We start from the raw sequence: 111967 nt of genomic DNA, 5'->3' as shown, positions 1-111967 counted from the left end.
CACACCGTGGCCGTGCACGACGGTCGCAAGCACATCCCCGTGTTCGTGACCGAGACCATGGTGGGCCACAAACTGGGCGAGTTCGCGCCCACCCGCACCTTCCGCGGCCATGAGAAGGACGACAAGAAGGGCCGCCGCCGCTGACGCGGGGGCGCTAGAGGAGAGAGAAATGGTGGAGTCCATCGCACGCGTGCGACACATCCGCGTGACCCCTCAGAAGGCTCGTCGTGTCGTTGCGCTCATCAAGGGCAAGCAGGCCGCTGAGGCCCTCGCCATCCTGAAGTTCGCGCCGCAGGGCGCGAGCGAGCCGATCTACAAGCTCGTCGCCTCGGCGATGGCGAACGCTCGGGTCACGGCCGACAAGACGAACGAGTACCTCGACGACCAGGATCTGTTCGTCGCGAACGCGTACGTCGATGAGGGCGCGACGCTGAAGCGCTTCCGTCCCCGTGCCCAGGGCCGCGCTTTCCAGATCAAGAAGCGCACGAGCCACATCACGGTCGTGCTGTCGACGCCCGAGGCGCCGACGGCCGAGGCCGGAACCCCGACCAAGAAGGCGAGCAAGTAATGGGCCAGAAAGTCAACCCGTACGGCTTCCGCCTCGGTATCACCACGGACCACGTGTCCCGGTGGTTCTCCGACTCGACGAAGCCGGGTCAGCGCTACGCCGACTACGTGGCGGAGGACATCAAGATCCGTCGTCTGCTCACCACGTCGCTCGACCGCGCCGGTGTCAGCAGCATCGAGATCGAGCGCACCCGTGACCGCGTCCGCGTCGACATCCACACCGCCCGCCCGGGCATCGTGATCGGTCGTCGTGGCGCCGAGGCCGAGCGCATCCGCGCCGACCTCGAGAAGCTCACCGGCAAGCAGATCCAGCTGAACATCCTCGAGGTCAAGAACCCCGAGGCCGACGCTCAGCTCGTCGCGCAGGGCATCGCCGAGCAGCTCGTGGGTCGTGTGGCGTTCCGCCGCGCGATGCGCAAGGGCATGCAGGGTGCACAGCGCGCCGGCGCCAAGGGTGTCCGCATCCAGGTCTCCGGCCGCCTCGGCGGCGCCGAGATGAGCCGGTCGGAGTTCTACCGCGAAGGCCGTGTGCCCCTGCACACGCTCCGCGCGAACATCGACTACGGCTTCTACGAGGCGAAGACCACCTTCGGCCGCATCGGCGTGAAGGTCTGGATCTACAACGGCGACATGACCAACAAGGAGCTCGCTCGCGAGCAGGCCAACGCGCCGAAGTCCCGCGGTCGCGACGACCGTGGCGACCGCGGCGACCGCCGTCCGCCGCGCAGCCCCCGCAACGAGGCCCCCGTGGCAGAAGGAGCGTCGGCGTAATGCTCATCCCCCGTAAGGTCAAGTACCGCAAGCAGCACCACCCCGGGCGGTCCGGTCAGGCGACCGGCGGCACCGAGGTGAGCTTCGGCGAGTACGGCATCCAGGCACTGACTCCCGCCTATGTGACCAACCGTCAGATCGAGTCCGCTCGTATCGCCATGACGCGTCACATCAAGCGTGGTGGAAAGGTGTGGATCAACATCTACCCCGACCGTCCGTTGACCAAGAAGCCCGCCGAAACCCGCATGGGTTCCGGTAAGGGTTCGCCCGAGTGGTGGGTCGCGAACGTCAAGCCGGGCCGGGTCCTCTTCGAGGTCTCCGGTGTCGACGAGTCCCTCGCTCGCGAGGCGCTCACCCGGGCAATTCACAAGCTGCCCCTCAAGGCACGCATCATCAAGCGCGAGGAGGGCGACGCGTAATGGCGATCGGCACCAAGCAGCTCGCCCCGAGCGAGCTCGACACGTTCGAAGACCAGCGTCTGGTCGAAGAGCTGCGCAAGGCCAAGGAAGAGCTGTTCAACCTGCGCTTCCAGTCGGCCACCGGCCAGCTCGAGAGCCACGGCCGCATCCGCGCCGTCAAGCGCGACATCGCGCGGCTTTACACCGTCATCCGTGAGCGCGAGCTCGGCATCCGTGCCACTCCCGCTCCGGTGGAGGCGACGAAGGCGAAGAAGACCAAGGCCAAGAAGGCGGATGCCGCTGACTCGGCCGCGAAGGAAGAGGCCGAGTGATGGCTGAGACCACCGAGAAGAAGACGGCTCCCGCCCGCAAGGCGTCGACCAAGGCAGCTGCGGCCGCCGAGGCGCCCGTCGTGGACGAGGCCGTGCAGGCCAAGGGACACGAGAGCTCCGAGCGCGATGTGCGCGACGCGGACGCTCGCGGTTACCGCAAGTCGCGCCGTGGCTACGTCACCAGCGACAAGATGGACAAGACCATCGTCGTCGAGGTCGAAGACCGCGTGAAGCACCCGCTCTACGGCAAGGTCATCCGTCGCACCTCCAAGGTGAAGGCGCACGACGAGACGAACTCCGCCGGCATCGGCGACCTCGTGCTGATCAACGAGACCCGTCCGCTCAGCGCCACCAAGCGGTGGCGTCTGGTCGAGGTCCTCGAGAAGGCGAAGTAACCCATGATTCAGAACGAATCCCGCCTCAAGGTCGCCGACAACACCGGCGCCAAGGAGCTGCTCACCATCCGTGTGCTCGGCGGCTCCAACCGTCGGTACGCGGGCATCGGTGATGTCATCGTGGCGACGGTCAAGGACGCGATCCCTGGCGGAAACGTCAAGAAGGGCGACGTCGTCAAGGCTGTCGTCGTGCGCGTCATCAAGCACACCCGTCGCCCCGACGGCTCGTACATCAAGTTCGACGAGAACGCCGCCGTGATCCTGAAGACCGACGGGGAGCCCCGCGGCACCCGCATCTTCGGGCCGGTCGGTCGTGAGCTTCGTGACAAGAAGTTCATGAAGATCGTCTCGCTGGCACCGGAGGTCATCTGATCATGGCGAAGATCAAAAAGGGCGACCTGGTTCAGGTCATCTCGGGCGCCAAGCCCGAGCGCGGCGGCGACCGCGGTAAGCAGGGCAAGGTCCTCGAGATCCTTGTCGAGCAGAACCGCGTCATCGTCGAGGGCGTGAACTACGTCACCAAGCACACCCGCGTGGGCCAGACCCAGCGCGGAACCAAGACGGGTGGCATCGAGACCTTCGAAGCCCCCATCCACATCTCCAACGTCGCCCTGGTCGACCCCTCGAGCAAGAAGCCGACCCGCGTCGGCCACCGCGTCGAGGAGCAGGTCAAGGACGGCGTGAAGCGGACCGTTCGCGTTCGTTTCGCGAAGAAGTCAGGCAAGGACCTCTGAATATGAGCACCGATACTGCCGCGCCCGCTGGCAAAATCCAGCCGCGCCTGAAGCAGAAGTACAAGAACGAGATCCAGAAGGCTCTGCAGGAAGAGTTCGGTTACTCGAACGTCATGCAGATCCCCGGTCTCGTGAAGGTCGTCGTGAACACCGGTGTCGGCGAGGCAGCTCGCGACAGCAAGGTGATCGATGGCGCGGTCGACGACCTCGTCAAGATCACCGGCCAGAAGCCGGTCGTCACCAAGGCCCGCAAGTCCATCGCGCAGTTCAAGCTGCGCGAGGGCCAGGCCATCGGCGCTCACGTCACCCTCCGCGGCGACCGCGCGTGGGAGTTCCTCGACCGCCTCGTGAACCTCGCGCTTCCCCGTATCCGCGACTTCCGCGGTCTGTCGTCGAAGCAGTTCGACGGCAACGGCAACTACACGTTCGGCCTCCAGGAGCAGTCGGTGTTCCACGAGATCGACCAGGACCGCATCGACCGTGTTCGCGGTTTCGACATCACTGTCGTGACCACCGCGAAGACGGACGACGAGGGCCGCTCGCTGCTGCGGCAGCTCGGTTTCCCCTTCCAGGCCGCCGAGACCCAGGCATAAGCCATCCATCATCGAAGGTCGTCTGCCGCGTAACGGCAGCCGAAACCTCATGAACGAAAGAAGCATCACATGACGATGACAGACCCGGTCGCAGATATGCTGACCCGTCTGCGCAACGCGAACTCGGCGCACCACGACTCCGTGTCGCTGCCGAGCTCGAAGCTCAAGACCCACATCGCCGACATCCTCAAGCAGGAGGGTTACATCTCCGACTGGATCGTCGAAGACGCCCGCGTCGGTCAGACCCTGACCCTCACGCTGAAGTACGGCCCGAACCGCGAGCGGTCGATCGCCGGCATCAAGCGCGTGTCGAAGCCCGGTCTGCGGGTCTACGCGAAGTCCTCCGAGATCCCCACCGTGCTCGGTGGCCTCGGCGTTGCCATCCTGTCCACTTCCTCCGGTCTTCTCACCGACCGCCAGGCCGACCAGAAGGGCGTGGGCGGAGAAGTCCTCGCCTACGTGTGGTGATCTGACATGTCGCGAATCGGACGTCTTCCCATCGACATCCCCGCCGGCGTCACCGTTACGGTGGCCGGCCAGGATGTGGCAGTCAAGGGCCCCAAGGGTGAGCTCACGCTCACCGTGTCGCGCCCGCTCGAGGTCAAGGTCGAGGAGAACCAGGTTCTCGTCAGCCGTCCCGACGACGAGCGCGAGTCGCGGTCGCTCCACGGGCTGACCCGCACGCTCATCAGCAACAACATCATCGGTGTCACCACGGGGTACACCAAGGGTCTCGAGGTCGTCGGCACGGGTTACCGCGTCGCACAGAAGGGCAGCTCGGTCGAGTTCGCCCTCGGCTTCTCGCACCCGGTTCTCGTCGAGCCCCCCGCGGGAATCACCCTCACGGTCGAAGGCAACAACAAGGTCACCGTGAGCGGCATCGACAAGCAGGCCGTCGGTGAGGCCGCCGCCAACATCCGCAAGATCCGCAAGCCCGAGCCGTACAAGGGCAAGGGTGTGCGGTACGCGGGCGAGGTCGTGCGCCGCAAGGCCGGAAAGAGTGGTAAGTAGCCATGGCTCTCAAGACAAAGAGCGAAGCACGCGCGCGTCGTCACGCCCGCCTTCGCAAGAAGATCGTCGGCAGCGAGGCCCGTCCTCGTCTCGTCGTCACCCGCTCGGCGCGTCACGTCTTCGTGCAGCTCGTCGATGACAGCAAGGGCCGCACGCTGGCCTCCGCGTCGACCCTCGAGACCGACCTCCGCGGCCTCGACGGCGACAAGACCGCCAAGGCGCGCAAGGTCGGCGAGCTCGTCGCCGAGCGTGCGATCGCCGCCGGCGTGACCGACGCCGTGTTCGACCGTGGCGGCAACCGCTACGCCGGACGCGTTGCAGCGATCGCCGATGGCGCCCGCGAGAAGGGGCTGAACCTGTGAGCGACAACAAGGAGACCGAAGTGGCAGTGGATGCCGAGCAGACCGCGCCCGCCGAGGCGCCGGCTGCTGCAGCCCAGGCGCCCGCCGAGCGCGAGCGCGAGCCGCGTCGCGGTGGCCGTGAGCGCAACGCCAACCAGCGTGACCGCGGTTCGCGCGACGACAAGAGCCAGTTCCTCGAGCGCGTCGTGACGATCAACCGTGTCGCCAAGGTCACCAAGGGTGGAAAGCGCTTCAGCTTCACCGCCCTGGTGGTCGTCGGTGACGGCAACGGTGTCGTGGGCGTCGGTTACGGCAAGGCCCGCGAGGTCCCCCTGGCGATCTCGAAGGGTGTCGAAGAGGCCAAGCGCAACTTCTTCCGCGTTCCCCGCGTCGCATCGACGATCCCGCACCCGGTGCAGGGCGAAGCTGCTGCCGGCGTCGTGCTGCTGCGTCCGGCCGCTGCCGGTACCGGTGTTATCGCCGGTGGTCCGGTCCGCGCCGTCCTCGAGTGCGCCGGCATCCACGATGTCCTGTCGAAGTCGCTCGGCTCGTCGAACACGATCAACATCGTGCACGCGACGGTCGCCGCCCTGAAGCAGCTCGAAGAGCCCCGCGCCGTGGCCGCCCGCCGCGGCCTGGAGTTCGACCAGGTGGCACCCGCCCGGCTCGTCCGTGCCGAGGCCGATGCCATCGCCGCCCAGAAGGTAGGTGCCTGATGGCCGCCCGTCTGAAGGTCACGCAGATCAAGTCCAAGGTGAGCGAGAAGCAGAACCAGCGCGACACGCTGCGCAGCCTCGGTCTGAAGCGGATCAACGACTCGGTCGTTCGTCCCGACGACGCGCAGACGCGCGGCTACGTCAAGACCGTCGCCCACCTCGTCAAGGTTGAGGAGATCGACTAATGGCTGAGAACGAAACCGAAGCCGCCGAGCCCAAGAAGGCTCCGGCGCGCAAGCCCGCCGCCAAGAAGCCTGCCGCTGCGGCGAAGACGAAGGAAGCTCCTGCCACCCGCCCGGGTGTGCTGAAGGTGCACCACCTCCGTCCCGTCCCCGGCGCCCACAAGGCCAAGACCCGCGTGGGTCGCGGTGAGGGCTCGAAGGGTAAGACCGCCGGTCGCGGTACCAAGGGAACGAAGGCTCGTTACCAGGTGCGCGTCGGCTTCGAGGGTGGGCAGATGCCCCTCCACATGCGTACGCCGAAGCTGCGCGGGTTCAAGAACCCGTTCCGCGTCGAGTACCAGGTGGTCAACCTCGACAAGCTCGCCGAGCTGTACCCCGAGGGCGGAGAGGTCACCATCGCGGGCCTCGTCGCCAAGGGCGCGGTTCGCAAGAACGAGAAGGTCAAGGTGCTCGGCACCGGCGACATCTCGGTGAAGCTCACCGTGTCGGTCGACAAGGTCTCGGGTTCCGCCGAGCAGAAGATCGTCGCCGCGGGCGGCACCGTTCAGTAACACCCATGACAGGGGTCGGAGGCTTCCTCCGGCCCCTGTTGCCGTTCCAGTCGGGAGGCGCGGACCACCCCGCGCGCCCGGCTGGGCTACGCTGGCTTCTTGTGCGCTCTCTGTGCGCGCGGAACCATTCCGGAGGAGTCCCCTTGTTCAGCGCCATCGCGCGGGTGTTCCGCACACCCGACCTGCGGAGGAAGATCGGCTTCACTCTCGCGATCATCGCCATCTACCGTCTGGGTGCGCACGTCCCGACGCCGTTCGTGAACTTCCCGAACGTGCAGTCGTGCCTCGACCAGTCGGGGAGCACCGAGGGTCTCCTCTCGCTCGTCAACCTGTTCTCGGGCGGCGCGCTGCTGCAGCTGTCGATCTTCGCGCTCGGCGTGATGCCCTACATCACCGCCACGATCATCGTGCAGCTGCTGCGCGTGGTGATCCCGCACTTCGAGACCCTCTACAAGGAGGGCCAGGCGGGCCAGAGCAAGCTGACGCAGTACACGCGTTACCTCACGATCGCCCTCGCGCTCCTCCAGTCGACGACGCTGGTCACGGTCGCACGGTCGGGCCAGCTCTTCGGCGCCACCAGCATCCCCGAGTGCCAGCAGCTCCTCACCAACGACGTGTGGTGGGCTCAGCTGCTCATGATCATCACGCTGACCGCCGGTACCGGCCTCATCATGTGGTTCGCCGAGCTGGTCACCGAGCGCGGTGTCGGCAACGGAATGTCGATCCTCATCTTCACCTCGATCGCGGCGACGTTCCCGTCGGCGATGGGCTCGATCTGGGCCGCCCGCGGTTTCGAGGTCTTCCTCATGGTCCTGGCGGTCGGCGTCGTGGTCGTCGCGCTGGTGGTCTTCGTCGAACAGTCGCAGCGACGCATTCCGGTGCAGTACGCGAAGCGCATGGTCGGCCGACGCACCTACGGCGGATCGAACACCTACATCCCGATCAAGGTCAACATGGCCGGCGTCGTGCCCGTCATCTTCGCCTCGTCGCTGCTGTACATCCCCGCGCTCATCGCGCAGTTCAACCAGCCGCAGCCGGGCCAGGAGGTTCCGGGCTGGGTCGCGTGGATCCAGCAGTACTTCACGTCCGGTGACCAGCCGGTCTACATGGCGACGTACTTCCTGCTCATCATCGGCTTCACCTACTTCTACGTGGCGATCACGTTCAACCCGGTCGACGTCGCCGACAACATGAAGAAGTACGGCGGGTTCATCCCCGGCATCCGTGCCGGACGCCCGACGGCCGAGTACCTCGACTACGTGCTGACCCGCATCACCCTGCCGGGCTCGATCTACCTCGGTCTGATCGCGCTCCTGCCGCTCATCGCCCTGGCGACGGTCGGTGCCAACCAGAACTTCCCGTTCGGCGGCGCTTCGATCCTCATCATCGTCGGTGTCGGCCTCGAGACCGTGAAGCAGATCGACGCCCAGCTGCAGCAGCGTCACTACGAAGGGCTCCTCCGCTGATGGCGCGCCTTCTCATCGTCGGCCCGCAGGGTTCCGGCAAGGGCACGCAGGGCGTGCGCATCGCGGAGTCGTTCGGCATCCCCGTGGTCTCCACGGGCGACGTCTTCCGTGCGAATGTGGCTGAAGGAACCGATCTGGGCCTGCAGGTCAAAGAGATCATCGATGCCGGCCGCCTCGTTCCCGACGAGCTCACCAGCGCCGTCGTCCGCGACCGTCTCTCGCAGGCGGATGCTGCGGACGGCTTCCTTCTCGACGGATACCCCCGCAACCTCGGTCAGGTGCTGCACCTCGACGAGTTCCTCGAAGGGCGCGACGAGTCGCTCGACGCGGTGATCGCTCTCGTGGTTCCCCGTGACGAGTCGATCGACCGACTGCGCAAGCGCGCGCAGGAGCAGGGTCGTGCCGACGACACCGAAGAGGTCATCGCGCACCGTCTGTCGATCTACGAGTCCGAGACGGCGCCGATCCTCGGTGTCTACGGAACCCGTGGCGTGGTCGACGAAATCGACGGCGTCGGGTCGTTCGACGAGGTGACGGCACGCATCTTCGCGGCGCTGGACGCCCGCGGGCTCTCCCGCTCCGTCTGACGTGCGCTTCCGCACCTCGATCTACAAGTCGCCCGCCCAGCTGCGGGCAATGGTCGAACCCGGACTGATCACCGCCGCCGCGCTCGACGCGGTGCGCGCGATGATCGCACCGGGTGTGCGAACGATCGAGCTCGACGCCGCAGCATCCGCCGTGCTCCGGGCCCGCGGTGCGCAGTCGAACTTCCAGATGGTGCGCGGGTACCGCCACACGATCTGCGTGTCGGTGAACGACCAGGTCGTGCACGGCATCCCGGGGGAGCGCGTGCTCGAGCCGGGCGACATCGTCTCGGTCGACGCCGGTGCCCAGTTCGAGGGCTGGAACGGCGACTCCGCGTTCACGGTGATCGTGCCCGGTGACGCTCCCGCCGCGATCGTCGAGGAGCGTCGGCGCCTGTCGGACGTGACCGAGGGGTCGCTCTGGGCCGGGATCGCCGCGCTGGCGTCTGCGTCGCGGCTGGGCGAGGTCGGCACGGCGATCGAGGCTTACGTCGAGGCGAACGCCCCCGAGGGGGGCTACGGCATCCTGCGCGACTACGTCGGTCACGGGATCGGGCGCAAGATGCACGAGGCGCCCAGCGTCTTCAATTACCGCATCAGCGACCCCGGTCCCGAGGTGCGACCGGGGCTCGCCGTAGCGATCGAACCGATGGTGGTCGCGGGCGATCAGGAGACCTTCGTCGAAGACGACGACTGGACCGTGACGAGCGTGGACGGGTCGCCCGGCTCACATTGGGAACATAGCGTCGCGGTGCACGATGGAGGCATCTGGGTTCTGACGTCGCCCGACGGAGGAGCCGCGAAGTTGGCGCCCTTCGGCGTCGTTCCACGAGTGATCGGATAGAGCATGGCTGCGGGTAAGACGAACTGGTTCGCGATCTGGGTGAGCGCCGCTGTCGTTGTGGTGATCGTCGCGGTCGGGGGCATCGTGTGGTTCTCGAACTCGCAGGCGGCCTCGCCGGGCCCGGCCCCCGAGAGCTCCGCGATCAACCAGGAGACCGGTGCGATCGCGGTCGGAAGCGGCCCCAACACCGTCGACACGTACGTCGACTTCATGTGCCCGATCTGCAACAACTTCGAGCAGACCTACGGCTCGACGCTCTCGCAGCTCGCCGACGACGGCACGATCACCCTCAACATCCACCCGATCTCGATCCTCGACCGCGCCTCGCAGGGCACGGAGTACTCGACACGCTCGGCGAACGCCATGTACTGCGTCGCGGCCGACGACCCGGCCAACGCGTTGCCCTTCCTGCAGGCCCTCTACGAGAACCAGCCGCAGGAGCAGTCCACCGGTCTCGACGACGCCACCCTCACGAGCATCGCCGAGAGCGTCGGAGCGGGAGAGGGCGTCGCATCCTGCATCACCGACGGAACCTACAGCCGCTACGTCACCGCGAAGACGCGCGAGACGCCGGTGCAGTCGGGGGCCGGGGGCATCTCGACCCCGACGATCGTCGTGAACGGCCAGACCCTCACGAACCAGACCGACCTCACGGGTGACCCGCAGGCCGACATCGTCGCCCGCTTCAGCTGACCCGAAACACCATTCTGTTGCGTGAATCCACCGCCGAATGCTGCGTGCGGATGTGGATTCGCGCGTTCGGTTGTTGATTCGCGCGCACCGTTGCCTCCTGCACAGGCAGGGAACGGGTGTCGGTTGCTCGCGATAGTTGAGCGCGCGGACTACGGACTCGGGGAGCGCGGCACGGTGTGGGGATGGATATCCCCGAGATCGGTGCTCATCTTCTGTCGACAGCGGAGCTCCGCGCCACCGGACGCACCCGTGCCTCCATCGAAGCCGACCTGCGTGAGGGGAGGCTCGTCCGTGTGTACCGCGGGTGGTACATGGATGCGGCGTACTGGGCGACCTTGTACAGCGAGGGTCGCCAGGTGGCCCAGGGGCTCGCGGTCTTCGGTGCTGCGCGCTCGGAACGCGCAATAGCGTCGCACACGACAGCGGCCGCGTTCTTGCTTCTGCCGATCACGCGGATCTCGCCGAAGAAGGTGCACCTGGTCTCGGCGAGGGCGAACGGGCGGGTGGCGTCGGATCGGCTCGTCGCGCGTCATCGGGCGGATCTGACGGCTTCCGACGTGACGACGCGGTTCGGTGTGAGCGTGACGAGCCTGATGCGCACCGTCTGCGACCTCATCGGTCATCTGCCCCTGGAGTCGGCGGTCTCGCTCGCCGACGCGGCGATGCGGTCGGTCGCATGGCGCGAGGACACGCGCACCTATGACGCGGTCGCCGCTGAGCTCTGGCGTACGGAGATGCGGGAGCACCTGGCCCGACGCGGCGGTGCTCGCGGCATCGTCCAGGCCAGGTGGGTGCTCGAGTTCGCCGACGGCCGTGCGCAACGGCCGGGGGAGAGCATCAGCCGTCTCTATCTCGAACGATTCGGGTTCGACCGGCCGCGCCTGCAGGTGCCGGTCACGGGACCGAACGGCGAGGAGTGGGTCATCGACCTCGGTCTGGACGATGTACCCGCGTGGGGGGAGTTCGACGGCCAGGCGAAGTACACCGACCCGCAGATGCTCGCGGGGCAGTCGACGGCTGCGGCGGTGCTCGCAGAGAAGGCCAGGGAGGACTGGATCCGCGGAACCACGGGTCGTCCGGTGCTGCGATGGGGCTGGTCGCACATCGCCAGCCCGGCCTCTTTCCGACGTCACCTCGCCGCCTTCGGCGTCAGCGCCCCCGTGCCGCATCTGCGAATCCACTTCGAGGTGCCTCGATCAACGTTCTGACGCGACAATCGACGGTTGATTCGATCGCAGACGTGTTGATTCACGGCGTCGGGGGCGCAGGGGCGGGGCGAAGTTGCCGCACGGCGGCGCGTGGCGTATGCTCGTTCTTTGGTGCGTTGCGCCTACTTTGGCGTGCTTCTGCACCGACACCCATCCAACGCAGACCGACCGGTCTCCAAGTGATAGCGAGTATATGGCGAAGAAAGACGGTGTCATCGAGATCGAGGGCACAATCTCCGAGGCGCTGCCCAACGCGATGTTCCGCGTCGAGCTCACCAACGGACACAAGGTGCTCGCCACGATCTCGGGCAAGATGCGACAGAACTACATCCGCATCATCCCCGAAGACCGCGTCGTCGTAGAGCTGAGCCCCTACGACCTCACGCGCGGTCGAATCGTCTACCGCTACCGCTAGGCCGGTCGAGAAGTAACGTCCCCGTGCCGCGGTGCGGGGAACGAAGACAGCGAAGCAGGAAATCATGAAGGTAAACCCCAGCGTCAAGCCCATCTGCGACCACTGCAAGGTCATCCGCCGTCACGGCCGGGTGATGGTGATCTGCAAGAGCAACCCGCGTCACAAGCAGCGCCAGGGCTGACGGATGCTGCGCCAGGCCGTCTCATCGCAGCCTGCGCCGCACCTCGAAACTCGCAACTGAAGACACACCGGCAGGATCAGATCCTCCGCCATCGGCCCTTCGACCCGCTCGAAGACCGAAGACGGAGGTGACACCTCGGGCGGAGGCCCGGGCACCGATCCTGCTCCACACCTCCACAACACTCCTAGGAGAGTCGCATGGCACGTCTCGCCGGCGTAGACATCCCGCGTGACAAGCGCGTGATCATCGCCCTGACCTACATCTACGGCGTTGGCCGTACCCGTTCCGAAGAGATCCTCACGGCGACGGGCATCAGCCCCGACATCCGTGTGAAGGACCTCACCGACGACCAGCTGATCGCCCTGCGCGATCACATCGAGGCCGCCTACAAGGTCGAGGGTGATCTCCGCCGTGAGGTCGCCGCCGACATCCGCCGCAAGGTCGAGATCGGCTCGTACGAGGGCATCCGCCACCGTCGCGGTCTTCCCGTGCGCGGACAGCGCACCAAGACGAACGCTCGCACCCGCAAGGGCCCGAAGCGCACCGTCGCCGGCAAGAAGAAGGCGCGCTAGGCCTGCGCCGGCGCTGAGGTTTCAGGAGAATCATGGCTACCCCCAAGTCCGCAGCGCGCAAGCCGCGCCGCAAGGAGAAGAAGAACATCGCGCTGGGCCACGCCCACATCAAGTCGACGTTCAACAACACGATCGTTTCGATCACCGACCCCTCGGGTGCGGTCATCAGCTGGGCATCGTCCGGCGGCGTGGGCTTCAAGGGCTCGCGCAAGTCGACGCCCTTCGCCGCAGGTCTCGCCGCAGAGTCGGCCGCCCGCCAGGCGCAGGAGCACGGCGTGAAGAAGGTCGACGTCTTCGTGAAGGGTCCGGGCTCCGGCCGCGAGACCGCGATCCGTTCGCTCACGGCCGCCGGCCTCGAGGTCGGATCGATCCAGGACGTCACCCCGCAGGCGCACAACGGCTGCCGCCCGCCGAAGCGCCGTCGCGTCTGACACCCGTCGACCGTGGATGCTGCGGCCACCCGTTTCGGTGGCCGCAGCATCCGCTCGACCACAACTCAATACCTCACCCATTGCACGTGTCATATAGCGGATACGTGATCGAAAGGAACACATCGTGCTTATCGCACAGCGTCCCACTCTGACCGAGGAGAAGGTCGGGGAGTTCCGCAGCCGTTTCATCATCGAGCCGCTCGAGCCCGGCTTCGGTTACACGATCGGCAACGCCCTGCGTCGCAGCCTCCTCTCGTCGATCCCCGGTGCGGCCGTCACCAGCATCCGTATCGATGGAGTGCTGCACGAGTTCAGCACCATCCCGGGTGTGAAAGAGGACGTCACCGAGATCATCCTCAACATCAAGCAGCTCGTCGTCTCGAGCGAGCGCGACGAGCCCATCACGGCCTACCTGCGCAAGACCGGCTCCGGTGAGGTCACCGCGGCCGACATCTCCGCCCCCGCCGGCGTCGAGGTGCACAACCCCGAGCTCGTCATCGCGACACTGAACGACACCGCGAAGTTCGAGCTCGAGCTGACGATCGAGCGTGGCCGCGGCTACGTGTCGGCTACCCAGAACCGCAACGAGTACGCCGAGGCCGGCCAGGTGCCGATCGACTCGATCTACTCGCCCGTGCTGAAGGTCAGCTACCGCGTCGAGGCCACTCGTGCCGGTGAGCGCACCGACTTCGACAAGCTCATCCTCGATGTCGAGTCGAAGTCGTCCATCGCCCCGCGCGACGCGGTCGCGTCGGCCGGTCGCACGCTGACCGAGCTGTTCGGCCTCGCTCGCGAGCTGAACGTCGAGGCCGAGGGCATCGAGATCGGCCCCGCGCCGGTCGAGACCGTCCTTTCGAACGAGCTGTCGATGCCGATCGAAGACCTCGACCTCTCGGTCCGTTCGTACAACTGCCTGAAGCGCGAGGGCATCAACACGGTGTCCGAGCTCGTCGCCCTCTCGGAGACGCAGCTGATGAACATCCGCAACTTCGGTCAGAAGTCGGTCGACGAGGTTCGTGACAAGCTCACGTCGCTCGGACTGTCGCTCAAGGACTCGGTGCCCGGTTTCGACGGCGCCCAGTTCTACAGCGGCTACGACGACGAGACCGTCTGATCCCGGCTTCCGCCTCGATTCCACTGGAGTAAATCACTATGCCCAAGCCCACGAAGGGTCCCCGCCTCGGCGGCGGTCCGGCCCACGAGCGTCTCCTGCTGGCGAACCTCGCCGCGGCACTGTTCACGCACAAGTCGATTCAGACGACCGAGACGAAGGCAAAGCGCCTCCGTCCGCTCGCTGAGCGTCTCATCACGTTCGGCAAGCGCGGCGACCTGCACGCGCGTCGTCGCGTGCTGAGCGTCATCGGTGACAAGGACGTCGTTCACACGCTCTTCACCGAGATCGCGCCCCTGGTCGCCGAGCGCCAGGGCGGCTACACCCGCATCACCAAGATCGGCAACCGCAAGGGCGACAACGCCCCCATGGCCGTCATCGAGCTCGTTCTCGAGCCCGTGACGCCCAAGGCGAGCTCGGCGAAGCGCACGGCTCCGGCCGCCGCCGCCCCGGTCGAGGAGCCCGTCGAAGACGAGGCCACCGATGCCGTCGCCGACGCGGATGCTGCGGACGACGCCGCCGCCGACGCAGGTTCGGAGTCGCCCGAAGAGGGCGCCGCCGCCGAGGCTGCCGCCGACGACGCGGTCGTCGAAGACGACAAGAAGTAACACCCCGCCGGATCTCCGGCTCGAACGGCCCGCGTATCGCGAGATGCGCGGGCCGTTCCGCGTTCCCGGCTCAGTTGCTGCCGAGCAGGCGTCGGTTGAGCTCGTAGCTCCGCAGGTCGAGGGCGTACTGGCGGTCGAGCCGGTCCTTCTGGGCGGTGTCGACGGCCGCGGCGACCGTGTCGGCGAAGATGCGTCCTCCCGCGGATCCGGGGTGGATCCGATCGCCGGCGAGAAGATCCTCGTGCGCGCCGATCGCCCCCGACCAGTCCGCGAGCTCGACGGTGGGGTAGTCGGCGGCGAAGGTCTGCAGCTCGGAGTTGACGCCCGCGATCCAGTCGCGCGGCGCGTGGGCGTTCACGACGACGAGCTCGCGGTCGGGTCCGACGATCCGCTCGATCTCGTCGAGCGTGGCGCGGTCGATCGCCCCGTTGGTGCCGAGAGCGACGACGACGTAGCGGCGCAGCTGACCGGCGGAGGCGAGCTGCTCGAGAATGCCCGGGCCGGCATACATCGAGCGCGACACCGCCGCATCCACCTGGATTCCGGGGAAGCGATCGACCAGCGCGGGCGCGGAGGCGAGCATGACGGAGTCGCCCACGGCCGTGATCTCGGTGCCTCCGACGGGGGTGGGCACCGGCGTCGGTACCGGGAGGGGGTCGGCTGTCGGCGTAGCGTCGGGCTGAGTGCCCTGCGCGTCGTTGAGGGCATCGATTCCCGCCCGCACCGCGGATTCGGCGGAGGTCTCGGCGGGGGCTGCCGCGATGGCGGCCGTCGTTCCCCCGAGCATGAGAAGCAGAGCGCCTGCGGCGGCCACCGCGCGCAGGCGGCGCTGTGGGGAGCCTCTCAGCGCGCCCCACGCGGCCCGTGCCGCGCCTCGGAAGCCTCGGCGGCGCACGGGGGTCTCCCATAGTCGGTACGACAGCTCAGCCGCGACGACGGTGACGACGAGCGTGACCACGGCGATGGTCAGCGGCACCTCGGCGGGTGTCGCGCCCGACGTGGCGGCGAGGAGCACGAGCACGGGCCAGTGCCACAGGTAGAGACCGTAGGAGCGGTCGCCGACCCACCGCAGCGGCGCCACGTCGAGGCATCGGCCGAGAGGCGCGCCCGGCCAGGTCGCGGCGGTGATGACCACGGCGGTGAGCAGGCTCGCGGCGAGCATCGCGCCCGGGAACGTCGCCGCGGAGTCGGCGGCGGGGAGGGCGGCCACGACGAGGAGCGCGGCGAGGGCGAGCACGCCGGCGGAACCGACGAGCGTCTTCGCGGGACGTCGCAGCATCCACGACGGTGGTTCGGCGAGGGCCGCCCGCAGGACGAGAGCCAGAGCGACGCCGATGAGGATGCCGAACGCGTGGGTGTCGGTGCCGAAGTAGGCGCGCGTGAGATCGCCGCCGCCGATGACCTGCGCCATCCAGGCCGCCGACGCGCCGGCGGCCAGGAGCACGACCGCGACCCGCACCACGCGGGAGCGCACGAGCAGCAGGAGGGGAAGCACCACCGGCCACAGCACGTAGAACTGCTCCTCGACGGCGAGTGACCAGAGATTGCGGAAGAGCTCGGGCGACGTCGCGGCGAAGTAGTCGGAGCCCCCGGCGATCGACACCCAGTTGTAGCTGAAGGTCACCGCGCCGAGGATCTGCGCCCCCATGCGCGCGAGCACGTCGCCTCCGACGAGCCAGGCCACGCTCGCGCAGACGGTCACCACGAGCAGGAGCGCGGGCGCCAGCCGCCTCGCGCGGCGCGTCCAGAAGGCGCGCAGGTCGATGCGGCCCGCCGCCCGGTGCTCGACGAGCAGGAGCGAGGTGATCAGGAACCCGCTGATGACGAAGAACACGTCGACGCCGACGAAACCGCCCGCGAAGACCCACCCCGGGAAGAGGTGGTAGACGATGACAAGGGCGACGGCGATGGCACGCATGCCGTCGAGACCCGCATAGCGGGCAGGGCGTGGCGGACGATCTGTCATGGGCGGGGGGGAGGCTCCGAGACTCGCGGACATGCCAGTCTAAACAGGCGCGCGGGACGCATAGGCTGGGGCGGTGCGGATCCGTCTCGACATCGCCTACGACGGCACCGCATTCCGCGGATGGGCTCGACAGCCCGGTCTTCGCACCGTGCAGGGGACGCTCGAAGACGCGCTCGCACGCATCGTCGGCGGCGCGCCGCGGCTCGTCGTCGCGGGGCGGACCGATGCCGGCGTGCACGCCACCGGCCAGGTCGCCCACCTCGACCTCGATCCCGAGCAGGTGCGCCGCCTTCCGCGGGGGCGGGGGGCGGAGGCAGTCGAGCCCGACGAAGCCGCGACGGCACTGTCGGGGCGTGTGCGCGGCGTGCTCGGCGCCTACCCCGACGTGACCGTCCGGTCGACCTTGGTCGCGCCCGAGGGATTCGACGCGCGGTTCTCGGCCGTCTGGCGTCGCTACGAGTATCGGATCGCCGACGGTGTCGCTCGGTACGAACCGCTGGAACGGCTGCGCACGACGACCGTCCGGGGTGCGCTCGACGTCGGGAGCATGGATGCTGCGGCGCGCTCACTCATCGGACTCCACGATTTCGCGGCCTACTGCAAGCCGCGGGACGAGGCGACGACGATCCGCACCCTGCTCGAGTTCGACTGGCGCCGCACCGACGACGGGGTGCTTCTCGCGCACGTGAGGGCGGACGCGTTCTGCCACAGTATGGTGCGCGCCCTCGTGGGGGCCTGCGTCGCCGTCGGGGAGGGGCGGCTGAGCGTCGACGACGTGGTGTCGATCCGCGACGGGGCGGTGCGCACGAGCGAGACGAAGGTGCTCGCCGCCCGGGGGCTGACGCTCACCGAGGTGGGTTATCCGGCGGCCGACCTGCTCGCCGATCGAGCCGAGCAGACGCGTCGCCGGAGAGACCGGGAGTGAGCGCCGCGTCGATCGACGGCGAGCCGGTGTCAACCTGGCGGGCCCCCATAGATCGTGTGCCTAGGCTGGACCCGCTATGAAGGTCATCTCCTACAACCTGCGCAAGCACCGCGCGGCCACCGAGCTCGCCGAGCTCGTCGAGGCCCACGGGGCCGATGTCCTCTGCCTGCAGGAGTGCGACACGACCGGCCTGCCCGCCGAGATCGCCGGCCTCCGTCTGGCGGAGGCGACGCAGCGCAACCGACTCGGTCTGGCGGTGTACTACCGGGCGAACACCTTCCGCGCCGTCGAGGTGCGCTCCCTCGCATTGAAGAAGTCTCTGCACGACTACGTGCTCAAGCCCGCCGAGGAGCGGATGCTCGCCGTGCGGCTGTTCGACATCGACCACGGACGCGAGATCATCGTGGCGTCGTTCCACGCCGCGCCGCTGACGGCGCTGAACTCGCTGCGGCGCCACCAGATCCGCACGGCGCTCTCGGCCCTGCAGAACCTGGGGGAGGGGCTGCCGACGCTCATGGTCGGCGATTACAACTACCCCGTCTTCAAGGAGTACCTCGGGCAGAAGATCCGTGCGCAGGGGTACGAGTTGACCCTCAGCGACTCGCGCACGTACACCCGGTACCGGTTCTTCCGGGGGCACTACGACTTCGCGACGTCCTCCGGCTTCGACATCGAGCGCATCCGCACCCTGCCCCAGGGGTTGTCGGACCATCTCCCGATCCTGATCACCGCGAAGGTGTCCGACTCCCACACCCCCGTCGGCGACGACGCGGACTGACCGCGGCAACGAGAAAGGGCCGTCCGTTTCCGGACGACCCTCTCTGCGAACCGCTGTGTCTTACGCGGCGTGCTTGCGCTGGCGGTGCACTGCTGCACCGACCGCGACGGCACCACCGGCGAGGACGAGCGCGCCGCCGCCGACCCAGAGGCCGAGGAGCGAGCCGGAGTCCATACCGGTGGCCGGCAGGCTACCACCGGCGTTGGAACCGCCGGTGCCGCCACCAGCCGCTGCGGCCGACACGCTGACGCTCACGCCCGCCGGAACCGAGGGCGACGTCGCGGTGATCGAGTAGACGCCCGACGCGTTGGCGGGGAAGGTGATGCCGGTGCTGATCGAACCGTCGGCCGCGGCCGTGACGGTTCCGAGCGTGGCGGTTTCGACGGCCATCTTGATAGCGGCCAGGCTCGCGCCCGACGCGTTCTCGCCGGTCAGGGTGATCGTCACGGGCTCGCCCGGAGCGAACGTGTCGTCGGCCACGGTGAACTCGACGGTTCCTCCGGGCGTGACGGTGGGGCTGGAGACACCCGCCTCGTCACCGGTGGGGTAGGCCTGGGCAGCGAGCGGAACGAATGTGGCGGCGGCGGCGAGTGTGATCACCGCGGCTACCTTCGCAAAACTATTTTTCATGGGGGGCACCTGTCTCTTGGTCAGCATGTCGCCGCGGATTCGCAGCGTTGTGCAAGGCAGGGGAACGACGGTGGAGGTGGATCCTGAGGGTCCCCTATAAACGATTATCGAGGCTACTCACAGGTAGTTGCAACTCGCGGCGTTTCATTCGTGTTAACAGTCGGTGTTATGTGCATGACCAGCTGCGAGGTCTGCGGCGTCTTCACCCGCACGCGCAGGGTTGCCTCCTCGCCGGGGGCGAGCTCGCTCGTCCACGAGATCACCTGGCGGCCCGAATCGAAACCACCGCCGAAAACCGGCGTACCACCGGCGTTCGAGGCCTCGCTCGAGACGAGCTCGGCCCCGGAGGGCAGGTAGACGTAGGCGACCGAGCGCGCCGATCCCTCCGGTACGCCGAAGCTGCCCCCGCCGGTGATGTACGTCGGCAGGCTCGCCGCATCGGCCGGTGCGTCGTTGCGAATCATGACGACCGCCTCCGCGGTCGATTCGCCGTCGACGCCGGTGCACCACCCCGCACCCGCGTCAGCGGTCAGGTAGTAGTCCATCTTCGAGCCGGTGCCGTCGTTGAGGTACACGCCGAACGCCGTCTGCTGCGCGTCGGTCACCGGCAGCCCGCCCTGCAGCGTCGTCGCGTCGAGGATCGCCTGGTCATCGTTCCGTGCGCTCCACAGCAGCAAGCGGTTCTCGTCGCCCGCTCGCGCGAGGGCCTCGAGGAGGGGGCGGGGCTCGGCGGCACCCGACGACAGTGCCGAGAAGACCTCGGCCGCGGCTGCCTGGAAGAAGGCGTCCTGGTCTGCGGGTCGTTCGTACCGCTGGTACACGCCGTTGAGGAGGAGGTCGACCGCGTTGTCGCTGGTCAGCACGTCACCGGTCGGCAGAGTGATCGGACCCGTCGCCGCCAGCAGGTACGACAGGGCGACCGGATCGAGGGAGATGACGCCGTCGACCTGCGTGCCGAACTCGCGCGCCCACATCTCCTTGGCGATCTGCCCGGTGAGCGCGAAGTCGGCCACCTGGGTGGCGTTCTGTATGTAGAGCCCGGGGCGCTCGCCGTACACGCCGAGGAGTTCGGGCGACAACGGCACCACCGGCGCGTCGTACCGCCGGAAGTCGCCCGACGACCCCTGCGCGGACAGCGACATCCGCCCGCCGTCGGTGCTGATCACGGCCATCGCGCCGACGATGCCGCCCTGCGAGCGCCACTCGGCGTTGTTCTGGAAGATCACGAGGTAGTTGCGGGGCCCGTCGGCGCCGAGCATGGCGGGCATGAGCTCGGTCGCGCGGGAGAGGGTCTCGGCGCCGGCCGTGGTCGTCTCGAGAAGCTCCTGTGCCTGGAGGATCGGCTCCCGCAGGGGGCCGATCAACCGCGACGTGTCGATCGAACCGACGGATGCTGCGGCGGCGCCGATCGCGTCGGCACCGGTACGCGCCGCGGGCGCGAGCGAAGTGAAGAGCGAGACGTCGATCGCGCCGTCCCGGGGGCGGATGGCATCGACCGAGAACGACGACGCGACCTCGGCCAGCGGGGTGAGCGCCGAGCTCGCGACGTCGTCGACGGCGGCGGTCACCGTCGACACGGCCGACAGCTGCGCACCGATCCACGGCAGGGATTCGGCGGCCCGCCAGATCGGGTCGCTCGTGAGAGCGCGTGCGTGCGCCGTGTCGCCGGAGATGCCGGCGATGGCCTCGGCGGCCGCGGCGGGATCGTTCAGACGGGCGGCGACCTCGGCCGCCGCATCCTGAGCGTCGGTCAGGTGCCCGTAGGCCATCACGCCGCGCACGCCGATCCACAGTGCCCCGAGGACCGCGAGGGCGAGGATCGCCGCCAGCGTCCGGGCGACGATGCGACCCGGCAGGCTCCGGGGGGCGTCGGGAGTCGATGCGCTCACCCGATCACCCTAGGCGGTCACGGGTGGTTCATCCCCCCGCGGATAGAATCGCAGTCATCCAGCGAGAGGCCGCACATGTTTGGTTCGAATCGACGCCGCACCGTGGGTGCGGGCGCCCTCGCGCTGACGGCCGCGCTCGTGATGACGGCCTGCGGGACCCCGCCCTGGGCGGTGGACAGCACGGACGAGCCGGCGGTCTCGACGTCGCCCTCCCCGACGCAGTCGGTGGCCCCGCAGCCGGTGCCCAACGACCTCTCGAGCGGATCGACCGAGCGCAAGATCCAGGCTGGATCGGTCGCCGCCGAGGTGAACTACTGGTCGACCCTGTCGATGGACAGGTGGACGGCGACGGCGCTGAAGCCGATCCAGCTCTCGATGGTGACCACCGTCACGCCGAACGACGGCCAGCAGGTCTACCTGCAACGTGCGTCGATGATCGCGGTGCCCGGCAACGCGACGGAGTCGTTCGCGCCGCTGACCGCGCAGGTCGATCAGTCGACGGTGAGCCCCGGATATCCCGTGCTCGACCCCTACAGCTACTCGCAGACGTTCAACGTGGGCGAGGTGCCCGACGGCGCGACCTTCGTCACCCTGCAGTTCACGTACGAGTACCTCGTGCAGACGACGCCGACGTCGAGCGAGTACGCGAAGCAGACCGCGACCGACACGCTCACCGTCGCCATCGCGGGCGGCGCGGAGTAGTCAGGCGCCGATCCGCTGCCATCGGTCGCCACCGAGCGCGGATGCCTCGGCTGACGCCTGCTGCGCCGCGGTGAGCAGGGCGGGGAAGTCGTAACCGACGACGTCGGCCGGGGCCCATCCGATGCTGGCCGACAGCTGCACGGAGATCTGCTGGGCGGCGTCGATGGTCGACACCTCGCGCAGCAGGGTGCGCATGTGCTCGCGGATCACGGGACCGGGTCGCGCGGTCAGCACGACCAGGCGGCCCCGCCCCTCGCGTCCGATGTCGGCTTCGGCGGGGAACGAGGAGACGACGGCATAGTCGAATCGTTCGGCGATGCGGGAGAAGGATGCTTCGCCGGCGGCCGCGCGGATCTCGTCGGGGTCGTCGATCTGCACCGACAGCAGCACCCAGCTGGTCTCGCCGGCCGCGCGGGCGCGCGCGAGACGGTCGGTGGCGGCGACCGCGAATTGCGTCCACGACCGGGCGGTCTGAACGCCCGCGCTCGACACCGAGGTGAAGAACAGGAGGGTGACGGTCACGCACACGAGGTACACCAGCATCCCGAGCGAATTCAGAAGTCGCACGAGTGCGAGGTCCTCGACGGTGCCGGGGGAGGAGATCAGACCCGCCAGAAGGGAGAACACGCCCAGCACCACGAACGCGGACGAGACCAGCAGCAGGGGGAGCACGAGCCTTTCGTGCCGGTCGGGGGAGCGCTGGATCTCGACGACGGTGAGCGCGGCGAAGACGCTCGAGGCGAGGAACACCGTGCGGAACCCGAGGCTGTACGCCTGGGGGTCGGTCAGCACGATGAGGATCACGGCGCACACGGCCGCCAGCACGGCGGCGATCCACGGGAACGCGCGCACCCGGCGTCGGGCGCGGAAGCCCGACCAGATGAGTGCCGGGGCTCCGAGCATGAGGCCGAGGCCCAGACGCCGCAGCCCCTCCAGCGCCAATGCCTCGCCCGCGAGGGTGACCCAGGTGCTGACCATGGCGAGGATGAAGGCGAGCGACCACAGCAGCGACGACCGCGACGGGCGCTGCAGGAACCCGAGACCGACGATCATCACGGTGCCCAACGATGCGACGACCGCCTGGGCGACGCCGAGGTTGGCGACGGCGATCGACCCCATGAAGAACCCCGTTTATGCCTCTGTCACGACCGGCAGCGAGACCGTCACGGTGGTGCCGGTTCCCTGCTCGCTGTCCACGTCGAGCGTACCGCCCTGCTGCTCGATGATGTCGCGAACGATGCCCATTCCCAGTCCCGTGCCCGGCGTGGGGCTCTCGCGCGCGGACTGCGTGCGGAAGTACGGGTCGAAGATGCGCGGCAGGTCGGCGGGCGAGATGCCGACGCCGGTGTCGGCGAACGCCACGACGAGGCGGTCGTCGGTCTTCGCCGCGCTGATGCGCACCGTCCCGCCGCCGGGCGTGTACTTGATCGCGTTGCTGAGGATGTTGTCGAACGCCTGCCGCAACCGGAACGCGTCACCCACGTGGGGGAGGTGGTCGGGCGCGTCGACCAGGATCGCGATGCGACGCCCGTCGGAGGCCGGGCGGAAGGATTGGACGGATGCATCGATGATGCGACGCACGTCGGCGGAGGTCTGAGTGCTCGACTCGTCCGATCGCGCGCGGGAGCCCGCGAGGATCTCGGAGATCAGCTTCTGCATGCGCTGGCCGGCGTTGTCGATGACTTCGATCTGCTCCCGGACGCGGGCCGGGAGGTCGTCGTGGTCCAGGAGCAGGTCGGCGTGACCGATGATCGCCGTGAGGGGGTTGCGGAGTTCGTGCGAGACGACCGTCGCGATGTGCTCCCGCGCGCGCTCCGCCTCGATCAGGGCTGTGACGTCGTGGACGATGAGGAGCGTCGTGGCCGGCTCGTCGGCGTTCGAGGTGAGGCGACGCGTCGATGCCGACAGTGCGTGCCACTGTCCGTGCGTGTCGTAGAGCCAGACGCGCTCGTCTTCGAACTGCTCGCCCCGGGCCGCCCGCATGAACGGCCGGTCGGGCTCGGGCAGGGGCTCGCCGCGGAGGGTCGCGTACTCCACCGACGCCCCCGGACGCTTGGGGTCGTCGCGGTCGACGGCATAGAGCGTGACGTAGGTGTCGTTGAGGGCGAGTACCTCTCCGTCCGACGACAGGCGAGCGATACCGGTGTCGAGGCCGTTCAGCATCTCGGACACGCGCCTCTCCTGTCCGGTGACGCGCTGGAGCGTGCTCTGAAGCCGGGACGCCTGACGGCGGAGGAGATTCTTGAAGGCGTTGTTCTGGCGGGCCGTCAGGTAGGTGGTGAGGCCGATGAAGGTGAGCGAGAGCATCACCACGAGAAGCCGCAGCGCGGCGAAGGGCGTGGGGCCGTTCACGCTGGCATCGATGAGGATGATCGCGCCGACCGTCCCGAGCGCCCCGCCGAGGTGCAGGAGGGAGTAGTAGGAGGCGATCCAGGTCACCGGGAACACCCAGAAGAAACCGAAGCGCATGTCGCTGTCGTACGCGAGCAATCCGATCCCGATCAGATCGAGGAACGGCATGACGACGACGGCGTTGCGCGACACGCGCTGCCAGGGCACGACCAGGGTCGCGACCGTCAAGACGACGATCGCGATCACTCCGGCCGCGAACGTCCATGAACCGAACAGGCGAGGCTGAAGCGCCTCGACCACGATCACCGTGACGATCACGCTCGCGGCCAGGACGAGCTGGAACAGCCAGATCGACCGCGTGCGGCTGCTCGGAGACGCGTCGTCTGGGTCTTCCACGACGTCGACCGGCGACGACACCGGAAGACGAATCGCGGCACCCATGCGGTGAGTCTACGGCGGTGGTGTATTCTCTTGCGCGCCATCCTGTCTCTGCTCCGGCCGATGTATGCTCCCGACTCATCGCCCCGGTCAGACTCCCCCTGAGGCCTGCATCCCGCAGCGTGATGGTCGCCGAATCGACCCTTCGCGCACCCGCGCATCACATCCTCAGGAGTGGGCCCATGAGCCTCCGTGTTTCTTCGCGCCGGAAAGTCCGCTCCGCGGCCGTCGTCGCCTCCCTCGCCCTTGCCGGGCTGTCGCTCACCGGGTGCGCGCAGCTGGTCGACACGTTCAACAACGTGCAAGGCATCGCCGAGCCCGCGAGCGCCCCGAGCGCGGTCGTCACCCCGCAGCCGCAGCCGTCGGAGTCGATGGACTTCGCCTCCCAGTTCACCTACGACGGCTCGGTCTCGCTCAAGACCGAGGTCGCCGACGGGCTCGAGGTGACGCTCGACATGTGGGCGGTCGACTCACGGCGCACCCAGGAATGGACGACCGATCGGGAGAAGACGTTCGGATTCGCCGTCAACGCGTACGACCAGCGCGTGGACGAGAAGGCCGTTCTCACCCAGAAGCGCCGCGTCTACATCTCGGCGATCTCGATCACGTCGCAGACCGCCCAGACGTCGGGTCAGGTGCAGAGCCCGTTCCAGTTCAGCGCCGACCCGCGCACGCTCGTCCCGGCCGACACGAACCGGTCCGACCGCGGTCTGCTGCTGAACAGCTTCCAGGGCGGCCTGCACGTTCCCGAGACGACGATGCGCCAGATGCCGAACGACACCTACGGCGTCACTCTGGAGTTCGCGATGAACATCTGGGTCGAAGGCGGCGCCAACGACGAGAACTCCTTCTCGCAGCAGACGGTCTACCAGTACGTGCCCATCGCGATCTACCCCGCCGGCTCGGCGGGATGAACCGAGGGGATCTTGAGGGAATCTTGTGGGAAAGCGTGACGTACGCGCGCTGATTCCCTGAGGGGGGTCCGCCAGAGTGGGTCTCGGCCGGAAGGTCGAAGAATCCGATTGGAAGACACCCCATGAGCGACACGCGCACCTCCCTCGCCACGCAGGCGTTCGCGCCCCCCTCGTTCACCCACGAGCCCATCCAGGCGAACTCGGCGGCCGGTTTCGCCGACGACTTCTCCGCGGTGCTCGAGGACAACGGCGGACACCGCTCCACCATCGGGTGCGTCATCCCCGCCTACAACGAGGAGGAGTCGATCGCCGAGGTGATCGAGGCGCTCCTGAAGCAGACCCGCGTGCCCGACGTCATCCACGTCGTCGTCAACAACACCTCCGACGCGACCGTCAAGATCGCCTCCGAGTACAGCGGGCCGCACGAGATCACGACCGACCTCGGGGAGCAGTTCACCGAGGTCTTCGTGCACGACATCGGAAAGAACCCCGACAAGAAGGTCGGCGCGCTCAACTACGGTTACTCGCTGGTGGAGGGGTACGACTACCTGCTCGGCGTCGACGGCGACACCATCGCCGACACGCAGGCCGTCGAGTACCTCGAGAGCGAAGCCGTCGCCGATTCGCGCATCGGTGGGATCTCGGCGATCTACTCGATCGACGACCGCCCGATCAAGGGCGCTATCGCGAAGTTCCTCATCGCCGGCCAGCGCACGCAGTTCGCGGCCTTCAACCTCCAGAACCTGCTGCGCGGACGCAACATGGCCGTTCTGGGCGGGCAGTTCTCGATCTTCTCCACGCACGCGCTGCGCGAAGCCATGCGGCAGAACCACCAGAACTCTCCCTGGGTGCGCGACTCCGAGGTCGAGGACTCGCTGCTCTCGCTGCAGATCAAGAGCGCCGGCTACCTCACGAAGATCAGCCCCTACGCTCGCGCGAACGTCGGCGGAATGACCACGCTCTCCGGTTACGACGCGCAGCAGGTCAAGTGGACCTACGGTGCGATCGAGCTCATGTGGCCCGGCCAGCGGGGCGACACCAAGGGCCAGCCCCTCCACCCGAACCTGCGTCTGCGTTGGCTCGAGAACTTCGGCATGCTCACCAACCTGTTCGTGCGCGTCGCCTTCGTGACGCTGCTGGCGGGCTCGCTGTCGATCAACGCCTTCGTCTTCTCACCGTGGTGGCTCATCCCGTCGGGGATGGCGATCCTGCTGAACGTGCGCATCGCGCGGACGATGAAGGACAGCAACAGCCGCGACCTGCTCTTCGCGGCGACCTTCCTCCCCGCCGAGATGTTCATGTGGGTGCGGCTCAGTCACTTCGTCCGCTCCTGGAGCCGCTTCTTCTCGCGGAAGAAGGTCGACAACTGGGCGATGCAGGCCAAGGCCGAGAAGGGTGGCGGCCTCGGACACTGGACGCCGCTCATCGTGCTCGTCGCCATCGCCATCGCGATGACGATCGTCTGGCTGCTGATCGGCCCGATGGCCCAGTCCACGATCCTGTGGATCGGTTGGCCGATCGTCGGCGTCGTGACCGTGCTCCAGACCCTCGGAATGTTCTTCAAGCTCGTCCGTCGCTACCACGGATACAAGGTCTGATCACGAATCCGACGTGTCAGAAACACGGATGCCTCGGCCCTGGGGAGGGTCGAGGCATCCGTTCTGCGTGGTGCGCGCGGATCACGCCGAGGTGAGCTCGGACGTGAGGCGGTAGCCGACTCCCCGCACCGTCTCGATGTAGCGCGGTGCGGCCGGGTTGTCGCCGAGCTTGCGGCGGAGGTTCGTCATGTGCGCTTCGATCGCGCGCTTGTCGGCGTCGCCGACGAAGTAGCTCGTCACGTAGGACTCGCCCCTCAGGACCAGGGTGAGGTCGGCCTTGCTGCGCACGCGCCGCTTGGATTCGAGCAGCGTCGCCAGCAGATCGAACTCGGTGCGGGTCAGATCCATCTCTTGCCCGGCGACCAAGACGATGCGGGTCTCGGGATCGAGCTGCAGGTCTCGGTGCAGCACCCAGTGCGCGCCGGTCGGCGCGACGGAGCCGCTCGGACGGACGGCCACGTCGGAACCCGCGGGCGGGTAGGAGGCGGGGCCGTGCGAGGACGGGACGATGACGGGGGAGCCGGGCATCGCGCCGGTCGGCGGAAGGCGGTGCTCCTCGTATGCCGCGACAGAGGGCTGCCCCGTGGGTGCCTGGTGATAGGCGGCGTCGGGGGCATTGCGCACGATCGGGATCGACTGCGTGTGACCGGTCGCACGCGCGCCGGGGAACGAGGGCCCGACGGAGTCCTGTCGCGGCGTCGTCGCCTGGGTGTCGCCGCCTCGGGGGCGGCGCAGGAGGGCTTCGATGCGCGCTCGGAGTTCACGCGGCCGGAACGGCTTGACGACGTACTCGTCGGCACCTGCGCCGAGTCCGAGCACGACGTCGGCCTCGTCCTCCAGGCCGGTCAACATGATGATGTAGGTGTCGCTCTGCGCCCGGATGCGGCGGGCGGCCTCGAATCCGTCGATGCCGGGCATGTTCACGTCGAGGGTGGTGATCAACGGCTGGTAGGCGATGACCGCCCGAACCCCGTCGATGCCGTTGCCGACCGACACGGTCGAGAAGCCGGCCGACTCGAGGACCTCCACGAGAAGGTGCCGGATGTCGGGATCGTCCTCGACGATGACGGCGGTCTTGACGTCCGCTGAATCGCTCATGTCCCTGCTCTCCGGGCTTATCAGGTGAGCGGATGCTGCGAACCGGAAGTCGCGCAGACCGGTGGCACCGCTCGGTCCAGCGTTATCATTCCATACTTGTACATACGGCGTGAGCGGGGCAGTGACAGCCTCACCGTACGTCGCGGGTGAGCTCGGCGGAGCCCTCCGGCCACCACACACCGGCGTCGGGGCCGCCGTTGCAGGTGCCGTCGCTCTCGCCGGGCGGCTTGATCCAGAGGTTCGTGTCGACCACGTCGTCGCCGTACGTGCCTCCGGGGTCTCCGACCAGGCGTCCTCCGGGATTGCACCACTCGCTGCCGGCCGGACCGGCGCCGTTTCGCGACGTGTCGACGATCGCGTGCACGTTGCCTCCCAGGAGGGCAGCCACCTCGTGCGCGTAGTCGAACTCGGCGGACGTGGACTGGTAGTTCGACACGTTCGTGGCGAAGCCTCGCACGCGGTCGGCGACGCCGACCTGGCGGATCAGATCGGCCATCTGCTGCGCCGACAGCCAGTCGGAGTGCCCGCCGTCGAGGTAGATCCAGGTGTCGATCCCGGCCAACCGGTCGGCGGCGCCGGAGAGCTGCACGACTCTCTCGTCGACGTTGCCGCAGTCGGGGGCGAGGGCGAGGCTGTCGGGCTCGAGGATCACGATCTTCTGCACGTCCTGGGCGTTGCGCAGCGCTTGACCGATGAGGTCGGTCCATTCGACGTACGCCTCGGGGTCGAGCCCGCCGGCGGAATGGTTGCCGCAATCGCGCCCGGGCAGGCCGTAGACGACGACCGCGAGCGCAGCATCCTGATCGCGTGCCTCGTCGGCAAGATGCGCGATCCGGTCCCACACCTCGTCGATCGGGTCGAGCTCGGGCGTCAACCAGTAGGCGGTCGGCTGCGCGGCGAGATACGTGGCCGCGGCGGTCTCGTCGTCGGACAGCCCGGTCGGGGAGGCGGCCGACCGGGCGGCCTTGGACTCGCTCGGGGCCACGATCGTCGTTCCGACCGCGGGCGCACGCGCGCCCAACGCGTGGAAGAAGGTCTGCGCGTTGATCCCGACGAACGCGATCACAGCGACGAGCCCGATGGCCAGTAGCGCGGCGGCGGCGATCAGCAGGGTCTTTTTTGTCCGTCGACGCGTCGTCGGACGAGACGTCGGGGTACCCATCAGAAGGGACTCTACTCGCGGTGGGCCGACCGGTGCGATCCGGACGGGAGGGAAAAAGAGTGCCCCCGTCGGGTGGACGAAGTCACACGCCGGCGAGGGCTGACGACCGGTGCCGGGCCGTCCCGCCTATCATACGGGCGACGTCCCCCGTTCGGGGGACAAAAGTGGATTCTCGTGCATCGATTCTCGGTGAACTCGCGGGAAGGGCGGACAGCGTCACGAGGCCGTCGGAGGGTGAAAAATGGCGCCGCGCCGGAGATCGTTCACCGCCGCCGCCCTGACTAGTTAAGTCGGTGCGCGCGGTAGTCTGTGATCGTGGGCAAACTGATTTACAACGCGCAGGGTCATTCCTTCGACATCGAGGACCGTGCGTTGTCTCACCTGCGGATCGTGTTCATGAACAAGCTGCGCCGGAACGAGTCGTTCATGTTCCAGTTCGCCGCCGGCGACGGAAGCGGTTCGCGGTCGATCTGGATCCATCCGTCCATCCCGTTGGTCTTCCACTTCTACGGAAGCCGCCCGCCGTCGCTCAACCGTCGCTGGGTCGATCAGCTCATGCTCGAGGCCGGGAGCCCGAACGGGCTGGCCGTGACGCCCGAGCCCGACGCCGACGCTCCGCCGGAGCCTGTCGTCGGCTGACGGCCGCGGCTGTCAGGCGCACTCGGCGTCGACGACCTCGCGCACGCGTTCGAGGAAGTCGGCGATCTGGGCCGCCGCTTCGGGGGAGAGATCGCCGGCGAACTGGCGGATCTTGGCCGTCACCGGGTCGACGTCGTCCGCGTCCGTCGAACGGTCGAAAGGAACGACCAGCTTGCTGCGCCGGTCGCGAGGGTGCGCTTCGAACGCGATCATGCCTCCGGCGTGCAATCGATCGAGCATGCCGGTGACCGAGGCGCCCGAGACGCCGAGGTGAGCCGCGATCTCACTCGGCGTGACTCCCTCGCCGCCATCGGCTCGCTCGAGGATGTATCGCATCGCCGCGCGGGCGTTCTCGCTGGGACCGCAGTGGGTCTGTCGTCTGCGAGAGAGACGGGCCTCGGAGAGTCGCAGCAGCTCCACCGACCGGGCGGCGTCGTGGATCGCCTCGTTCGTCTCGAAATTGGTGTCGGTGTCGGTGATGGTCACCGGTCACTCCTTCCCTGGGGGCTCAGGGTGCATGGTCCGTGCCGGAGCACATTCTACTTAGGCTCGGTGATTACTAGCCGAGTAAAGAACTTCCACTCTGGCACGCTGGGACGATGATCACCGCCGCCGCGCGCGCCTTCCTCTCCGAATACCACCTCGCCACCCTCTCGACCCTCGGGCGGCATGACCGGATCCACGCGGTGCCCGTGGGCTTCACGTGGGAGGACGACGTCGTGCGCGTGATCGGATCGCGAGGTTCGCAGAAGTTCCTCAACGCCGAGCGCCGCGGGCGCGCGTCGATCTGTTCGGTGGACGGTCGGCGGTGGATCAGCTTCGAGGGCGCCGCGAGGGTGCTCGACGATGAGGGGGCCGTCGCCCACGCCGTCGACCTGTATGCGCGGCGCTACCGCCAGCCGCGTGTGAATCCCGAGCGGGTCGTGCTCGAGATTCGTCCCGACCGCGTGCTGGGCTCGCCCGACTTCCGGGCCTGATACGCCGAACGGCGGCAGGATCGCTCCCACCGCCGTCCGTTCTCGAGCGAGCGTCAGTTCTCGACGTCGCCTCGCCACGCACCGGTCTCGGACCCGCGCGACTCGATGAACTTCTTGAAGTTCGCGAGGTCGCGCTTGACGGCGATGTCGTCGACGCCGACCAGGGCTCCGGCCTTCTCGAGCAGGCCGGTGGGCTCCCAGTCGATCTGCACGGTGACCCGCGAGGTGGTGTCGCTGAGCTTGTGGAAGGTCACGACGCCGGCGTGGTTCTCCTCGCCCGCGATGCTGTTCCACGCGACGCGCTCGTCGGGGTGCTGCTCGGTGATCTCGGCGTCGAACTCGCGCTCCTGGCCGCCGACCTTCACCTTCCAGTGCTGCGTCTTGTCGTCGGTCTGCACGATCGACTCGACGAAGCTGAGGAACTCGGGGAACTCCTCGAACTGCGTCCACTGGTTGTAGGCGACACGAACGGGGACGTCCACGTCGATGGTCTCGATGATCCGGGCCATGTTCTGCCTTCCTGTTGCGGGGTGTGCTCCCATCGTGGCGCGGGCCCGCCGTCGCGCGCCCCGGCCTTGACAACTACCCTCGAATGCATGAGAACAGTCGCCCGCTGGGCGCTCGCCGCCGCCATGGTCTTCGCCGGACTGAGTCACCTCCTGTGGGCGAGGAAGGATTTCCAGGCGCAGGTGCCCGACGCCCTCGTCGACGGCATGCCGCTGGACAAGGACACGGTCGTCGTGGCCTCGGGAGTGGTCGAGGTCGCCTTCGGTGTGGCCTTGGTCGCCCTCCCCGGTGAACGCCGGCGGATCGGTGCGCTTCTCGCGGCGTTCTTCGTCGCGGTGTTCCCGGGGAATCTCGACCAGTGGCGCAAGGGGCGCTCGGCCTTCGGCCTCGACACCGACCGTCGGCGGTACGTGCGGCTGTTCTTCCAGCCGGTGCTGGTGGCGTGGGCGTGGTGGTCGACGCGTCGCGCCGCATAGCAACCCGCGCACGCGCAACCCGGGCCCCGCGAGACGATCGGGTTGCCACGATGGAGGGGTGACGAGAATCCTTCCCCCCGCAGCCCTGGCCGTCGTCGCGCTCCTCGGCCTCGTCGGATGCGCGGCGGCGTCCCCGTCGCCGACCGCGGAGTCGTCGAGCAGGGCCCCCTCCACGGCTGCACCGGCGTCCCCGACCGTCACCCCCACACCCGTCGACCCGATCGCCGACCTGTCGCTCGAACAGCGGGTGGGGCAGCTCTTCATGGTGGGCACCTCGGTCGGTGGGCCCGATCCGATCACCCTCGAGGCGGTGTCGCAGCAGCATGTCGGCGGGATCTTCCTGCACGGCCGCTCCTCGGCCGGCGTCGAAGCGGCGGCCGCGTTCGTGAAGACCTTCGAAGACGCCCATCTCGAGAGCGCCCCGCCGCTGTGGATCGCGACCGACCAGGAGGGCGGCGACGTGCAGGTGCTCTCGGGTCCTGGCTTCGACAGCATGCCCACCGCCCTCACCCAGGCGCGCTCCGATACCGCGACGCTCGAGACGGACGCCACCCGCTGGGGCGCCCAGCTCGCGCAGGCCGGGGTGAACATGAACCTCGCCCCGGTGGCCGACATCGTCACGAGTGCCGAAGCGGGGCCCCAGAACCCGCCGATCGGTGCCCTGAACCGCGAGTACGGGTTCGACCGGGCGACCGTCGCCGACAAGGCCGGAGCCTTCGCCGCCGGGATGCGCACCTCGGGCGTCATGCCGACGCTGAAGCACTTCCCCGGTCTCGGGCGGGCGACGCAGAACACCGACACCCGGTCGGGCGTCGTCGACGACGTCGTCGGCGCCGATTCGGCCGACGTGGCCGTCTACGGCGATCTCCTCGCCGAGGGGCCGGCGGTCGTGATGATGTCGACCGCGGTCTACGCGCGGATCGACCCCGCCGCGCCCGCCGCCTTCTCGCCCACCGTCGTCACGGGGTTGCTGCGGGAACAGCTCGGTTTCGAGGGCGTGGTCACGACCGACGACCTCTCGGCCGCCGCCCAGATCCGCGATTGGGCACCCGGTGACCGCGCCCTGCTCTCGATCGAGGCCGGGGTGGACCTGGTGCTCGTCTCGGCCGACCCGACGGTGTTCCCCGAGATGTACGCGGCGGTGCTGTCGCGCGCGCAGACCGACGATGCGTTCGCGGCGAAGGTCGACGCCGCCGCCCGCCGCGTGGTCGAGGCGAAGGCCTCGCTCGGCTGATCGCGCCGACGCAGCATCCGTCACCGCCGGAGGACAACCGACGAGCGGAGGACCAGTTCCTGGGGAACCGTCCTCCGCTCGTGAGGTCTCCGCCGCCCGTGGCCGGACGCGCGCCTCTCGCGGCCGGACGAGCCGGGCGAGAGGCGGACGCGGGGGCTAGTGCTGCGACTCCTCGTCGGCGTGGATGACGGGCTCGCCCTCGATGCGGGTGCGGTCCTTCTTCCGGGCGTCGTTGCGGGTCTTCGCGAGACTCGCCACCGTGGCGACGGCGATGGTCGCGCCGATGAACAGGAGCGAGAACCAGATCGGGATCTCGGGCACCCACAGGAGCGGCTCGCCCCCGTTGATGAACGGCAGCTCGTTGACGTGCAGGGCGTGGAAGACGAGCTTCACACCGATGAAGGCGAGGATGACCGCCAGCCCCTGGGCGAGGTACACGAGACGCTCGAGCAGGCCGCCGATGAGGAAGTAGAGCTGACGCAAGCCCATGAGCGCGAAGGCGTTGGCCGTGAACACGATGTAGGCCTCATTCGTCAGGCCGTAGATCGCGGGGATCGAGTCGACCGCGAAGACGAGGTCGATGAAACCGATCGCGACGATGGTGAGCAGCATCGGGGTGACGAAGCGCTTGCCGTCCAGCTTCACGGTGAGCTTGTCTCCGTGGTACTCCTCGGTGACGGCGAGGTGGCGACGAACGAACCTCATGAACTTGCCGTTGGCGGGGTCGCTCTCACCGTGGGAGAAGGCCTGGCGGTACGCGAGGAACAGCAGCAGGGCGCCGAAGAGGTAGAAGATCCACGAGAAGTTGTCGATCAGCGCCGCGCCGACCGCGATGAACGCGCCACGCATGATGAGCGCGATGACGATGCCGACCATCAGCACCTTCTGCTGGTACTTCTTGGGCACCGCGAAGCCCGTCATGATCAGAAGGAACACGAAGAGGTTGTCGATCGACAGCGCCTTCTCGGTGAGGTATCCGGCGTAGTACTCGCCGCCGAAGTCCCAGCCCCACACCGCGCCGATGACGACACCGAATAGCAGCGCCAGCCCGATATAGAACGCCGACCAGCGGGCGGACTCACCCACGGTCGGTTCATGCGGTGTGCGCACGTGCGCGAAGAATTCGTAGACGAAGAACGCGATGGTGACCGCGATCGTGATAAGCCAGATGAGAGGCGTGATCTCCACGGGAGAGCTCCAGGGGTGAGAGGACGTTACAACGACGTCAAGGTCTCCTCCATCACGACCGGGGTCGGGACCGACGTGCCGGGACTCGATGTCGAGTCCGTAATGACGGCAGCGCCGCGAGTGGGAGTACTCCCCTTGCTCCTCCAGGATAAGGCATCCACGGAGGGCTTCGGGATGCGGCGTTCATGTGGTAGCGCTACGATCCGAGGCGGGGAGGATCGTATGGGGACGATCGCATCGCACGGACGCTCGGAGAGGGCGGCACGAGCGGGTGTCGGCGTAGCCGCCTTGGGCCGCCGCATCCATGAACACCGGACGGCGCAGGGGCTGTCGCTGCAGGAGTTCGCCACGCTCGCCGGCGTCGCCGCCCCCGCACTGTCGGCGCTCGAGCGCGGCGAGGGTGCGACGACGCTGTTCACGCTGTTCGCGGCGGCGGATGCGCTCGGGGTGCCGGTGCGCTCGTTCGTCTCGGTCGGCGAGACCTCGGCGGATGCTGCGCCCCCGTCCCCGTCGCGCGGCTACGCGCCCGCGGGGGCGCCGACGGTCGCTGCGGCATCGCCGCGTGATCCGGCCGCGCCCGCCGAGCGGCCTCCGCGGACGTTCGCGGATCTGCGCACGGGAGCGCTGGCCGGCCGCTCGTTCGACACCCTGCCGCAGTTCGCCGTCGCGGCCGTGATCGAGGCGCGGTACTCGGTCGCGGCGATCGCCCGCGTCTTCCGCGTGCCGGCCTGGAAGCTCCAGGGCTGGGTCGATGAGAGAATCGGCTCCGACTCCGCCGCACACCGTCGGTAGCGCGGGCGCAACCCCGGCTTTCGCGGACCCCGCGCGACGTACGCTCGCGGCATGAAGACCTCAGAGATCTCCTGGAACGAACCGGCGCGGGCGAAGATCGTCGACGACGCGAACCGAGTGCTGCGCGAAGCGGTCGTCGACGTCGCGAAGACCCACCCCGAGGCGACGGCCGACGAAGCGTTCGCCGAGCTGAACGCCCGTCTGAAGGACCGGTTCATCGACTACGAACCCGGACCCGACCTGCGCACCTACGCCGAGGCGATCGCCGCCGGAGAGATCGAGCACGAAAGCGACACCGAGTAGTCACCTCCGCGCCATCCGCACCTGTTACGGTGCGGCGACCGCGGCCGACCACGGCGGCGGATCGACCTCAGCAGGAGCGGGCACGTGAACCACTCGAACGGCTCGCACCGGCCCGGGTCGCTGCGCCGGGCTGCCGCCCTCCTCGCCTCCGCGGTCGTCGCGGGATCGTTCTTCGCGCCGGCCGCGGCCATCGCCGCAGAGCCGGGGACGGGCCGCATCCTCGGGCGCCTCGCCTCGAACAGGGGCGAGCCGGTTGCCGGCGACATCGTCGCGATCGACGAGACCACCGGTCGGGCGTACAGCGCCACGGCGCGATCGGACGGCGGTTACGCGATCAGCGACGTCCCTGCCGGTCGCTACGCGGTGCTGTTCCGCCCCTCCGACATCGCTCTTCCCGATGCCCCCTTCGGATACGCGGAGGCCTGGTTTCCCAACGTCCGCCGGGGCGACGATGCGGCCCGCGTGATCGTGGATGCCGGTGTGGAGACCGTGGACGTCGACGCGGTCCTGACCGCGGCCGGACGCGTGACGGGCGTGATCTCGGGTGCCGTGGGCGAGTACGCCGTCGCGCTGTTGGACGAGCCCACCCCGGTCGATCCCTTCGACGGCGACACGCTCGTGGTCGAGATCGACCGCGCGGGCCGCTTCGCCCTCCGGGCTCCGGCCGGCGGGTATGAGCTGCTCGTCTACCGCCGCTTCGGTCACGACTGGCTGCCCTACGCGCTCTCGGAGGAGCGCGTGGAGCTCCCGAGCCGCGGCGACGTCGAGGTCACTCCGGTGGTGGTGCCGATGGCCGGCGCGGTCGAGCTTCACCTGTGCGCGGACGACGGGGCGTTCGCGGCGGAAGCCGATGTCACGCTGGCGCGGCAGGGATGCCTCCGCGTCGAGCGGGACGGTCTCACCGATCAGGCCGGGCGCGTGCTCTTCGAAGGACTCGCCCCGGGGCGCTACGTCGTGGCGGTCGACGGGGTCGCGCGGACGCCGTCCCTCGTCGTGACGGTCGAACCCGACCGCGTCGCGCGCGTCGCCGACCGTCCGATCCCCGCATAGCCCGCGCATAGTCTTCCCGACACCCGACCGACACGGGAGCGAAACACGCGCTTCCTAGGGTGGGGGCACCGCCTGTCTCTTCGATCCGCGTCCCACCGGACGGCGTGGTCTCGCGCGCTCAGCTCCGAGCGTGCGTCGAGTTCCCCCCTCTCGAATGGAGTCCGCTTCGTGCGAACCCGTGCTCTCGTGTCCATAGGTGGCGTCGTCGCCATCGTCTCGTCCATGCTGGCGTTCGCGCCGGCCACGGCGGCGGTCGCCCCGCCCGCGCTCTCGATCGTGCGCCCGACGTCGTCGATCGACATGCCGACGCAGTATCCGTACCAGCCCCGTCTCACCGTCGTCCCCGACCTGCCCACCGATGCGTCGATCGCGCGCGGTGTGATGCCGTACGACGAGATCGCGCCGTTCCTGAACCGCCTCATGGACCGCAGCAACCGCGTGTCGTCGCAGGTCGTGGGCACCTCTTACCAGGGCCGCGAGATCTACATGGTGACGGTGACGTCGCGTGAGACCCCCGCCGAGACGGCTCAGCAGGACGCCTGGCGGACCAAGGTGAAATACGACCCCGCGGCGGCGGCTTCCGATGCGGCGCTCGCCGAGGGCTACAAGGTGCCGCTGTGGTTCAACGCGAATATCCACGGCAACGAGTGGGAGGGCACCGACGCCACCCTGAACTACATCGAGGATCTCGCCACCAGCGCCGACCCGGTCGTCCAGGATCTGCTCGACAACCATCGCATCTACTTCACGGTCACCAACAACCCCGACGGGCGCGCGCTCGGACAGCGCGGCACCGTGAACGGGTACGACCCCAACCGCGACTTCATCACCGGCGCGACGAAGGAAGCATCCATCGTTCGCGACCTCGCCAGCATCATCCAGCCGACGTACTTCATCGATCTGCACGGCTACACCAGCGTGCTGCAGGTCGAGCCGTGCGGTCCGCCCCACGGCGAGAACTACGAGTACGACCTGTTCGTGCCGCACGCCTACGCGACCGCGCTCGACATCGAGAAGGCCGTGACCGAGGCGAACATCCCGGGCAACACCTACTACAACCCCGAGACCGGGGGAGTGACGTCGACCAACACCGGCTTCATCAACATCCCCTACCGCGACCAGCGTTCGGGATGGGACGACTGGCCGCCGATCTTCGCCCCGCAGTACGTCGCGTATCAGGGTGCCGTGACCAACACGGTCGAGTTGCCGCTCGGTCGCAGCGGCGACCAGCCGGCGCGCGCGAAGGTGAACATCGAGGTCGCCGAGGTGGTCATCGATACCGTCGCCGACTACGTGCAGGACAACAGCGCCTCGCTGCTGGAGAACCAGATCGAGATCTTCGGGCGCGGGCTCACCGGCGCCGAGAGCGTCGAGATCCCCGCGGACGTCTCGCCGGACGACCTCCCCGAGGGCGTGCCCACGGAGTGGACCGACATCTGGGACGAGAACGACATCTACACGACCGACTTCCCGCGCGCTTACGTCATCCCGCAGGGCGCGGGCCAGCGCTCCGACTCCGACGCGCAGACGCTCGTGCAGCAGCTGCTCGTCAACGGCATCGAGGTCTCGCGCACCACGGCACCGTTCACCGCCGAGGGCGTCACCTATCCCGCCGGGTCCTATTACGTCGACATGCACCAGCCCGTCCGCGGCCTCGCGAACGTGCTGCTCGCCGACGGCACCGACATCACCGACCGGGTGCCCGACATGTACGACATCTCCGCGTGGAGCCTGTCGTTGCTGTGGGGAGCCGACGTCGAGGCCCTCGGTTACACGACCGATCCCGCCCCGACGACGGCGCTCGAGCGCATCGTCGAGGCGCCTCTGACGGGTTCGCTGGCTTCCGGGGGCGCGTACCTCTCGTTCGAGCCGCGGGGCGTCGCCGACTACCAGGCGATCAACGAGCTGCTCGGCGAGGGGATCGCGCTCTCGCAGCTGGAGGACGGCACCGTCGTCTTCCGACGCGATGCGACGGCGGATGCTGCGGCCCAGGCCATCGCCGACATCTACGGTGTCGACGTCGAGGCCTCCGACGGATCGGGTCTGCGCGAGGAGGGTGTCGTCGGACTGCGTTCGGTGCGCGTCGGATACGCGAGCAACGCCGATGACCGCGACGCGCTCACCAAGCTCGGGTTCACCGACCTCGTCGAGGTGAACGAGACGTCGATCCTCTCGGGCGCAGCCACCTTCGACGGGATCGACGTGCTCTTCGTGGGCGCGTCGCTGTCGTTCCCCGTGTCGGACCGAGGGTGGAACCCGGAACAGAGCGCCGCCGGTAAGGCGCGCGTGGCGCAACTGCTGGCCGCAGCCGAACCGGCGGTCGTCGGCCGGGGCGCGAGCGCGGCATCGTTCGTCGCGACCTACGGGCTCGCACCGATCACCGCGGTGAACGGCACGGGCCGCTCGAACGGCATCGTCTCGATCGACACGCCGGCGGACGGGGTGCTCGGCGACTACGCGCAGGACACGGCATTCGTCTCGCCGGCGACGTGGTTCACCGCCCTCGGCCAGGGGGTGACGGTCGAGCGAACGTACACGGCCGAACCGTTCACCTCGGGCCACTGGGCCGCGGGGGCGACCGCTGGCACATCGCAGGCCGATGCGGCCGGGCAGCCGGCCGCGGTATCGGCCGTCTCGCCCGTCACCGGCGAGAGGGTCTTCCTGTTCGGCACGTCGCCGACGTACCGCAACCACCCGGTCGGTGCGTTCAGCGACATCGCACGGTCGATCTTCTGGGCGACCGAGACGGCGAGTGCTGTGGAACCGCCGGTCGTCGAACCCGAGCCGACCGCGACGCCGACGCCGGAGCCCACGACGGCTCCGACGACGGAGCCCACGACGGCACCGACGCCGGAACCGACGACCACCGGCGCGCCGGCGGTCGTGGTGCCGCCGAACGACTCGAGCCTCGCGGCCACGGGTGGGTCGAACCCGGGGTCGCTGTGGGCCGGGGCCGTCGCGCTGATGATGTTCGGCGCGGGTGTGTTCGTGCTCGCCCGCACGCGGGCACGGCGTTCCGCCGAGTGATCCACCGAGGGGGAGGGCGGGGTCGTCGCATCCCGTCCTCCCCCTCGTCGTCCCCAAGACCGAGGAGCACCGAATGACCGGGCCGAACGACCCGGCCGGCGCCGAGACCGTCGAGTCGACCGTGCGTCGGCGGATCGTCTGGGGATATGTGGGCGGCGCGGCGCTGATCGTCGTCGCGGTCCTGCTGGCCTGGTGGGCGATCGCGAACGGAGCCGCGCCCGAGGCGCCCGCCGCCGCGACGTCGGCGTCGCCGACAGCATCCTCGTCGCCGGCGGGATCGGACGCGGCATCCTCTGCTCTGCCGTCCGGCCCGGCGTCCTCGCCCACCGGGCCGCCGGCCGATGGTGACGCACCGGGAAGCGTGGGGGCACCCGGGCCCGCGGAGAGCACCGCGCCGGTCATCGCCGCCTTCGCGGTGAGCACGACCGTGGCCGAGTGCGCCGACGACCGCTCGGCAACCGTGCCCCTCGCTTTCACCTGGACCGCCACCGGAGCCGATGAGGCATGGATCGGAGTCGGGACGACGGATGCTTCGGTCGTGCCGTCCGCCGCCGTGCCGCTCTCGTCCGACGGCTACACCGAACTTGCGTTCGCCTGTGGTGACGAGGAGCAGCTCTACACGTTGACCGTGCGCGGGGCGAGCGGGACCACGAGCAGCTCGGTCTTGGTCACGCGGTCGCTCCTCTGACCGGCGTCAGAGGGCGCGGAGCTTCTCGAGCAGCGGTTCGGCGATCTCGCCGACGAAGCGCTCCTGCTGCTCGTCGCCGACCTGCACGATCGCGATGTCGGTGAAGCCGGCGTCGATGAACGGGCGCACGCTCTCGGCGAGGGCGTCGAGGTCGGGGCCGCACGCGATCGACTCCGCGACGTCTTCGGGCCGCACGAACTGGCTCGCGCCCTCGAAACCGGCCGGCGTCGGAAGATCCGAGTTCACCGCCCAGCCGCCCGCGAACCAGCGGAACTGGTCGTGGGCCCGGGCGATCGCCGCATCCTTGTCGGGGTCCCAGCTGATCGGGATCTGGCCGATCTTGCGCGACGCGGGTTCACCCGATCGTGCGTCGTCCCACGCGGAGATCAGGTCGCCGTCGGGTTCGGTCGTGATGAGGTGATCGCCGAGCGGGGCGAACTTCTCGATCGACTTCGGTCCCGAGACCGCGACGCCGATCGGCACGCCGGCGTCGGGCGCGTCCCAGATGCGAGCCGAGTCGACGCGGAAGTACTCGCCGTCGTAGGTGACGAGGTCGCCGGTGTGCAGTGCTCGGATGATCTCGATCGCCTCGACGAGCATCTCCTGTCGAGGCTGCACCGATGGCCAGCCTTCGCCGATGACGTGCTCGTTCAGGTTCTCGCCCGAACCGAGGCCGAGCGTGAAGCGGTTCTCGGAGAGGATCTGCAACGTCGCGGCCTTCTGCGCGACGACGGCGGGGTGGTAGCGCAGCGTGGGGCAGGTGACGTAGGTCATCAGCTCCACTTTCGACGTCGCATTCGCGACCGCGCCCAGCACGGTCCACGCGTAGGGGGCGTGGCCCTGGCTCGTGAGCCACGGGGAGAAGTGGTCGCTCGACACGAGGAAGTCGAACCCGGCGTCCTCGGCCGACGCGGCGTACCGCACGAGCTCGCGAGGACCGCTCTGCTCGGTCATCAGGGTGTAGCCGAAACGGGTCATGCTGTGCTCCCTCGTCGTCGTGCGTCGCGGAGTTCTCCCGCGCGGCACGTTCGACGATAAGCGGGGCGGCGTGACGTCAGGCCGGGGTTGCCGAAGCGGATGCGTTAGGGCATCCTGCCGGGGCTCAGAAGGGCTGGCGACCGACGATGGTCCGCGGCTTCTTCGAGCGGGCGGGGGTCGGGGCCGCGGCTCTGCGGGTCGCTCCGACGGCGGGGTCGAACCGCTCCGTGCTGGCGGGAGGGGTGGGGCGGGGGGCTGAACGTTCTGAGGGATTGTCCATCATCGAACGCTATGCGTTTCACATGTACGTGCTCACAGGTTCGCGCTCGGGCCCCCGAGATGGTAGGGGCCCGAGCGCGAGCGTCACGCGTCGCGGCGCTTGAGCAGCACCATCGCCGCGGAGAACAGCACGACGACCCACGCGACGAGGATCAGCCCGCCGGCCCAGGGCTCGATGGTCCAGAGTCCCTCCGTGGTGGGGGCGCCCGGCGATTCGACGGGGTAGGCCGCGAGGGCGCTTCCCGCCGACGACGGCAGGATCTTCTCGAGGTTCTGCATCCACACCAGCTGGGTGAGCACCCCCACGATGTTCAGCACGATCGGGGCGGCGAGCACGAGGCCGAGCGCCACGGCGACGCTGCCCGCCGTGTTGCGGATGATCGCGCCGAGCGAGAACGCGATCAGACCGACGAGCACGAGATAGCCGACGCCGCCGAGGATGGAGAGCCAGTACTGCGGGTCTGCGAGGTCGGTATCGAGTCCCTTGCCCGACAGCAGCGCCACGGCGACGACGATCGAGATGCCGAACGAGATCACGGCGACGACGAACGTCGCGACGGCGAACACGAGGGCCTTCGCCAGGAGCGCGGGCGTCCGCTTCGGCACGGCCGTGAGCGTGGAACGGATCATGCCGGTGCCGTACTCGCCCGAGATGATCAGCACACCGAGCACGCTGACGACGAGCGCACCGAAGGTCGTGCTGATGGTCACCGCCTGCACGGACAGCGCCTGCGCCGAATCGCCGGTGGGCGCGGGGTCGACACTGAGCGATGAGGCCAGCAGCAGAGTGAAGCCGACCGTCAGGACGAGCAGGATCGCGTAGCACCACCAGGTCGAGCGGATGCTGCGGAATTTGATCCACTCCGACGCCACGGCTCCGCCGAAGCTGAGGTCGCGCCCGGTGGGGGTGAACACGGGGGTGGGGGTCGAGGTGCTCATCGGTTCGCCTCCGCGGTCGTGGGGGTGTCGTAGTCGGCGGTGGCGTACTCGATGCTGTCGCGAGTCAGCTCCATGTAGGCGTCCTCGAGCGAGCCGGTCAGCGGCGTGAGCTCGTAGAGCACCACACCCGCGCTCGCGGCGATCTCGCCGACGCGCTGCGCGGCGATGCCCGTGACAGACAGCAGGTCGGGTGCGGTCGCCGTCGCGGTGGCGCCTTCGCTCTCGAGGAGCGGGCCGAGCCGCGTGATCTGAGGGGTGCGCACCTTGACCGAACCGCCCGAGGCGTTGGCAAGGATCTCGTTGACGGGGGCGTCGGCCACGATCCGTCCGCGCCCGAGCACGATGATGTGGTCGGCCGTCTGGGCCATCTCGCTCATGAGGTGCGAGGACAGGAACACGGTGCGGCCCTCGCTCGCGAGGTGCCGGACGAACTGACGCACCCACGCCACACCCTCGGGGTCGAGGCCGTTGACCGGTTCGTCGAGGATCAGGGTGGCCGGGTCGCCGAGCAGCGCCACGGCGAGACCGAGGCGCTGGCCCATGCCGAGCGAGAACCCGCCGACCCGCTTGCGGGCGACGGACTCGAGTCCGGTGAGGCCGATGACCTCGTCGACGCGCTTCGCGCCGATCCGGTGGGTGGCGGCGATGGCCAGCAGGTGGTTGCGTGCGCTGCGGCCGGTGTGCACCGCCTTGGCGTCGAGCAGCGCGCCGACCTGGTGAAGCGGCGCGCGGTGCTCGGCGTAGGGCTTGCCGTTCACCGTCACCGACCCGTTCGTGGGGCGGTCCAGGCCCACGATCATGCGCATCGTGGTGGACTTTCCCGCACCGTTGGGTCCGAGGAATCCGGTGACGTGTCCCGGACGGACGGTGAAGTCGATGGTGTCGACGGCGGTCTTCGCGCCGTAGCGCTTGGTCAGGGAATGGGCTTCGATCACGACAGGAACTCCATGCCACCCACCGTAGCGAGGGCGATCGTCGTGTCGATACCGGGGTATCCCTAACCGGTTATCGGGTCAGCAGGGCCGCGGCGACCAGCAGGACGGTTCCGAGCGCGACGATCACCGCCCCGACGATGAGCCACACCGGCTGGCGGTGCGGGGGGCGGGTGGACGAGAAGCGGCGGCGAGTACGTCTTCGGGCAGACATGCTCGAAGCATAGGGGGCGCACGTGACGCGTGTGTGACGCGGACGCTACCGGCCTCCGCCTCCGCCGCCCCCGGCGCCGCCGCCCGAGAACCCGCCTCCCATGGAGCCCCCGGAGAAACTGCTCCCGCCGCTGGAGTCCCACGCCGGCGCAGGCGGGCTCGCCGCCGTCCGCGACGCCGTCATCAGGGCCACCAGCTGGGCGGAGGAGAACGCCTGGGTTCCGCGGTACCAGTCGATCGACGCATCCGTCTGCTCGGCCTGCGCCGCGAGCACACCCGCCCACTCCTTCTCGATGCCCCAGATGATCGCGTAGGGGAGGAGGCGCTCGTAGAGGTGCAGCACCTCGGCCGCCTCCGGCCCCGTGCGCTCGGCCCCTTCGGGGCTCTGGAGCATGCGGATGCGATCGGCCTCGGCCAACTGCAGGTAGTCGCGCAGGCCGATGAGATGGTCGCGGACGGGCGCGCCGAGCTCGGTGATGCGGTCGCGGGTGCGCCACATGGTGACCGTGACGATCCCGGCGAGGATCGCGACGGCGACGGCGGCCCCCGGCACCCAGCGCGGGGCGTCGCCCATCGCGGCGAACACGGCGCAGACGACGGCGACGGCGAACGCGATGAGAGCCACGGTGAAGGCCGCACCGGGCAGCCGATGCGACTGCTTCTGCGTGAAGCCGGCCGCGTGGAGTTCGCCGACGGCCGAGGCCGAGAGGCTGGTGAAACGCGACGCGATCTGCGCGTCGGCGCCCTTCAGCCGCAGACGTCGGCCGGGCTCGGGGGCGAGTCCGAACACCGCGTCGAGCGTGCGCTGGCGGGCCGGATCGTCGGGGCTCGGGGCGAGGTATTCGAGCGACACGTCGGAGGCCGCATCGTCGTGCGCGATGACGCGTGCATGACCGGTGACGGCGAGATCGACGATCGCGGCGGGCACGGCTGCTGCGGGGCGCGCGACGAGGTGTGCGGCCTGCACGACCGAGACCTCGCGCGGCGGGTCGTACTCGGCCACGATGATGCCGCGTCCCTCCGCGTCGCGGCTGCGGCGTCGGGCGAGGAGGGCCGCGGTCGCCGCCGCGATGCTCGCCGCGATCGCGGCGACGGCCCCGGCCTGGAACGCGGGGGCCGCGTCGGTGGCGAAGTCCTGCACCGCGCTGCGCTCGACCTCGCCGGGAACGAAGGTGCCCGGCGCGAAGCCGATGGCGACCGTCACGTTCTCACGGGGCTCGAGGTCGAACGCCTGCGGGAAGAACTCCCTCGGCTCGCCCTGCGCCGTCTCGCGCTCGACGATCTCGCAGGTGTCGCTCGAGCCCTCGGCGCCGACGTAGCAGGCGGTGTTCCCCGTGAGCGCATCGGACAGCGAGGGGTCGACGACGATGTAGGCGCTGACCTCGCCGAAGGGTTGCTCCCACCCCGTGCCGTTCAGGTCCCGGTAGAACTCGTCGGCGTCGGTGTCGGCGAACGCGCGGATCGTGTCGCGCTGCGTGTAAGAGATGACGTAGGTCTGCATTCCGCGCACGTAGGCGTCGTCGCCGGTCGCGACCTCGATGAAACCGCCGCGTTCGCTCACCTCGTACGGGAGGGGCTCGCCGCCGCCCGACGTCACCGATGTGACGGTCGTGTGCAGCGGTACGCCGCCGTCGTCGTCGGGGATCGCGCGCACGATGCCGCGGTTCTGATCACTGTCGGGGAAGCGGGCCACGAGCGTCTCGGTGATCGAGAGCTCGGCATGCCCGTCGGCGGCGCGTGTGAGCAGCATGTCGGCGTGGAACGAGTCGAACGCGAAGTCGTCGACGTCGGCCGTCGCCGCCGCGGCCGGCAGGAGAACCGCCGCGGCCGTGATCATCAGCGCGAGGACGAGCCGGCCGAAGAGCGAGATGCGCGCGGTCATGTCTCCGACCCTAGGCGAGGCTCGCGCGGGATCGAATCCCCACGATGCTGCGCGACTCCACGCGCTGATGCTGCCGTTCGGTGGTGAGCGGCGCGCAGAGGTGTGGACTCAGCGCCGCTTGCGCCCGCGACGCCCGCGGAGGAGCACGAAGGCGATCCCGCCGACCGCAGCCACGGCGATCAGTCCCGCGATGGCGACGAAGACGTAGACGACGCCGGCGGCGCCGTCGGCGGGCGTCTCGGGCGTGCCGTCGGCGAGAGCCCCCGACAGCAGAGCGGTGAAGAGGGTGAGCGAGGTGACGAGTCCGGTGAGCACGGGCGTCCTTTCCGACGGTCCAGCCAGGTTAGGCGGATGCATGGAGCAGGCCCGGAGCCTGGACGCGCAGCCGCGCACGGGGTATGCGGGCACGAGCGCCGGGGAAGTTGACCGTCCGCGACCGGTGGCTGGGACGTGCTGTACCTCATGCTGGTGCGTCGCACGGGGGCGAAGTTCGAAGATCTCGTCGCCCGCCACCGCAACTTCGAGTGATCTGACGCGGTCGTCGCCGCGTGCAGAGAGAAGGGCCTCCCGGTCGACACCGGGAGGCCCTTCCTCATGCGCGGGTTACTTCAGCGGGCCGTACAGGGTCGGCGCGGTGCGACCGTCGATGGCCTGCTCGAGCGCGTACGCGTAGCCGAGCAGCGGACCCTCGGCGAAGTCGCGCCCGAGGAACTCGAGGTTGACGTTGCCTGCCGGGGAGGTGCCCACCGCGGCCGCCCAGCCCATCGGCATGGTGACCGAGGGGAGCCCCGTGTTGGGGCTGAGGCGCATGTTGCTCCCGATCGGGCTGTACGGGTTGCCGCTCGGGTACACGATGGCGTCGAGATCCAGGTCGTCCATCAGCGTGGTCACGAGCGTCTTGCCCTTCGCGAGCTGCGTCGTGTGGGTTCCGGTCGGGCCTCCCCATGCCTGGTACGCCTCCTCGGTCACGGCTGCGCGCTCGCCATAGGGGCGGGCGCTGCGTCCGGGCACCGCGTTGTCGGACTGGCTGATCTTCAGCAGGCTGTTCGCCGACACGTCGGGGTCGAGGTAGGTGGCGATGTACTCCTGGAGGTCGTGGTTGAACTCCGGACCGCTGCCGCTGCCCTCGGCGAGAATGGCGTCCCACCCGGCCGGCGGGGTCACCTCGACGACCTTCGCGCCCTGCTTCACGAGCTCCGCCTTGGTCTGCTCCCACAGCGCCAGGGTGCTGGCGTTGGTTCCGAACATCGCCGGAACGTAGCCGAACGTCTTAGCGTCGAGCGCGTCGGCGTCGAGGTACGACGTGTACGAGGTCGGTACCTTGCCGGCCTGGCTCGCCGTGATCGGGTCGGCCGCATCCGCGCCGACGACCGCATCCAGGGCGACCGCGGCGTCGGTCACAGACCGGGCGATCGGGCCACCGGTGTCCTGCGACAGGGCGAGGGGAACGATGCCGGCGCGGCTGGCGAGACCGACGGTCGGACGAACACCGACGAGGGAGTTGTACGTCGACGGGATGCGGATCGAGCCGCCCGTGTCGGTGCCGAAGCCGATCGCGGCGAGGTTCGCCGAGATCGACGCGCCCGTGCCACCGCTCGAGCCCCCAGAGGACTGCGACGTGTCGAGCGGGCTCGAGACCGTCAGCGCCGTACCGGGCGCCTGGAACGCCGACCACTGCGAGGTGAAGCCGATCGCGAACTCGTCCATGCTCGCCTTGGCGAGGATGACCGCACCGTCGGCGCGCAGGCCCTTCACCATCGTCGCGTCGGTCGTGGTCTGGTTGCCGCTCCAGCACCCGCAGCCGGCCGTGGTGGGCATGTCGACGGTGTTGTAGTTGTCTTTCACCGCGATCGGCACACCGAGGAGCATGCTCGTCATGCCCTTGTCGGCGCGCACGGTGTCGGCGGCGGCGGCGGCGGCCAGCGCCGCCTGCTCGCCGACGGTGATGATCGAGTTCAGCGGTCGTGCACCGCCTTCGACCGTCACCTTGTCCAGGGCCTTGATGCGGTCGATGTAGGCCTGCGTCAGCTGAACCGACGTCGTGACGCCGGCATTCATCGCGGCCTGCATCTCGATGACGTCGGCCTCGACGAGAGCGAACGGGCCGTCGTCGTAGATGATGCGCTGCGACAGCAGAGCGAGGTCGGAGACCGTCACGGCGCCGTCGGCGTCGAGGTCGAAGGTCGCGTACTCGGCCCACTGCGGGTCGGTGCTCGTCGCACCGATCGCGGCCGACAGCACCGACAGGTCGGCGTCGGTGACCTGCTCGTCGCCCGTCTGGTCGAGCTCGGTGTAGTACGGCGCGAGGAACGGTGCGCTCTCGGCCGCCGCGGCGGGTGCCGCGGTGGCGGGGACGGCGAGGGAAGCGGCGGCGACCGTTCCCAGCGCGGCCGCGACGGCGAGGATGCGCCGGGTGGATGCTGTCACGAGGGGGCCTTTACGGGATGAGGGGGAGGAGGGCGTCGTGGTCTGCGTGCGGATCATTCGGACACCGCCTGACGACGACGGATCACCAGGAGCGCACCCGCGGCGATGAGGACGACGGCACCGGCACCCGCGACGAGCCAGGGGGTGGCATCGGCGCCGGTGGCGGCCAGGGGCTGGCCGGTCGAGCCGACCGGGACGGAGGTCGCGGAGGCGCTCGCGCTCGGGGTCGGCGTCGCGCTGTCGGTCGGCGACGACGTCGGCGACGGCGTCGGGTCGGGGAGGGCGACGAGCGATACCGACGCGGAGTCGATGTCGGTCTCGGTCGCCGTCTCGTCGGTCGAGCTGACCAGCTCGGCCGAGGCGAGGGCGATCTCGGTGTCGCCGCCGTGGATGGCGCGGAACGAGAACGAGGCGAGCTCGACCGCACCGGTGAGGCCGGGGGAGGTGCCCAGGCGGGTGTGGGTCACCGCGATCAGGCCGTCGCCGAGCGCGCCGGTGGTGAATCCGCCGTCGGGGCCGACTGCCGAGTCCTCGTCGAACTCGAGCACCGCGGGGTCGTACGTGAAGATCAGGTCGTACGCGTACAGGTCGCTCGTGCCGGTGGAGGTCACGGTCACCTCGAGAGTGTCGCCCTCCGTCGCCTCATCGGGGGAGACATCGATCGAGATGCTCGCGGCGGGGGCCGCGGCGAAGGCCGCGGGAGCGAGCGCGACCGATCCGCTCGCCAGGGCGAACGTGGTGACGAGGAGCGCGATGCCGCGAGCGCGCAGCATCCTGCCTCTGCCAGTGGTGTCAGACATGCGTGAGTAGCCCTTCTACGGGTAGAGGGACTCGCTGACGCACGCGTCGACGCGTGCTCGCGTCGGCGCGTCCCGTGTGGGTACCAGCAACCTCTCAGACTCCCGTTTCGGGCGGGGGTCGTGTTGTTACCGCCCGGTTTCGTCGAGGGCTCGGGGCAGGCGGATGCGCACCGTCGTGCCGTGCCCGACGGAGCTCTCCAGCTCGATCGTGCCGCCCGCGTTCGCGACGGCCCGCGCGGCGCTGGCGAGTCCTATGCCGCTGCCGCCGTCGTCGTCCCCGGCCATCCGCCCGCGCACACCGTCGTCGAGGATCGCCGGGAGGTCGTCGGGGTGGATGCCGCGGCCCCGGTCGCGCACGACGATGTCGACGGTGTCGTCGGTGGCCTGCACGTCGACGTCGATGGTCGACTCGGAGTACTTGGCCGCGTTCTCGAGAACGTTCTGCACGGCGCGACGCAGTTCGGTCGCGTCACCCTGAACAGCGGCGTCGTCGGTGAGGGAGAACGACAGGCGGCCGAACAGGTCGCCGGGGAGCACGAGGCCCGCCGCCTCGCGCACCAGAGTGCCGGCGTGGGCGACCTCGTCGCGCCGCGGCGGCGGGTCGTCGCGCACGCGCTCGGCGAGCGCGGTGGCCATCGCCAGGAGGTGGTCGCTGGTGGCTTCGAGGTGCCCCAGCATCTCGTCGGCGTCTCCGACACCCTCGCGCAGCAGATCGACGTATCCGCGCACGGCCGTGACGGGCGAGAGGAAGTCGTGGACGAACGACCGGAGGAACGCGTTGAGTTCGTCGTCGGCGCGCTTGGACGCGGTGAGGTCGCGGACGATCTTGACGAAGCCCGTCGGCGTGCCGACGCTGTTGCGCACCGCGGTGATCGTGACGTGCGCCCAGAAGAGAGTGCCGTCGGACCGCACGCGCCAGCCGGTGTCTTCGACATAGCCGTGTGCCAGCGCCGAGGTCAGCAATGCTTGAGGCACGCCGCGCTCGCGGTCTTCGGGTCGATAGAAGCGGGAGAAGTGCTCCCCGATGATCTCGTCGCGGGAGTAGCCCTTGATGCGCTCGGCGCCGGAGTTCCAGCTCTGCACGATGCCGGTGCGGTCGAGTTCGATGATCGCGAAGACCGCTACCTGGTCGCTCCACGCGATCGACGGCCGACGGGTCGAGGTGGGTTCCACGTACGTCTCCGATCCGCCGTTCCGGTTCCCCAACCATGAACAGCATTGCACCCGCGCGGTGCACATCGGGTGGTTCGGAGACCGACCTTCAGCGGATGATATCGTTCGGGGTTTCGGAGGCCGTCGGGCCCGCTAGGCGCGCGTGAAGCCGTCGAGGTCGGGGTCCCAACTCGTGTCGGGATCGTTCGCGGCATACGGCTCGGTGCCGGTCTCCGCGCGGCGCGGATATCCGGGGTGCGAACGCAGGGTCTCGGCCGCCTCGGAGAAGTCGAGCTCGTCGCCCTCCCACTCGGCGGGGGCCGACAGCACGTCGTTGCCGACCCCGATGACGAGGTCGGCCGTGCCGCCGTCATCGGTCGTGCGCGAGACGATCGGAATCGTCACCGCCTCGGCCCGGCCGTCGTTCGCGATGGCGGCTGTGAGCGTCACCAGTGCTTCGGCGACCTCGTCGGTCGTGATGATCGTCTCGCCCGCGTAGGTGATGCTTCTCATGGCCCCACTCTGTCGTCCGCCCCTCTCTCGGGGCCGACCCATTGCCATCGGAGAGGCGGTGGGATACGACCGCCGTCCACCTGCCGCCTGTGTCCGGGCGTGTTCGGGGTTGTTCGGAGTAGGCCTATCGGGCTGCGAGCCCGGCGGCACCGGCATAGCGTCGAAGACGAGCGGGTCGGACGGCAGCCCCTTTGTCTCCCGGCCCGCTCACAGATCTCTCCCGTGGAGAGGCCGAGCCGTGGGGGATCCGGTCTCTCCTCTCCGCCTGCGGGCGGAGTGATTCACCGCCGACGGTGTCGGTGGATCCGTGCGCGACGGATGCTGCGCTCGCCGCTGTTGTCAGGCGCGCAGCGCAGCATCCGTCCGCGTCTCGCCATCGCGTCGAGCGTCACCCGTCGCCATGCGGCCGACCATCGACCCGACCAGATCGTGCTTCAGCATGCGGGCCGGGAGCAGGCCGATCACCGCGAGGGCGATGAAGCCCGAGAGGAGCTTGTCGGCCAGTGAGGTCAGCAGGTTCGCGGTGAACACCGCCGGGGCGAGATGCTCGCCCGAGGAGATGAGCCCTTCGGCGATCTGGTCGCTCGCGTGACCCGTCTCGCCGCCGAAGAGGATCATCAGCACCGGCACGGAGACGATCGTGCAGACGACCCCGACGACGAGGTTCAGCGCGAGGAACCTCGGCAGCGACCGCGCCCCGCCGAGCGCACGAGCGCCGTATCCCCACGCGAGTGCGCCGGCGATGTTGACGATTCCGAACGGCAGGGCGTCGGGGGTGCCGGTGACCGTCTCGATGCCCGTGGAGCCCGCAGCGACCAGGACTCCCCACCAGGGCCCGAAGGCCATCGCGGCCACGGCGGTGCCGATCATGTCGAGAAAGAGGGGGAGGCCGAGCGTGGCGACCGCCGCGCTGCCCGAGAAGTTCAGCACGACGCAGCCGATGAGCAGGATCGCGGTCCACATCGTGGAGCGCGGCCCGGTGGACGCCCCCGCCGCAGCGGGTGTCACCGGCGCAGGTGCCGCGCGCCGCGCCTTCTGGGCGAGACCACAGCGAGTCTCCCACTTCTCGGCCTCGGCGTCGTCGGCTCCGAGCGCGCGGACGATCTCGCCCACGAGCGCGGCGTTGATCCGGGAGCGACCCAGACGGAAAGCGTCGTAGACCGTCGTCCTGGCGGGCGTGGATGCCGAGAGGGGCACCCCGCGCTCGATCCGGGCGAGCGCGATGCGGTTCCCGATCTCTGCGTACGAGGGTCCGCCGGCGCGGGCGCGGAGATCCCGCAAGCTGCTCGCGATGTCGTCGAAATCGTCGTTCGTACTGTCGTCCGTTGGCACCGGCGTCGTTCCCCCTTTGCCGGGAGGCCCCCCGCCCGGCTCGAAGAGCTTATGCGACGCGGCGACGGCCGCGCGGACGCGCCACGGGGCGGCGAACGCGCGCCGTTCGGGGCGGGACAACCACCGAAACTAGGGGAAAACGGTGACAGGGGGATTCTGTCCCCCATTCAGGGGACAGAATCCGCTAGTGTCTGTGTTCAGCGACGAGACGCACGGCACCGCGAATCGTCACGTGAAGAAATCGGACCCCCGCCCGTCTTGTCTCGACAGGGCGGGGGTCCCTCTTCTCTCCCGGGTCAGCGCACCTTCACCGCGGACGGCTGCAGCGAGACCGTGAACTCCCGCGTCTCGCCGATCTCCTCGCCATCGATCTCGAACGCGCGGGGATCGGGAAGCGTCACACGGATCTTCCTCGCTCGGCCGTGCGTGACCGACTCGGAGCTGGTCGTGTCGTCCTTCTTGGTGATCAGACGCATGAGCCCGTTGTCCCACATCATCGTCTTGAGGGTTCCCATCCACTGGCCGAGTCCTTCGGCGCTCAGCAGCAGGAAGTCGAGCTCGCCGTCGGATGGGTCGGCGTCGGGCAGCAGCGTGAAGCCGCCCTGCAGCGTGCCGCAGTTGGCGATCAGGAGGGTGTGGCCTTCCTCGTCGCGACCGGGCTCGTCGTCGACGGTGAGGTGGAAGGGCACGATGTCGCTGGCGGCGAGGGCCCGCCCGAGCGACTCGACGTAGGCCAGCCAGCCGGCCTTGCTCTTGAGCTCGTCATCGGTCTCGGCGATCATCTGCGCATCGATGCCGAAACCGATCATGACGACGAAGCCGTGACGCTCGGTTCCCGTGTCGAGGTCGACATCGACCCAGCCGACGTCGATGGCGGTGGCCGTACCGGTGAGTGCGCGGTCGACCGCCTTGTCGATGTCGTTGATCGGCACGCCGAGGTTGCGCGCGAGCAGATTGCCCGTGCCGAGCGGCACGATGCCGAGGTCGACATCGGCCTTCTCGTCGGCGAGGTGCTCGGCGACCGCGCGCACGGTGCCGTCGCCGCCGGCGACGATGATGACGTCGGGTGACGCCTCGAGGGCCCGGCGGGTGGCCCCCTGGCCGGGGTCGTCGACGCTGGTCTCGAACCACTGGACATCGGCATCGGCGCCGAGCGTCGCGGTCACGGGCGCCTCCAGCGCCTCCCGCTCGGTCTTCGACGGGTTCCAGACGACCGCCACACGGGTGCTCATTCTTGTGGTTCCCCCTCAGTCAGGACCTGTTCGCGACGACAGGTGTCGTCATGGTGTCGCCACAGTCTGACCCCCGCCGCGCGGGAGCGCCAACTCCTTGCGCGGGCTCGACTTCCGCGGGTCTGTCGCGCTAGGGGCGAGGCGAGCCCCGATCTCGGTACTCGGTCTTGCCAGGTACCGGTACCCGGCGTTACTATTTACCGGTACCCAGTGTCACGGAGTAGAGAGGGTTCGTATGGCGAAACAGATGACCGAGATGCTCAAGGGCACGCTCGAGGGCATCGTGCTGGCGCTGCTGGCCGTGCAACCCGCCTACGGATACGAGATCACCGCCCGGCTGCGGGAGCAGGGATTCTCCGACATCGTCGAGGGCACGGTCTACGCGCTGCTGATCCGCGTCGAGCAGCGGGGGCTCGTCGCCGTCGAGAAGGTGCCCTCGGAGAAGGGGCCGCCCCGCAAGGTCTACTCGCTCAATGCGCAGGGGAGCGAGTACCTCGACGAGTTCTGGAAGTCGTGGAGCTTTCTCGTCGAGCGGATAGAGAACCTCCACACCCCGCACGCGAGAAACCAAGGAGAGTAGCCATGGCTGCGAAGTGGATCGAAGCCGTCACCGGGTCGTTGGACCAGAAGAAGCAGTATCGACAGGCGACCGCGAGGATCGAGGCGTTGCCCGAGCCCTATCACCGGGCCGCGAAAGCGCTGAGCCGTTACCTGATGTACTACGCCGGCGTCACGGACGGCGACACGCTGGTGGCGATGTTCGGCGACCACGCCGACCTCTGGGAACGCGCCGCGGTCGATGCGACGCCCGTGCGCGAGATCGTGGGTGACGATCCCGTCGAGTTCGCCGAGTCTTTCGCCCGCGCCTACTCCGGCGCGCAGTGGATCGATAAGGAACGAGCCCGTCTCACCTCGGCGATCGACGCCGCGGCGGGTGGGTCGAGCTCACCGTCATGAACGCCGTCGACGTGCGAGGCGTCACCAAGTCTTTCGGCGACGTCCCCGTGCTGCGCGGGGTCGACCTCGAAGTGGAAGAGGGCAGCATCCTGGCCCTTCTCGGCTCGAACGGGGCGGGGAAGACGACCCTGGTGCGGATCCTCTCCACGCTGTCGCGGGCCGACGCGGGGAGCGCGGTGGTGCACGGATTCGACGTCGCGACCCAACCCGGCGAGGTGCGGGAGTCGATCAGCCTCACGGGGCAGTTCGCTGCCGTCGACGAGGTGCTCAGCGGCCGTGAGAACCTCGTGATGGTGGCGAGGCTCCGGCATCTGGAGAATCCCCGCGCGATCGCCGACGACCTGTTGGAGCGTTTCGACCTCGTCGAGGCCGGTGGTCGTCGGGCGGGCGGCTATTCCGGGGGCATGCGACGTCGTCTCGACATCGCCATGAGTCTGATCGGCGACCCTCCCGTGATCTTCCTGGACGAACCGACCACGGGCCTCGACCCCCAGGCGCGCGCGGAGGTGTGGCGGACGATCGCCCGACTCGCCGCGGGTGGAACCACGGTGCTCCTGACCACGCAGTACCTCGATGAGGCCGAGCACCTGGCCGACCGCATCGCAATCCTCCACGAGGGCAGAATCATCCAGAACGGCACGCTCGACGATCTGCGGCGGCTGCTACCTTCCGCTCAGGTCGAGTACGTCGAGAAGAAGCCGACGCTCGAGGACGTCTTCCTCGCCCTGGTCGGCCGTTCGGGAGACGGGCCCGCGCACCGGGAGGACCTCTCATGACCGGGCACGTCCTCAGCGACACCGGAGTGCTGACCGGTCGTTCGCTGCGTCACATCCTGCGCAGCCCCGACACGATCATCACCACCGCGGTCACACCGGTCGCGCTCATGCTGCTGTTCGTCTTCGTGCTCGGGGGAGCGATCGACACCGGGTCGAACGAGCACTACATCGACTACCTGCTGCCCGGCATCCTGCTGATCACCATCGCATCGGGGGTGGCCTACACCGCCTACCGGCTGTTCCTGGATGTGCAGGGCGGGATCTTCGAGCGGTTCCGGTCGATGCCGATCGCACGCTCCAGCATCCTGTGGGCGCACGTCTTCACGTCGCTCGCGTCGAACGTCACGGCCCTCGCGATCGTCGTGGGGGTGGCGCTGATCCTCGGCTTCCGCACCGGCGCCTCGGTCGGCGCCTGGCTGGCGGTCGCCGGCATCCTGGTGCTGTTCACGCTCGCGCTGACATGGATCGCGGTGGTCGCGGGCCTCGCGGCGAGAACCATCGACGGGGCGAGCGGCTTCAGCTACCCGCTGATCTTCCTGCCCTTCATCAGCTCGGCGTTCGTGCCGACCGACTCTATGCCAGGCCCGGTTGCCTGGTTCGCCGAGAATCAGCCGGTCACGTCGGTCGTCGACACGGTGCGCGCCCTGTTCGCCGGCCAGCCCGTCGGAGGCGCGATCTGGGTGGCGCTGGCGTGGCTCCTCGGCATCCTCGTCGTCGCCTACGCCGCCGCGATCGCCATTTACCGCCGCAGGCTCAGCTGACCGAGGTCGTTTCCACGCTGAAAGCCCCAGACACCCGGATGCTGCGCGAAGCGCGCCCGGGTGTCTGCGGCTTTCGGTGCAATCGCGTCAGTCCTCGAGGTCGCCGGGCGCTTCGGGTTCGGCCTCGGTCTCCTCGACCTTGCCGCGCAGCTGGTCGGCCATCGCGGCCGCGCCGTCCTCGCCGTGCTCGTCGTCGACCTTCGCGATCAGCTTGCCGAGGTCGGTGTCGGAGCCGGTCGGGGCGGTGTCGTTCTCGTCGCTACTCATCCCGCGACTTTACGCCGCCCCGGAGGGTCGACGTCGCGGCGGTGGATGATCGCAGCGGCGACGAGGATGCCGATGCAGGTGCCCGCGGTGTTCGCGAGCACGTCGGAGATGCTCGCCGTGCGTTCGTCGAGCAGCTCGGCCTGAAGCCCCTCGATGGCGATCGTCGTGAGCAGCCCTATGGGCAGCACGAGGTAGCGGGAATGCTCGAGCACGAGGCTCAGCAGAAACCCCAGGGGCACGAAGAACACGACGTTCGCGGCGACCTCGATCCGTCCGTACGTCGCCCACGGCAGCAGACGCTCGATGCGGTCGAGCAGCCCCACGGCGCCGCTGTCGACGGGCACCGGCCAGAACGCGATGAGCAGCACGGCGACACCGTAGACGACGAGTGCCAGCAGCGCGGTGCGCCGCCAGCGCTCGGTGCGCGTGCGGGCGCCGAGCTCTTCGATGAGAGGGGCGGGACTCAAGCGTCGATGCGGCGCTTGTCGTAGGTGGCGGAGCCGAAGCCGAGGATCAGGTACCCGATGAACGAGAAGAGCCACAGCAGGAAGATCGAGAACACCGCGCCCTGGCCGAACGCCTTGCCGGTGCGCAACGACACGATGATGTGGAAGACGATGTTGACGATCGGGATCAGGTACAGCAGGCCGAACCACGCGGAGAACCCGGCGACCTTCACGAGCACGAACACGTTCACGATCGGGATGATCGCGAGCCACCCCGGGTAGCCGGCCTTGGAGAACACGCGCCAGAGCGCGATGACCACCACGACGTAGATGAGGAACCCGAAGAAGCCCGAGACGCCGTTCAGGGCGGTGAACTCGGCCTGGTCGGTGATTCTGCTGAGAGCGATCATGGCGCTCAGCATAGGGGTATCCGGGGCACCGTCATGCACGCCCGCGAAGGATCAGGTTCCAGTACACCCACGGCAGCACCCACCGGTCGAGCAGGTACGTCAGCCGTCGCTCGCGGAACAGGGTCCGCCACCCCGGTACGGTCGGTGCCAGACGGTCGTCTCGATCGAACTCGGCGAACACGAGGGTGTGTCGACTCACGGTGATCGGGGTCACCGTGTAGCCGTCGTAGACGGCATGGGGCTGCCTGCCCGCCACGACCGCCACGAGGTTCTTCACGAGCACCGTGGCCTGCGGCCGGATGCCGCCGCCCGACCGCGTCGGGGTGATCGCGGTAGCGTCGCCCAACGCCCAGACGTTGTCGAAGCGGCGGTGGCGCAGCATCCGTTCGTCCACATCGACGAAACCGTCCGCGTCGCCGAGCCCGCTCTCGGCGATCCACGCCGCCGGGGCCTGCGGTGGGACCGCGTGCAGCAGGTCGTAGCGCACGGTCTCGCTGACGCCGCCGCGCCCGATCACCACCTCCTGGCTCTCGGGGCGCACCTCGATGAGGTCGTGCGCGTATCGCGTCTCGATGCCGTAGTCGTCGATCTTGCGCTGCAGCTCGTCGGAGATCTCATCGATCCGGAAGGCCTGCGACTCCGGCGAGACGAAAACCGATCGCACGCGGCGTCGCGGATCGTGCCGCCACCAGTCGTTCGCCAGATACATCGGCTTCTGGGCGACGCCGGCGCAGGTGGCGGGCTCGGGCGGCTGGACGAAGACCACGGTGCCGTCACGGATATCGCGCAGCGCGAGAGAAGCCTTGGCCGCGAGCTCGTGCGTGTAGCTCGAGATGCCGAGCGGCGTGCGCATCGCCTCGGCGAGGCCCGGCACCGCATCCCACCGCAGCTCGATCCCCGCGGCGACGATGAGGTGCGCGTACCGCACCACGGTGCCCGAGGAGAGGGTGACGCTGTCGTCGTGCGGAGCAACGCTCGTCACACGGTCGCGGATCCATTCGACCCCGGATGGTGTGACGTCGGCCTGGGGGCGCACCGCCTCCGAGGCGCGCGCGAGCCCGCCCGCCACGTGCGACTGCAGCGGCGCGTATACGTGCTGCTCCCGCGGCTCGATGACGACGACGTCGCCGACGCCCTGACGTCGCAACCGGCCCGCGACCGACAGCCCGGCGTTTCCACCGCCGATGATGACGACGGGGTGGGGCGGGCGATTCGCGGGTGGCTGCATTCGGTCAACTCAACGCGACGAACGCCACCACGGCTACCGCTTGACAGTGCGCGCGCCGCGGCGCGCGTGTCGTGTCCCCCGAAATGCCTACATCGGTGGTGCGGGGCCCCGCGTAATCTGGAGGAGCGCTCACTCGCGCATCGGGCAAGTCATCCCCCCACGTACTTGTTCCGGTCTGAGCGCCGGCCCCCGGCGACGTTCATCCCCCCAGAACGAACCGGGGGCTCACTTCTGTCATCGGGTGGCCGCCGATCACGGGCGTCCCATTCCGTAGTAGGTCCATCCGGCGGCGCGCCACGCGTTCGCGTCGAGGCAGTTGCGGCCGTCGATGACGATGTGGCCGCTGGTGAGGGATGCGGCGTGCTCGGGCGGGAGCTCGCGGCGGTACTCGTCCCACTCGGTGACGACGATGACGGCGTCGGCGCCGCGGAGGGCTTCGTCGCGGTCTTCGACGTAGTTCAGCTGCGGGTGGATGCGTCGGGCGTTCTCGATCGCGGCGGGGTCGGTGATGGTGACCCAGGCGCCGAGGCCGTGGAGACGGACGGCGACGTCGAGGGCGGGCGAGTCGCGGATGTCGTCGCTGTGGGGTTTGAAGGCGGCGCCGAGCACGGTGATGTTCTTCTTGAAGACCTGCCCGTCGAAGGCCTGCACGACGAGGTCGACGGCGCGGTCGCGGCGGCGGAGGTTGATCGCGTCGATCTCGCGGAGGAACGCGACCGATTCGCCGCGGCCGAGCTCTTCGGCGCGGGCGGCGAAGGCGCGGATGTCTTTCGGGAGGCAGCCGCCGCCGAAGCCGATGCCGGCGCCGAGGAAGCGGCGGCCGATGCGGGCGTCGTGGCCGATGGCATCGGCGAGGGTGGTGACGTCGGCGCCGGTGACCTCGGCGATCTCGGCCATCGCGTTGATGAACGAGATCTTCGTCGCGAGGAACGCGTTCGCGGAGACCTTCACGAGTTCGGCGGTGGCGTAGTCGGTGATGATGAACGGCGTGTTCTTCGCGACCGACGGGTGGTAGACCTCGCGGAGCACGGATGCTGCGCGCTCGCCCTCTTCGGTGGCGCCGTTCGCGTCGGAGGGGACGCCGGCGACCAGGCGGTCGGGGTCGATCGTGTCTTGCACCGCCCATCCTTCGCGGAGGAACTCGGGGTTCCACACCAGCGTCGCACCCGTCGGGGTGACGCTCTCGGCCAGACGGGCGGCGGTGCCCACCGGCACGGTCGACTTGCCGGCGACGAGGTCTCCCTCGCTCAGGTACGGCAGGAGCCCCTCGACAGCGGCGTTGACGTAGGTGAGGTCGGCGGCGTAGCCGTCCTTCTGCTGCGGGGTTCCGACGCCGATGAAGTGCACCTTCGCGCCCTGGGCCGCCGACATGTCGGTGGTGAAGGTGAGGTTGCCCGATGCGATGCCGGCGGTCAGCAGCTCCTGCAGGTCGGGCTCGAAGAACGGCGCCTCACCCTTCGACAGCTGAGCGATCTTGCGCTCGTCGACGTCGATGCCGACCACCTCATGGCCGATCGACGCCATCGCCGCGGCGTGAACCGCACCCAGGTACCCACAACCGATCACGGACAGACGCATGAGACTCCTCAGAGGGACGGAAGGAACTGCCTGAAAGCCGGCGATCGTTGGCGGCGGAAGAGATATCGCGACAGGGGGCGATGCCTCTTTCTAGCAGACGCACGTGACCGGCAGTTGTCGAGAGGCCACACGACGGTGCAGGATTAATCGCTCGGAAACAGGGATTTCATTCCGGGCGGCTAGGTTCGTGACTATGGAACAGTCATGTCGTCCGGGGTGGGGGCGTCGATGACCTCGATGATCGATCGGCTCACGCCGCGTCGCGAGGGCGACCGCCCGACGCGTCGTCGTGGCCATCTCGTCGTCGTCGGCGGCGGGTGGCGACGCGGTGCGCGCATCGCCCTGCTCATCGCGCTCGGCGGCCTCTTCGCCGGCGGGATGACCCTCGGCATCCTCAGGTTCTTGAACGTCATCGTGCGCCTCGCGGCCATTCCGCCCGAGCTCGTCGGGCTCGTGATCGCGATCGCGCTGCCCGTCGCGGCCCTGGTGATGATCGCGCTCTTCGTGATCCCGGTGCATGTCATTCCGACCATCGCGCTGGTGATCCTCACCCTCGCACCGACGCGCTTCATCCCGAGCGACGGTCCGTTCAACGCGTTGCCGCCGCTGGCGATCCTCATGGGGATCTGGGTGTTCCGACGTCTCGTACTGGGTCACACCCCGGCCGAGAACCTCCCCACCGACGGCGAGCATCGCCCGATGGGTCCGCGCTTCGCCATCGGTGCGATCGCCGTGCTGCTGCTGTTCTGGCTCATCGTCAGTACGGCGCTCGAGGGAGGATCCGACACCACCGTCGGCTGGACCCTCGCCTTCGCCGTGAGCGTGCTGATGCCGCTGCTGGTTCCGAATGCCCGAGCCGAAGCACGTCTACTCGCGCAGGTGGTCTTGGTCATCGGCGTGCTCGTCGGGATCTACCTGCTCATCGAGATGGTGCTCAAGTTCTCGCCGGTGTACGGGGCCCCGACGGAGGAGTTCGAGTTCTCGGTATACCGGGCTCGCGCCGCGTTCTCGCACCCGCTCTTCGCGGCGGCGTTCATGACGATCCCAGCGTCGATCGGCATCGGCGCCTGGCTGCAGTCCGGAAAGCTGTGGCCGCTGTTCGCCGGTGCGATCTCGGTGGGCGGCGTCGTGGCAACGGTGTCCCGCGGCTCTGTGGCGGGGGTCGGCGTCGCCGTGGCGTTCGCCCTCCTGCTCGCGCCGCTGTTCCTGGGGTGGAAGAACATCTCGCGGTGGGCGCAGCTGCTGGTCGTCTCCGCGATCGGTGCGGTGGTCGTGCTCAACGCCGGGCCCCTGGTGGAGCGATCGGACTCGATCGAGTCGCAGATCTCGGCCGACGTGCGTGACCGGGCCGTCGACGTGGCCTTCCGGGCGGCCGACCTCTCCGGATGGATAGGCACCGGCCCGGGCACCTCCGGCATCACGTCGCGACTGTTCGACACGATCATCATCGAGAACTCCATCCTCCAGCTGCTGATCAGCATCGGGATCCCGGGGTTGATCCTCTTCGCGCTGTTCATGACGGCCCTCATCTGGCAGGCGTGCACCAGGGGCAATCTGAGCGTCATTCTCGCGATGGTGGCCTATGTCGTCGCGCTCGCGGGGTTCAACTCGATCGACGCCGTGCGCACCATGCACATCCTTCTCGGGTTCCTCGTGATCATGGCCGTCCATGGCCGGGGCGACGACGCGGCTCGGTGGGGACGTCGGCCGGATGCGCGCGAAGCGGCTTTCGAGCCGCGCGATCTGGCGAACGCGGCTCCGCTCGAGCCCCTCGCACCTGAACCCGTTCTGCGGAGGGGGTGACGGTGGGCTCGGGGGGGCGAGGTCTCGGGGCCGTCGCATCGCGGGGAGCCGCGGTGACTCTCGGGGCGCAGGGGATACGCATCCTCGTGCAGCTGGGCGGCATCGTTCTGCTCGCGAGACTGCTCTCTCCGGCCGATTACGGGCTCACCACGATGGTGATCGCGATCATCGGAGTCGGCGAGATTCTTCGTGACTTCGGTCTGTCGAGCGCGGCCATCCAGGCCAAGACGCTCTCCGTCGGGCAGCGATCGAACCTGTTCTGGATCAACACCGGCATCGGAGCGCTCCTGACCGGGATCGTCGCCGCGCTCGCCGTACCGATCGCCGCGTTCTACGACGACGATCGACTCATCGCGGTGACGTTGGCGCTGTCGGCGACGTTCTTGCTCAACGGTATTTCGACCCAGTTCCGGGCCGATCTGAACCGCCGATTCCGTTTCGGTGCGCTCGCGTCCGTGGAGATCTCCGCGCAGGCCGTGGGTCTCGGAATCGCGCTGATCCTGGCGGTCGCGGGCTTCGGCTATTGGGCGCTCGTCGCGCAACAGGTCATCCAGGTGCTCTTCCAGGTGCTGGTCCTGCCGTTCGTGGCACGGTGGATGCCGGGACTGCCCCGACGGGGTGAGGAGATGCGCAGCTTCCTCACCTTCGGTGGGCCGCTCGTCGCCTCCCAGGTGCTCGTCTACGCGAGTCGCAACGTCGACGCTCTCGTGATCGGACGCGTCTTCGGCGCCTCGAGCCTCGGCTTCTACAACCGGGCGTTCCAGCTCATGTCGCTGCCTCTGAATCAGATCAACGCGCCCTCGTCGAGAGTCGCGCTTCCCACGCTGTCACGACTCCGTGACGAGCCGGCGCGTTACCGGGAGTTCCTCACATTCGGGCAGATCACCCTCCTGAACATCGTGAGCCTCGTGCTGGCGCTCTGCGTCGCGCAGGCCGCGCCGATCATCGCCATCTCGCTGGGATCGCAGTGGGCGCCATCGGTGCCTCTGTTCCAGATCCTGGCCGTCGCCGGACTCTTCCAGGCGGCCTCTTTCGCCACGTACTGGGTCGTGCTCTCGCTCGGCCGGACAAAGCGGCAGTTCTGGTACACCCTCATCACGCGGCCTCTCGTCATCGGGCTCATCATCGGGGGAGCCCTCTGGGGTGTAGAGGGCGTCGCCTGGGCGTACGCCCTGGGCAACGCGCTCCTGTGGCCCATGGGCATCGTCTGGCTCGTGCGCGGTTCGATCGCCCCGGCGGGGCGGCTGTTCGTCGGAGCGCTGCGGACGATCGTGGTCTATGCGCTGGCTGCGGCGGCGTCGTATGCGTCGACGATGGCCATCCCCGAGAGCCTCTCGATCGTGCGCATCCTCGTCGGGGCGGCCGTTCTCCTCGCGGCACTCGCCATCATCGCCCTGGTCTTTCCTCCCTTCCGCCGCGACGTGAGGGCCATGGCGGGCGCGCGCCGGTTCTTTCGGCGTCAGAGGTCTGCCCGCACCGCCCCGCCGTCGACGGAGCCCCAGGAGGCCGACCTATGAAACTGCGCAGGATCACACAGCGCGTGAAGAAAGAGGCACGCGGACTCGTCGACCGTGTGGGACACACGCGTCGCCGGTTCGGTGCTCTGGTCGAGGCCTCCGTGGGGAGTCCGGGCTCGTCGCATCACGTGCTCGTCGCCCCTCCGGGAGCCGGGAACATCGGAGACCAGGCCATGGTCGAGGCGTTCGTCGCCGCGGCCGACAAGCCCGTCACGATCATCACCCGTGCCCGTGACGACTTCCACCTTCCCGCCGACCTCGCCGAGCACGCGAGGATCGAGGCGCTGCCGAACCTGTTCTACGGGCAGGGGTCGGCGCACGAACGTGATGTCCGTGCCCTCGGGCGGGTACTGACCGGCGCCGCGAGCGTGTCGATCATCGGTGCCGACATCATGGACGGGGTCTACACGCTGCGACCCTCGATACGGCGAGCGACCCTCGCGGCCTCCGCCGCGCGCCGAGGATTCGATACGACCGTCATCGGGTTCAGCTGGAACAGTGCCGCACCCCGCCCCGCGTGGGACGCCCTGCGCGCGGCCGGGCAGGCGGGGGCGCGACTGCTGCTGCGTGATCCCGAATCGGCGAGAAGGGTTCGGGATGCGGGCATTGTCGGAGTGGTCGAAACGGCCGACATCGTCTTCACCGACGATCGGCTGGCCCCGGTGCTCCCCGACGTGGCCGCGTCGTTGCCGCGCCCGTATGCCCTCGTCAACGCCAGCGGCCTGATCGCCCGCACGGTCGATCAGGTGCCCGAGTATGCGTTGCTCATCGAGGAGCTGCGCTCACGCGGACTGCATGTCGTTCTTCTTCCGCATGTCATACGCACAACGGCCGACGATCTCTTGGCCTGTCGAGGTGTCGCGGCCTCGGTCGGTGGCGCGGGCGTGACCTTGATCGAAGAGATGCTTGCTCCCTCGGTCATTCGCACGCTGGCCGACGCGGCGACCGTCACGATCACCGGCCGGATGCATCTCGCGGTGATGTCGCTCTCGAGGGGAGTGCCGGCGGTCACCGTCGCGACGCAGGGGAAAGTCGAGGGTCTCATGAGGCTCTTCGATTGGCCGGAACTGTGTGTCACGCCGAGGCGCGGGATGGGGGAGGAGATGGTCGCCGTGGTGCGCAGCATCCTCGACTCAGACGACAGCCGGGTGCGTGTCGAACGCGGACTGGTCCGTGCCCGTGGGGCGGCGCGGGCGAACATCGAACGAATCGGTGCCGGCGCTGCGGGTTAGCCGGCCAACGGGGGGAATGTAAGAGTGGGGACAACGAAAGCTCGGAGCACCGTGCTGCTGCGCGATGACGTCGGAAAACGAGACTGGGTCGATTTCGTGAAAGGAGCGGCGATCATTCTGATCGTCGCCTACCACGTGGCGCTCTTCCTCACCTCGATCGGGATGGATGCGGCGGGGATCGGCCGCGCGCGACTGGTGCTCGACCTCTTCCCGATGCCCGCGTTCTTCCTCATCTCGGGGATGTTCCAGACCCGGGTGGGAAGCTGGTCGTTCGCCGATCTCTGGCGCCGACGATTGCGTCAGTATCTCTACCTCTACGTTCTGTGGTCGGTCATCCGGTTCGTCTTCTACCTGATCGCCCCGAACGTGCGATCCGACGGTGCGGGCGACTCCGCTCAGGACCCGTTGGCGCTCCTGCTCATTCTCGTGTGGCCGATCAGCTCCTACTGGTTCATCTACGCACTGTTCCTGTTCACTCTCGTCGTGTGGCTCTTCCGTAAGGCGCCCCCGGCCGTCCTGCTCATCGTCTCGGGAATCCTCAGCACGCTCTCGGCGTCGGGGTTGCTCGACACCGATAACTCCGGGTTCAACCGGATGCTCGAGTACCTGTTCTTCTTCGTCGTCGGCGCGTACTTCCACAAGCGCGTGTACGGTGCCGTCGAGCGGATGCGCCCCTGGAAGGCGGCAGCAGTGTGCGTCGCGTTCGCGATCGCGATCGCGGCCACGTTCGTCGTCCCGGGCCTCTTGCGCGTGCCGGGCTATGAGCTCATCGCGCAGATCCTGGTCGTCGCGGCCGGCTTCGCGCTGGCTTCGTACCTCGTACGGCTCGCGCCGCTGAAGTGGGTCAGTTATGTCGGGCAGCGCACGCTGAACATCTACCTCGTGCACATCTTCATCATCTCTTTGCTCGTGGCGTTGGTCTCGCTGATTCCCGGGATCGACAGGCCTCTCCCCGACCGAGGGCTGTCGGCCATCTTCCTCCTGACGGCTGTCGTGGTCGCCCTGTCGATTCTGTTGACCCGGTACCTGACGCGCGTCTCGTGGCTGTTCGTCTATCCGTTCCGCCCGCGCACCGCCCGCGCCGTGCCCGCCGATGAGGCGCCGCCCTCGAGCCGCCCGAAGACGGACGGCGACGAGGGGATCACGAGATGACGACGAGCCGGCTGGGATGGGCGGACGTCGCCCGTGGCGGCGCGATGATGCTGGTCGTCCTCGCGCACACGCTTCAGCTCATGGAGGTCGGCGGGTGGGATCTGGGCTGGCTGGACACCCTGAACATCTTTCTGACGGCGATCCGGATGCCGTTGTTCTTCCTCATCTCGGGAGTGTTCGCGGCGAACGCCATCCGCCGGACCTGGGGTGGGATCTGGCGCTCGCGTCTCGCGCTTCTCATCTACATCTATTTCCTGTGGTCACTGATCCGAGCCCTCTGGTTCACGGTCGTACCCTGGCCGCTCGGCGACACCCATCCCTGGGTGGCGCTGGCGATCTCTCCGGTCTGGCCGACGAACGGTCTGTGGTTCCTGTTCGCGCTCGTGTTGTACCTCGTGATCGGCCGTCTCACTGCGCGGTGGCCCCTGTGGATCCCCCTCGTACTGTCGGGCGCCGTGTCCGTCCTCGCGGCGTACGATCTCGTTCCGACCGGCGGCAACGGGGTATGGCGGTCGATCGGCCTGTATCTGTTCTTCTTCGTCTTGGGTGCCCGGTTGCCCGACGTGTGGAAGACGGTCGCCGCCCGGTCGACAGCCGTGTTGCTGATCCCCGCGATCCTTGTGATCCCGCTGGGGTTCTTCCTCTTCACGCGGTTGCCGGATGCTGCGGAGGGAATCGCACGGGTGCTGCTGTCGGTGGTGTGCGTTGCGGCATGTCTTGTCATCGCCGCGATGATCGCGAAGGTGCGATGGCTTGCCGCCCCGTTCTTGGCCGTCGGCACGCGCACGCTGCCGATCTACGTGACCCACGCCATCCTTCTCGCCGTCCTCGTGCCTCTCGTCCCTGTGGGAAGCGTTCCGGCGGTGGTCGTCGCGGTGGTGATGACCGCGGTGGCCATCCTGGTTGCGCTCGGACTCTTCGTCCTGCTCGGCCCCGTGGGTGGTGTCTACAATCTCCCCAAGCCGATCGCTCGTCGCCTCGCCCGTCGGGCCGACGCGACCTGACGAGGGCGGCGAGCTCACCGTTGCGACGGGCGGGAGAGATGTCTCTCGATCACCTCGGCTTGCGAGAGTGCCGTATCGATGCCGCTGACGGAGGGAATGCCCGGCACGCTCCCGACGTATGCGAGCAGCGTGCCGGCGTCGCTCGATCCTGACGCGCCGAAGTAGGTCACGTCGAGACGATAGTCGTCGGCGACGGCGTAGAACTCCTCGAACAGGGCATTCCATCCGTTCGCCGATTCGGCGGAATAGACCCCGCCGCGCCCACCCGAGGGCCAGCCCACCTCGCCGACGGCGCAGCGCACATCCCAGCGGGTGCACCAATCACCGAATTCGCGCAGGCGTTGAATCACCGTGCCGTTCTCGGCCCCCGCTTCGAAGGGGCCGCGTTCCTCGGCGTAGAAGTGCTCGGAATACATGACGAGACCGAGCTCGTCGACGATCCATGGTCCGTCGGGCGCGATGGCGGCAAGCCTGCCGCGGGTGTCGCTCAGGATTCCCTCCACCCACACCGTGTGTTCATCACCGGTCGAACGGATGGCGTCAACGGCTACCTGCGCGAAGTGCTTGTAGGTTTCCACGCCCACCGACCAGCGCGGCTCGTTGAAGATGTCGTAGGCGAGCACGTCGGCATCGTCGCGGAACCGTTCGGCGATCATCGACCAGATGGTGGTGACGTGCTCCTCCGTGATGCCGTCGCCACAGGAGACACTTCCCTCGACGTACTCGCCCGCGCCCCAGGGGTACGTGCAGCCGTTATGCAGGTCGATGACGGTACGAATGCCCGCTGCCCCCGCACGGCGCACCTGCTCGGCGACCATGTCGAGGTAGACGGTGTCGACGGGTTGGGCGAGGCCGTCCTGCGCGGTTCCGCCCGCGGGGATCTCCTGCAGCCGCTGCCATGGAACGGCGAGGCGCACGATCGACACACCTCGGGTCGAGAGGAAGTCGTAGCTGGACTGCGGCTCGCCGACGTCGACCACGGGTGCGCCCGCGCCCGCGAAGATCAGACTGTAGACATTCACTCCTCGGAGGTAGTCGTGCCCCCGAAGGTATTCCGGGTCGACAGCCGCGAGCGGCTGGCTGTGCCGAGGAACGACGAACGCGAGGGCTATCGCCAGGACGGCGACGACGGCGCCGACCCCGGCGAGCCAGCGTGTCCGCCCGCTCCGCGGACGCCGAAGCCGCGCCATCGTGCTCTATTCCGAGGCGCCGACGGGGGCGGGAGCCACCGACGCGCCCAGGGGAGCCAACCAGATGGACTCCACCACGGGGAAGACCGCGTGTGCGGAGTGTTCGGAGACGAACCGGGCATGAGCCCGTTCGGCCAGCCTCGTTCGATGACCTTCGTCACTGATCAGCTCGGTCAGCGCGTCGGCGAGGGCGTCGGCGTCGCCGGGCGCCACCACCACCCCGTGTCCGTCCCCGAGAACGGCGGGAATTCCGCCCACCGACGTCGAGATGACGCTCGCGCGACGCGCCATCGCCTCGAGGATGAACATCGGCATCGCTTCGTCGCGGGAGGGGAGGACGGCGATCGCGGCGTCATCGAGGATGCCCATCAATCGCTCGTGCGACACACTGCCGAGGAACGTGGCCTGCGGCAGGGCCCGGTCGACGAGCTCCTCATCGCGGACGGGGCCCGCGATGAGGAGCGTCCATTCCGGATGCGTCGAAGCGACGCGTCGCCACGCGTCCTGCAGGACGTCGATGCCCTTTCGATGCGACACGACCCCTCCGAACACGATGGTGCGGCGTTTCTCGTTCGCCTCGCCGTCGGGTATCGCGTTCGGAATGAGACGCACGCGCTCTTCGCCGACGGTGCGCGCGGCGATCTCGCTCGCCTCGTCGGACAGTGTGATGACCTGGGCGCACACGGCCAGGACGTCGGCGACGGCTTTCGGATGGGCGGCTTCGTACTGCGCGAATTCACTGCCGTGCAGGTGGGCGATGACGGGGAGCCCCAGCCGAGCTGCGTGTATGGCGAGGCGTCCTTCGCGCAGGAACGAGCCGCGTTCGGAGAGATGGACGACGACGACGGCCGCACGACGCGATCGGGCGATCCTGGTGATGCGGCGGCGGGCAGCGATGAACCGGCGGAGCGCCGTGAGGTGGTCGCCGGGATTGCCGCGCGACACGACCACGGCGACGTCGGACCGCTCGAATCGCCAGGCGAGATAGGCGTTGATGACCTGCGTCATGCCGCCGGGCACATCGCCGGCTCGGCCGACGTGGAAGACGACCGGACGCGCGAGGCTTTCGCTGGCGCTGCGCCGCCGCACGACGTCTGCGACCGTGGGTGCCCTCTTCTCGGTCGATCGTCCGATGAGGGCGTGCAGGTCGTCACGAACGGCGCGCAGCCGCTCGCGGGCGGCGGGCAGGGCTCCGAGGATCTCTGCGCGCCGTGCAGCGAGTGATTCGATGCGGGATGCCAGCTCGGTCGCTCCCAGCCCGATGGTGTTGATGGCGACGCCGTGCACCCCGATCGTGTCGAAGTGACGGGAGATCTTCGTCGAATCATCGAGCTGAAGACCGACAGGCACGGCGCCCTCGGTGTAACCGGCGATGATGACGTGCAACCGGTCGCTGGCGACGACCTGCGCCCGTCGGTAGAGCTGGCGAAGGCGTGCCTCCTGGGCAGAATGCCCCTCGAGCGACGGCCACCCCACGACCTCCTCGGCACCCAGGTCTTCTGCGAGCCGGCGGCTTCGTTCGTCATCCACCGATACCTGCGTCGCAATCGCGATGCGGAGGCCGAGTCGACGGGCGGATTCTCGGATCCCTTCCATCCAGGCCTGGTCGGGATAGGGGCGGGGGGCGACTTCTTCATCTTCGCGGAGTGAGACGACGAGGAGGTCGCGATCCTCGGCGGGATCGGAGATCATCGCGCGCACGGCGTCATCGGACAGGCCGTCGGAGTAACCGAGATCGGGCATCGCCGGGCCGAAGCCGAGATAGGAGGCCGTGTGATCGTCGCGCCACCGGGTGTACGTACTCAAGGCGCTGGACGGCCACATGATGGCGCGCGGGAGCGGGGCGAAGTTCCGCGCGCCGGCCCCGATGCGGGCGACCCGGCCGCCTCGCAGACGGACGAGGGCGACGGCCGGCAACATGACGATGTGTTCCTTCATGCCGACCAGCGTGAGCTGCACCTCTCCCGGTTTGTACAGGGAGTCGGCCCGCCCCGCCCAGGCCTGTCGGACGAGCGCGAGATACCACTTCACGAACGATCGGTAGACCGTGTCGGTGGGTTCGATACCGAGGCCCTCGTCGTAGCCGGGAGGAGAGTGGCCGACGTAGACGTGAAGGTTCCCCGCTTCACGCGCCCACTCGAGGAGGGGACGACGCAGGAGCACATCGCCGATGTTCTCGTACTGTCCTCGCCCTATGGCGAAGATCTCTCTGCGCTCCGCGCGTGGGCCGGAGGACTCGCTGATTCTCACGCGACGTGCCACAGCGGGCTCGGCGAGAGGTCGGTGTCGACCACGCGGCGTCGGGCGGCCTGCTCGCAGATCTCGCGGGTCAGATCGGGCCCCTCGACCGAGATGCCCACACCCATCTCGGTCACGATGTCGGCGAGTTCGACCTGGTGATCATCGACGTGTTCATTGCGCGAAGCTCGTCGCACCGCGTACACGGCGAAGATCCCCGCGGTCAGCATCTCGACCATCGTTCCGACGCCGGTGTGCGTGATCACGAGGTCGGCGTCGCGAGCCTGACGCGCGAACTCCTCGGGCTGGAGGAAGTCGTGCACCGTTCCGGGGAGGTCGTCTCGTGTTGTGTAACCGAGCTGCCACACGGTCTCATCGTTCGCCAGCCCGGTGGCGAGGAACGCGTCGATGACGGAGTCGAACCGGTACCCCTCGATCGTGCCGAGCGCGACGAACACGCGACGAATTCGCGGGGTTTCGGCGGCCGTCTCAGCGCGGAAGTCCTCCAAGACGCTGGGGTGAGGCCGCCAGCGGTCGTCGGCCCACTGCGAGTTCTGGGTGCGGAGATGCACGCCCGGTATTCGGCGCAGTATCTGACCCGTCATCGAGGGCCCGCGCAGCCTGCTCGCGCTCTCGACATAGGTGCTGGGTATGCCGTGGAACGCGGCCATCGGCAGCGCGACCGTGGCGATCGCCGCACCGGTGCTGATCGCGGCGTCGAAGTGCTCCCGGCGCAGAATGCGCTCCAGCGCGGGCGCCGACGCGATCGTTCCCTTCAGATCGCGCGGGCCGATGTACGGCAGCACCGCCATCCGCTGCCCTTCGAGAAGATGCCGGCTCTGCAAGGTGTCGAACGTGACCCAGAGACTCTCCGGATCGGAGCCGAACCGCCGGCTCAGCCGAATGAGCTCGGTCAGGTGCCCCCCGCTCGAGCACACGAATAACACTTTTCCCCCGGAACCCGGGATTTCGTCCCCCACGTGTTTTCCCCCACTGTGCGTCGTCTATCGACGGATGCAACGGTGATCCACCTCCTCGCCCCCAGAACAGGCCAGAAGTAGATCGCGTTGCTCGCGTCCCCCTGCCGTCAAGATACGCCTTCGAGACAATCAGTGCCTAGTTGCGTGATCAGCTCTTCACTTCGAGGTATCAGACGTGCAACACTAGAACCTGTACCCTGGGTACGCGATCGCCTGTGCCCGACGGCGTGTCCGCGGCCAGAGCCAGCGTTAACGAAGATGTAACGCGCGTTCGGACCGGGTTCGCCGGCCCCGGACGTATGGTGGCTGCCAACGGGGCCTCGTCCCGCCGATCGACTCCGGCTCCATTCGCCTCGAAGACAGGGCCCACTCTCATGGCTGCATCGCACGCCAACACCTTCATCAGCCCCGACTCCGTCTCGAGGCGCGGTTTTCTGACGCTGGCGGCGGGCGGGCTCGGGGGTATCGCTCTCGCCGGGGGTTCCCTCACGGCCGCCGACGCTGCCGACACGGCGTACCCCGCCCCGAAGCTGCCCGGTGAGTATTACCGCAAGACCAATCAGCGAACCGTCACCGGAACCCTGTTCGACAACATCAACGTGCGGATCAACGGCGATGTGGCGAGGATCTTCGTTCCGCAGACGGCGAAGCCGGGGAGCGGCGTACCGGTGCCGGTCGTGTGGTTCTATCACGGCTCGGGAAGCGACCACAACGCGCTCGAGGGCGGATTCAAGACGGCGGCGCACGCGGTCGTCGACCGCGGTTCGATCGCCATCTGTCAGACGGCCGGCGGCACGTTGTACTCACACCCGACGGCTGTCGCCCTCCAGGTTGCAGGCTTCGAATACATGCGGGGTCTGTTCACGATCGCCACGAACGTGCTGCGTTCGACGTCGGGCGGAGGGGCGTTGGGCACCGAAACGTACGCCCGGCAGCTCATCACGAACGTCGCCGGCATGTACGTCGTCAACGGCAGCTACGACCTTCGGGCGCACTATGAAGCCGGTGGACGGCAGACCGAGGCGATGCAGGCGGTCTTCGGCGACCCTGCCAGCATCGATGCGGCCAATCCGGCACGTCACGGTTCGTCGGCGTGGACCGGCAAGCGCATGCGGATCGTGGTGTCCGCCCCCGACGACAGCGACGAGGTCGTGCCGCCCGCGGAGCATGGGCTCGCTCTGCGGGCCACCGCGCTGCCGACAGCCCGCGAGGCAACGTTGCGCACTCACACCAGCGGACACAACACCCCGTCGTGGTCGGTCACCGATTTCGTCGCGACGATGAACAGCTGGGGCGTGCCCGATCAGCCGATCGTCGTCGACACCGTCGCCCCCGTCGTGAGCATCATCTCCCCGTCTGCGGGGGCGGTGCTCAGCGGAGTGGTGACGGCGCGCGTGTCGGCGACCGACAACGTCGGCGTCGTCGACGTGGGCCTGTTCGCGGGCTCCCTTCGCCTGGCGACAGCGGTGAAGTACAGCGCGTCGGAGTGGCAGGTGACCTTCGACACCAGAGGACGCGCCAACGGCACGTTCACGATTACGGCCAAGGCGGCGGATGCTGCGGGCAACATCGCGACCTCGACAGGCGTGCGGGTGACGATCCGCAACTGAGGCGGGTTCTACTCGTCAGCCCTCTTGGAGAGGTGTCGTTCGATCACCTCGGCCTGCGAGCGGGCGGTGTCGATGCCGCTGCGAGCGGGGATGCCGGGTTGGCTCGGCACGTACGCGAGGAGCATTCCGAACCGGTGGGTTCCCGACGCCGCGAAGTAGGTGACGTCCAGCTTGTACTGGTCGGCGATCGTGTAGAACTCCTCGAAGAGGGCGGCCCACCCGTCGGCCGACTCCTGCGAGAACTGCTCGCCGGGCCCGCCCGCAGCCCATCCGACCTCCCCGACAGCGCAGTGCACCTCCCAGCGCGTGCACCAGTCGCCGAACGTTCGCAGCCGCGTGAGGATGGTGCGCGTCTCTTCCTCGGCGATGTACTCGAGCTGCGAATCCGCGTAGAAGTGCTCCGAGTAGATGATGCGGCCGAGCGGGTCGATGATCCACGGACCCCACGGGGCGATCGAGGCGAGCCGGCCGCGTTCGTCGCTGAGCATGCCTTCCACCCAGATCGAGTGGGTGTCGCCGGTCGCGCGGATCGCGTCGACGGCGACCTGCGAGTAGTACATGTAGACGTCTACGCCCACCTGGAAGCGCGGTTCGTTGAAGATGTTGTACGCCGCGACGTTCGGATCGTCGCGGAAGCGTTCGGCGATGGTGGACCAGATGTAGGTCACGTGGGCTTCGGTGATGCCCTGCCCGCAGAGGACGCTGCCCTCGATGGGTGCGGCGGCCCCCCACGGATACGTGCAGCCGTTGTGCAGGTCGATGACGGTGCGGATACCCGCCGCTCCGGCCCGGCGCACCTGCTCCGCGACCATCTCGAGATACTCGACGTTCACGGGCTCGTTCAAGCCGTCGATGGCGTCGCCGCCCTCGGGTATCTCCTGCAGGCGTTGCCAGGGAACGGCGAGACGAACGATCTTCACGCCGCGCTCCGCGAGAAAGTCGTAGCTGGACTGGGGTTCACCCAGCGCGGCCACCGGAATGCCCTTGCCGGTGAAGATCAAGCTGTAGACGTTCACGCCCCGGAGGTACTCGTACCCGGCGAGGTACTCGGCGTCACCACTGGTCGTCAGGGTACGGTCCTCGACCGCCTCGGTGTGTGTCGGCGACGGCTCCCCTGAGGTCGTCGGGGAGAGCGAGACAGACAGCGTGACGCAGAAGAAGGCGAGGGCGAGAGCAACAGCGGCTAACGCGTACCTGCGGCGGACCCGCACCTCAGGCGGCCACGCGCTGCGCGGCTGCGTAGTCGAGAGCTCGGCCCATCACCGCACCGCTCGTGGCGGAAGAGAACCGGTCGAGCCAGTCTTCGATTCCCGTCACTTCCAGGCGGGCAGCCGCGTACACGGCGTCCGCGATCGCAGACGGTGAATCATCGAAGGCGAGTTCACCGGTGATGCCCGGGATGAGGGCATCGGCGACGCCCAAGGCGGTCGAGATGCCTACCGACGGGACGCCGTGCGCCGCGGCTTCGACCAGAACGCGGCCGAGCCCGACCGCGCGGTGAGGAAGGAGCACCACCGCGTTCGGGGCGAGCTGGGCGGCCCACCCTTCGCCGCGCGGCGAGACGGTGAACGTCACATCGGAGCGCTTCGCGAGAGCCGCCACCTCGCGGGCCAGAGGCCCTTCGGCGTGGGCCACGACGTTCGTGGGTACGCCGCGGGAGTTCAGGTCTCGCGCCGCGAGGATCGCGAGGTGGGGCCGGGTCGCGGCGACGAGGGGGTTGGCGATGACCAGCTGGATACCGGCCGATGGATCGATCGAGCGCGCGATAGGGTTCGCGGCGGCGGGGAGCACCGGGTCGTGAACGACCAGGCTCCGACTCGCCGGCACGCCGAAGGCGGCGCTGAGTTCGGCGCTGATCGGATGGGACGAGCCGATCACCAGGTCGGCCTCCGGATACGCGCGCCGAGCGCGCCGGATCCGTCGCATCGCGGTGATACCGGGGCGAGCGAGGCCGGACGTGAGAAGTTCGAGCTCGGTGAGCACGAGGATCGGCCTCGCCGCCATTGCGGCGACGGCCTCCGCCGCGAGCAGGTTCGGCCCGGTCTGCAGGGCGAGAACGATGTCGAACGGCGTTTCCGACAGCAGGCGACGGATGCTGCGGACCTTCCCGCTCCGCCCTCCGTCGGCGTCGGGGTACCTCACCGTCACTGCGGCCGGCAGGGCGAGAGAACGGTCGGCCGGCTCGGCCGACACGGGGACGACGGTGACGTCGTACCCCGCGTCGGCCAGCCAACGCAGGCGGTCCACTCCGATGTGTTCGGCGTCGCCGCCTGTCAGCCGAGTGACGATAACCGCGATGCGGCGCCCGTCGCTCTGGTGTTCGTTGTGGTCACGATGTTCGTCATGGAGAACAGAAGACATTCGTGAGCCCGCTTCCGGATGAGGTGATGTCGTTGTCGCACGCAACCTTCACCCGGCGGTTCTTGTCGTGAACCCAGACGCCGTACCCAGAGGAGTTCGCCGTCCCCGTGTTAGCGAAGAATTCGTTGTCGTACCCCCAATTCGACCACACCATCGACGAATATGCATGCTCGACCGCATCGGAACCGTCGTTGTAGGCAATCGTCCAGGCGTTCCCGGTGACCAGCACCCACCCCAGGGAGCGGGACCCGGGGAGGGATCCGGACAGGGTGTTCCCCCCGATGATTCCTCCCGTCGTTCCTTCTTTGGCCTCGATGTGCTCTGCGCCCGTATCGGAGATCGTGTTCATGATGATCTTGTTTCGGTCGGACTTGTCGGGCAGGCCCGTCGTCACCTCTGACCACCGGCGCTGAGACGTGCCGATGTACACGCCCTCGCCGTACGCGACGTCACGGACTCCCGTGCGGCTGATGGTGTTGTACTGCACGGCGCTGTCGGTCGTCTGCGCGTAGAGGTGGATGCCCTCATACCCGATGTTCGACACCGCGAGGTCGCTGACGGTCACATCGCGGCTGTTCTTCACCATCACGCCCTGGAGCGAGGTCGTCACGCTGAATCCGGCGACATGCACGTGGGCCGAGAAATGCACCCGCAACGCCAGGCCCGTGTTCACCGAACCCGTCTGGAGCACGGCCCCTCGCCCGCCGCAGAGCCAGACCGGCTGGGCAGCGGTTCCGACTACCTGCAGCGTGAACTCGCCGGTGTAGACGCCGTCGTTGAGTCGGATGACCGACCCGGGCTGTGCGCTACCGAGCGCGTCGGTGAGCTCGGCGGCGGTGGAGACCGTCGTCGTCGCGTCCGGGCACTCGCCGATGCGTCCGGGGGTGTCGAGGCTGGGCACGGAGCGAACCGCGCCGACGACGAAAGAATCCATGTGCGTGATGCGCGAACTGGATTTCGCGTTCTTCTGTCCTGATCCGACGATCTTGATCGTGTGGGTGCCAGGACCGACGTCGGCCTGATAGCCGACGATGCCGGTGGTGCTCGAGGGGGCGTAGTTGTCGACGGTGGCGACGGTCTTGCCATCCACGATGACGTTCACGATTCCTGCGGTGGGGGAGTTCCACGTGTACCAGGTGATCGACGCACCCGTGAAGGTCAGGGTCGCGGACGCGGTTGTCGAACTCGTGTAGCGGATGCTGCCGCCGCTGGACCCGGACGACGAGAGCCGCGACCAGCTGCCCGTGTAGGTGATGTTGGGCGAGCTGTCTTCATATGTCCCTGCGGAGGACACGGTGGCAGCCTGTGCGGGCGTTACCGGAGATGCGATCAGCACACCCGTGATGGCAACCAGGAATGCGAGAAGAAAGGCGCTGGGCCTTGTAATGGGTCGGTCGAACATCATCAGCCCCTGAGATCGGCGAACAGAAAGGCGCTCGCCTACCTTGCGGCTACCTCTCGGCGAGGGCGAGCAGTGCGCGGTGAGCACGCACAGATGTTTTCGCCGTGATGCATAGTGCGAGGCGCCTCATATCGCGTCGTCGAGCGACCGCCCACATGTTTTGCATGGTGAGGGCGCGTCGTCGCTCCGAGATCAGAATTGCCCGCTCGGCGGGGGAATAGCCCGCGAACAGGGCATCCTTCAGACCTGACAGATGGATGTACCGAGCGCGGAAATAGCGGTAATCGTTCGATGCCTTCAGACCGAGACCTGCAGCGTCTCGGTTGACTGCTGCGTCGATAATAGCGAGGCTATCGGATCGTTTCGATACCGAATTTATGATCGAGTCGTCTCTCAGTAAATACTGGTAAACAAGTGGTGACGAATATGTTACGCGGCGTGCGTGCGTGAGTGCATCGGCGACCATGACGAGGTCTGATTGCACCCGTGCGGGGGCGAATGACGCCCTGGTCATGACCTCGCGACGGAACAACTTGTTCCAGAGGTGCCCGGTGATCTCTCCTCGGAGGAGCATGCGGAATCCTTCTCGGCCCGAGGTGGGAGCCGAGACCGGAGCGGAGAGTCTTCGACGCGTGCCGTCTCTGTAGACGAATTCCGCGTCAGCGACCGCGATGTCGGCATCGTTGCGCTGCGCAAGAGCGACGAGTGTGCGCAGGGCGTCATCCGGCCACGTGTCGTCGGCGTCGACGAACCACAGGAACTCGCCCCGCGCCTCCGCGACCGCGCGCTGGCGCGCTCTCGCGACACCCCCGTTCTCGGGGAGGGCGAAGAAGCGGACCCGGGGGTAGGTCTGCGCCAGTGCTTCGGCGGTCTGCGCGGTGCCGTCGTCAGAACCGTCGTCGACGATGACGATTTCGAAGGGGGCCTCGATCGTCTGGCGATCGAGCCGGTCGACCGCCGCAGACAGATGCTCCGCAGCGCGGTAAGCGGGAATGATGACGGACACGAGTGGACTGGTCATGGCCGGCTTCCTATCCGTGGGTGCGCGTGCGCAGAGCGGCGGTGAGGTCGTTCAGGACGGTTCGAGCGTGCCCGACAGCACGCATGATCTCGGAGCGGCGACTCAGCGCATCCGTCATCACCGACAGCGCCTCGTCGTACGAGGGAAGGGCGCGGGGCACACTGGTGCCGACGATGTTCGCCCCCTCGAGAGTCCGCGTGACCTTGTCGAGCGGACCGGTGGTGAGAGCGACCGGCACCGCACCCTCGGTGGCTCCGATGACAGCCGCATGCAGGCGGTCGGTGAGTATGATCGCGCTGTCGCGGTAGACGGAGCGCAGGCGCTCTTCCTGGCGCGCGTGATTGTCGTCGACCCAGGTGATCGCCGTGCATCCGAGTCGCTCCGCCAGCTCGTCGGCGAGGGGACCGTCGCGTTCGATCTGCGCGAGCACGACCGGCTCGAGGCCGAGAGTGTCCGCCAGCCGGCGAACGGTCGCGATCCACTCTGCCGTCGGCTTGTCGCGTGCCGCATGGCTGAGGCCCTGGCGCACCGCGATGGCGAGGAAGGGGCGGGGTCGAGCGTCGTCCGTGAGGAGCTCGTCGTCGGACCCCAGCGCGAACGCCCAGTCGGGGGTCACCGAGCCGATTCCCATGATGCGACGGCTCATGTCGTCGCGCCAGGTGACCATCGTGCACACGCGCAGCACCGCAGCGATCGGCCGGCGCCACGGAGTCGACTCGCGCACGCCCGTTCCCAGCTGCACGGCGAAGCCGCCGCGAAGCCGGTTGATCGCGAGGAGCGGGGCGAGCTTGAGATATCGGCGCGCGAACGGCGCCTGTGCTTCGGTCTCGCCGGTGTCGAAGGCATAGATGCCGCGCCCGGCGAGGAGCTGACGTGAGACCGCCCGACGCCACTGGGCGCCATTGCGGACGGCGATGTCGCCCTGCTGCAGGCCGAGGCCGCTGATGTAGTCGTCCGACTTGTCTCCGACGTACACGCGCAGCGGGCCGAGGGTGCGGAGATGGTCGAGGAAACCGCGGCGCAGGACCGTATCGCCGACGTTGTCGAACTGGCCCACCGCCGACACCATCACGGTCGGCCGGGGGCGTGGGCCGGTGCGGGACGTGCGTCGCGTGGCCTTCTCGATCGCACGCAACAAGAGCGCCCCGCTGTTGTCGCTCGAGAAGCGCCGAGCCCACTCGTCGACGCGACCGATCGATGCGGAGCGTGCGCGGAGGATGGCGGCGGCCAGGTCTTCGGGGGTGCCCGCAAGGGCCAGTTCGCCCGAGATCGTGGGAACGAGAGCGTCGGCAACTCCGTAGGAGTTCGAGACCGCGACGCTCGGTATGCCGCCCAAGGCGGCCTCGACCAGCACGTTGCCGAAACCCTCGCGGTAGGACGGCAGCACCGCGATCGCGTTGGCCGGGGTGTCAGCGACCCAGTCCGACGTCCAGCCGGGAATGGAAAGCGGCACCTCGGCCGCACGTGCAGCTTGCTCGAGTTCATCCAGGCCCGGTCCCTGGCCGAAGCACACCAACCGTGCGTCCACGCCCTGCGCGCGCAGGACCGCAGCGGCTGCCACAGCCAGCGGGGCCCGCTTCTGAGGCACGAGGCGCATGGGCAGAACCAGGTTGAGCGGTGCCTCCGGATCGAAGGGCGAGGGTTGCTGCCGGTGACGTGCCCTCACCTCGGAACGCTGCCCTGCCGGGTTCGGCACGATGACCAGACGGGAGCGCAGCACGCCGTATGCGCCGATCAGTTCGGCGGCGACGGGGTGGGAGATGGCGACCACGACATCGGCTCGGCGATAGAAGCGCTGAGCGGCCAGCAGCTTCAGACGCTCTCCGCGCGTCGGGGGTTCCCCCTCGCGCGAGGTGATGTTGCGCTCGCTGATGAGCACGGCCGGCCGATTCGCCAGCCTGACGGTAGCGGCCAGCGCGAGCAGGTTCGGGTAGCTCTGTACAGCGACGAGAGCGTCGGCCGGCTCGCGCAGCAACTCGTGCCGCAGAGCTCGAACCAGTCCGGCATGCCCCGTCGCGCCGAGCGGGCGTACCCGAGCGCCCCCGGGTAGCCGGGTCTCATCCGTCGGTGAGGTCGTGATGATGCGAGTGTCGTGCCCGTGGGCAGCAAGCCACTCGGCCCACACGCGTGCGACGAACTCCGCACCGCCACCACTGAGCTTGGTCGTGAGGATCGCAATGCGCACGGCTGAGCTATCCGGTCAGTCGGTCTTGCGAGCCGGCTGCAGCTCGCGGTAGAGCGATGTCGACGGGTCGGCGTCGCTGCCTCGCACGGGGGCGTTCATCATCACCACGCCGATGACCTCCACGCCGACGGCCTCGAGGGCCTGCGCGGCCGAATCGAGCTGGCCGGTCGTGACGCGGCCCGCCGATACTGCCAAGACCGTCGACTGGGCGACGGATGCGGCGAAGATCGTGTCGCTGAGCGGAAGCGCGGGCGGCGCGTCGATGAAGACCATGTCGTGCGATGCGCTGAGCTCTTTCACCACGTTTCCGAGCTCTGCCCCCGAGAGCAGCTCGGCGGGGCTGTCGACACTCTTGCCCGCCGCGAGCACGGTGATGCCCTCGGTCTGGTGGAGGGACGGGGCGAGTTCGACGTCGCCGCGGAGCACCTCCGCCAGGCCTGGTCCTGTCAGGTCGAGCAGTGCGGAGAGACGACCCGAACGGAGGTTCGCGTCGATGACTGCCACACGAACCCCGAACTCGTTCATGGCCAGAGCGATGTTGGCGGTGAGGGCGGATGTATTGTCACGAGGCGTCGCCGCCGTGATCGCCACGACGCCCAGGCGCGCATGGGGCGTGTGGCCCAACGTGGCGGCGATCGTGCGATAGGCCTCTGCCTCGCGGGCGAGCGGCTGGGAGACGAGGGCCAGACCGGCTGCGCCGTGCGCGGCCGGCACCCCGCCGAGGATGCGGCGCTTCGAAAGCGCTGCCGTCTCGGTGAGCTCGTCACGAGTGTGGATGCGGCGGTCGGTCGCCGCAGCGACCGCGAGCCAGATGAGACCGACCGCGAGACCCGCGCCGAGGCCGATAGCGACGTTCACGAGCAGATCGGGCGTCTCGGGCTTCGGCGGGGCGATGGGCTCCTGGAGGGTCTCGATGCGAACGGGCGAAGCACCCCCGGTCGAGGGTGTTTCGACTTCGGCGATGACCTCGGTGAACGCGGTGATGTAGGCCTGCGCGAGCACCGCGGCGTCGCCGGCCGTGCCGGCTTTGCCCGAGAGCTGCAGGATCGGCGTGTTCAACGTGGCTTCGACCTCGAGGTCGAGGGCGAGCTCCTCGGGGGTGTCGCTGAGGCCGAGGTCAGTGATGACGACGGAGAGCACCCGCTCGGAGAGGGCGATCTGCTGGTACGCGACAGCCTTCTGGACGGCGAACGTGTTGGCCTGCACCAGGTCGGAGGAGCTGGCACCGACGGGGGCGTTGTACGTCACGACGAGGGAGCCGGTCGCCTTGTAGGTCGGGGCGATGAGTGCCGTCGATAGCGCCCCTGCGGCACCTCCGACCAGCGTGAGGACGATGACGACCCACCACCATTTGCGAAGGGCTCGAAGGACCGTGGTGCTAGTCATTGCGTGTTCCGTTCGTCTGTGACGCTGGGGCCGAACCGTCGGGGGGATCGGTCAGACGGACCACGTCTGCGGTTCCCCCCGGGCCCGCAAGACTTCTCGAATCTACCTCGCCGATGTTGCAGTGATGTTGCAAGAGCGGCGATGAAGGCGACGCGAGCTCATTGCACGCTCGCGAGAAAGTCGAAGATCGACGGCCGTGTCTTGCTGTTGAGCAGGCTGAGGCCGTGATTGTCGCCGTCGACGACGATGAGTTCGTTTCGCACTCCGGCGGCGTTCAACGCGTCGACGAGCGTCTGGGCCTGCGCCAGGGGGATGAGCTCTTCTGATCCGTGGATCAGCATGGTCGGCGGCAGCGAAGCGGCGACGGTGACGGGTGAGGCCGGTACCGCGCTCGGACAGTCGGTGAGCTTCACGCACCCGAGGTATCCCTGGACGACCTGCTCGAGCTCGGGCGGAGGCGAGCCGAGCTCACGGGCGGCCTCTGTCAGAACCGCGGCCGTCGAGAGCCCCACGACCGCGTCGACCGGTGCGCCCGACCCGGCGAGCGTCTCGGCGGTCGTCATGACAATGATGGCGCCGGCCGAACTGCCGAGCAGCGACACGGAGTCGCTGAGGCCGAATCGTTGCTTCTGCTCCGGCTGCCGCAGCCACTCGACGGCGGCGGCCACGTCTTCCTGCTGCGCGGGGTAGATCGCCGGCACGAGCCGGTAGTCCACGGAGAAGGCGGCGTAGCCCGCATCGGCGAGGTCACCGCAGATTCCCGACATCGTCTTGCGATCGCCCTCTTGGAACGCACCGCCGTGCACGAGGACGACCGCGGGAACAGGCGCGTCGGTCGTGAGCGGGAGGCATGCGTCGAGCGCGAGCGACTGATCTTCCACCTCGCGGTAAGTGATGTTCTTCTCGACCTTGGATGTCGGATCGGGGATGTCGGTTCGACCACCCCCGCACCCGGCGAGTACGGCGAGAGACGCCACGGCGACGGTCGCGGCGATCAGGCGCAGGGCGCCCCCAGTGACCCGAATGCTCATCGGTGTGCCCTTCCCCCGGCGGCCGCGATCGCGGCGATATAGACGTCGCGGTGGCGACGGCCGACCTCGTCCCAGTCGCGCCCTTCGAGACGGGGGCGCTCGCCGGAAGCGAGGTTGGCAGAAACATCCACTGCGGCTGACAGTACCTCGTCGGTGAGGGGCCCGTCGTATTCGATGACCCAGCCCGGCCCCACTTCGGCGGCGAGTGCGGAGTTCGAGGGGCTGCGCGGAACGAGGATCGGGCGGTCGAGCGAGAGGGCGACGAGCGCGGCCCCGGAATTGTGCATCTCGGCGTAGGGCAGGACGACGAGGCTGGCAGCGCTCACCTCGCGCACCAGTTCGGCGTCGTCGACGAATGCGAGCGTCGCCGACACGCCGGGCGCAGCATCCGCCCGGCGTTGAATGGAGTCGCGGAGCTCGGGGCTGGGGGAGCCGACGATGCGCAGCCGCGACCCTGGGCGGGGTCTCGACGCGTACACGTCGATGAGGGCGTCGACGTTCTTATAGGGACGAATGATGCCGAAATACAGCACCAGGCCGGGCTCGCGCGCCGTGCGCGGGTGGGCGGCGAAGCGATCGCGGTAGTGCCCGTGAAGGATGGTGACGGTCTCTGTGGGCGAAGCGACCTGAGTGGTGGGGTTCAGCAGGATCGATACCGCCGTGGCCCGGTCGACGCGGGCGAGCACGCGGCGTTCAGCGGCGGATCCTGCTTCGTGCGGTGTCACGTTGTGCACCGTGCGCACGACGGGGATGCGGCGCACTCGCGCAAGCGCGAGGGTCGCGCGCATCGCCTGCCGCTTGGCGAAACGGATGCGCCTGGTCTTGCCGCGAATCAGCAGTTCGGGCCAATGGATGTGCAGCACGTCGTAGCGACCCCGCAGCGCCGCCTTCCACGAGAAATAGGCAACGGAGACGTCATCGGGAGCGCCGACGGTCATCTGGTCGACGTATCTCGTCTTGCCGTCGGGTGGGGCGAGGGAATGCAGGACGCGCACCCGGTGGGCGGGACCGAGCGAGGGGGCGTGCACCATACCTCGGAGATTAGCCGCCGATCGCGGCGCCTGCGGCATCGGTCACCGCATATTAACGAGCGCGAAATCCGACCGCGCTCGCCGTCTGAGGTCGCTCATCGCATGACGACGCCCATCACGTGACGGCGGGTCGCTCGGCGCTCAGTCGCTGTTCGCGCTCGGAGTTCTCCGTCTCTTGTCGACGGTCGGCGGATGCTGCGGCGCGCCCGAAGACGAGTGCCACCCCGCCGGCGATCACGACGTAGAGCACGAGCAGTAGCAGAAAAAGAATGACCATGGTGACTCCCCAGTGAATCGACCGTTGTGGATCAAGCTAGACCCCCACGCGGTCGCGGCGGGTGAGATCCCTCTCATGTCGGGCGAATCTTGGGCGACTTTCAATCCTAAGTCCAGGGTTTTCCTGATTTGTCCCCCAAAAGGGGGACACGGATGTATGCTCGCCGACAGCCCGCCCCGAAACGGAGGCACCCCTGACCGGGGCGGGCCTCAAGGGAGATGACATGGCGACGATTGCCTTTCCGCGGCGGGCCAGCGTGGCCGTCCGTCGAGCGCACGCGAGCCCCGGCCCGAGCCTGCGAGATGCGATCAACCGCATGCTCTACGGACAAACGACGGTGACCTGCGAAGAATGCGGCACGCCGCTTCGCCCCCACCGTGCGGTCTGGCGAGGTGCGCATCCTTACTGCTCCGCCGAGCACGAGGCGGCCGACTCGTTCTGACGCCGACGCCGGCGTCGAGCTCTTCTCGCGACCGGTCGTGCGCGGCACTACCCTGTGGGCAGCGAGCGTGGGGCTCGCGGTGACGACGGGGGAGAGATGGCGCACACGACCGGTGGGGACGCCGAGGTGCCTCCGACCGACGGGCGTCGGGAGCGATGCCGTGCGCGGACCGTCGTGGCCGCGGTTCTCATCGTGGTCGGGGCGCTTCTCGCGCCGGTGGCCGCCGCGGCGGCGTGGGCGCACACGACCCTCACCGACACCGACCGGTTCGTCGAGACCTACGCGCCGCTGGCACACGACCCCGCGGTGCGCGATTTCGTCACCGACGAGACCGTTCGCGTCATCGCAGAGCAGGTTGGCATTGCGCAGCTCACGTCCGACGCCATCGACGGCATCATCGGCCTCGGCACCGGTCCCGTCGCGACGCAGGCGCTGGAGGCGTTGAAGGGATCGGTTACCGAGGGACTCGAATCGCTCGTGCGGTCGAAGGTGAGCGACCTCGTCGCATCCGAGGGGTTCGACACGGTCTGGACGAACACGCTGCGAATCAGCCACGTGCAGCTGACCGCAGCCCTCGAGGGTGATCCGGATGCGTTAGTGGATCTGGGAGAAGACGGCTCGATCGGCATCCAGCTCGCACCGATCGTCGACGCGGCGAAGCAGATGCTGGTGTCGGACGGGTTCACGTTCGCCGACCAGATCCCCTCGACCGACAGGGTGATCGCGGTGGCGCAGTCGGATGCCCTTCCCGCGATTCAGCGCGGGTATGACATCGCCGTCGTCTCGGGGGCGTGGTTGCCGTGGGTCGCGCTGCTGCTGATCGCCGCGGGTATCGCGGTCGCCCGGCGCCGGTGGATCGCGCTGATGTGGGCGGGGATCGCGGTGGCCGCGACGATGACGGTGCTCGTGGTGGCGCTCGCCGTCGTCGGCGCCGTGGCCCCAGGCGGGATCGTCTCGTCGGAGATTCCTGCGGGGGTGGTCGACGCTCTCCTCGATGCCGCTCTCTCGCCGCTCCGAGGCGCAGCGGTGCTCGTGATCGTGGGAGCGCTGGTGGCGGCGGTCGTGGGCTGGGTCGCGGGTCCGTGGCGCGCGCCGCGGGCGCTGCGGGGCTTCGTGCTCACCCGCGCACGGGGTGTGCGCGCTGCCGCGGGGTCTCGCGAGACGGCGGCACGCTGAGCCGAGCTGCCGGGCGGCGCAAGCCCCCGGCGCCGTTCGGTGGCCGGTCGTACGGTCGAGTGATATACCCCCCCCGAGAGGAGTCGCCCATGTCTCTGCCCATCGACAAGCTGGCCGTGAACAGCCCCGATTTCGACACGCTCACGCGCATCCCGGAGGAGTTCTCGGCCGACGGCGGCAACCGCGTGCCGCGTGTGGTGTTCGACGGTGTTCCGGAGGGAACGGTGGAGCTTGCGGTGATCGTGCATGACCCGGATGCTCCGTTGCCTCAGGGATTCACGCACTGGGTGGTCTACGGCGTCGCGGCCGATAGCACCGAGCTCGACGTCGATGCCGATGGCGTTCGTCAGGGGCCGAACACCGCGGGGGTCACGTCGTACTACGGGCCGCAGCCGCCCGCGGGCCACGGCGACCACCACTACTACTTCCGGGTGTTCGCGCTCTCGCGTCGGGTCGAGGGCACGCCGTCGCGCGAGGAGTTCCTCGACGAGTACGCCGACGCCATCATCGAGCAGGCGCGCACCGTCGGTCTGTTCTCGCGCTGACCTTCGCTGCGCCGCATCCGTCGGCCGCGATCCAGGTGCGCGTGCGCGTCGGCGCGGCGCGGTGCGGGGCGCGCGGTTCGGGGCGCGCGGTGCGGTGTGGCGCGCGGTGCGGGGCGTGCGGTTCGGAGGAGATGTGCGGTTCGGAGGGCGGATGGGGCCGGGGGATCCTCCGGTGTGCGCATCTCCTCCGGTGTGCGCACGAGTGCTGACGGTGAGGACGCCGCGGGTCTCGTATGCACACGAGGGCTGACGGCGGGGACGCCGTCGATCTCGTCTGCGCGCAGAGGAGATCGCTCCGTCGTGCGCGGATGAGGGTGGTGCCTGCCTAGAAGGGCGGCGGGTCGCCGTCGGGCACGAAGGTGACGTAGCGCTCGGGCTTGTCGATGGTGGTGTGACCGAGGGGTGAGGTCCATTCGATGGATCCGTCGGGACGCTGCCGGGCCGTCCACTTCGTTTCGGTTTTGAGCGTGTGATGTCGCTTGCACAAGCACGCGAGGTTGATCACATCGGTGGGTCCGCCGAGCGCCCAGTCGTAATTGTGGTCGTAGTCGCAGTAGCGCGCGGGCATTCGGCACCCGGGAAAGCGGCAATGGATGTCGCGCGCGGCGAGAAACCTCTCCATCGCCCGGTTGCGCTGGTAGCGGTCGACGGCGAGCACGGCACCGGTGACGGGGTGGGTGAGAATGCGATCCCATCCGGGTGCGGTGGCCATGAGGCAGCGGGCGGTCTCGGCGTCGACCGGACTGAGTCCGTCGATCGTCGCTCCGCGGTCGGAGACTCCGGCGGCGGTGAGGGCCGGAACCACGACCTGCACGTGCGCGCGGATGGCTCCGAGCCCGCCGGGCACCACGTCGGTGGTCGGGTCGATGGCCGGTTGCCCGGTGAGCATGAGATCGCAGGCGAGGTCGGCGCGCATCTGGTCGAGCGTGCGCGTGTCGTGAACGACGGTGTCGGATGCCGCGTCGGAATCGGATGCCGCGCCGGTGGCAGATGCGTCGCCGGTGGCAGGTGCGGGGTCGGATGCGGCGTCACCGTCGCGTTCGGCGGCGGCCGCAGCATCCGCCTCGGTGTCACTGGTCGGCGGCGCGGCGACCGACCGCACGGCGTGAGCCTGCCGGGTGAGGCGGTCGCGCATCGCGCGCACCAGAGTGATGGAGTGGCGCACGACGAGCTCGCCGATGCCGTCGCCGACGTCGTTGACCCAAACGCGGCGGTCGTTCTCGGCGCGCGCGTGTCGGACGGTGATCGACTCGGGGTGCAGCTCTTCGGCGATCGCGCGGGCGAGGGTGCGCGTGCGTGCGACGGTGTCGGTGGATGCGCGCTCGAGCACGACCTCTTCGAAGGCCTGCCGCTCGTTCGGATCGTCGATCACGGCGCCCTCTTCGCGGATGACGCTCGCGTGACGCATCGAGATGCGGCCCTCTGACAACGCGTCGAGCGTGGCGGGCCACTTGTCGACGAGATCGATCGCGTCGTTCATGCGGCGCTGCACGACGCGGTCGTTCCACCGCAGTGCGATGCCGATCTCGGCGGCGATCGACCGCAGCTGCATCTCGCGCACCTGCACGGTCTTCGGTTTGTGGGCCGATCGAGAGAGGGCCACGCGCATCGCCGTCGCGAACCCCATGACGTTCTCGGCCTCGAGAGCGGCGGCCGCGCGCTCGTTCTCGACGAGCGTGCTCACGACGTCGTCGATGACCGCATCGTCGCGATCATCGAAGGTCGGGTTCGTTGTCATGGCTTTAGTGTCGCAGATACCTCCGACATCGGACCGGGCCCGCCGTCGCCCCAACTCATTCAGCGAAGCGGCCTGATCCGATGAGCAACAGCAACGCGCTCGTCACCTTGCCAGGGCGGGTCTCGCCTCAACGGACACGCCGCCGGCGCGGAGCGCACCTCTGACCGATCGGGCGAGTGCCGGCGCGTCGACCGTGTCGCTGTGAACGCACACGGTCTGAACGGTGTCGAACGCTGGATCGGCCAGCATGCGAGACACGCGTTCGGCCGCCCCCTGCGCGCCGCCGAGCTGCTCGTACGACCACCCGAACATCACGACGTCGGTGCCCTCGTAGGGGCGGTCGGCGAAGAACTCGCGCAGCACGGTGAGACCGGCGTCGACGGCGGCGAGATCGGCGTGAGAACCCGGCAGCGCGTAGAGCGCGAGCGAAGAATCGAAGTCGCGCACCGCGGCACTGATCGCCGCGGCGAGCTCGGGTCGCTCGGCCGCCATCATGTACAGCGCACCATGCGGCTTCACGTGACGCATGCGCGCGCCCGCCGCCCGCACGAATCCGTCGAGGGCAGCGAGCTGGTAGAGGCTGTAGTCGTACGCATCGTCGGCGGTGATGGCCATCTCGCGCCGCCCGAAGCCCAGCCGATCGGGCAGCCCTACATGAGCGCCGATCGCGACCCCGTGCTCGACGGCGCTCTGCACCGCCCGCCGCATGGTCGCGGGGTCACCGGCATGAAAGCCGCATGCGATGTTCGCCGACGTGATGAGCGGCATCAGCTCACTGTCGTGGCCGTAGCGGTACGCACCGAAGCTCTCCCCGAGATCGGCGTTGATGTCCATCTGCCGCGTCTCCGGCCGCTCGAATACGGCCGACGGTCGCAGCGACGCGTCAGGCAAAGACCGGCGCCTTCCGCGCATCGAAGAGAGGCTCCAGCGCGGCCGCGAACTGCAGCAGGCGCGCTTCGGTGAACGGCGTTCCCAGCACTTCGAGTCCGACGGCCAATCCGCCCGGGGTGAATCCCACCGGGATCGAGAGGGCGGGGAACCCCGCTTGTGAGGCGATGACTGGCGCTGGCAGGGTTAGTGGGACCCACCAGGGCGATCTAAGCGGGACCCACTTCGAGGGCGCCGGGGTGTTGCGGGCAATCTAAGCCGTACCCGCCTGCACCCTGATCGCAACAGGTTCTCGGTTGCTGATGGTGGAGGTTTGGATGGAGTCTCGGGTGGAGTTGTTCGCGCGGATCCGCAGGGACGCGCGCGTGGAGGGCCTCTCGATCCGGGAGCTCGCCAGGAGGCACGGCGTGGGCAGGCCCACGGTGCGGCAAGCCCTTCTGCAGGCGGAGCCACCCCCACGGAAACCCCGCGTTCGGACAGCGCCTCGGCTGGACGCGTTCAAGGCCGCGATCGACGAGATGCTCCGCCAGGATCTGAATGCCCCCCGTAAACAACGGCACACCGCACGGCGGGTGTTCGCGCGGCTGGCTGATGAGCATGACGCGACGGAACTGTCGTACTCAACGGTCCGTGACTATGTCCGTCGCCGCCGGCCAGAGATCGATATCGAGGCGGGTCGGCTGCCGGAGGTGTTCGTCCCGCAGGAACACGCACCGGGCGCGGAAGCGGAGGTCGACTTCGGTGAGGTCTGGGTTGTCCTGGCGGGGGTGAAGACGAAGTGTCATATGTTCACGTTCCGGTTGTCGCATTCGGGGAAGGCGATCCACCGGGTCTATGCGACGCAGGCGCAGGAGGCGTTCTTGGAGGGTCACATTGACGCGTTCGAGGACATCGGCGGCGTCCCGACCCGTCACATCCGTTACGACAACCTCACCGACGCGGTCGTGAAAGTGATCTACGGGACGGGCCGGCAGCGCACCGAGAATCAGCGGTGGGTGCTGTTCCGTTCGCATTACGGGTTCGACGCGTTCTACTGCCACCCCGGGATTGAGGGTGCTCACGAGAAGGGCGGTGTTGAGGGGGAAGTCGGCCGGTTCCGGCGCACACACCTGTCTCCGATGCCGGTCGTCGATTCTCTCGCTGAGCTGAACGACCGGATACGGCGGTGGGATCTTGATGATGAGGATCGTCGGATCGGTGACCGGATCCGCACCGTCGCGCAGGACTTCGCCCGTGAACGAGAATTGCTGGCGCCCGTCACGGCCGAGCGGTTCGAGCCGGGGCTGTCGTTGACGCCGCGGGTGAGCAGGTCCAGCCTGGTCCGGGTGCGGATGGCATCGTATTCGGTCCCTGCCCGGTTCATTGGCCGCACCGTCCGGGTGTCGTTGCGCGCGTCGGAGGTGATCATCTTCGACGGGCGGGTTCAAATCGCCCGACACACGCGGGTGGTGGCGTTGCATGGGCAGAGCGTGGATCTTGATCATTACCTCGAGGTTCTCCTGCACAAGCCCGGCGCCCTTCCCGGGTCCACCGCTCTCGCACACGCCCGCGCGACGGGGGTGTTCACTGGAGCGCATGAAGCGTTCTGGGCGGCAGCTCGTAAGACCGACGGCGATGCCGGCGGCACCCGGGCGCTCATCGACGTGCTTCTCTTGCATCGGTCGATGGCCGCTGAGGATGTCATCGGGGGGATCACCGCGGCGTTGACCGTGGGGGCGGTCACGGCTGATGTTGTTGCGGTGGAGGCGCGCCGCCACGAAACACTGGGTGGGTCTCGTTTGGGCCGTCATCCCGCCGACCCTCCGCGCGGGCATGAGCGACGTGTCGTCAGTCTGACCCAGCGCCGGCTAGCTGTGACCGACCCGGCGGCGGTGATCGCCGGTCTCCCGCCGGATCGGCGGCCGTTGCCATCGGTTGCCGCGTACGACCAGCTGCTGCGCCTCCCGGAACGACCATCACCCGAGACCGCAGTTGCGATCCAGGAAGGGACAGCGTCATGACCACCACGACCAGCATCACCACCACCCTGCGGCGGCGTCGCGGGCTGACCGAGGAAGCAGCAGGCGCGGCCATCGATCAGGCCTGCCGAAGGCTCCGGCTCCCGACGATCCGGGCGGTCGTTGAGGAAGCCACCACCGCCGCGCAGAAAGAGCAGCTCAGCTACCAAGGGTTCCTCGCCGAGCTGCTCCTGGCCGAGTGTGATGACCGGGACCGGCGTTCCTCGGTCCGCCGGGTCAAAGCAGCCGGCTTCCCGCGGGATAAATGGCTCGGGGACTTCGATTTCGCGGCGAACCCGAACATCAACCCGGCGACCATCAACACTCTCGCCACCGGCGAATGGGTGCGTCGCGGGCAGCCGCTCTGCCTCATCGGCGACTCTGGCACCGGAAAGAGTCACCTCCTGATCGGGCTGGGCACCGCCGCAGCCGAAAAGGGGTTCCGGGTGAAATACACGCTCGCGACCCGGCTGGTGAACGAACTGGTCGAGGCGGCCGATGAGAAGAACCTGGCCCGCACGATCGCCCGCTACGGCCGGGTCGACCTGCTCATGATCGACGAACTCGGATACATGGAACTGGACCGCCGCGGTGCTGAGCTGCTGTTCCAAGTCCTCACCGAGAGGGAAGAGAACAACAGCATCGCGATCGCCTCGAACGAGTCCTTCTCCGGATGGACGAAGACCTTCACCGACCCCAGGCTCTGCGCAGCGATCGTTGACCGGCTCACCTTCAACGGCACCATCATCGAGACCGGCACCGACTCCTACCGACTCGCCCACACCCGCGCTCAACAACCCGCACTGTGACCCAGCCCTATATCGTCGCGCTCCTCAACCTCGCCTACTTCTTCGTGGAGTTCACGGTCGCGCTGATCATCGGGTCGGTGTCGCTGTTCGCGGACAGTGTCGACTTCCTCGAAGACGCCCCTCATTAAGTCGCCCGAGGGATTCGGGGTCGGTTGTCTTGGTCCTTCGCAAGCGCACGGACGGATCGGTGGTCGAAGCGCTACAGCAGGTAGTGGGTGACCTCGTGACGGCGCTCACTGAAAGTCCCCGCTTTCGCTCGAGGAATTCCTCACCCTGGATTGCTCCGGCGCATGAGGCGGGCCCCCTCGATGCTGATGGTCTTCGACCGAGACACCAGCCTTCAAGGGGGGCCGTTCGTGAAGAGGAGGGTGACGCTACTTTTCTTCCTCAACGGTCACGGTATAGCTCGCGTTGGCTGAGGTCACCTTGACGTAGTACTCGCCTGCGTCCTTCCGGAGGATGGTTTCACCTGCGCCCGCTTCTGAAATCATGACGTCAGGAATGCCGCCGTCCGTCATGAGGTCCGTTCCCTCAGGGAGAACGTAGACTGCGCCGACGATCATGCCCTGGCCGGAACTGTCAACGAAGTCGTACGTCACGCGAACCTTTCCACCGGTCAGAACAATCGTGTCCGACTGCTGATCTGCGTTACCTGTAATAGTCGCGACGGGCGTCCATGTCGGCTCAGCTGCGGGCTCAGGTGCCTGACTCTCGACCCGCTCGGTCTGCGTGTCAGCCGCGGCCGACCCGGCCGGCTCGGCCGGCGATGAGCAAGCGGCGAGCGATGCGATAAGTGTGAGCGTGGCTCCAGCCGCGGCAAGGGATCGGGCGAGTGACATATCTGGTCTCCTGGGGTCCTGGTAAAGCGCGACAGCGCCACCCGCCAGCCTACCGGCGAGGAACCGCGTCGGCTGCCACCGGGGCGAGCTGGGTCACCAGCGGCGGGCATCATCCGTGCCAACAGGGATTGCTGTCATTCGAGTTGGATGACCCGCCTCTGCCTGCAACGAAATGGTCGGCTCTGCTGTGGTTGCCGCGGGGCCAATAGCCGCCTGGCTATCCGCCCGCAACGACGCCCTCGCCAACCTCGCCATCATCCTCGTCGACATCCTCACGATCTGGTTCGCCCCCGGCTGGCTCGACATCATCGTCGGCGTCGGCATCGGCATCCTCAACGCCGACGCCGCCCGAGCCGTCTGGAAAGCCGCCCGCGCCAAGACCGACCCGACCCCATAATCCGCCCAGCAAAGAGCAAAGACGTCCTGGCGAAACAGCATCACCTAATGCAAGTGGGTCCTCACTGGACTGCCCTGGTGGGTTCGGCTTGAGTTGACATAGCCACAGCCCCATCCGTCTGCAGTTGGTCACGCTGTTGGCGGAATGCCGCCGCACGCGAGAGACGCCCGGTGTGCTCGAATTGGCACACCGGGCCGAGATCTCCCGATTCGCGGCATCATTCCATCTCGATCACCTACGGGCCGCGGGTATCGTCCGCAGAGATCGGGTCGGTACCCGCTGGGCGCACGCACTAACCCAAGACGCGATGGACACCGTTGACGAGTGGCTATTCGACGTCTCCCCCGGCGCACCTGTCACTGCGGTGATCATCTGATCGCGAGTCCGAGTTGCCATGTCTAACAGCGGGAAGATCCATCCCGCCGCCGACGAGATCCAACTCTGCAGCGTCGCCCCCCTGTGGGCCTCTGACCCGTGCGAGCTCGCTCGTGCGTCCGCGTTCAGAACTGGGATCAGAGCCGCGGGACGGGGTCGAAGCCTCAGGGCCGCGGCAGCTGTATGCCGTACTGAGCGAGCTTGCGGTATATCGTCGCCCGACTCATCCCGAGTTCGGTAGTGGCATTGCCGATTGTGGCGCCTGGGCGCGTGAGGACTCTCACCATCTCCTCACGCTCGAACGCTTGTATCCGAGGCAGGTGCGCACTATGCGCGAGCATCGCAGGGGGTAGGTGCTGAACGTCGATCACATCAGTGCGAGTGGCAGCATCCCTCACGACATCATGAAGTTCGGCCACGTTCCCCGGCCACTCATGCTCAGTGAGTAGGCGCATTGCATTCGGGGTGAAAGTAATGTCCCGTCCACGAGCACGTCGCGTGAAGCTAGCCGCGAGAAGATGAATATCCGCCGAACGATCTCGAAGAGGAGGGACGTGGACAACGGTGTCCACGAGCACGGCGAGGCTTTCGGGAATATCCTCAAAGCTTTCAGCGGAGAACGCGTAGCTTCCTGACATCGTGGCATGGGCATCAATGAGCAGATCATGAAGCTGCTGTGCCGCTGGATCGGGTAGCTCGTCCACGTTGCTAACGACAATCCCTTCCTCGGGATGACGAAGCTCTGGCGTCCATAGAGAAAGCCACGCGTCAACGTCGCGCGGAACCGGTGCACGCACCGTCAGGAACCGGCGACGAGGGTGAGCAAGTCGCTGAGCCTGCGCGAGCGCCGTGGTCCGGCCCGACCCCGGCTCACCGACAGCGGCAACTATTCGTCCAGCTTTCAATGCGTCGGCGGCACTCTCGACCGCGAGATTCCATGAGTCTGACATCGCGTCCACGGAACCTTCGGCGGAGTCTGGGAGGACAGCTTTCACACGGTACACATGACCGCGAGACGCGCGAACGGAACGCTGCCCTCGCGCCCGGGTCCGCATGAGACTTGCGGTCAACGTCGCAGCAGATTGCGCTAGCGCCAGCAACAGGTCAGGACGCGCGTCGCTCCAGGTGGTCAGGTTGACCCCGCCCTCCAGCCGCCCGTGGTCCGGATCGAAAATTGGGGCTGCGGCACAGGTGAAGCCACGAAGGCTCAGCGCGTAATGGTCGTCAGCGCGCACGAGAGAAGGCACGCGATCGGCAAGTGCCAGCCCAAGACCGTTAGTACCGACGTCGCGTTCGCCGTAGGCGAATCCGGGCGCAAGATGCACCTGATCAAGAGCCCGCAACAGCGAACTGTCGCCGCTAACCCGGTTGAGCACGACACCGTTAGCGTCAGTCAGCATCAGCCCAACCGGCTCTCCAGACAGAGTGCTGTGCAACTCGGCGATGACCTCTCGCCCACACTCGAAGAGCAATGAGTCATCGTCGTACGTGCCGGAAAATACGGGTTGGATGTCCTCAAGCGGCACACCGTAAGTCTCGCTGCGACGCCACGACGCCATGAGTCGAGGCGCGACAGTCCGCGGTTCTCGCTTAGTCGCTTCAGCGCGAGCAGGCAGATCGGGAGCGTTCATCAGCGCCTTTGCAGTTGATCGTGCGCCTATCGTACGCCTATCGTACGCGGCAACGCGTGGCCGCGTACGCAGGGATCTCAAAATGAGACCAACGCCACGCTCAGGCGGGGGGGACGCCGCCCTATCGTTGCGCCAGGAACGGCGGCGTTCCGCACATGAGGCAAAGGAGCAAACATGTACCAGAAGGATGGCGAGAAGTTCTTCATCGTCGACGCGCACGTCGCGCTATGGGACGCGCGACCGGAGAACCAGCGAAACATTCACGGCAAGCAGTTCATCGACTGCTTCTACGACTACCACGCCAACCTCTCCCCCGCATCGGAACTGTGGCCCTACGAGGAGTACCTCTACCAAGGCGGCGAGAGGTTCATGAAGGACATCTTCACCGACGGGTACGTCGACCATGCGATCTTCCAGCCGGCCAGGCTCGGTGAGTTCTACAAGCGCGGCTTTGGTCAGACCGAGGAAGCCTTCGCTCTCACGCAGGCGAACCCCGGAAAACTGACTTACAACCACAACTTTGACCCCCGAAACGGCGAGGCGGGTCTTGACCGGCTCCGTGCGGATGCGGAGCGCTTCAATCTGCAAGGAGTCAAGCTGTACACCGCGGAGTGGCATGGAGACTCGCGCGGCTGGAAGCTCAGCGACCCGTGGGCTTACCGGTACTTCGAGGTCTGTCGCGAAGTCGGCATCCGCAACATTCATGTGCACAAGGGGCCGACAATCCGCCCGCTGGACCGCGATGCCTTCGATGTGGCCGATGTCGATCAGGCCGCCACAGATTTCACCGACCTCAACTTCGTCGTCGAACACGTCGGACTGCCACGGCTCGAAGACTTCTGCTGGATCGCCACCCAGGAGCCCAACGTCCACGGCGGCCTTGCCGTCGCGATGCCCTTCATCCACACCCGACCGCGCTACTTTGCCCAGATCATCGGCGAACTCCTGTACTGGATCGGAGAGGACCGCATTCAGTTCTCTTCCGACTACGCGCTGTGGACACCTCGGTGGTTGATCGAAGCGTTTGTCGATTTCCAGATCCCCGAGGACATGACGGAGTACCCCCCCATCACCCTCGACCAGAAGCGCAAGATCCTGGGTCTCAACGCCGCCAAAATGTACGGAATCCCCGTGCCGGAGGAACTCCGACTGCCCGAGGCCGACGAAACCGAGACGGGACCTCGGGGCGCCGAAAACGCCGTTCTCGCCACTGCATAATGCCCGCAACCGTCTACGCAGCCGGCCCTCAGGAAGGTCTCCTCGCGCTCACCGAAAAGGATGTCCTGCGCGCGCTCGACGCCGTAATCGACCCCGAGCTCGACGAGCCCATCACCGATCTCGGATTCGTTCGATCCGTCAGCTTCACGGACGACGGGATCGAGGTGCACTTGCGCCTTCCCACGTCGTTCTGCGCCCCCAACTTCGCGTACCTCATGGCAGCGGACGCCAAAGACGCGTTGACAGCCCTCCCCGAATCGGGAGTCGTGAAAGTGGAACTGGACGATCATCACGATTCCGACATCATCAATCGCGGCCTTGCGGCCGATGCGGGATACCGGGGGACCTTCCTCCATGAGGCAGAAGACAACCTCGATGAGCTCCGCCGAACCTTCCAACGCAAGGCTCATACGGCGGCCATGGAACGCGCCCTGACCGCACTCGTTCGCAGTCGGCCAGAGATGGATGACTCGGCACTGGCAAGCATCGCCCTCCGCGACCTGCCCGAAGATAGCGCGAAGGCAGCGCTCGTTCGACGTCGACTCAGCCTTGGGCTCACCGTGGATGGGGCGGCACAGGTCCTCGTCGATGATCATGGCAGCCCCGTTCCACAGGAATCGGCCGCGCTGACACTTCGACGGGCACGCTCGACGCGAATCTCGATCGATGGCAACGCCCACTTCTGCCGGGGCCTGCTCGCCACTCGATACCCGGGGTCCGAAGCGGACCAATCACCACGTGCAGACGAGACCTTCTTCCCTCTCACTACCGTCCTGCGCACCACTGGAAAGAAGACCTCATGAGCATGATGAGAGCCATTCAAGTCACCGCGTACCACGAACCCCTGCAAATGACGGAGGTCCCCAAACCGGAGATCACCGGACCGTTCGACGTGATCATCCGAATCGGTGGAGCCGGGGTATGCCGCACGGACATCCACATCCTCGAAGGACAGTGGGCGGAAAAGTCCGACGTCACCCTGCCCTACACCATCGGCCACGAGAACGCCGGCTGGGTCGCCGAGATCGGCAGCGCCGTCACCAACGTCTCCGTCGGAGACAAGGTGATTGTCCACCCATTGAGTACCTGCGGGCTCTGCCGAGCTTGCCGGTCGGGCGATGACGTGCACTGCGAACACAGCGCCTTCCCCGGCATCGACACCCACGGCGGATACGCAGAGTTCCTCAAGACCTCCGCACGAAGTGTGGTGCGGATCGCCGACACGCTCGAACCCGCCGATGTCGCAGCGCTTGCTGACGCCGGACTCACGGCTTACCACGCCGCAGCAAAAGCAGCCCGCAAACTGAGACCCGCCGACCGCTGCGTGGTCATCGGGGCAGGAGGGCTCGGCCACATTGGTATCCAGGTGCTGAAGGCTCTCACCGCATCGGAGATCATCGTGGTCGACCGCAGTCCCGCTGCTCTCGAGCTGGCATCCGAACTTGGAGCGGACCACACCGTCGTCGCAGATGGCACGCAGGTCGAGCGTGTTCTCGAACTCACCGGCGGATTCGGTGCTGAAGCGGTTATCGACTTCGTCGGCGAAGGGGGGTCAACGTCGCAAGGTGTGCAGATGCTCCGCCGGGCAGGCGACTACTACGTGGTGGGCTACGGCGAGAACATCGACGTACCCACGATCGACATTATCTCCGCCGAGATCAACTTCATCGGCAACCTCGTCGGGAGCTACACCGACCTCACCGAATTGATGGTGCTCGCCGCCCGAGGGCTCGTGAAGCTTCACACAGCGAAGTACGACCTCAACGATTTCCAAAACGCACTCGACGATCTTTCCGCCGGTCGTGTGCGTGGCCGGGCCATTCTCATTCCCTGACTCAACTGTTCACGGCAGAGACGCCGCGTTCATCACCCCTGCAAGGAGCAATCATGTCCACCACCCTGCCCATCCGCACTGTCATCAGCCCTGGACGTTACGTTCAGGGCCCCGGTGCCATCACTCGCCTCGGCACGTACCTGGCCCCCATTGGGTCGAACCCTCTGATCGTCGCCGACGACGTTGTGTGGGGCTTCGTCGGCCACGACGTGGAGGCGTCGCTTACATCCGCTGGCCTGCCGGCCCGTAAAGAGAAGTTCAACGGCATCCCCAGTGCCGTCGAAATCGACCGACTTGTCGGGGTGATCAAAGACGCAGGCGCCGATGTCGTGGTCGCTGTCGGTGGAGGTAGCACCATCGATGCGGTGAAATCAGCCGGGTACCTCGCCGGCATCCGCTGGGTAACCGTCCCCTCGGTCGCATCAACGGATGCCCCGACATCCGCCCTCGCCGTCATCTACACGGAGGACGGCGCATTCGAGGAGTACCGCTTCTTCCCCAGGAACCCCGACCTGGTTCTTGTGGACTCGCAACTGATCGCCAATGCGCCAGCCGCGTTCCTCGCCGCGGGAGTAGGCGACGCTCTGGCCACATGGCTAGAAGCCCGCGCGACCGCCCAGTCCCACTCCAACACCATGGCCGGCGGCCTCCCCACCGAAACCGGCACCGCCCTTGCCCGACTGAGCTGGGATGTGCTGTGGGAGAACGCTCTGCCCGCTCTGGATGCCGTCCGCGACCACGTCGTCACCCCGGCTGTCGAGAAAGTCATCGAAGCCAACACTCTCCTCTCAGGGCTGGGATTTGAATCAGGCGGTCTCGCGGCCGCCCACGCCATCCATAACGGACTGACAGCGGCGCCGCAGACCCACGGGCTAGCCCACGGACAGAAAGTGAACATCGGATCGGTGACTCAGCTGGTGATGGAGGGGGCGCCCAGCGCCGACATTCGCGACTTCATCGAGTTCACCACGCGTGTCGGCCTGCCGACCACGCTCACCGAAATCGGTCTGAACGCCGATTCCGCTGAACTTGCTCAGGTCGCGGAACTCGCCACTGTTCCCGGCGAGACCATTCACAGCATGCCTTTCGAGGTACGCCCGAGCGAGGTCGTTGCGGCGCTCAAGTCCATCGAACGACTCGCTCGACGAGTGCGTTCCGAGGCGAAGCTGCCGGAGCCGGTCGCTTACGTGGCCAAGCACTGACCCGCCTCGTCGACAGGGAAACAGACCTTGGATACTTTGACAGGAGTCTTCATCTCGGAGGTCGTCGGGACAGCCGTCCTGATCCTTCTCGGATGCGGCGTCGTCGCCAACATCGCTCTCGCGAAAACAAAAGGCAACGCGGGGGGCTTTCTCCTCGTCAACATCGGCTGGGGCATGGCCGTCTTTGCCGGAGTCATCGTCGCATATCAGTCGGGTGCGCACCTGAACCCCGCGGTCACGATCGGTATCGTCACCAGCGGAGCCACAGAGTTCGTTCCGGGCGTGCCTGTGAGCCCTCTCGCAATATTGACCTATATCACCGCGCAGATGATCGGCGCCATCATCGGAGCGACCCTCGCCTGGGTCATATACCGCCAGCACTTCAACGCTGAGACGGACCCCGCGTCCAAGTTGGCCGTCTTCTCAACTGGACCCGCCATACGCAGCTACGGCACCAACCTCGTCGCCGAGATCATCGCCACATTCATCTTGGTCTTCGTCGTACTGGGATTTGGCCGTAACGGCGACGCTTCGGGGCTCGCTGCCCTCGGCGCGCTGCCCGTCGCCCTCCTCGTGATCGGAATCGGCGCATCCCTTGGCGGGCCAACCGGATACGCCATCAACCCTGCGCGTGACCTCGGTCCACGAATCGTTCACGCACTCGTCCCCATCAGAGGAAAAGGCACATCTGACTGGTCCTACGCGTGGATACCCGTCGTAGGACCAGTGATTGGGGGTGCCCTCGCCGGGTGGGCATCAACCGTCTTGCTCCCTGTCATCGGCTAGGAATACCGGCGAACTTCTATCCGGCGCCCGCCACGCAGTCTCAGGCCGTCACCTCCGCCCAGCCGCCGGGGCGGAGGTGACGGCCTGACTCAAACGCCCAGCACAGCAGTCGGGACGAACAGGAGAACCACCATTCCGACCTCAGCGCACATTTCCACGATCAGCAATGAGACAGGCGGCCGCGCCGCCTACTTTGTTTCAGACAGCACTGGGATCACAGCTGAAACCCTCGGAAGCGCGCTCCTCGCGAACTTTCCTGGGGTCACATTTCACCGGTACACGATCCCGTTTATCGACACGGTCGACGGCGCACGAAACGTGGCGAGGAACATCAGAGAGCACGTGCAAGCGGGCCGGCAACCCATCGCCTTCACCACGATCAAGTCAAACGACATTCTCAACGAGCTGCGCGCATCGGGGGCATTCCTCATCGACCTTCTGAGCGGCCACCTCACCGAGCTCGAGGACGCCCTCGGGACGACCGCGTCCGAGCAACTCGGCCAGTATCACGGCGTCGGTGACATCGAGCGGTATTTCGCTCGGATGCGGGCGGTCGAGTACGCGATCGAGCACGACGACGGGCAGAGCATGCGAGCCCTCGACATCGCTGACGTGATCATCGTCGCGCCCTCGCGATGCGGCAAGACCCCGACCACGATGTACCTCGCGTTGCAGTACGGACTGCTCGTGGCGAACTACCCGCTGACCGACGACGACTTCCCGTCGGACGGTCTGCCGTCCGCCGTCGCACACTACCTCGACAAGTGTTTCGGCCTCACTACGACGCCCCTGCGCCTGAGCCAGGTGCGCCACGAACGGCGTCCTAATTCGACGTACTCGAGCCTCGCCCAGTGCATGCTCGAGTTGCGCCGCGCGGAAGACCTGTACCGGCGGAACCGCGTGCCCTTCCTCAACTCCTCCACCAAATCGGTGGAGGAGATGTCGGCGGTCATCATGCAGTCCATGCGACTGCGCAGCTGACCGCCTCCGTCCATCGCCCAGCGCGCCCCACCCACAGATCGGGACACGAAATGACGAAAAATATTCTCTGGTTCACCGAGATCGGCATGAACGACGTCGCCCAGGTCGGCGGTAAGAATGCCTCGCTCGGAGAGATGGTGAGCAATTTGTCGGATGCCGGGGTCAGCGTGCCCGGCGGCTTCGCCACGACCGCCGACGCGTATCGCGATTTCCTGCTCGCGGACGGGTTGTACGACCGCATCCGCTCCGCGGTCGGAGAGCTCGATGTGACGGATGTCGCTGAACTCGCCCGGGTCGGCGCGAACGTGCGCGAGTGGATAGAGGAGCAGCCCCTCCCGTCGGCGTTTGAGGCAGACATCCGCACCGCGTACGACGCGCTGGTCGGCGGCGACCCCGATCCGGAGTCGGTGTCGTGGGCGGTGCGTTCGAGCGCGACGGCCGAGGATCTGCCGGATGCGTCGTTCGCCGGTCAGCAGGAGACGTTCCTCAACATCAGCGGCATCGACAACATCCTCGCCGCGATCCGCAGCGTGTTCGCGTCGCTCTACAACGACCGTGCGATCGCGTACCGAGTGCATCACGGCTTCGACCACCACGATGTGGCCCTGTCTGCCGGCATCCAGCGGATGGTGCGGTCGGATGTCGGGGCTTCCGGTGTGCTGTTCACGGTGGACACGGAGTCGGGCTTCGACCGCGCGGTGTTCGTCACGAGTTCGTACGGTCTGGGTGAGGCGGTGGTGCAGGGGGCCGTGAACCCGGACGAGTTCTACGCGTACAAGCCCGCGCTCCGCGAGGGGCGCCCCGCGATCCTGAAGCGGTCGGTGGGCGAGAAGGCGCTGAAGATGGTCTATGCCGACGGCCGCTCGGCCGGCGTGAGCACGGTGTTCACTGATGTCCCGGTCGCCGACCGGGCGCAGTTCAGCATCACCGACGCCGAGGTCGAGGAGCTCGGCCGGCAGGCGCTTGTGATCGAAGACCACTACGGGCGCCCGATGGATATCGAGTGGGGCAAGGACGGCGTCGACGGGAAGCTATACATCCTGCAGGCCCGTCCCGAGACGGTCGTCTCGCGCACGGACGGTAACGTCACCCGGCGGTTCGTACTCGAGGAGTCCGGCACGGCAATCACGAGCGGGCGGGCAATCGGGCAGAAGATCGGGGCTGGCCCGGTGCGCGTGATGACCTCCCTCGCGCAAATGAATCAGTTCCACGAAGGCGACGTGCTCGTGGCCGACATGACCGACCCAGACTGGGAGCCGATCATGAAGCGCGCATCCGCGATCGTCACCAACCGCGGCGGCCGCACGTGCCACGCGGCGATCATCGCCCGCGAACTCGGCATCCCCGCCGTCGTCGGCACGGGCGATGCGACGATTAGCCTCGCGGATGGCCGCGACGTGACGGTGTCGTGCGCCGAAGGCGACAACGGGTTCGTGTACGACGGGATCCTCCGCTTCGACGAGGTCATCACCAAGCTCGACGAGATGCCCGTGTCGCCCACCAAGATCATGCTCAACGTCGGCACGCCCGATCAGGCCTTCGCGTTCTCAAAGCTCCCGAACAAGGGCGTCGGTCTCGCGCGGCTCGAGTTCGTGATTAACCGGCAGATCGGCATCCATCCTCGAGCGCTGCTCGACTTCGACACCCTCGAACCGGCGCTGCACGACGAGATCGCCGAACGGATTGCCGCCTACCCGTCACCACGGGACTACTTCGTGCAGCGCGTCGCCGAGGGCATCTCGATGATCGGCGCCGCGTTCGCCCCTGAACCCGTCATCGTGCGCCTCTCGGACTTCAAGTCGAACGAGTACGCGAACCTCATCGGCGGCGATCTGTACGAGCCGCACGAGGAGAACCCCATGATCGGGTACCGCGGAGCATCTCGCTACATCTCGAAGGACTTCCGCGACTGCTTCGACATGGAGTGCGAGGCGCTAAAATTCGTACGCGACGAGATGGGCCTCACGAATGTCGAGATCATGGTGCCGTTCGTTCGGACCGTCGGCGAAGCCCATGCCGTCATCGAGTTGCTCGCCGAGAACGGCCTGCGCCGCGGCGAGAACGGGCTGCGCGTCATCATGATGTGCGAACTGCCCTCTAACGCCGTCCTCGCCGACGAGTTCCTTGAGCACTTCGACGGCTTCTCGATCGGCTCGAACGACATGACCCAGCTCACCTTGGGCCTCGACCGCGACTCGAGCCTGGTCGCCGCGACCTTCGACGAGCGCGACCCTGCCGTGCTCAAGATGCTGTCGATGGCGATCACCGCGTGCCGTAAGGCCGGCAAGTACGTCGGCATCTGCGGCCAAGGACCCAGTGACCACCCCGACCTCGCCGAATGGCTCGTCGAACAGGGCATCGAATCGATGTCACTCAACCCCGACACCGTCGTGGAGACCTGGCTACGGCTTGCCCAAGCCGAGGCAAAGATCGCCGGCTGACAGCGGTACCCGTGACTCGTTTGCCGTCTGTTCGATGGCTCGGATACCGATGGTTGCCTCAGCCCCACAGCGAATGGGGGGCGGCAACTCGCGCCCGGAGACCGACTACCGTGGTCGCAGAGTCAATCATCTGGCGACTGTCGCAGAGGGGCGTGATATGGCACGAGCCCAGCGTCCCGAGTTCGATCCCGAACTTCGAGCGGCGTTGGCCGTCATCGGCGGCGTGTTCCCACCCACCATCACCCCCGATCTCATCCCGTACATGCGGCGTGCGTATGCGTCGCCGTCCCGGGAAGATCTGGTCGGCGGGCGTTCCCTGGACATAGTCGACATCAACATCCCCGTCTCTGCGGCCTCCATGTATGGTTCGGTCATCGCTCGCACGGGGACTCAAGGTCTCGTCGGCTGTGTCTATCTCTTGCATTCCGGCGGGATGATGTTTGGGGACGCGTTTAGTGGCCTCGATGACGCGATCGAGTGGGTCTTGGACTTAGGAATCAAGGTCGTCACGGTGGAGTATCGATTAGCCCCCGAGCATCCTCATCCTGTGCCCTTCGAGGATTGCTACGCCGGGCTTCAGTGGGTCGTTCAACATGCTCAGGAGCTCGGGATCCGACCCGATCGGATCGTTGTCGGCGGCGCGAGCGCAGGAGGCGGCCTCGCCGCAGCCTTGGCACTTGCTGCCCGCGATCGCGGCGGTCCCCGTCTGTGTGGCCAGCTTCTCGACTACCCGATGCTCGATGATCGAGGCACACCTTCCACCAGGTCGTTCGACGGCATGGGGGTCTGGGACAGGGTAAGCAACGAAACGGGTTGGAACTCATTGCTGCGCGGTAAGGCGGGCGCGCCAGACGTGTCGCCCTACGCCGCTCCCGCCCGTGCCATGGATTTCAGAGCACTGCCGCCCGCGTTCATCGACGTTGGCGCGACCGAGATCTTTCGAGACGAAGCCGTCGACTACGCGAGAGCGATTTGGGAAGCCGGGGGCGAAGCCGAGTTGCATGTCTGGCCCGGCGCGTTCCACGCGTGCGACATCTTCGCGCCCCACGCCACCGTATCGCGGCGCATGATCCGCGCGCGGCGAGATTGGCTTCGCCGCATGCTGGTGGAGTGAACGGAGAATGAGAAAATTGGTACCTCTCGACAATGGAGTCAACAGTGCAAGAGCTACTTGGACGATTGTCAGCGCCTGGATCCCGCAGCAAGCCAAAGCCTCCGCGTCATCGCGTGCTTCGATGAACTCATTGCGGGCGACGTCGGGGTCCGTGGCCTCCTCTCAGCCGCCGCAGCCCTCTCCGGTCGAACAGTTGGTCTGGTTCGTGGCGACACCATGACGCGTGTTGACCACCGAGGAGAAGTCCTCTCATCAACCACGCCGCCGGCAACCCTGGTCTCCTGGGGTCCTGGTAAAGCGCGACAGCGCCACCCGCCAGCCTACCGGCGAGGAACCGCGTCGGCTGCCACCGGGGCGAGCTGGGTCACCAGCGGCGGGCATCATCCGTGCCAACAGGGATTGCTGTCATTCGAGTTGGATGACCCGCCTCTGCCTGCAACGAAATGGTCGGCTCTGCTGTGGTTGCCGCGGGGCCAATAGCCGCCTGGCTATCCGCCCGCAACGACGCCCTCGCCAACCTCGCCATCATCCTCGTCGACATCCTCACGATCTGGTTCGCCCCCGGCTGGCTCGACATCATCGTCGGCGTCGGCATCGGCATCCTCAACGCCGACGCCGCCCGAGCCGTCTGGAAAGCCGCCCGCGCCAAGACCGACCCGACCCCATAATCCGCCCAGCAAAGAGCAAAGACGTCCTGGCGAAACAGCATCACCTAATGCAAGTGGGTCCTCACTGGACTGCCCTGGTGGGTTCGGCTTGAGTTGACATAGCCAGATGACCGTGTTCGTCGGGAACGACAGGGCTGTGTACTGTCCCGCCCGCAGACCCTCGTGCGTGGGTGCCGGAACCTGAACCGTCGGGTAGACGACGAAGTCGGCATCCGCCTCGGCGAACAGCGTGCGCAGCATCCGCCGGAAGTGCTCTTGATTGAGCCGCAGCCGCGTCACCTCGGTATCGCCCTCGGTGTCGGCGGGCCCGGCGGCGATCTCGGGAATGAGATCGTTCAGCGCCTCGAATCGACCGGATGCGGTGAGTTCATCGAAGGACGCGACGGGGCCCTGCCGCGATCCGAGGAAGCGGTTGAGGTCGCTGCGCGATTGACGCACGTAGACGGATGTGTCGGAGATCCACTGCGGCAGTCCGTCGATCTCGAGTCCCTCGACGATCGCCGAGCCGGCCGCGGTGATGTCCGCGATTGCCCGGCGTACGACAGTGTTGACCTCCTGCGCCTCTTCTCCCTCTCCGAACGCTGTCTCCAAGATGCCGACGCGCCACCGCGACAGCGGTGGAACATCGGTGAGGCTGGCGGCGTACCCGACCGCGCTCTGCTCGGTGGCCGCCACCGCGGTGTATTCGTCGGATGGGTCGTAGCCCACCATCACCTCGAGGAGGGTTGCGAGATCTTCCACGGTGCGGGCCATCGGGCCAGGAGTGTCTTGGAAATGCACCAGCGGCGAGAAGCCCGTGCGGCTGATGAGGCCCGTAGTGACGCGCAGGCCATAGATGTTGTTGAACGATGCGGGGATGCGGATAGACCCGCCCGTGTCTTCACCCACTCCCACCAGCCCGAAGTTCACCGACACCCCCGCGCCTGTGCCCGCGCTTGATCCGCCCGAGTCGCGGGTGGCGTCGTACGCGTTCAGGGTGTGCCCGGTGCGCGACGACGACGAGAACCAGCCGGCGGCGAAATCACACATCGCGGTCTTGGCGAGAATCACGGCGCCGGCCGCACGCAGCAGCTCGACCACGCGTGCGTCGGCCTCGGGAACGTAGTCGGCGAAAGCCGCGGAGCCGAATGCGGTGGGGATGCCGGCGGTTTCGGCCTGATCCTTCACCAGCACGGGTACACCGTGCAGCGGGCCGGTGAGCTGCCCCGAGGCGGAGAACGCGGCGTCCCGCGCCTCCGCCTCGGCGAGCGCCGACGGATTGACCGTGACCACGGCGTTGATCGCGGCCCCGTCGACGTTGTGTGCCGCGATGCGGTCGAGATACCACTGGGTGAGTTCGCGCGAGCTCAGGCTCCCCTCGCGTACCCCCTCGTGGAATCGAGCGATGGTGAGCTCTTCGAGGTCGTTGGTCTCGGGCATCTGCGGAGTCCTTTCGGAGAGTGGTGCGGGTTCTTAGACGGTTGCGTGGGTGGGGGTCGGGAGCTCGCGCGACGAGCGCGTCATCAGGCTGAGCGCCAGGTAGACGATCGCCGAGACCGCCAGACCGACGACCACCGTCGACCATGCGGGTGCGGCGAGGTTCACCGCGAGGGCCGAGCCTGAGCCGACTGCCCAGGCCGCGAAGGGCTGCCAGCGGAAGGCGGGCGCGACACCCGTCGCGGCGCCGCGACGGGCGACGAGCTGGTCGATGATGATGATCGCGCCGATAGGCGGCACGATGACACCCAGCAGGTTGAGCCAGTCGATGAAGAAGCTCCACACGCCCAAGGTCGCGGCGATGACGCCGACGGCACCGAGGATGACGGTCAGCACGCGCATCTTGCCGCCGACGATCGTCGACCAGCCCACCGCACCGTTGTAGAGGCAGTGTGTGCACACGGAACCGAGGTTGATGACGAGGAAGACGATCGCGATGATCGGGAAGATGCCGCCCTGTCCGGCGATGATCCCGAAGAGGTCGCCGGTGCCCGCGGTGGCTGCGGCGATGATGCCGCCGATCGTCATCGCGAACAGGTTGCCGATGGGGAAGGCCGTCGATGTGGCGATCCAGGCCTGCCGCGGGGTCTTCGCCCAGCGGGTGAAGTCGGCCGTCATGGTGCCAGAGTCGGCGAACAGGGCGAAGACGAGGGTCACTCCGACGCCGAGTGCGAGCGAGGTGGTTCCGTCGCCCTCATAGCTCCAGACGTCGACGCCGCCGGAGGCGGCCTGCGCCGCCGCGTAGATGCCGAGGATCAGGAACATCGGCACCGAGATCGCTCCGATGATCGCGAGAGCACGGATGCCGAGCAGGGTGAGCAACGTGAACAAGACACCCGCGACCAGGGCGACGAGAGCCGCGTTGAGGCCGAAAGCGCTCTCCATGCTGGCGCCGACGAGGCCTGTCTGCACGGCGAACCAGCCGATGACCAGCGTCGATAGCAGCGCCGAGCAGACGATGTAGCCCTTGCGCCCGAACGTGCGGGAGGCCTGGAGCGAGAAGTTGAAGCCGGTCTTCGCGCCGAGGCCGCTCAGCAGGCCGACGTAGACGAAGAGCAACGCGTTGCCGATCAGCATGGCGACCAGGCCGCCGCCGAAGCCGAGGCCGTGCACCAGCGTTGCGCCGGTCATCGCCGCCGTGATGATCATGGGGAATCCGGCCCACACCGACGACACCGACAGCAGCGACTTGCGCTTGTCTGCGGGTACGGGCGTGGACTCGAACTCGTCGTGGAAGACCTCTTTTTCAAGCGTCTGAGACATGGTGACGTAGACCTCCAGTGGGCAGGGGGATCCTGCAAAAGGGGTGGAAGCGCTCACCCGCAGGTGCGGAAAGAGCGGTGATGCTCGTGCCGGGTACGCCGCGCCGGCACGTGGGGGGTCAGGAGACGGATGGATCGATGAGAGCGGAGACGACGGTCTGGGCCGTGTAATCGAGGTGATGAGCGGTCGACATGAGGAGCCCTGAGAGGTCTCCTCGACGGATGAGGTCGAGCATGAACCGGTGCTGCTGCTGCGCCTCGGCGAAATCGTCGACACGAGAGGCGTATATGGCCATGTACGGCTCGACCTTGTTCCACACGTCGCGAATGAGCCTGAGCAGGTGCTCGCTTTCAGCCCTCTCGTAGAAGCGCAGGTGGAATTGCTGATTGAGCACTCGCCATTGATCGGCCGACAGGGTGGGGTCGTCCATCTGCGCGAGGATGTGCTCGAGGTCGTCGAGATCTTGCGGTCGAATCCGGGGGATTGCCCACTCGGCCGCCAACTGTTCCAGCCGCAGGCGGATCTGGAAGACCTGTTCCACCTCGTCAGGCGAAAGCAACGTGACGGTCACGCTGCGGCGGCCGAACACGACGAGCCCGGTGGCCTCGAGGCGGCGCAACGCGTCGCGCACAGGCATCGTGCTCACGTGGAACGACTCAGCGATCGATCGGATCGTCAGCTTCATTCCGGGCATGAGCGCACCGCTCGTGATCGCCTGGTGCAGACGGGTGTACACCTCGTCGCTCACCGTGGCGACCTGTATCGGCTGTGAGTCCATGAGTCCTCCGTGATTTGTGATCACAAGTATCTTGCCGCGGCTGTGAGGCGCACACAGGTCGCGCTCGTTACGGTCGTGTTAAGGCGTGGAGGCGCGCGAATCTCCTCCGCACCGATGTCGCGCGCGGCTCGCGCTGTCGCCGGCCAACACCGCCGCCCCGGTCTGGGATGCTCGACGCATGCTCTTCCTGCCCGACGACACCTACGCCCTGGTCGAGAGATCGGTGCCGCTGGCGTGCGTCGACTTCGTTCCCGAACGCATCGAGAACGGCCGCCGTGAGATCGGCCTCATCCTGCGCGAGTCTCCGCACGGGCAGGTGTGGTGCCACCTCGGCGGACGCATCGGTCGGGGCGAGAGCATCCGCCAGGCGCTCGGCCGTCACGCACGCGACACGATCGCCGTCGACCTCGAACTACCCGCCGATCCGCAGCCGGGCTACGTGTACCAGTGGTTTCCTCCTGACGATCTGCCGGCGGATGCTGCGCACCTGCGCTACGGCGATGACCCACGCAAGCACGCAATCGGGTTGTCGTTCGTGGTCACGGCGATCGGGAATCCGCAGCCGCAGAACGAGGCGCTCGACTTCGGCTGGTTCGCCGTCGACGACCTGCCGCGGCCCCTGTGGCCGGGGTGTGCGGTGTTGTTCGAGCGGCTGCTCGCGCTGCCTAGGCTGAGCTGATGGTGGTTCAGGTCAGGCGCGTTCTCGAGACAGATGAAGCCGCGTGGTCGCGGCTCTATGAGGGCTATCGCGCGTTCTACAGACTCGACGATGATGCGCGAGCGGTCAGCACCACGTGGGAGTGGGTGTCGACCGCGCAGCACGGTTTCATCGGGCTGGTCGCCTCCGTCGATGACGAGCTCGTCGGGCTCGCTCATCTGCGTCGATTCGCGCGTCCGTCGACCGCGACGATGGGGCTGTATCTCGATGACCTCTTCACTGCTCCCGAGGCCCGCGGCTCGGGTGTCGCGACGGCCCTGCTGGAGGAGGCGGCCGCGCTCGCCGCAGCGGAGGGTGCGAGCGTCGTGCGCTGGATCACGGCATCTGACAACGCCGCGGCACGCCGCGTGTACGACCGGGTAGCAGCGGCGACGCCCTGGGTCACCTACGACATGAAGCCCGCTGCCCGCTGAGCGGCCCGGTCGCTCAGGCGATGTAGTCGCCGACCCACCAGTCCGAGATGCGGGCCATCACCTCGCCGGCCGCGCGATGTTCGGGCAGGGCGAGGAAGCGTGAGAAAGCAGCATCCGTCTCGAAGGTCGCATCTTCGACGATGACGCGACCCTTGCGCTCGTCGGTCGACAGCTCGACCCGCCACAGCTCGGCGCCGGCGACCGGCTCGAGCGCGCGCAGGGTGTCGATGGCCGTGAACAGTTCCGGGCTCGTGACATCGTCACGAACCCGGAACAGAACGATATGCCGCTGCACTAGCCGCGCAGGGTGTCGACGTGCTCGCGGTACCACGCGACAGTGCGGTCGAGTCCTTCGCTGAGCGAGATCTTCGAGGTCCAGCCCGCCTCGGCCAGCTTCGACACGTCGAGCAGCTTCTGGGGGGTGCCGTCGGGCTTCGTGGTGTCCCATTCGGTCTCACCGTCGAACCCGACGACCTCGCCGATGGTCTCGGCGATCTCGCGGATGGTGACGTCAGAGCCCGTGCCGACGTTGACCTGGTCGGGTCCGTCGTAATGCTCGAGCAGGTGCAGGCAGGCGTCGGCCATGTCGTCGGCGTGCAAGAACTCGCGCCGCGGCGTGCCGGTGCCCCAGTTCGTCACCGTGGGAGCGCCCGACTTCGTGGCCTCGTCGTAGCGACGGATGAGGGCCGGCAGCACGTGCGAACCCTTCGGCGAGAAGTTGTCGTTCGGGCCGTAGAGGTTGGTCGGCATCGCGCTGATCCAGGGCAGGCCGTACTGGCGTCGCACGGCCTGGGTCTGCAGGATGCCGGCGATCTTCGCGATCGCGTAGGCGTCGTTCGTCTCTTCGAGGTGCCCGGTGAGCAGCGAGTCTTCGCGGATCGGCTGCTCGGCGAACTTCGGGTAGATGCACGAGGAGCCGAGGAACAGCACGCGCTCGACGTCGTTCTTGAGCGCCGCGTCGAGCACGTTCACCTGAATGCGCATGTTGTCGCTCAGGAAGTCGACGGGGTAGGTGCTGTTGGCGAGAATGCCGCCCACCTTCGCCGCCGCAAGAACGACGTACTTCGGCTTGGTCTCGCCCATGTAGGCGAAGACGGCGTCGCGGTCTTTCAGGTCGAGCTCGGCCGAGGGCTTGCCGACCAGGTTCTCGAACCCGGATGCTTCGAGCTTGCGCCAGATCGCCGAACCCACGAGTCCGCGGTGCCCGGCGACGTAGAACGTCGCGTCGCGGTCGAGCTCGGCGGGGGAGTAGTCGACTCCGTCGACGGCGGTCACGCGGTGCCCCACGAGGCGAGCTTGACGGTGTCGATCCACTCCGCGCCCTTTTCGAGTGCTTCCACGTCGGCGTCAACCATGAGCTTGGCGAGCTCCTTGCCATCGATCGTGGGAACCCAGCCGAGCTTGTCAGCAGCCTTCGAGGGGTCGCCGATGAGGGCGTCGACCTCGGTGGGGCGCAGGTAGCGCTCGTCGAACTTCACGAACTCCTGCCAGTCGAGCCCGACGTGACCGAACGAGGTCTCGAGGAAGTCTTTGATCGTGTAGCCGACGCCCGTGCCGAGCACGAAGTCTTCGGGCTCGTCGGCCTGCAGGATGCGCCACATGCCTTCGACGTATTCGGCCGCGTAACCCCAGTCGCGGATCGAGTCGAGGTTGCCGAGGTAGATGTCTTTCTGCACGCCGGCCTTGATGCGGGCCACGGCGCGGGTGATCTTGCGGGTCACGAACGTCTCACCGCGGCGGGGTGACTCGTGGTTGAACAGGATGCCGTTCACCGCGAACATGTCGTACGCCTCGCGGTAGTTCTTGGTGATCCAGTAGCTGTAGAGCTTCGCGACGCCGTAGGGCGAGCGCGGGTAGAAGGGCGTGTTCTCATCCTGCGGCGGGGGAGTCGCACCGTAGAGCTCCGACGTCGACGCCTGGTAGAACTTCGTCTTCACGCCCGAGAGGCGCACGGCCTCGAGCAGGCGGATGGTTCCGGTGCCGGTGGTGTCGGCGGTGTGCTCGGGCTCGTCGAACGAGACGCGCACGTGCGACTGCGCGGCGAGGTTGTAGACCTCATCGGGGTCGATCTGCGCCATGAGCGTCACCATGCGGGCGCCGTCGCTGAGGTCGCCGTAGTGCAGGAAGAGCTTCGCGCTCGGGTCGTGCGGGTCGACGTAGAGGTGGTCGATGCGGTGCGTGTTGAAGGTCGACGCGCGGCGGATCAGACCGTGCACCTCGTAGCCCTTCGACAGCAGAAGCTCGGCGAGGTAGGAGCCGTCTTGCCCCGTGATGCCGGTGATGAGTGCGCGCTTGGTCAACTGAAGCCCCGTTCAGATGGAGGTTTTGCTCGGACGTTGGTGAAGATCGGACGTTCGTGAGCCATCCCCGTCGATGAGCAGCGAGAGAAGCGTAGCGAATCGATCGATCGCGAATGTTTCGTCGAGCACTGTGTTTCGGTAGTTCAGCCCGTTGGCGCCGAGCTCGGTCGAACGCGCAGCGTCTGCGCCGAGCGCGAGTGCTGCATCCAACAGTTTCGACGGGTCGCCGGCAGGAACCACGACGCCGGCAGCGGCGGTCGTGACCTCCTCGGCAGTGATGCCCGTTTCGTCGGTGGCCGCGAGAACGGGGCGACCGGTCGAGAAGTACGACGTGAGCTTGCTGGGCACGGCCATCTCGGCGACGCCGGGCTTCTCGTTTACCAGAAGCACGTCGGCTGCGGTGAGGGCCTGAGCGAACTCATCGTCAGGAAGCGGGGGGAGAAACTGCAGCGCGCCGATGCCCGCGCCTTCCTTCGAGAGACGCGCTTTCTCGCCCCCGTTGCCCATCAGTACGAACCGGATGCTGGCACCGCTCTCGTCGGCGAGGCGTGCCGCGGCGAGGACGTTGTCGAGGCCCTGTTTCACGCCCATGTTGCCCGCATGGAGGACGACGGTTTCATCACCCCAGCCGAGTGCGCGTCGTGCCGCGGCGCGGTCGACCGGCGGCATCGGGGGTAGGTGCGTCCAGTTGCGAACGACCTCGATGCGGTCTCGGGGGATGGAGAAGTCTTTCGAGACTCGTCGTGCGAATCGCTCGTGAATGACGACGACCCGGTCGGCCCGGCGCAGTAGCCACCCCTCGACCGCTTGGATCACGCGGCCAGTCAGGCCGGATCCCTGGCCGGTTTCGGAGAGACCGAGCGTGTAAAGATCCTGCACCCACACGACGACGGGTGTGCGCCGGTGGAAAATGCGTGCACGCACCGCGGCGAAGGCGGACGAGAAGAGTGCGGGGGAGATCAGAACGATGGCGTCGGGGCGGTGCCATCGAGCGCCGACGAGACGCACGCCGAAGCTGACCTCAGAGAGAAGGCGCCGCACCCCGGTGGGCTTGGTCGGCACGTAATGACGCAGCCGTGTGACGGCCACTCCGTCGAGATGTTCCCTGCGCGACCACTGGCCGTAACCTTCCCGGATTTTCCAGTCCGGATAATGAGGGTGCGCTGTGACCACTTCGACGCGGCGCTCGTTGCGGGCGAGACCGATGGCCATCGCGCCTGTGTAGGGCGAGATGCCCGTCGGTTCAGGCGGGTAGTTGATCCCCAGTAAGGTGACTGCGGGGGCGAGACGCGGCATGGTCTCGACCTTAGTGTGGCAACGATTCCGTCTCGTTTCAGAAGGTGCCCAATGTCTGAAGTTCCGGTGATTGACCTTTCGCA

At 67.7% G+C, this 111967-nt stretch carries 119 protein-coding genes (2 of these 119 running past the window's edge); 68 read left to right on the top strand and 51 right to left on the bottom strand.

Annotated elements, in window-relative coordinates:
- From rpsS to rplQ, 26 genes are all read left to right on the top strand, one after another.
- On the top strand, positions 1 to 144 hold the 3' portion of the coding sequence (gene rpsS, locus ABTU82_RS05845; protein ID WP_116648293.1) for a 30S ribosomal protein S19. The gene continues 138 nt to the left of window position 1, outside the view; 144 of the gene's 282 nt are visible here — the last part of the coding sequence; the start codon falls outside the window, past its left edge; it ends in the stop codon at positions 142 to 144.
- Between the two features lie 25 nt (positions 145 to 169).
- The gene (gene rplV, locus ABTU82_RS05840; RefSeq protein ID WP_121148515.1) at positions 170 to 568 is read left to right on the top strand and encodes a 50S ribosomal protein L22; all 399 of its coding nucleotides are present in this window, start codon (positions 170 to 172) and stop codon (positions 566 to 568) included.
- Positions 568 to 1338 (top strand): 30S ribosomal protein S3, encoded by a 771-nt coding sequence (gene rpsC / locus ABTU82_RS05835; protein ID WP_116648295.1) that lies wholly within the window; start codon positions 568 to 570, stop codon positions 1336 to 1338. Before rplV ends, rpsC begins: the two co-directional genes overlap by 1 nt.
- Positions 1338 to 1757 carry a 50S ribosomal protein L16 gene (gene rplP, locus ABTU82_RS05830; RefSeq protein WP_116648296.1) on the top strand — a complete coding sequence of 140 codons (420 nt, stop codon included), beginning with the start codon at positions 1338 to 1340 and terminating at the stop codon, positions 1755 to 1757. Before rpsC ends, rplP begins: the two co-directional genes overlap by 1 nt.
- A complete protein-coding gene (gene rpmC / locus ABTU82_RS05825) occupies positions 1757 to 2068 on the top strand; it encodes a 50S ribosomal protein L29 (RefSeq protein ID WP_116648297.1) in 312 nt (103 codons plus the stop codon). The genes rplP and rpmC overlap by 1 nt, the downstream gene beginning before the upstream one ends.
- The gene (rpsQ, locus tag ABTU82_RS05820) at positions 2068 to 2463 is read left to right on the top strand and encodes a 30S ribosomal protein S17 (RefSeq protein ID WP_407172306.1); all 396 of its coding nucleotides are present in this window, start codon (positions 2068 to 2070) and stop codon (positions 2461 to 2463) included. The genes rpmC and rpsQ overlap by 1 nt, the downstream gene beginning before the upstream one ends.
- A gap of 3 nt (positions 2464 to 2466) precedes the next feature.
- On the top strand, positions 2467 to 2835 hold the full coding sequence (gene rplN / locus ABTU82_RS05815) for a 50S ribosomal protein L14 (protein WP_116648298.1): 369 nt from the start codon (positions 2467 to 2469) through the stop codon (positions 2833 to 2835).
- A gap of 2 nt (positions 2836 to 2837) precedes the next feature.
- Positions 2838 to 3197 carry a 50S ribosomal protein L24 gene (gene rplX / locus ABTU82_RS05810; RefSeq protein ID WP_116648299.1) on the top strand — a complete coding sequence of 120 codons (360 nt, stop codon included), beginning with the start codon at positions 2838 to 2840 and terminating at the stop codon, positions 3195 to 3197.
- Positions 3198 to 3199: 2 nt separating this feature from the next.
- The gene (rplE, locus tag ABTU82_RS05805) at positions 3200 to 3790 is read left to right on the top strand and encodes a 50S ribosomal protein L5 (protein ID WP_116648300.1); all 591 of its coding nucleotides are present in this window, start codon (positions 3200 to 3202) and stop codon (positions 3788 to 3790) included.
- Positions 3791 to 3859: 69 nt separating this feature from the next.
- Positions 3860 to 4258, top strand: coding sequence for a 30S ribosomal protein S8 (gene rpsH, locus ABTU82_RS05800; RefSeq protein ID WP_116648301.1), 399 nt, complete (start codon positions 3860 to 3862; stop codon positions 4256 to 4258).
- 6 nt (positions 4259 to 4264) lie between these two features.
- Positions 4265 to 4801, top strand: a complete 537-nt coding sequence (rplF, locus tag ABTU82_RS05795; RefSeq protein ID WP_116648302.1) for a 50S ribosomal protein L6 — start codon at positions 4265 to 4267, stop codon at positions 4799 to 4801.
- Between the two features lie 2 nt (positions 4802 to 4803).
- On the top strand, positions 4804 to 5163 hold the full coding sequence (rplR, locus tag ABTU82_RS05790) for a 50S ribosomal protein L18 (protein WP_116648303.1): 360 nt from the start codon (positions 4804 to 4806) through the stop codon (positions 5161 to 5163).
- A 26-nt stretch (positions 5164 to 5189) separates the two neighbouring features.
- On the top strand, positions 5190 to 5858 hold the full coding sequence (gene rpsE, locus ABTU82_RS05785; protein ID WP_187267014.1) for a 30S ribosomal protein S5: 669 nt from the start codon (positions 5190 to 5192) through the stop codon (positions 5856 to 5858).
- Complete coding sequence (gene rpmD / locus ABTU82_RS05780; protein WP_091484804.1) at positions 5858 to 6043, top strand: 50S ribosomal protein L30; 186 nt, start codon at positions 5858 to 5860, stop codon at positions 6041 to 6043. The genes rpsE and rpmD overlap by 1 nt, the downstream gene beginning before the upstream one ends.
- A complete protein-coding gene (gene rplO, locus ABTU82_RS05775) occupies positions 6043 to 6591 on the top strand; it encodes a 50S ribosomal protein L15 (RefSeq protein ID WP_116648304.1) in 549 nt (182 codons plus the stop codon). Before rpmD ends, rplO begins: the two co-directional genes overlap by 1 nt.
- Before the next feature lie 143 nt (positions 6592 to 6734).
- Complete coding sequence (gene secY, locus ABTU82_RS05770; RefSeq protein WP_116648305.1) at positions 6735 to 8057, top strand: preprotein translocase subunit SecY; 1323 nt, start codon at positions 6735 to 6737, stop codon at positions 8055 to 8057.
- Positions 8057 to 8644, top strand: a complete 588-nt coding sequence (locus tag ABTU82_RS05765) for an adenylate kinase (protein WP_116648306.1) — start codon at positions 8057 to 8059, stop codon at positions 8642 to 8644. Before secY ends, ABTU82_RS05765 begins: the two co-directional genes overlap by 1 nt.
- Position 8645: 1 nt before the next feature.
- Complete coding sequence (gene map / locus ABTU82_RS05760; RefSeq protein ID WP_407172304.1) at positions 8646 to 9485, top strand: type I methionyl aminopeptidase; 840 nt, start codon at positions 8646 to 8648, stop codon at positions 9483 to 9485.
- 3 nt (positions 9486 to 9488) lie between these two features.
- Positions 9489 to 10178 (top strand): DsbA family protein, encoded by a 690-nt coding sequence (locus ABTU82_RS05755; RefSeq protein ID WP_116648308.1) that lies wholly within the window; start codon positions 9489 to 9491, stop codon positions 10176 to 10178.
- Positions 10179 to 10360: 182 nt separating this feature from the next.
- The gene (locus ABTU82_RS05750) at positions 10361 to 11386 is read left to right on the top strand and encodes a hypothetical protein (protein WP_407172302.1); all 1026 of its coding nucleotides are present in this window, start codon (positions 10361 to 10363) and stop codon (positions 11384 to 11386) included.
- Positions 11387 to 11579: 193 nt separating this feature from the next.
- The gene (gene infA / locus ABTU82_RS05745) at positions 11580 to 11801 is read left to right on the top strand and encodes a translation initiation factor IF-1 (protein ID WP_116648310.1); all 222 of its coding nucleotides are present in this window, start codon (positions 11580 to 11582) and stop codon (positions 11799 to 11801) included.
- 64 nt (positions 11802 to 11865) lie between these two features.
- A complete protein-coding gene (gene rpmJ / locus ABTU82_RS05740; protein WP_005050492.1) occupies positions 11866 to 11982 on the top strand; it encodes a 50S ribosomal protein L36 in 117 nt (38 codons plus the stop codon).
- A gap of 197 nt (positions 11983 to 12179) precedes the next feature.
- A complete protein-coding gene (rpsM, locus tag ABTU82_RS05735; RefSeq protein WP_116648311.1) occupies positions 12180 to 12554 on the top strand; it encodes a 30S ribosomal protein S13 in 375 nt (124 codons plus the stop codon).
- A gap of 32 nt (positions 12555 to 12586) precedes the next feature.
- A complete protein-coding gene (gene rpsK / locus ABTU82_RS05730) occupies positions 12587 to 12985 on the top strand; it encodes a 30S ribosomal protein S11 (protein WP_116648312.1) in 399 nt (132 codons plus the stop codon).
- A gap of 124 nt (positions 12986 to 13109) precedes the next feature.
- Complete coding sequence (locus tag ABTU82_RS05725; protein ID WP_116648313.1) at positions 13110 to 14099, top strand: DNA-directed RNA polymerase subunit alpha; 990 nt, start codon at positions 13110 to 13112, stop codon at positions 14097 to 14099.
- A gap of 38 nt (positions 14100 to 14137) precedes the next feature.
- On the top strand, positions 14138 to 14704 hold the full coding sequence (gene rplQ / locus ABTU82_RS05720; RefSeq protein ID WP_116648314.1) for a 50S ribosomal protein L17: 567 nt from the start codon (positions 14138 to 14140) through the stop codon (positions 14702 to 14704).
- A gap of 70 nt (positions 14705 to 14774) precedes the next feature.
- Here the strand turns inward: rplQ and ABTU82_RS05715 are convergent, their stop codons facing one another.
- Positions 14775 to 16670 (bottom strand): acyltransferase family protein, encoded by a 1896-nt coding sequence (locus ABTU82_RS05715; RefSeq protein ID WP_407172293.1) that lies wholly within the window; start codon positions 16668 to 16670, stop codon positions 14775 to 14777.
- Between the two features lie 73 nt (positions 16671 to 16743).
- Between ABTU82_RS05715 and truA the strand changes: the two genes are divergently transcribed.
- Positions 16744 to 17595: a tRNA pseudouridine(38-40) synthase TruA gene (gene truA / locus ABTU82_RS05710; RefSeq protein WP_407172292.1), complete on the top strand. Its 852-nt coding sequence runs from the start codon at positions 16744 to 16746 to the stop codon at positions 17593 to 17595.
- A gap of 76 nt (positions 17596 to 17671) precedes the next feature.
- Positions 17672 to 18373: an endonuclease/exonuclease/phosphatase family protein gene (locus tag ABTU82_RS05705; RefSeq protein ID WP_407172291.1), complete on the top strand. Its 702-nt coding sequence runs from the start codon at positions 17672 to 17674 to the stop codon at positions 18371 to 18373.
- 60 nt (positions 18374 to 18433) lie between these two features.
- On the opposite strand, the gene ABTU82_RS05700 is transcribed toward ABTU82_RS05705, so the two are convergent.
- Both ABTU82_RS05700 and ABTU82_RS05695 read right to left on the bottom strand, forming a co-directional pair.
- Positions 18434 to 18973 (bottom strand): LPXTG cell wall anchor domain-containing protein, encoded by a 540-nt coding sequence (locus ABTU82_RS05700; RefSeq protein ID WP_407172290.1) that lies wholly within the window; start codon positions 18971 to 18973, stop codon positions 18434 to 18436.
- Positions 18974 to 19116: 143 nt separating this feature from the next.
- Positions 19117 to 20892, bottom strand: coding sequence for a DUF4012 domain-containing protein (locus tag ABTU82_RS05695; RefSeq protein ID WP_407172289.1), 1776 nt, complete (start codon positions 20890 to 20892; stop codon positions 19117 to 19119).
- A 75-nt stretch (positions 20893 to 20967) separates the two neighbouring features.
- Here ABTU82_RS05695 and ABTU82_RS05690 point away from each other — a divergent pair, with 75 nt between their 5' ends.
- The gene (locus tag ABTU82_RS05690) at positions 20968 to 21594 is read left to right on the top strand and encodes a hypothetical protein (protein ID WP_407172287.1); all 627 of its coding nucleotides are present in this window, start codon (positions 20968 to 20970) and stop codon (positions 21592 to 21594) included.
- Here the strand turns inward: ABTU82_RS05690 and ABTU82_RS05685 are convergent, their stop codons facing one another.
- Positions 21595 to 22713 (bottom strand): hypothetical protein, encoded by a 1119-nt coding sequence (locus ABTU82_RS05685; protein WP_116648319.1) that lies wholly within the window; start codon positions 22711 to 22713, stop codon positions 21595 to 21597.
- Between the two features lie 12 nt (positions 22714 to 22725).
- Complete coding sequence (locus ABTU82_RS05680; protein WP_116648320.1) at positions 22726 to 24387, bottom strand: sensor histidine kinase; 1662 nt, start codon at positions 24385 to 24387, stop codon at positions 22726 to 22728.
- Positions 24388 to 24566: 179 nt separating this feature from the next.
- Here ABTU82_RS05680 and ABTU82_RS05675 point away from each other — a divergent pair, with 179 nt between their 5' ends.
- The gene (locus ABTU82_RS05675) at positions 24567 to 25298 is read left to right on the top strand and encodes a fructose 1,6-bisphosphatase (protein WP_116648321.1); all 732 of its coding nucleotides are present in this window, start codon (positions 24567 to 24569) and stop codon (positions 25296 to 25298) included.
- Positions 25299 to 25420: 122 nt separating this feature from the next.
- Positions 25421 to 26896: a glycosyltransferase family 2 protein gene (locus ABTU82_RS05670; protein ID WP_116648322.1), complete on the top strand. Its 1476-nt coding sequence runs from the start codon at positions 25421 to 25423 to the stop codon at positions 26894 to 26896.
- Between the two features lie 81 nt (positions 26897 to 26977).
- On the opposite strand, the gene ABTU82_RS05665 is transcribed toward ABTU82_RS05670, so the two are convergent.
- Both ABTU82_RS05665 and ABTU82_RS05660 read right to left on the bottom strand, forming a co-directional pair.
- Complete coding sequence (locus tag ABTU82_RS05665; protein WP_407172283.1) at positions 26978 to 27994, bottom strand: response regulator transcription factor; 1017 nt, start codon at positions 27992 to 27994, stop codon at positions 26978 to 26980.
- 130 nt (positions 27995 to 28124) lie between these two features.
- Positions 28125 to 29156 (bottom strand): glycoside hydrolase family 6 protein, encoded by a 1032-nt coding sequence (locus ABTU82_RS05660; RefSeq protein WP_407172281.1) that lies wholly within the window; start codon positions 29154 to 29156, stop codon positions 28125 to 28127.
- 315 nt (positions 29157 to 29471) lie between these two features.
- Between ABTU82_RS05660 and ABTU82_RS05655 the strand changes: the two genes are divergently transcribed.
- Complete coding sequence (locus tag ABTU82_RS05655; RefSeq protein ID WP_116648386.1) at positions 29472 to 29795, top strand: DUF7882 family protein; 324 nt, start codon at positions 29472 to 29474, stop codon at positions 29793 to 29795.
- Positions 29796 to 29807: 12 nt separating this feature from the next.
- Here the strand turns inward: ABTU82_RS05655 and ABTU82_RS05650 are convergent, their stop codons facing one another.
- Positions 29808 to 30281: a MarR family winged helix-turn-helix transcriptional regulator gene (locus ABTU82_RS05650; protein WP_116648325.1), complete on the bottom strand. Its 474-nt coding sequence runs from the start codon at positions 30279 to 30281 to the stop codon at positions 29808 to 29810.
- 113 nt (positions 30282 to 30394) lie between these two features.
- On the opposite strand from ABTU82_RS05650, the gene ABTU82_RS05645 reads away from it, so the two are divergent.
- Complete coding sequence (locus tag ABTU82_RS05645) at positions 30395 to 30772, top strand: PPOX class F420-dependent oxidoreductase (RefSeq protein WP_116648326.1); 378 nt, start codon at positions 30395 to 30397, stop codon at positions 30770 to 30772.
- Between the two features lie 53 nt (positions 30773 to 30825).
- Here the strand turns inward: ABTU82_RS05645 and ABTU82_RS05640 are convergent, their stop codons facing one another.
- The gene (locus ABTU82_RS05640; protein WP_116648327.1) at positions 30826 to 31281 is read right to left on the bottom strand and encodes an SRPBCC family protein; all 456 of its coding nucleotides are present in this window, start codon (positions 31279 to 31281) and stop codon (positions 30826 to 30828) included.
- An 87-nt stretch (positions 31282 to 31368) separates the two neighbouring features.
- Between ABTU82_RS05640 and ABTU82_RS05635 the strand changes: the two genes are divergently transcribed.
- Positions 31369 to 31755 carry a DoxX family protein gene (locus ABTU82_RS05635; RefSeq protein WP_165817992.1) on the top strand — a complete coding sequence of 129 codons (387 nt, stop codon included), beginning with the start codon at positions 31369 to 31371 and terminating at the stop codon, positions 31753 to 31755.
- 58 nt (positions 31756 to 31813) lie between these two features.
- Positions 31814 to 32989 (top strand): glycoside hydrolase family 3 N-terminal domain-containing protein, encoded by a 1176-nt coding sequence (locus ABTU82_RS05630; protein ID WP_407172278.1) that lies wholly within the window; start codon positions 31814 to 31816, stop codon positions 32987 to 32989.
- Between the two features lie 156 nt (positions 32990 to 33145).
- Here the strand turns inward: ABTU82_RS05630 and ABTU82_RS05625 are convergent, their stop codons facing one another.
- Entirely contained in the window at positions 33146 to 34177 is a 1032-nt protein-coding gene (locus tag ABTU82_RS05625) for a TerC family protein (RefSeq protein WP_407172276.1), read from the bottom strand.
- Positions 34178 to 34399: 222 nt separating this feature from the next.
- On the opposite strand from ABTU82_RS05625, the gene ABTU82_RS05620 reads away from it, so the two are divergent.
- The 5 genes from ABTU82_RS05620 (at position 34400) to ABTU82_RS05600 (ending at position 40037) form a co-directional block, all read left to right on the top strand.
- Positions 34400 to 34969, top strand: coding sequence for a helix-turn-helix domain-containing protein (locus ABTU82_RS05620; RefSeq protein ID WP_165817993.1), 570 nt, complete (start codon positions 34400 to 34402; stop codon positions 34967 to 34969).
- Positions 34970 to 35020: 51 nt separating this feature from the next.
- Entirely contained in the window at positions 35021 to 35272 is a 252-nt protein-coding gene (locus ABTU82_RS05615; RefSeq protein WP_407172275.1) for a hypothetical protein, read from the top strand.
- A gap of 84 nt (positions 35273 to 35356) precedes the next feature.
- Positions 35357 to 36322 carry a carboxypeptidase-like regulatory domain-containing protein gene (locus ABTU82_RS05610; protein WP_116648333.1) on the top strand — a complete coding sequence of 322 codons (966 nt, stop codon included), beginning with the start codon at positions 35357 to 35359 and terminating at the stop codon, positions 36320 to 36322.
- Positions 36323 to 36490: 168 nt separating this feature from the next.
- Positions 36491 to 39349, top strand: a complete 2859-nt coding sequence (locus ABTU82_RS05605; protein WP_407172273.1) for a M14 family zinc carboxypeptidase — start codon at positions 36491 to 36493, stop codon at positions 39347 to 39349.
- Between the two features lie 73 nt (positions 39350 to 39422).
- Positions 39423 to 40037, top strand: a complete 615-nt coding sequence (locus ABTU82_RS05600) for a hypothetical protein (protein WP_407172271.1) — start codon at positions 39423 to 39425, stop codon at positions 40035 to 40037.
- A gap of 6 nt (positions 40038 to 40043) precedes the next feature.
- Here ABTU82_RS05600 and ABTU82_RS05595 read toward each other — a convergent pair whose 3' ends face one another.
- The 12 genes from ABTU82_RS05595 to ABTU82_RS05540 all read right to left on the bottom strand — a co-directional run bounded on the left by ABTU82_RS05595 (position 40044) and on the right by ABTU82_RS05540 (position 52716).
- Positions 40044 to 41015, bottom strand: a complete 972-nt coding sequence (locus ABTU82_RS05595) for an LLM class F420-dependent oxidoreductase (RefSeq protein ID WP_407172270.1) — start codon at positions 41013 to 41015, stop codon at positions 40044 to 40046.
- 363 nt (positions 41016 to 41378) lie between these two features.
- Complete coding sequence (locus tag ABTU82_RS05590) at positions 41379 to 42233, bottom strand: ABC transporter permease subunit (RefSeq protein ID WP_407172269.1); 855 nt, start codon at positions 42231 to 42233, stop codon at positions 41379 to 41381.
- Positions 42230 to 43168, bottom strand: a complete 939-nt coding sequence (locus ABTU82_RS05585; protein WP_407172267.1) for an ABC transporter ATP-binding protein — start codon at positions 43166 to 43168, stop codon at positions 42230 to 42232. Before ABTU82_RS05585 ends, ABTU82_RS05590 begins: the two co-directional genes overlap by 4 nt.
- 70 nt (positions 43169 to 43238) lie before the next feature.
- The gene (locus ABTU82_RS05580; protein ID WP_165817995.1) at positions 43239 to 43379 is read right to left on the bottom strand and encodes a hypothetical protein; all 141 of its coding nucleotides are present in this window, start codon (positions 43377 to 43379) and stop codon (positions 43239 to 43241) included.
- Between the two features lie 45 nt (positions 43380 to 43424).
- Positions 43425 to 45260, bottom strand: a complete 1836-nt coding sequence (locus ABTU82_RS05575; RefSeq protein ID WP_407172265.1) for a DUF2207 family protein — start codon at positions 45258 to 45260, stop codon at positions 43425 to 43427.
- A 108-nt stretch (positions 45261 to 45368) separates the two neighbouring features.
- Positions 45369 to 45575 (bottom strand): hypothetical protein, encoded by a 207-nt coding sequence (locus ABTU82_RS05570; protein ID WP_116648338.1) that lies wholly within the window; start codon positions 45573 to 45575, stop codon positions 45369 to 45371.
- Positions 45576 to 45863: 288 nt separating this feature from the next.
- Complete coding sequence (locus tag ABTU82_RS05565) at positions 45864 to 47687, bottom strand: amidase family protein (protein WP_407172263.1); 1824 nt, start codon at positions 47685 to 47687, stop codon at positions 45864 to 45866.
- A gap of 53 nt (positions 47688 to 47740) precedes the next feature.
- Entirely contained in the window at positions 47741 to 48487 is a 747-nt protein-coding gene (locus ABTU82_RS05560) for a cohesin domain-containing protein (RefSeq protein WP_407172261.1), read from the bottom strand.
- A gap of 126 nt (positions 48488 to 48613) precedes the next feature.
- Positions 48614 to 49660, bottom strand: a complete 1047-nt coding sequence (locus ABTU82_RS05555) for a PAS domain-containing sensor histidine kinase (protein WP_240606936.1) — start codon at positions 49658 to 49660, stop codon at positions 48614 to 48616.
- Positions 49661 to 49792: 132 nt separating this feature from the next.
- Positions 49793 to 50152: a hypothetical protein gene (locus ABTU82_RS05550; RefSeq protein ID WP_407172260.1), complete on the bottom strand. Its 360-nt coding sequence runs from the start codon at positions 50150 to 50152 to the stop codon at positions 49793 to 49795.
- A 339-nt stretch (positions 50153 to 50491) separates the two neighbouring features.
- Complete coding sequence (locus ABTU82_RS05545) at positions 50492 to 51484, bottom strand: hypothetical protein (protein WP_407172258.1); 993 nt, start codon at positions 51482 to 51484, stop codon at positions 50492 to 50494.
- Positions 51485 to 51780: 296 nt separating this feature from the next.
- Entirely contained in the window at positions 51781 to 52716 is a 936-nt protein-coding gene (locus tag ABTU82_RS05540; RefSeq protein ID WP_407172256.1) for a diacylglycerol/lipid kinase family protein, read from the bottom strand.
- A 235-nt stretch (positions 52717 to 52951) separates the two neighbouring features.
- Between ABTU82_RS05540 and ABTU82_RS05535 the strand changes: the two genes are divergently transcribed.
- Genes ABTU82_RS05535 through ABTU82_RS05520 form a run of 4 tightly spaced genes read left to right on the top strand, consistent with a single transcriptional unit; the run spans position 52952 to position 55210 of the window.
- Positions 52952 to 53296 (top strand): PadR family transcriptional regulator, encoded by a 345-nt coding sequence (locus ABTU82_RS05535; protein ID WP_116648351.1) that lies wholly within the window; start codon positions 52952 to 52954, stop codon positions 53294 to 53296.
- 2 nt (positions 53297 to 53298) lie between these two features.
- Complete coding sequence (locus tag ABTU82_RS05530; RefSeq protein ID WP_116648352.1) at positions 53299 to 53673, top strand: DUF1048 domain-containing protein; 375 nt, start codon at positions 53299 to 53301, stop codon at positions 53671 to 53673.
- The gene (locus ABTU82_RS05525) at positions 53670 to 54449 is read left to right on the top strand and encodes an ABC transporter ATP-binding protein (RefSeq protein ID WP_116648353.1); all 780 of its coding nucleotides are present in this window, start codon (positions 53670 to 53672) and stop codon (positions 54447 to 54449) included. Before ABTU82_RS05530 ends, ABTU82_RS05525 begins: the two co-directional genes overlap by 4 nt.
- Positions 54446 to 55210, top strand: coding sequence for an ABC transporter permease (locus tag ABTU82_RS05520; protein ID WP_116648354.1), 765 nt, complete (start codon positions 54446 to 54448; stop codon positions 55208 to 55210). Before ABTU82_RS05525 ends, ABTU82_RS05520 begins: the two co-directional genes overlap by 4 nt.
- An 87-nt stretch (positions 55211 to 55297) precedes the next feature.
- Here ABTU82_RS05520 and ABTU82_RS05515 read toward each other — a convergent pair whose 3' ends face one another.
- The 5 genes from ABTU82_RS05515 to ABTU82_RS05495 all read right to left on the bottom strand — a co-directional run bounded on the left by ABTU82_RS05515 (position 55298) and on the right by ABTU82_RS05495 (position 59139).
- Positions 55298 to 55477, bottom strand: a complete 180-nt coding sequence (locus ABTU82_RS05515; protein WP_116648355.1) for a hypothetical protein — start codon at positions 55475 to 55477, stop codon at positions 55298 to 55300.
- Positions 55474 to 55944, bottom strand: coding sequence for a VanZ family protein (locus ABTU82_RS05510; RefSeq protein ID WP_165817999.1), 471 nt, complete (start codon positions 55942 to 55944; stop codon positions 55474 to 55476). The genes ABTU82_RS05515 and ABTU82_RS05510 overlap by 4 nt, the downstream gene beginning before the upstream one ends.
- Positions 55941 to 56333 (bottom strand): DUF5684 domain-containing protein, encoded by a 393-nt coding sequence (locus tag ABTU82_RS05505; protein ID WP_116648391.1) that lies wholly within the window; start codon positions 56331 to 56333, stop codon positions 55941 to 55943. The genes ABTU82_RS05510 and ABTU82_RS05505 overlap by 4 nt, the downstream gene beginning before the upstream one ends.
- Before the next feature lie 31 nt (positions 56334 to 56364).
- Complete coding sequence (locus ABTU82_RS05500; RefSeq protein ID WP_407172253.1) at positions 56365 to 57561, bottom strand: NAD(P)/FAD-dependent oxidoreductase; 1197 nt, start codon at positions 57559 to 57561, stop codon at positions 56365 to 56367.
- A gap of 252 nt (positions 57562 to 57813) precedes the next feature.
- Positions 57814 to 59139 (bottom strand): UDP-glucose dehydrogenase family protein, encoded by a 1326-nt coding sequence (locus ABTU82_RS05495; RefSeq protein WP_116648358.1) that lies wholly within the window; start codon positions 59137 to 59139, stop codon positions 57814 to 57816.
- 228 nt (positions 59140 to 59367) lie between these two features.
- On the opposite strand from ABTU82_RS05495, the gene ABTU82_RS05490 reads away from it, so the two are divergent.
- From ABTU82_RS05490 to ABTU82_RS05470, 5 genes are read left to right on the top strand one after another with little or no spacing between them, the layout of a single operon-like run.
- Positions 59368 to 60942: an O-antigen ligase family protein gene (locus ABTU82_RS05490; RefSeq protein WP_407172252.1), complete on the top strand. Its 1575-nt coding sequence runs from the start codon at positions 59368 to 59370 to the stop codon at positions 60940 to 60942.
- A 53-nt stretch (positions 60943 to 60995) separates the two neighbouring features.
- Positions 60996 to 62459, top strand: a complete 1464-nt coding sequence (locus ABTU82_RS05485) for a lipopolysaccharide biosynthesis protein (RefSeq protein ID WP_407172250.1) — start codon at positions 60996 to 60998, stop codon at positions 62457 to 62459.
- 23 nt (positions 62460 to 62482) lie between these two features.
- Positions 62483 to 63691, top strand: coding sequence for a polysaccharide pyruvyl transferase family protein (locus ABTU82_RS05480; protein WP_407172248.1), 1209 nt, complete (start codon positions 62483 to 62485; stop codon positions 63689 to 63691).
- Positions 63692 to 63715: 24 nt separating this feature from the next.
- On the top strand, positions 63716 to 64843 hold the full coding sequence (locus ABTU82_RS05475) for an acyltransferase family protein (RefSeq protein WP_407172246.1): 1128 nt from the start codon (positions 63716 to 63718) through the stop codon (positions 64841 to 64843).
- Positions 64840 to 65847, top strand: coding sequence for an acyltransferase family protein (locus ABTU82_RS05470; RefSeq protein ID WP_407172245.1), 1008 nt, complete (start codon positions 64840 to 64842; stop codon positions 65845 to 65847). The genes ABTU82_RS05475 and ABTU82_RS05470 overlap by 4 nt, the downstream gene beginning before the upstream one ends.
- A 14-nt stretch (positions 65848 to 65861) precedes the next feature.
- Here ABTU82_RS05470 and ABTU82_RS05465 read toward each other — a convergent pair whose 3' ends face one another.
- The 3 genes from ABTU82_RS05465 to ABTU82_RS05455 are packed head-to-tail and all read right to left on the bottom strand — an operon-like array spanning position 65862 to position 70213.
- Positions 65862 to 67037: a glycoside hydrolase family 5 protein gene (locus ABTU82_RS05465; RefSeq protein ID WP_407172244.1), complete on the bottom strand. Its 1176-nt coding sequence runs from the start codon at positions 67035 to 67037 to the stop codon at positions 65862 to 65864.
- A gap of 6 nt (positions 67038 to 67043) precedes the next feature.
- Positions 67044 to 69287, bottom strand: a complete 2244-nt coding sequence (locus ABTU82_RS05460; RefSeq protein ID WP_407172243.1) for a glycosyltransferase — start codon at positions 69285 to 69287, stop codon at positions 67044 to 67046.
- Positions 69284 to 70213 carry a glycosyltransferase gene (locus tag ABTU82_RS05455; protein ID WP_407172241.1) on the bottom strand — a complete coding sequence of 310 codons (930 nt, stop codon included), beginning with the start codon at positions 70211 to 70213 and terminating at the stop codon, positions 69284 to 69286. The genes ABTU82_RS05460 and ABTU82_RS05455 overlap by 4 nt, the downstream gene beginning before the upstream one ends.
- A 416-nt stretch (positions 70214 to 70629) precedes the next feature.
- Here ABTU82_RS05455 and ABTU82_RS05450 point away from each other — a divergent pair, with 416 nt between their 5' ends.
- Positions 70630 to 71865, top strand: a complete 1236-nt coding sequence (locus ABTU82_RS05450; protein WP_407172239.1) for an Ig-like domain-containing protein — start codon at positions 70630 to 70632, stop codon at positions 71863 to 71865.
- Positions 71866 to 71873: 8 nt separating this feature from the next.
- Here the strand turns inward: ABTU82_RS05450 and ABTU82_RS05445 are convergent, their stop codons facing one another.
- The 9 genes from ABTU82_RS05445 to ABTU82_RS05405 form a co-directional block, all read right to left on the bottom strand.
- Complete coding sequence (locus ABTU82_RS05445; RefSeq protein ID WP_407172237.1) at positions 71874 to 73076, bottom strand: glycoside hydrolase family 5 protein; 1203 nt, start codon at positions 73074 to 73076, stop codon at positions 71874 to 71876.
- A 1-nt stretch (position 73077) separates the two neighbouring features.
- Positions 73078 to 74112, bottom strand: coding sequence for a glycosyltransferase (locus ABTU82_RS05440; RefSeq protein WP_407172236.1), 1035 nt, complete (start codon positions 74110 to 74112; stop codon positions 73078 to 73080).
- Between the two features lie 94 nt (positions 74113 to 74206).
- Positions 74207 to 75520: a right-handed parallel beta-helix repeat-containing protein gene (locus ABTU82_RS05435; RefSeq protein ID WP_407172234.1), complete on the bottom strand. Its 1314-nt coding sequence runs from the start codon at positions 75518 to 75520 to the stop codon at positions 74207 to 74209.
- A 157-nt stretch (positions 75521 to 75677) separates the two neighbouring features.
- Positions 75678 to 76649 carry a glycosyltransferase family 2 protein gene (locus tag ABTU82_RS05430; RefSeq protein WP_407172233.1) on the bottom strand — a complete coding sequence of 324 codons (972 nt, stop codon included), beginning with the start codon at positions 76647 to 76649 and terminating at the stop codon, positions 75678 to 75680.
- Between the two features lie 10 nt (positions 76650 to 76659).
- Positions 76660 to 78834: a glycosyltransferase gene (locus ABTU82_RS05425; RefSeq protein WP_407172232.1), complete on the bottom strand. Its 2175-nt coding sequence runs from the start codon at positions 78832 to 78834 to the stop codon at positions 76660 to 76662.
- 15 nt (positions 78835 to 78849) lie between these two features.
- The gene (locus tag ABTU82_RS05420) at positions 78850 to 80220 is read right to left on the bottom strand and encodes a tyrosine-protein kinase domain-containing protein (protein ID WP_407172230.1); all 1371 of its coding nucleotides are present in this window, start codon (positions 80218 to 80220) and stop codon (positions 78850 to 78852) included.
- A gap of 158 nt (positions 80221 to 80378) precedes the next feature.
- Positions 80379 to 81251 carry an alpha/beta hydrolase gene (locus ABTU82_RS05415; protein WP_407172229.1) on the bottom strand — a complete coding sequence of 291 codons (873 nt, stop codon included), beginning with the start codon at positions 81249 to 81251 and terminating at the stop codon, positions 80379 to 80381.
- Positions 81248 to 82282, bottom strand: a complete 1035-nt coding sequence (locus ABTU82_RS05410) for a glycosyltransferase family protein (protein ID WP_407172227.1) — start codon at positions 82280 to 82282, stop codon at positions 81248 to 81250. The genes ABTU82_RS05415 and ABTU82_RS05410 overlap by 4 nt, the downstream gene beginning before the upstream one ends.
- A gap of 115 nt (positions 82283 to 82397) precedes the next feature.
- Positions 82398 to 82559 carry a hypothetical protein gene (locus ABTU82_RS05405; protein WP_165818005.1) on the bottom strand — a complete coding sequence of 54 codons (162 nt, stop codon included), beginning with the start codon at positions 82557 to 82559 and terminating at the stop codon, positions 82398 to 82400.
- Positions 82560 to 82782: 223 nt separating this feature from the next.
- Between ABTU82_RS05405 and ABTU82_RS05400 the strand changes: the two genes are divergently transcribed.
- The 3 genes from ABTU82_RS05400 to ABTU82_RS05390 all read left to right on the top strand — a co-directional run bounded on the left by ABTU82_RS05400 (position 82783) and on the right by ABTU82_RS05390 (position 84722).
- The gene (locus ABTU82_RS05400) at positions 82783 to 83001 is read left to right on the top strand and encodes a hypothetical protein (protein ID WP_407172225.1); all 219 of its coding nucleotides are present in this window, start codon (positions 82783 to 82785) and stop codon (positions 82999 to 83001) included.
- A gap of 96 nt (positions 83002 to 83097) precedes the next feature.
- Positions 83098 to 84177 carry a hypothetical protein gene (locus ABTU82_RS05395; protein WP_407172223.1) on the top strand — a complete coding sequence of 360 codons (1080 nt, stop codon included), beginning with the start codon at positions 83098 to 83100 and terminating at the stop codon, positions 84175 to 84177.
- Between the two features lie 89 nt (positions 84178 to 84266).
- Positions 84267 to 84722 carry a YbhB/YbcL family Raf kinase inhibitor-like protein gene (locus ABTU82_RS05390; RefSeq protein ID WP_407172221.1) on the top strand — a complete coding sequence of 152 codons (456 nt, stop codon included), beginning with the start codon at positions 84267 to 84269 and terminating at the stop codon, positions 84720 to 84722.
- Positions 84723 to 85047: 325 nt separating this feature from the next.
- Here the strand turns inward: ABTU82_RS05390 and ABTU82_RS05385 are convergent, their stop codons facing one another.
- The 3 genes from ABTU82_RS05385 to ABTU82_RS05375 form a co-directional block, all read right to left on the bottom strand.
- Positions 85048 to 86460, bottom strand: coding sequence for an HNH endonuclease signature motif containing protein (locus tag ABTU82_RS05385; protein WP_407172219.1), 1413 nt, complete (start codon positions 86458 to 86460; stop codon positions 85048 to 85050).
- A 102-nt stretch (positions 86461 to 86562) separates the two neighbouring features.
- Positions 86563 to 87294, bottom strand: a complete 732-nt coding sequence (locus ABTU82_RS05380; protein WP_407172217.1) for a LamB/YcsF family protein — start codon at positions 87292 to 87294, stop codon at positions 86563 to 86565.
- 49 nt (positions 87295 to 87343) lie between these two features.
- On the bottom strand, positions 87344 to 87478 hold the full coding sequence (locus tag ABTU82_RS05375) for a hypothetical protein (RefSeq protein ID WP_407172216.1): 135 nt from the start codon (positions 87476 to 87478) through the stop codon (positions 87344 to 87346).
- 187 nt (positions 87479 to 87665) lie between these two features.
- Here ABTU82_RS05375 and istA point away from each other — a divergent pair, with 187 nt between their 5' ends.
- From istA to ABTU82_RS05360, 3 genes are read left to right on the top strand one after another with little or no spacing between them, the layout of a single operon-like run.
- Positions 87666 to 89348 carry an IS21 family transposase gene (istA, locus tag ABTU82_RS05370; RefSeq protein WP_407172214.1) on the top strand — a complete coding sequence of 561 codons (1683 nt, stop codon included), beginning with the start codon at positions 87666 to 87668 and terminating at the stop codon, positions 89346 to 89348.
- Positions 89345 to 90154, top strand: coding sequence for an IS21-like element helper ATPase IstB (gene istB, locus ABTU82_RS05365; protein ID WP_219869137.1), 810 nt, complete (start codon positions 89345 to 89347; stop codon positions 90152 to 90154). The genes istA and istB overlap by 4 nt, the downstream gene beginning before the upstream one ends.
- On the top strand, positions 90151 to 90282 hold the full coding sequence (locus ABTU82_RS05360) for a hypothetical protein (protein WP_258185987.1): 132 nt from the start codon (positions 90151 to 90153) through the stop codon (positions 90280 to 90282). Before istB ends, ABTU82_RS05360 begins: the two co-directional genes overlap by 4 nt.
- Positions 90283 to 90528: 246 nt before the next feature.
- Here the strand turns inward: ABTU82_RS05360 and ABTU82_RS05355 are convergent, their stop codons facing one another.
- A complete protein-coding gene (locus ABTU82_RS05355; RefSeq protein ID WP_407172211.1) occupies positions 90529 to 90993 on the bottom strand; it encodes a hypothetical protein in 465 nt (154 codons plus the stop codon).
- Positions 90994 to 91165: 172 nt separating this feature from the next.
- Here ABTU82_RS05355 and ABTU82_RS05350 point away from each other — a divergent pair, with 172 nt between their 5' ends.
- Entirely contained in the window at positions 91166 to 91390 is a 225-nt protein-coding gene (locus ABTU82_RS05350; protein WP_219869139.1) for a hypothetical protein, read from the top strand.
- Positions 91391 to 91929: 539 nt separating this feature from the next.
- On the opposite strand, the gene ABTU82_RS05345 is transcribed toward ABTU82_RS05350, so the two are convergent.
- The gene (locus ABTU82_RS05345) at positions 91930 to 93291 is read right to left on the bottom strand and encodes an AAA-type ATPase lid domain-containing protein (RefSeq protein ID WP_407172209.1); all 1362 of its coding nucleotides are present in this window, start codon (positions 93289 to 93291) and stop codon (positions 91930 to 91932) included.
- Positions 93292 to 93570: 279 nt separating this feature from the next.
- Here ABTU82_RS05345 and ABTU82_RS05340 point away from each other — a divergent pair, with 279 nt between their 5' ends.
- The 8 genes from ABTU82_RS05340 (at position 93571) to ABTU82_RS05305 (ending at position 102972) form a co-directional block, all read left to right on the top strand.
- Positions 93571 to 94614 carry an amidohydrolase family protein gene (locus tag ABTU82_RS05340; protein WP_407172207.1) on the top strand — a complete coding sequence of 348 codons (1044 nt, stop codon included), beginning with the start codon at positions 93571 to 93573 and terminating at the stop codon, positions 94612 to 94614.
- Positions 94614 to 95417, top strand: coding sequence for an iron-sulfur cluster assembly protein (locus ABTU82_RS05335; RefSeq protein WP_407172206.1), 804 nt, complete (start codon positions 94614 to 94616; stop codon positions 95415 to 95417). Before ABTU82_RS05340 ends, ABTU82_RS05335 begins: the two co-directional genes overlap by 1 nt.
- A complete protein-coding gene (locus tag ABTU82_RS05330; RefSeq protein WP_407172205.1) occupies positions 95414 to 96448 on the top strand; it encodes an NAD(P)-dependent alcohol dehydrogenase in 1035 nt (344 codons plus the stop codon). The genes ABTU82_RS05335 and ABTU82_RS05330 overlap by 4 nt, the downstream gene beginning before the upstream one ends.
- A 53-nt stretch (positions 96449 to 96501) precedes the next feature.
- On the top strand, positions 96502 to 97650 hold the full coding sequence (locus tag ABTU82_RS05325; RefSeq protein ID WP_407172204.1) for a glycerol dehydrogenase: 1149 nt from the start codon (positions 96502 to 96504) through the stop codon (positions 97648 to 97650).
- 27 nt (positions 97651 to 97677) lie between these two features.
- Positions 97678 to 98436: an MIP/aquaporin family protein gene (locus ABTU82_RS05320; RefSeq protein WP_407172203.1), complete on the top strand. Its 759-nt coding sequence runs from the start codon at positions 97678 to 97680 to the stop codon at positions 98434 to 98436.
- Positions 98437 to 98568: 132 nt separating this feature from the next.
- Positions 98569 to 99417 (top strand): pyruvate, water dikinase regulatory protein, encoded by an 849-nt coding sequence (locus ABTU82_RS05315; protein WP_407173295.1) that lies wholly within the window; start codon positions 98569 to 98571, stop codon positions 99415 to 99417.
- A 50-nt stretch (positions 99418 to 99467) separates the two neighbouring features.
- Positions 99468 to 101858 (top strand): phosphoenolpyruvate synthase, encoded by a 2391-nt coding sequence (gene ppsA / locus ABTU82_RS05310; protein WP_407172201.1) that lies wholly within the window; start codon positions 99468 to 99470, stop codon positions 101856 to 101858.
- Between the two features lie 157 nt (positions 101859 to 102015).
- Positions 102016 to 102972, top strand: coding sequence for an alpha/beta hydrolase (locus tag ABTU82_RS05305; RefSeq protein WP_407172199.1), 957 nt, complete (start codon positions 102016 to 102018; stop codon positions 102970 to 102972).
- A 488-nt stretch (positions 102973 to 103460) separates the two neighbouring features.
- Here ABTU82_RS05305 and ABTU82_RS05300 read toward each other — a convergent pair whose 3' ends face one another.
- From ABTU82_RS05300 to ABTU82_RS05290, 3 genes are all read right to left on the bottom strand, one after another.
- Positions 103461 to 105059, bottom strand: a complete 1599-nt coding sequence (locus ABTU82_RS05300; protein WP_407172198.1) for an amidase — start codon at positions 105057 to 105059, stop codon at positions 103461 to 103463.
- Between the two features lie 33 nt (positions 105060 to 105092).
- Positions 105093 to 106379, bottom strand: coding sequence for a cytosine permease (locus ABTU82_RS05295; protein ID WP_407172197.1), 1287 nt, complete (start codon positions 106377 to 106379; stop codon positions 105093 to 105095).
- A 118-nt stretch (positions 106380 to 106497) separates the two neighbouring features.
- Positions 106498 to 107157 carry a GntR family transcriptional regulator gene (locus tag ABTU82_RS05290; protein WP_407172196.1) on the bottom strand — a complete coding sequence of 220 codons (660 nt, stop codon included), beginning with the start codon at positions 107155 to 107157 and terminating at the stop codon, positions 106498 to 106500.
- Between the two features lie 178 nt (positions 107158 to 107335).
- Between ABTU82_RS05290 and ABTU82_RS05285 the strand changes: the two genes are divergently transcribed.
- Both ABTU82_RS05285 and ABTU82_RS05280 read left to right on the top strand, forming a co-directional pair.
- Positions 107336 to 107836 carry a DUF4916 domain-containing protein gene (locus tag ABTU82_RS05285; RefSeq protein ID WP_407172195.1) on the top strand — a complete coding sequence of 167 codons (501 nt, stop codon included), beginning with the start codon at positions 107336 to 107338 and terminating at the stop codon, positions 107834 to 107836.
- Complete coding sequence (locus tag ABTU82_RS05280) at positions 107836 to 108288, top strand: GNAT family N-acetyltransferase (RefSeq protein ID WP_407172194.1); 453 nt, start codon at positions 107836 to 107838, stop codon at positions 108286 to 108288. Before ABTU82_RS05285 ends, ABTU82_RS05280 begins: the two co-directional genes overlap by 1 nt.
- A 13-nt stretch (positions 108289 to 108301) precedes the next feature.
- On the opposite strand, the gene ABTU82_RS05275 is transcribed toward ABTU82_RS05280, so the two are convergent.
- The 4 genes from ABTU82_RS05275 to ABTU82_RS05260 are packed head-to-tail and all read right to left on the bottom strand — an operon-like array spanning position 108302 to position 111884.
- Positions 108302 to 108583 (bottom strand): Dabb family protein, encoded by a 282-nt coding sequence (locus tag ABTU82_RS05275; RefSeq protein ID WP_407172192.1) that lies wholly within the window; start codon positions 108581 to 108583, stop codon positions 108302 to 108304.
- On the bottom strand, positions 108583 to 109563 hold the full coding sequence (locus tag ABTU82_RS05270; protein ID WP_407172190.1) for a GDP-L-fucose synthase family protein: 981 nt from the start codon (positions 109561 to 109563) through the stop codon (positions 108583 to 108585). Before ABTU82_RS05270 ends, ABTU82_RS05275 begins: the two co-directional genes overlap by 1 nt.
- Positions 109560 to 110588, bottom strand: a complete 1029-nt coding sequence (gmd, locus tag ABTU82_RS05265; RefSeq protein ID WP_407172188.1) for a GDP-mannose 4,6-dehydratase — start codon at positions 110586 to 110588, stop codon at positions 109560 to 109562. The genes ABTU82_RS05270 and gmd overlap by 4 nt, the downstream gene beginning before the upstream one ends.
- A gap of 12 nt (positions 110589 to 110600) precedes the next feature.
- Positions 110601 to 111884, bottom strand: coding sequence for a glycosyltransferase (locus ABTU82_RS05260; protein WP_407172187.1), 1284 nt, complete (start codon positions 111882 to 111884; stop codon positions 110601 to 110603).
- Positions 111885 to 111935: 51 nt separating this feature from the next.
- Here ABTU82_RS05260 and ABTU82_RS05255 point away from each other — a divergent pair, with 51 nt between their 5' ends.
- On the top strand, positions 111936 to 111967 hold the 5' portion of the coding sequence (locus tag ABTU82_RS05255) for an LbetaH domain-containing protein (protein WP_407172186.1). It continues 550 nt past the right edge of the window; 32 of the gene's 582 nt are visible here — the first part of the coding sequence; its start codon is at positions 111936 to 111938; the stop codon falls past the right edge of the window.

The organism is Microbacterium deferens, from assembly GCF_045517775.1.
Taxonomy (GTDB): Bacteria; Actinomycetota; Actinomycetes; order Actinomycetales; family Microbacteriaceae; genus Microbacterium.
The sequence above is the reverse complement of the archived record's forward strand: the minus strand, read 5'-3'. Positions and strand labels throughout refer to the sequence as shown.

Bases quoted from the DNA above. Each gene is read 5' to 3' on its own strand.
- ABTU82_RS05260 (WP_407172187.1), bottom strand. From the start codon at position 111,884: ATGCCGCGTCTCGCCCCCGCAGTCACCTTACTGGGGATCAACTACCCG.
- ABTU82_RS05530 (WP_116648352.1), top strand. From the start codon at position 53,299: ATGGCTGCGAAGTGGATCGAAGCCGTCACCGGGTCGTTGGACCAGAAG.
- ABTU82_RS05755 (WP_116648308.1), top strand. From the start codon at position 9,489: ATGGCTGCGGGTAAGACGAACTGGTTCGCGATCTGGGTGAGCGCCGCT.
- ABTU82_RS05665 (WP_407172283.1), bottom strand. From the start codon at position 27,994: ATGAGCGATTCAGCGGACGTCAAGACCGCCGTCATCGTCGAGGACGAT.
- ABTU82_RS05675 (WP_116648321.1), top strand. From the start codon at position 24,567: ATGAGCCTCCGTGTTTCTTCGCGCCGGAAAGTCCGCTCCGCGGCCGTC.
- ABTU82_RS05620 (WP_165817993.1), top strand. From the start codon at position 34,400: ATGGGGACGATCGCATCGCACGGACGCTCGGAGAGGGCGGCACGAGCG.
- ABTU82_RS05640 (WP_116648327.1), bottom strand. From the start codon at position 31,281: ATGGCCCGGATCATCGAGACCATCGACGTGGACGTCCCCGTTCGTGTC.
- rplR (WP_116648303.1), top strand. From the start codon at position 4,804: ATGGCTCTCAAGACAAAGAGCGAAGCACGCGCGCGTCGTCACGCCCGC.
- ABTU82_RS05290 (WP_407172196.1), bottom strand. From the start codon at position 107,157: ATGGACTCACAGCCGATACAGGTCGCCACGGTGAGCGACGAGGTGTAC.
- ABTU82_RS05590 (WP_407172269.1), bottom strand. From the start codon at position 42,233: ATGAGCACCTCGACCCCCACCCCCGTGTTCACCCCCACCGGGCGCGAC.
- ABTU82_RS05515 (WP_116648355.1), bottom strand. From the start codon at position 55,477: ATGAGTAGCGACGAGAACGACACCGCCCCGACCGGCTCCGACACCGAC.
- rpmJ (WP_005050492.1), top strand. From the start codon at position 11,866: ATGAAGGTAAACCCCAGCGTCAAGCCCATCTGCGACCACTGCAAGGTC.
- ABTU82_RS05385 (WP_407172219.1), bottom strand. From the start codon at position 86,460: ATGACAACGAACCCGACCTTCGATGATCGCGACGATGCGGTCATCGAC.
- rpsC (WP_116648295.1), top strand. From the start codon at position 568: ATGGGCCAGAAAGTCAACCCGTACGGCTTCCGCCTCGGTATCACCACG.
- ABTU82_RS05335 (WP_407172206.1), top strand. From the start codon at position 94,614: ATGCCCGCAACCGTCTACGCAGCCGGCCCTCAGGAAGGTCTCCTCGCG.
- ABTU82_RS05490 (WP_407172252.1), top strand. From the start codon at position 59,368: ATGACCTCGATGATCGATCGGCTCACGCCGCGTCGCGAGGGCGACCGC.
- rpsH (WP_116648301.1), top strand. From the start codon at position 3,860: ATGACGATGACAGACCCGGTCGCAGATATGCTGACCCGTCTGCGCAAC.
- ABTU82_RS05765 (WP_116648306.1), top strand. From the start codon at position 8,057: ATGGCGCGCCTTCTCATCGTCGGCCCGCAGGGTTCCGGCAAGGGCACG.
- ABTU82_RS05300 (WP_407172198.1), bottom strand. From the start codon at position 105,059: ATGCCCGAGACCAACGACCTCGAAGAGCTCACCATCGCTCGATTCCAC.
- ABTU82_RS05690 (WP_407172287.1), top strand. From the start codon at position 20,968: ATGTTTGGTTCGAATCGACGCCGCACCGTGGGTGCGGGCGCCCTCGCG.
- infA (WP_116648310.1), top strand. From the start codon at position 11,580: ATGGCGAAGAAAGACGGTGTCATCGAGATCGAGGGCACAATCTCCGAG.
- rplP (WP_116648296.1), top strand. From the start codon at position 1,338: ATGCTCATCCCCCGTAAGGTCAAGTACCGCAAGCAGCACCACCCCGGG.
- ABTU82_RS05355 (WP_407172211.1), bottom strand. From the start codon at position 90,993: ATGTCACTCGCCCGATCCCTTGCCGCGGCTGGAGCCACGCTCACACTT.
- ABTU82_RS05705 (WP_407172291.1), top strand. From the start codon at position 17,672: ATGAAGGTCATCTCCTACAACCTGCGCAAGCACCGCGCGGCCACCGAG.
- ABTU82_RS05465 (WP_407172244.1), bottom strand. From the start codon at position 67,037: ATGGCGCGGCTTCGGCGTCCGCGGAGCGGGCGGACACGCTGGCTCGCC.
- ABTU82_RS05685 (WP_116648319.1), bottom strand. From the start codon at position 22,713: ATGGGGTCGATCGCCGTCGCCAACCTCGGCGTCGCCCAGGCGGTCGTC.
- ABTU82_RS05395 (WP_407172223.1), top strand. From the start codon at position 83,098: ATGGCGCACACGACCGGTGGGGACGCCGAGGTGCCTCCGACCGACGGG.
- ABTU82_RS05390 (WP_407172221.1), top strand. From the start codon at position 84,267: ATGTCTCTGCCCATCGACAAGCTGGCCGTGAACAGCCCCGATTTCGAC.
- rplF (WP_116648302.1), top strand. From the start codon at position 4,265: ATGTCGCGAATCGGACGTCTTCCCATCGACATCCCCGCCGGCGTCACC.
- ABTU82_RS05540 (WP_407172256.1), bottom strand. From the start codon at position 52,716: ATGAGCACCCGTGTGGCGGTCGTCTGGAACCCGTCGAAGACCGAGCGG.
- ABTU82_RS05500 (WP_407172253.1), bottom strand. From the start codon at position 57,561: ATGCAGCCACCCGCGAATCGCCCGCCCCACCCCGTCGTCATCATCGGC.
- ABTU82_RS05670 (WP_116648322.1), top strand. From the start codon at position 25,421: ATGAGCGACACGCGCACCTCCCTCGCCACGCAGGCGTTCGCGCCCCCC.
- rpsQ (WP_407172306.1), top strand. From the start codon at position 2,068: ATGGCTGAGACCACCGAGAAGAAGACGGCTCCCGCCCGCAAGGCGTCG.
- rpsK (WP_116648312.1), top strand. From the start codon at position 12,587: ATGGCTACCCCCAAGTCCGCAGCGCGCAAGCCGCGCCGCAAGGAGAAG.
- ABTU82_RS05615 (WP_407172275.1), top strand. From the start codon at position 35,021: ATGAAGACCTCAGAGATCTCCTGGAACGAACCGGCGCGGGCGAAGATC.
- ABTU82_RS05430 (WP_407172233.1), bottom strand. From the start codon at position 76,649: ATGACCAGTCCACTCGTGTCCGTCATCATTCCCGCTTACCGCGCTGCG.
- rplO (WP_116648304.1), top strand. From the start codon at position 6,043: ATGGCTGAGAACGAAACCGAAGCCGCCGAGCCCAAGAAGGCTCCGGCG.
- ABTU82_RS05420 (WP_407172230.1), bottom strand. From the start codon at position 80,220: ATGACTAGCACCACGGTCCTTCGAGCCCTTCGCAAATGGTGGTGGGTC.
- rplQ (WP_116648314.1), top strand. From the start codon at position 14,138: ATGCCCAAGCCCACGAAGGGTCCCCGCCTCGGCGGCGGTCCGGCCCAC.
- ABTU82_RS05595 (WP_407172270.1), bottom strand. From the start codon at position 41,015: ATGACCCGTTTCGGCTACACCCTGATGACCGAGCAGAGCGGTCCTCGC.
- ppsA (WP_407172201.1), top strand. From the start codon at position 99,468: ATGACGAAAAATATTCTCTGGTTCACCGAGATCGGCATGAACGACGTC.
- ABTU82_RS05350 (WP_219869139.1), top strand. From the start codon at position 91,166: ATGGTCGGCTCTGCTGTGGTTGCCGCGGGGCCAATAGCCGCCTGGCTA.
- ABTU82_RS05305 (WP_407172199.1), top strand. From the start codon at position 102,016: ATGGCACGAGCCCAGCGTCCCGAGTTCGATCCCGAACTTCGAGCGGCG.
- ABTU82_RS05535 (WP_116648351.1), top strand. From the start codon at position 52,952: ATGGCGAAACAGATGACCGAGATGCTCAAGGGCACGCTCGAGGGCATC.
- ABTU82_RS05410 (WP_407172227.1), bottom strand. From the start codon at position 82,282: ATGGTGCACGCCCCCTCGCTCGGTCCCGCCCACCGGGTGCGCGTCCTG.
- ABTU82_RS05580 (WP_165817995.1), bottom strand. From the start codon at position 43,379: ATGTCTGCCCGAAGACGTACTCGCCGCCGCTTCTCGTCCACCCGCCCC.
- ABTU82_RS05660 (WP_407172281.1), bottom strand. From the start codon at position 29,156: ATGGGTACCCCGACGTCTCGTCCGACGACGCGTCGACGGACAAAAAAG.
- rplE (WP_116648300.1), top strand. From the start codon at position 3,200: ATGAGCACCGATACTGCCGCGCCCGCTGGCAAAATCCAGCCGCGCCTG.
- rplX (WP_116648299.1), top strand. From the start codon at position 2,838: ATGGCGAAGATCAAAAAGGGCGACCTGGTTCAGGTCATCTCGGGCGCC.
- ABTU82_RS05405 (WP_165818005.1), bottom strand. From the start codon at position 82,559: ATGGTCATTCTTTTTCTGCTACTGCTCGTGCTCTACGTCGTGATCGCC.
- ABTU82_RS05635 (WP_165817992.1), top strand. From the start codon at position 31,369: ATGAGAACAGTCGCCCGCTGGGCGCTCGCCGCCGCCATGGTCTTCGCC.
- rpsM (WP_116648311.1), top strand. From the start codon at position 12,180: ATGGCACGTCTCGCCGGCGTAGACATCCCGCGTGACAAGCGCGTGATC.
- ABTU82_RS05380 (WP_407172217.1), bottom strand. From the start codon at position 87,294: ATGGACATCAACGCCGATCTCGGGGAGAGCTTCGGTGCGTACCGCTAC.
- ABTU82_RS05560 (WP_407172261.1), bottom strand. From the start codon at position 48,487: ATGTCTGACACCACTGGCAGAGGCAGGATGCTGCGCGCTCGCGGCATC.
- rpmD (WP_091484804.1), top strand. From the start codon at position 5,858: ATGGCCGCCCGTCTGAAGGTCACGCAGATCAAGTCCAAGGTGAGCGAG.
- ABTU82_RS05520 (WP_116648354.1), top strand. From the start codon at position 54,446: ATGACCGGGCACGTCCTCAGCGACACCGGAGTGCTGACCGGTCGTTCG.
- rplV (WP_121148515.1), top strand. From the start codon at position 170: ATGGTGGAGTCCATCGCACGCGTGCGACACATCCGCGTGACCCCTCAG.
- ABTU82_RS05470 (WP_407172245.1), top strand. From the start codon at position 64,840: ATGACGACGAGCCGGCTGGGATGGGCGGACGTCGCCCGTGGCGGCGCG.
- ABTU82_RS05525 (WP_116648353.1), top strand. From the start codon at position 53,670: ATGAACGCCGTCGACGTGCGAGGCGTCACCAAGTCTTTCGGCGACGTC.
- istB (WP_219869137.1), top strand. From the start codon at position 89,345: ATGACCACCACGACCAGCATCACCACCACCCTGCGGCGGCGTCGCGGG.
- istA (WP_407172214.1), top strand. From the start codon at position 87,666: ATGGAGTCTCGGGTGGAGTTGTTCGCGCGGATCCGCAGGGACGCGCGC.
- ABTU82_RS05325 (WP_407172204.1), top strand. From the start codon at position 96,502: ATGTCCACCACCCTGCCCATCCGCACTGTCATCAGCCCTGGACGTTAC.
- ABTU82_RS05495 (WP_116648358.1), bottom strand. From the start codon at position 59,139: ATGCGTCTGTCCGTGATCGGTTGTGGGTACCTGGGTGCGGTTCACGCC.
- ABTU82_RS05575 (WP_407172265.1), bottom strand. From the start codon at position 45,260: ATGACCGCGCGCATCTCGCTCTTCGGCCGGCTCGTCCTCGCGCTGATG.
- ABTU82_RS05600 (WP_407172271.1), top strand. From the start codon at position 39,423: ATGACCGGGCCGAACGACCCGGCCGGCGCCGAGACCGTCGAGTCGACC.
- rpmC (WP_116648297.1), top strand. From the start codon at position 1,757: ATGGCGATCGGCACCAAGCAGCTCGCCCCGAGCGAGCTCGACACGTTC.
- ABTU82_RS05715 (WP_407172293.1), bottom strand. From the start codon at position 16,670: ATGACAGATCGTCCGCCACGCCCTGCCCGCTATGCGGGTCTCGACGGC.
- ABTU82_RS05400 (WP_407172225.1), top strand. From the start codon at position 82,783: ATGGCGACGATTGCCTTTCCGCGGCGGGCCAGCGTGGCCGTCCGTCGA.
- ABTU82_RS05505 (WP_116648391.1), bottom strand. From the start codon at position 56,333: ATGATCGCTCTCAGCAGAATCACCGACCAGGCCGAGTTCACCGCCCTG.
- ABTU82_RS05280 (WP_407172194.1), top strand. From the start codon at position 107,836: ATGGTGGTTCAGGTCAGGCGCGTTCTCGAGACAGATGAAGCCGCGTGG.
- ABTU82_RS05750 (WP_407172302.1), top strand. From the start codon at position 10,361: ATGGATATCCCCGAGATCGGTGCTCATCTTCTGTCGACAGCGGAGCTC.
- rplN (WP_116648298.1), top strand. From the start codon at position 2,467: ATGATTCAGAACGAATCCCGCCTCAAGGTCGCCGACAACACCGGCGCC.
- ABTU82_RS05340 (WP_407172207.1), top strand. From the start codon at position 93,571: ATGTACCAGAAGGATGGCGAGAAGTTCTTCATCGTCGACGCGCACGTC.
- ABTU82_RS05285 (WP_407172195.1), top strand. From the start codon at position 107,336: ATGCTCTTCCTGCCCGACGACACCTACGCCCTGGTCGAGAGATCGGTG.
- ABTU82_RS05645 (WP_116648326.1), top strand. From the start codon at position 30,395: ATGATCACCGCCGCCGCGCGCGCCTTCCTCTCCGAATACCACCTCGCC.
- ABTU82_RS05330 (WP_407172205.1), top strand. From the start codon at position 95,414: ATGAGCATGATGAGAGCCATTCAAGTCACCGCGTACCACGAACCCCTG.
- ABTU82_RS05295 (WP_407172197.1), bottom strand. From the start codon at position 106,379: ATGTCTCAGACGCTTGAAAAAGAGGTCTTCCACGACGAGTTCGAGTCC.
- ABTU82_RS05550 (WP_407172260.1), bottom strand. From the start codon at position 50,152: ATGAGAAGCATCACCTACGCGGGCGAGACGATCATCACGACCGACGAG.
- ABTU82_RS05450 (WP_407172239.1), top strand. From the start codon at position 70,630: ATGGCTGCATCGCACGCCAACACCTTCATCAGCCCCGACTCCGTCTCG.
- ABTU82_RS05415 (WP_407172229.1), bottom strand. From the start codon at position 81,251: ATGAGCATTCGGGTCACTGGGGGCGCCCTGCGCCTGATCGCCGCGACC.
- ABTU82_RS05680 (WP_116648320.1), bottom strand. From the start codon at position 24,387: ATGGGTGCCGCGATTCGTCTTCCGGTGTCGTCGCCGGTCGACGTCGTG.